Source organism: Actinomadura madurae, from assembly GCF_900115095.1.
GTDB classification, from domain to species: domain Bacteria; phylum Actinomycetota; class Actinomycetes; order Streptosporangiales; family Streptosporangiaceae; genus Spirillospora; species Spirillospora madurae.
The window spans coordinates 958000-1069822 of record NZ_FOVH01000001.1 but is presented as its reverse complement, the minus strand read 5'-3'; the positions used below and the strand labels follow the sequence as shown (position 1 = coordinate 1069822).

General features: G+C 73.1%; 112 protein-coding genes, 2 tRNA genes and 1 pseudogene (1 of these 115 cut by a window edge). 50 read left to right on the top strand and 65 right to left on the bottom strand.

What is annotated here, in order from left to right:
• Positions 1–812: the 3' portion of an extracellular solute-binding protein gene (locus BM339_RS05080; protein WP_075020017.1), read on the top strand. Its footprint begins 547 nt before the window's first position; 812 of the gene's 1359 nt are visible here — the last part of the coding sequence; the start codon falls outside the window, past its left edge; the stop codon is at positions 810–812.
• Positions 813–831: 19 nt separating this feature from the next.
• Here BM339_RS05080 and BM339_RS05075 read toward each other — a convergent pair whose 3' ends face one another.
• Positions 832–1422 (bottom strand): TetR/AcrR family transcriptional regulator, encoded by a 591-nt coding sequence (locus BM339_RS05075; RefSeq protein ID WP_075020016.1) that lies wholly within the window; start codon positions 1420–1422, stop codon positions 832–834.
• 78 nt (positions 1423–1500) lie between these two features.
• Here BM339_RS05075 and BM339_RS05070 point away from each other — a divergent pair, with 78 nt between their 5' ends.
• The 4 genes from BM339_RS05070 to BM339_RS05055 are packed head-to-tail and all read left to right on the top strand — an operon-like array spanning position 1501 to position 7146.
• Complete coding sequence (locus BM339_RS05070) at positions 1501–3114, top strand: carboxyl transferase domain-containing protein (protein WP_075020015.1); 1614 nt, start codon at positions 1501–1503, stop codon at positions 3112–3114.
• Positions 3115–3122: 8 nt separating this feature from the next.
• Positions 3123–5060 (top strand): ATP-binding protein, encoded by a 1938-nt coding sequence (locus BM339_RS05065; protein WP_075020156.1) that lies wholly within the window; start codon positions 3123–3125, stop codon positions 5058–5060.
• A 2-nt stretch (positions 5061–5062) separates the two neighbouring features.
• On the top strand, positions 5063–5992 hold the full coding sequence (locus BM339_RS05060) for a hydroxymethylglutaryl-CoA lyase (RefSeq protein WP_075020014.1): 930 nt from the start codon (positions 5063–5065) through the stop codon (positions 5990–5992).
• Between the two features lie 5 nt (positions 5993–5997).
• Positions 5998–7146, top strand: coding sequence for an acyl-CoA dehydrogenase family protein (locus BM339_RS05055; protein WP_075020013.1), 1149 nt, complete (start codon positions 5998–6000; stop codon positions 7144–7146).
• Positions 7147–7197: 51 nt separating this feature from the next.
• Here BM339_RS05055 and BM339_RS05050 read toward each other — a convergent pair whose 3' ends face one another.
• The 3 genes from BM339_RS05050 to BM339_RS05040 all read right to left on the bottom strand — a co-directional run bounded on the left by BM339_RS05050 (position 7198) and on the right by BM339_RS05040 (position 9585).
• A complete protein-coding gene (locus BM339_RS05050) occupies positions 7198–8412 on the bottom strand; it encodes a hypothetical protein (protein WP_021596028.1) in 1215 nt (404 codons plus the stop codon).
• Positions 8402–8920, bottom strand: a complete 519-nt coding sequence (locus tag BM339_RS05045) for a SigE family RNA polymerase sigma factor (RefSeq protein WP_021596027.1) — start codon at positions 8918–8920, stop codon at positions 8402–8404. Before BM339_RS05045 ends, BM339_RS05050 begins: the two co-directional genes overlap by 11 nt.
• 71 nt (positions 8921–8991) lie before the next feature.
• Entirely contained in the window at positions 8992–9585 is a 594-nt protein-coding gene (locus BM339_RS05040; protein WP_021596026.1) for a class I SAM-dependent methyltransferase, read from the bottom strand.
• Between the two features lie 70 nt (positions 9586–9655).
• Here BM339_RS05040 and BM339_RS05035 point away from each other — a divergent pair, with 70 nt between their 5' ends.
• Positions 9656–10417, top strand: a complete 762-nt coding sequence (locus BM339_RS05035) for an FkbM family methyltransferase (protein ID WP_075020012.1) — start codon at positions 9656–9658, stop codon at positions 10415–10417.
• A gap of 5 nt (positions 10418–10422) precedes the next feature.
• Here the strand turns inward: BM339_RS05035 and BM339_RS05030 are convergent, their stop codons facing one another.
• The 3 genes from BM339_RS05030 to BM339_RS05020 all read right to left on the bottom strand — a co-directional run bounded on the left by BM339_RS05030 (position 10423) and on the right by BM339_RS05020 (position 13022).
• Positions 10423–11340, bottom strand: a complete 918-nt coding sequence (locus tag BM339_RS05030) for an LLM class flavin-dependent oxidoreductase (RefSeq protein WP_075020011.1) — start codon at positions 11338–11340, stop codon at positions 10423–10425.
• 11 nt (positions 11341–11351) lie between these two features.
• Positions 11352–12452, bottom strand: coding sequence for an NAD(P)/FAD-dependent oxidoreductase (locus BM339_RS05025; RefSeq protein WP_075020010.1), 1101 nt, complete (start codon positions 12450–12452; stop codon positions 11352–11354).
• A gap of 93 nt (positions 12453–12545) precedes the next feature.
• Complete coding sequence (locus BM339_RS05020) at positions 12546–13022, bottom strand: MarR family winged helix-turn-helix transcriptional regulator (protein ID WP_021596022.1); 477 nt, start codon at positions 13020–13022, stop codon at positions 12546–12548.
• A gap of 208 nt (positions 13023–13230) precedes the next feature.
• Here BM339_RS05020 and BM339_RS05015 point away from each other — a divergent pair, with 208 nt between their 5' ends.
• From BM339_RS05015 to BM339_RS05000, 4 genes are all read left to right on the top strand, one after another.
• Positions 13231–13644 carry a DUF4260 family protein gene (locus BM339_RS05015; protein WP_075020009.1) on the top strand — a complete coding sequence of 138 codons (414 nt, stop codon included), beginning with the start codon at positions 13231–13233 and terminating at the stop codon, positions 13642–13644.
• 17 nt (positions 13645–13661) lie between these two features.
• Positions 13662–13994, top strand: coding sequence for a TfoX/Sxy family protein (locus BM339_RS05010; protein ID WP_075020008.1), 333 nt, complete (start codon positions 13662–13664; stop codon positions 13992–13994).
• A 213-nt stretch (positions 13995–14207) separates the two neighbouring features.
• A complete protein-coding gene (locus BM339_RS05005) occupies positions 14208–15458 on the top strand; it encodes a serine hydrolase domain-containing protein (RefSeq protein ID WP_075020155.1) in 1251 nt (416 codons plus the stop codon).
• 106 nt (positions 15459–15564) lie between these two features.
• Complete coding sequence (locus BM339_RS05000; RefSeq protein ID WP_218163563.1) at positions 15565–16191, top strand: VanZ family protein; 627 nt, start codon at positions 15565–15567, stop codon at positions 16189–16191.
• Here the strand turns inward: BM339_RS05000 and BM339_RS04995 are convergent.
• The 3 genes from BM339_RS04995 to BM339_RS04985 are packed head-to-tail and all read right to left on the bottom strand — an operon-like array spanning position 16160 to position 17579.
• Positions 16160–16411: a DUF397 domain-containing protein gene (locus BM339_RS04995; protein ID WP_218163577.1), complete on the bottom strand. Its 252-nt coding sequence runs from the start codon at positions 16409–16411 to the stop codon at positions 16160–16162. The genes BM339_RS05000 and BM339_RS04995 overlap by 32 nt on opposite strands.
• 47 nt (positions 16412–16458) lie before the next feature.
• Entirely contained in the window at positions 16459–16734 is a 276-nt protein-coding gene (locus BM339_RS04990; RefSeq protein ID WP_075020006.1) for a DUF397 domain-containing protein, read from the bottom strand.
• The gene (locus BM339_RS04985; RefSeq protein ID WP_075020005.1) at positions 16731–17579 is read right to left on the bottom strand and encodes a helix-turn-helix domain-containing protein; all 849 of its coding nucleotides are present in this window, start codon (positions 17577–17579) and stop codon (positions 16731–16733) included. Before BM339_RS04985 ends, BM339_RS04990 begins: the two co-directional genes overlap by 4 nt.
• Before the next feature lie 186 nt (positions 17580–17765).
• Here BM339_RS04985 and BM339_RS04980 point away from each other — a divergent pair, with 186 nt between their 5' ends.
• A complete protein-coding gene (locus BM339_RS04980) occupies positions 17766–18161 on the top strand; it encodes an ATP-binding protein (RefSeq protein WP_083597251.1) in 396 nt (131 codons plus the stop codon).
• A gap of 12 nt (positions 18162–18173) precedes the next feature.
• On the opposite strand, the gene BM339_RS04975 is transcribed toward BM339_RS04980, so the two are convergent.
• Positions 18174–20861 (bottom strand): ATP-binding protein, encoded by a 2688-nt coding sequence (locus BM339_RS04975; RefSeq protein ID WP_075020004.1) that lies wholly within the window; start codon positions 20859–20861, stop codon positions 18174–18176.
• Between the two features lie 154 nt (positions 20862–21015).
• Between BM339_RS04975 and BM339_RS04970 the strand changes: the two genes are divergently transcribed.
• Positions 21016–21516, top strand: a complete 501-nt coding sequence (locus tag BM339_RS04970; protein ID WP_075020003.1) for a DinB family protein — start codon at positions 21016–21018, stop codon at positions 21514–21516.
• Between the two features lie 28 nt (positions 21517–21544).
• Here BM339_RS04970 and BM339_RS04965 read toward each other — a convergent pair whose 3' ends face one another.
• The 3 genes from BM339_RS04965 to BM339_RS49600 all read right to left on the bottom strand — a co-directional run bounded on the left by BM339_RS04965 (position 21545) and on the right by BM339_RS49600 (position 23370).
• Complete coding sequence (locus tag BM339_RS04965; protein ID WP_021596518.1) at positions 21545–22003, bottom strand: PaaI family thioesterase; 459 nt, start codon at positions 22001–22003, stop codon at positions 21545–21547.
• Positions 22004–22090: 87 nt separating this feature from the next.
• Entirely contained in the window at positions 22091–23014 is a 924-nt protein-coding gene (locus BM339_RS04960; protein ID WP_021596519.1) for an arginase family protein, read from the bottom strand.
• A complete protein-coding gene (locus BM339_RS49600; protein ID WP_021596520.1) occupies positions 23011–23370 on the bottom strand; it encodes a hypothetical protein in 360 nt (119 codons plus the stop codon). Before BM339_RS49600 ends, BM339_RS04960 begins: the two co-directional genes overlap by 4 nt.
• Positions 23371–23478: 108 nt before the next feature.
• On the opposite strand from BM339_RS49600, the gene BM339_RS04950 reads away from it, so the two are divergent.
• Both BM339_RS04950 and BM339_RS52570 read left to right on the top strand, forming a co-directional pair.
• Positions 23479–24039, top strand: a complete 561-nt coding sequence (locus BM339_RS04950) for a CGNR zinc finger domain-containing protein (protein ID WP_244938870.1) — start codon at positions 23479–23481, stop codon at positions 24037–24039.
• A gap of 490 nt (positions 24040–24529) precedes the next feature.
• Complete coding sequence (locus BM339_RS52570) at positions 24530–24754, top strand: DUF397 domain-containing protein (RefSeq protein ID WP_083597248.1); 225 nt, start codon at positions 24530–24532, stop codon at positions 24752–24754.
• On the opposite strand, the gene BM339_RS04940 is transcribed toward BM339_RS52570, so the two are convergent.
• Positions 24742–25653, bottom strand: coding sequence for a helix-turn-helix domain-containing protein (locus BM339_RS04940; protein ID WP_075020001.1), 912 nt, complete (start codon positions 25651–25653; stop codon positions 24742–24744). The two genes, BM339_RS52570 and BM339_RS04940, sit on opposite strands and share 13 nt — an antisense overlap.
• Positions 25654–26103: 450 nt before the next feature.
• Between BM339_RS04940 and BM339_RS04935 the strand changes: the two genes are divergently transcribed.
• Positions 26104–26742 carry a nucleotidyl cyclase domain-containing protein gene (locus BM339_RS04935; RefSeq protein ID WP_075020000.1) on the top strand — a complete coding sequence of 213 codons (639 nt, stop codon included), beginning with the start codon at positions 26104–26106 and terminating at the stop codon, positions 26740–26742.
• A 1-nt stretch (position 26743) separates the two neighbouring features.
• Here BM339_RS04935 and BM339_RS49595 read toward each other — a convergent pair whose 3' ends face one another.
• Complete coding sequence (locus BM339_RS49595; RefSeq protein ID WP_177287615.1) at positions 26744–26902, bottom strand: hypothetical protein; 159 nt, start codon at positions 26900–26902, stop codon at positions 26744–26746.
• Positions 26903–27440: 538 nt separating this feature from the next.
• Here BM339_RS49595 and BM339_RS04930 point away from each other — a divergent pair.
• Positions 27441–28952 (top strand): DHA2 family efflux MFS transporter permease subunit, encoded by a 1512-nt coding sequence (locus tag BM339_RS04930; RefSeq protein WP_075019999.1) that lies wholly within the window; start codon positions 27441–27443, stop codon positions 28950–28952.
• A gap of 118 nt (positions 28953–29070) precedes the next feature.
• On the opposite strand, the gene BM339_RS04925 is transcribed toward BM339_RS04930, so the two are convergent.
• Positions 29071–30597 (bottom strand): acyl-CoA synthetase, encoded by a 1527-nt coding sequence (locus BM339_RS04925; RefSeq protein ID WP_075019998.1) that lies wholly within the window; start codon positions 30595–30597, stop codon positions 29071–29073.
• Positions 30598–30655: 58 nt separating this feature from the next.
• Positions 30656–30886, bottom strand: coding sequence for a DUF397 domain-containing protein (locus tag BM339_RS04920; RefSeq protein WP_021596528.1), 231 nt, complete (start codon positions 30884–30886; stop codon positions 30656–30658).
• Positions 30887–31081: 195 nt separating this feature from the next.
• Here BM339_RS04920 and BM339_RS04915 point away from each other — a divergent pair, with 195 nt between their 5' ends.
• Positions 31082–31759: an ATP-binding protein gene (locus BM339_RS04915; protein WP_024935225.1), complete on the top strand. Its 678-nt coding sequence runs from the start codon at positions 31082–31084 to the stop codon at positions 31757–31759.
• Here the strand turns inward: BM339_RS04915 and BM339_RS04910 are convergent.
• Both BM339_RS04910 and BM339_RS04905 read right to left on the bottom strand, forming a co-directional pair.
• Positions 31689–33125, bottom strand: a complete 1437-nt coding sequence (locus BM339_RS04910; RefSeq protein WP_024935226.1) for an alpha,alpha-trehalose-phosphate synthase (UDP-forming) — start codon at positions 33123–33125, stop codon at positions 31689–31691. The genes BM339_RS04915 and BM339_RS04910 overlap by 71 nt on opposite strands.
• A gap of 278 nt (positions 33126–33403) precedes the next feature.
• The gene (locus BM339_RS04905; protein WP_021599560.1) at positions 33404–33862 is read right to left on the bottom strand and encodes a DoxX family protein; all 459 of its coding nucleotides are present in this window, start codon (positions 33860–33862) and stop codon (positions 33404–33406) included.
• 116 nt (positions 33863–33978) lie between these two features.
• Here BM339_RS04905 and BM339_RS04900 point away from each other — a divergent pair, with 116 nt between their 5' ends.
• Positions 33979–34440 (top strand): MarR family winged helix-turn-helix transcriptional regulator, encoded by a 462-nt coding sequence (locus tag BM339_RS04900; RefSeq protein ID WP_021599559.1) that lies wholly within the window; start codon positions 33979–33981, stop codon positions 34438–34440.
• A gap of 67 nt (positions 34441–34507) precedes the next feature.
• Positions 34508–35608, top strand: coding sequence for an FAD-binding protein (locus BM339_RS04895; RefSeq protein WP_075019997.1), 1101 nt, complete (start codon positions 34508–34510; stop codon positions 35606–35608).
• On the opposite strand, the gene BM339_RS04890 is transcribed toward BM339_RS04895, so the two are convergent.
• Positions 35578–36174, bottom strand: coding sequence for an HDIG domain-containing metalloprotein (locus tag BM339_RS04890; protein WP_075019996.1), 597 nt, complete (start codon positions 36172–36174; stop codon positions 35578–35580). The two genes, BM339_RS04895 and BM339_RS04890, sit on opposite strands and share 31 nt — an antisense overlap.
• Positions 36175–36190: 16 nt before the next feature.
• A complete protein-coding gene (locus BM339_RS04885; RefSeq protein ID WP_024935227.1) occupies positions 36191–36709 on the bottom strand; it encodes a YbaK/EbsC family protein in 519 nt (172 codons plus the stop codon).
• A 104-nt stretch (positions 36710–36813) separates the two neighbouring features.
• On the opposite strand from BM339_RS04885, the gene BM339_RS04880 reads away from it, so the two are divergent.
• The 3 genes from BM339_RS04880 to BM339_RS04870 are packed head-to-tail and all read left to right on the top strand — an operon-like array spanning position 36814 to position 40690.
• Positions 36814–37506 (top strand): FadR/GntR family transcriptional regulator, encoded by a 693-nt coding sequence (locus BM339_RS04880; protein WP_177287614.1) that lies wholly within the window; start codon positions 36814–36816, stop codon positions 37504–37506.
• Complete coding sequence (locus BM339_RS04875; RefSeq protein WP_218163562.1) at positions 37503–38891, top strand: hypothetical protein; 1389 nt, start codon at positions 37503–37505, stop codon at positions 38889–38891. Before BM339_RS04880 ends, BM339_RS04875 begins: the two co-directional genes overlap by 4 nt.
• A complete protein-coding gene (locus tag BM339_RS04870) occupies positions 38888–40690 on the top strand; it encodes a GMC family oxidoreductase (protein ID WP_075019995.1) in 1803 nt (600 codons plus the stop codon). Before BM339_RS04875 ends, BM339_RS04870 begins: the two co-directional genes overlap by 4 nt.
• 51 nt (positions 40691–40741) lie before the next feature.
• Here the strand turns inward: BM339_RS04870 and fdhA are convergent, their stop codons facing one another.
• The 4 genes from fdhA to BM339_RS04850 all read right to left on the bottom strand — a co-directional run bounded on the left by fdhA (position 40742) and on the right by BM339_RS04850 (position 44546).
• The gene (gene fdhA, locus BM339_RS04865) at positions 40742–41956 is read right to left on the bottom strand and encodes a formaldehyde dehydrogenase, glutathione-independent (RefSeq protein WP_021599984.1); all 1215 of its coding nucleotides are present in this window, start codon (positions 41954–41956) and stop codon (positions 40742–40744) included.
• A gap of 79 nt (positions 41957–42035) precedes the next feature.
• On the bottom strand, positions 42036–42680 hold the full coding sequence (locus BM339_RS04860) for a response regulator (RefSeq protein WP_075019994.1): 645 nt from the start codon (positions 42678–42680) through the stop codon (positions 42036–42038).
• Entirely contained in the window at positions 42671–43849 is a 1179-nt protein-coding gene (locus BM339_RS04855) for a sensor histidine kinase (protein ID WP_024935229.1), read from the bottom strand. Before BM339_RS04855 ends, BM339_RS04860 begins: the two co-directional genes overlap by 10 nt.
• The gene (locus BM339_RS04850; RefSeq protein WP_021595919.1) at positions 43833–44546 is read right to left on the bottom strand and encodes a DedA family protein; all 714 of its coding nucleotides are present in this window, start codon (positions 44544–44546) and stop codon (positions 43833–43835) included. The genes BM339_RS04855 and BM339_RS04850 overlap by 17 nt, the downstream gene beginning before the upstream one ends.
• 205 nt (positions 44547–44751) lie before the next feature.
• Here BM339_RS04850 and BM339_RS04845 point away from each other — a divergent pair, with 205 nt between their 5' ends.
• The 3 genes from BM339_RS04845 to BM339_RS04835 all read left to right on the top strand — a co-directional run bounded on the left by BM339_RS04845 (position 44752) and on the right by BM339_RS04835 (position 46687).
• Positions 44752–45567, top strand: coding sequence for an SAM-dependent methyltransferase (locus BM339_RS04845; protein ID WP_021595920.1), 816 nt, complete (start codon positions 44752–44754; stop codon positions 45565–45567).
• Positions 45568–45841: 274 nt separating this feature from the next.
• Positions 45842–46336 carry a hypothetical protein gene (locus BM339_RS49590; protein ID WP_021595921.1) on the top strand — a complete coding sequence of 165 codons (495 nt, stop codon included), beginning with the start codon at positions 45842–45844 and terminating at the stop codon, positions 46334–46336.
• A 162-nt stretch (positions 46337–46498) separates the two neighbouring features.
• Entirely contained in the window at positions 46499–46687 is a 189-nt protein-coding gene (locus BM339_RS04835) for a DUF5999 family protein (protein WP_024935232.1), read from the top strand.
• Positions 46688–46711: 24 nt separating this feature from the next.
• Here BM339_RS04835 and BM339_RS04830 read toward each other — a convergent pair whose 3' ends face one another.
• Positions 46712–47356, bottom strand: a complete 645-nt coding sequence (locus BM339_RS04830) for a YdcF family protein (protein WP_177287613.1) — start codon at positions 47354–47356, stop codon at positions 46712–46714.
• Positions 47357–47485: 129 nt separating this feature from the next.
• On the opposite strand from BM339_RS04830, the gene BM339_RS04825 reads away from it, so the two are divergent.
• Positions 47486–47755: a hypothetical protein gene (locus BM339_RS04825; protein ID WP_021595924.1), complete on the top strand. Its 270-nt coding sequence runs from the start codon at positions 47486–47488 to the stop codon at positions 47753–47755.
• A gap of 161 nt (positions 47756–47916) precedes the next feature.
• Positions 47917–49839, top strand: a complete 1923-nt coding sequence (locus BM339_RS52255) for an SNIPE associated domain-containing protein (protein WP_083597246.1) — start codon at positions 47917–47919, stop codon at positions 49837–49839.
• Positions 49840–49846: 7 nt separating this feature from the next.
• Here BM339_RS52255 and BM339_RS04815 read toward each other — a convergent pair whose 3' ends face one another.
• The 3 genes from BM339_RS04815 to BM339_RS04805 form a co-directional block, all read right to left on the bottom strand.
• Complete coding sequence (locus BM339_RS04815) at positions 49847–50620, bottom strand: ArsR/SmtB family transcription factor (protein ID WP_021595928.1); 774 nt, start codon at positions 50618–50620, stop codon at positions 49847–49849.
• 72 nt (positions 50621–50692) lie between these two features.
• On the bottom strand, positions 50693–51490 hold the full coding sequence (locus tag BM339_RS04810; protein WP_021595929.1) for an SAM-dependent methyltransferase: 798 nt from the start codon (positions 51488–51490) through the stop codon (positions 50693–50695).
• A gap of 40 nt (positions 51491–51530) precedes the next feature.
• Positions 51531–52127 (bottom strand): PepSY domain-containing protein, encoded by a 597-nt coding sequence (locus BM339_RS04805; protein WP_177287612.1) that lies wholly within the window; start codon positions 52125–52127, stop codon positions 51531–51533.
• A 138-nt stretch (positions 52128–52265) separates the two neighbouring features.
• Here BM339_RS04805 and BM339_RS04800 point away from each other — a divergent pair, with 138 nt between their 5' ends.
• Both BM339_RS04800 and BM339_RS04795 read left to right on the top strand, forming a co-directional pair.
• On the top strand, positions 52266–52946 hold the full coding sequence (locus BM339_RS04800) for a response regulator transcription factor (protein ID WP_083597243.1): 681 nt from the start codon (positions 52266–52268) through the stop codon (positions 52944–52946).
• Between the two features lies 1 nt (position 52947).
• The gene (locus BM339_RS04795) at positions 52948–54393 is read left to right on the top strand and encodes a sensor histidine kinase (RefSeq protein ID WP_021595932.1); all 1446 of its coding nucleotides are present in this window, start codon (positions 52948–52950) and stop codon (positions 54391–54393) included.
• On the opposite strand, the gene BM339_RS04790 is transcribed toward BM339_RS04795, so the two are convergent.
• Positions 54368–55534 carry an acyl-CoA dehydrogenase gene (locus tag BM339_RS04790; protein ID WP_075020150.1) on the bottom strand — a complete coding sequence of 389 codons (1167 nt, stop codon included), beginning with the start codon at positions 55532–55534 and terminating at the stop codon, positions 54368–54370. The genes BM339_RS04795 and BM339_RS04790 overlap by 26 nt on opposite strands.
• A gap of 195 nt (positions 55535–55729) precedes the next feature.
• On the opposite strand from BM339_RS04790, the gene kdgD reads away from it, so the two are divergent.
• The gene (kdgD, locus tag BM339_RS04785) at positions 55730–56644 is read left to right on the top strand and encodes a 5-dehydro-4-deoxyglucarate dehydratase (protein WP_021595934.1); all 915 of its coding nucleotides are present in this window, start codon (positions 55730–55732) and stop codon (positions 56642–56644) included.
• Between the two features lies 1 nt (position 56645).
• Positions 56646–57800: an L-talarate/galactarate dehydratase gene (locus BM339_RS04780; protein WP_021595935.1), complete on the top strand. Its 1155-nt coding sequence runs from the start codon at positions 56646–56648 to the stop codon at positions 57798–57800.
• 16 nt (positions 57801–57816) lie between these two features.
• Here BM339_RS04780 and BM339_RS04775 read toward each other — a convergent pair.
• The 4 genes from BM339_RS04775 to BM339_RS04765 all read right to left on the bottom strand — a co-directional run bounded on the left by BM339_RS04775 (position 57817) and on the right by BM339_RS04765 (position 59325).
• Positions 57817–57887 (bottom strand) — tRNA-Gln (locus tag BM339_RS04775).
• An 89-nt stretch (positions 57888–57976) separates the two neighbouring features.
• Positions 57977–58048: transfer RNA gene (locus BM339_RS04770), tRNA-Gly, on the bottom strand.
• A 303-nt stretch (positions 58049–58351) separates the two neighbouring features.
• Positions 58352–58489 (bottom strand): LPFR motif small protein, encoded by a 138-nt coding sequence (locus tag BM339_RS49585; protein ID WP_021595936.1) that lies wholly within the window; start codon positions 58487–58489, stop codon positions 58352–58354.
• 53 nt (positions 58490–58542) lie between these two features.
• Positions 58543–59325: a putative protein N(5)-glutamine methyltransferase gene (locus BM339_RS04765; protein ID WP_075019990.1), complete on the bottom strand. Its 783-nt coding sequence runs from the start codon at positions 59323–59325 to the stop codon at positions 58543–58545.
• 61 nt (positions 59326–59386) lie between these two features.
• Here BM339_RS04765 and BM339_RS04760 point away from each other — a divergent pair, with 61 nt between their 5' ends.
• From BM339_RS04760 to BM339_RS04745, 4 genes are all read left to right on the top strand, one after another.
• Entirely contained in the window at positions 59387–60097 is a 711-nt protein-coding gene (locus BM339_RS04760; RefSeq protein ID WP_021595938.1) for a 2OG-Fe(II) oxygenase, read from the top strand.
• Positions 60098–60160: 63 nt separating this feature from the next.
• On the top strand, positions 60161–60979 hold the full coding sequence (locus tag BM339_RS04755) for a pentapeptide repeat-containing protein (protein ID WP_075019989.1): 819 nt from the start codon (positions 60161–60163) through the stop codon (positions 60977–60979).
• A gap of 60 nt (positions 60980–61039) precedes the next feature.
• The gene (locus BM339_RS04750; protein WP_143118276.1) at positions 61040–61609 is read left to right on the top strand and encodes a hypothetical protein; all 570 of its coding nucleotides are present in this window, start codon (positions 61040–61042) and stop codon (positions 61607–61609) included.
• On the top strand, positions 61600–62730 hold the full coding sequence (locus BM339_RS04745) for a PrsW family intramembrane metalloprotease (protein ID WP_021595941.1): 1131 nt from the start codon (positions 61600–61602) through the stop codon (positions 62728–62730). Before BM339_RS04750 ends, BM339_RS04745 begins: the two co-directional genes overlap by 10 nt.
• Here the strand turns inward: BM339_RS04745 and BM339_RS04740 are convergent.
• Positions 62696–64072 carry an MFS transporter gene (locus BM339_RS04740; protein WP_075019988.1) on the bottom strand — a complete coding sequence of 459 codons (1377 nt, stop codon included), beginning with the start codon at positions 64070–64072 and terminating at the stop codon, positions 62696–62698. The genes BM339_RS04745 and BM339_RS04740 overlap by 35 nt on opposite strands.
• Positions 64073–64169: 97 nt before the next feature.
• Between BM339_RS04740 and BM339_RS04735 the strand changes: the two genes are divergently transcribed.
• Both BM339_RS04735 and qcrB read left to right on the top strand, forming a co-directional pair.
• On the top strand, positions 64170–65048 hold the full coding sequence (locus BM339_RS04735) for a LysR family transcriptional regulator (protein ID WP_024935237.1): 879 nt from the start codon (positions 64170–64172) through the stop codon (positions 65046–65048).
• A 100-nt stretch (positions 65049–65148) separates the two neighbouring features.
• Complete coding sequence (qcrB, locus tag BM339_RS04730; RefSeq protein WP_075019987.1) at positions 65149–66786, top strand: cytochrome bc1 complex cytochrome b subunit; 1638 nt, start codon at positions 65149–65151, stop codon at positions 66784–66786.
• Between the two features lie 21 nt (positions 66787–66807).
• Here qcrB and ctaD read toward each other — a convergent pair whose 3' ends face one another.
• Positions 66808–68484 carry an aa3-type cytochrome oxidase subunit I gene (gene ctaD / locus BM339_RS04725; protein WP_075019986.1) on the bottom strand — a complete coding sequence of 559 codons (1677 nt, stop codon included), beginning with the start codon at positions 68482–68484 and terminating at the stop codon, positions 66808–66810.
• A 153-nt stretch (positions 68485–68637) separates the two neighbouring features.
• On the opposite strand from ctaD, the gene BM339_RS04720 reads away from it, so the two are divergent.
• Together BM339_RS04720 and BM339_RS04715 are read left to right on the top strand one after the other, a co-directional pair.
• A complete protein-coding gene (locus tag BM339_RS04720; protein ID WP_075019985.1) occupies positions 68638–69288 on the top strand; it encodes a hypothetical protein in 651 nt (216 codons plus the stop codon).
• Positions 69289–69368: 80 nt separating this feature from the next.
• Positions 69369–70550, top strand: a complete 1182-nt coding sequence (locus BM339_RS04715) for a zinc-dependent alcohol dehydrogenase (RefSeq protein WP_075019984.1) — start codon at positions 69369–69371, stop codon at positions 70548–70550.
• A 22-nt stretch (positions 70551–70572) separates the two neighbouring features.
• Here BM339_RS04715 and BM339_RS04710 read toward each other — a convergent pair whose 3' ends face one another.
• From BM339_RS04710 to BM339_RS04680, 7 genes are all read right to left on the bottom strand, one after another.
• Positions 70573–71490, bottom strand: a complete 918-nt coding sequence (locus BM339_RS04710; RefSeq protein WP_024935240.1) for a UbiA prenyltransferase family protein — start codon at positions 71488–71490, stop codon at positions 70573–70575.
• Positions 71454–72623, bottom strand: coding sequence for a cytochrome P450 (locus BM339_RS04705; protein ID WP_075019983.1), 1170 nt, complete (start codon positions 72621–72623; stop codon positions 71454–71456). Before BM339_RS04705 ends, BM339_RS04710 begins: the two co-directional genes overlap by 37 nt.
• A gap of 9 nt (positions 72624–72632) precedes the next feature.
• Positions 72633–73841, bottom strand: coding sequence for a PucR family transcriptional regulator (locus BM339_RS04700; RefSeq protein ID WP_075019982.1), 1209 nt, complete (start codon positions 73839–73841; stop codon positions 72633–72635).
• Positions 73842–73853: 12 nt separating this feature from the next.
• Entirely contained in the window at positions 73854–74915 is a 1062-nt protein-coding gene (locus BM339_RS04695; RefSeq protein WP_075019981.1) for a polyprenyl synthetase family protein, read from the bottom strand.
• A gap of 83 nt (positions 74916–74998) precedes the next feature.
• Entirely contained in the window at positions 74999–77662 is a 2664-nt protein-coding gene (locus tag BM339_RS04690; protein WP_075019980.1) for a PEP/pyruvate-binding domain-containing protein, read from the bottom strand.
• 2 nt (positions 77663–77664) lie between these two features.
• Positions 77665–78297: a methyltransferase family protein gene (locus BM339_RS04685; protein ID WP_075019979.1), complete on the bottom strand. Its 633-nt coding sequence runs from the start codon at positions 78295–78297 to the stop codon at positions 77665–77667.
• A gap of 8 nt (positions 78298–78305) precedes the next feature.
• Positions 78306–79145, bottom strand: coding sequence for an AfsA-related hotdog domain-containing protein (locus BM339_RS04680; protein ID WP_075019978.1), 840 nt, complete (start codon positions 79143–79145; stop codon positions 78306–78308).
• 641 nt (positions 79146–79786) lie between these two features.
• Here BM339_RS04680 and BM339_RS04675 point away from each other — a divergent pair.
• From BM339_RS04675 to BM339_RS04665, 3 genes are all read left to right on the top strand, one after another.
• Positions 79787–81094, top strand: a complete 1308-nt coding sequence (locus BM339_RS04675; RefSeq protein WP_256255211.1) for a helix-turn-helix domain-containing protein — start codon at positions 79787–79789, stop codon at positions 81092–81094.
• A gap of 91 nt (positions 81095–81185) precedes the next feature.
• Positions 81186–81542 carry a histone-like nucleoid-structuring protein Lsr2 gene (locus BM339_RS04670; protein ID WP_021599628.1) on the top strand — a complete coding sequence of 119 codons (357 nt, stop codon included), beginning with the start codon at positions 81186–81188 and terminating at the stop codon, positions 81540–81542.
• Positions 81543–81559: 17 nt separating this feature from the next.
• Positions 81560–81889, top strand: a complete 330-nt coding sequence (locus BM339_RS04665) for a histone-like nucleoid-structuring protein Lsr2 (RefSeq protein WP_075019977.1) — start codon at positions 81560–81562, stop codon at positions 81887–81889.
• 165 nt (positions 81890–82054) lie between these two features.
• Here BM339_RS04665 and BM339_RS04660 read toward each other — a convergent pair whose 3' ends face one another.
• Together BM339_RS04660 and BM339_RS04655 are read right to left on the bottom strand one after the other, a co-directional pair.
• Positions 82055–83059 carry a hypothetical protein gene (locus tag BM339_RS04660; RefSeq protein WP_024935245.1) on the bottom strand — a complete coding sequence of 335 codons (1005 nt, stop codon included), beginning with the start codon at positions 83057–83059 and terminating at the stop codon, positions 82055–82057.
• A gap of 141 nt (positions 83060–83200) precedes the next feature.
• A complete protein-coding gene (locus tag BM339_RS04655; RefSeq protein ID WP_075019976.1) occupies positions 83201–84160 on the bottom strand; it encodes an MBL fold metallo-hydrolase in 960 nt (319 codons plus the stop codon).
• A gap of 155 nt (positions 84161–84315) precedes the next feature.
• Between BM339_RS04655 and BM339_RS04650 the strand changes: the two genes are divergently transcribed.
• Genes BM339_RS04650 through BM339_RS04630 form a run of 5 tightly spaced genes read left to right on the top strand, consistent with a single transcriptional unit; the run spans position 84316 to position 88915 of the window.
• Entirely contained in the window at positions 84316–85644 is a 1329-nt protein-coding gene (locus BM339_RS04650; protein WP_075019975.1) for a hemolysin family protein, read from the top strand.
• Positions 85641–86663 carry a CNNM domain-containing protein gene (locus BM339_RS04645; protein WP_075019974.1) on the top strand — a complete coding sequence of 341 codons (1023 nt, stop codon included), beginning with the start codon at positions 85641–85643 and terminating at the stop codon, positions 86661–86663. The genes BM339_RS04650 and BM339_RS04645 overlap by 4 nt, the downstream gene beginning before the upstream one ends.
• A gap of 59 nt (positions 86664–86722) precedes the next feature.
• Positions 86723–86956, top strand: coding sequence for a hypothetical protein (locus BM339_RS04640; RefSeq protein WP_024935247.1), 234 nt, complete (start codon positions 86723–86725; stop codon positions 86954–86956).
• Positions 86957–86960: 4 nt separating this feature from the next.
• A complete protein-coding gene (locus tag BM339_RS04635) occupies positions 86961–87509 on the top strand; it encodes a Clp protease N-terminal domain-containing protein (RefSeq protein WP_075019973.1) in 549 nt (182 codons plus the stop codon).
• Positions 87510–87535: 26 nt separating this feature from the next.
• Positions 87536–88915, top strand: coding sequence for an FAD-binding oxidoreductase (locus BM339_RS04630; protein WP_075019972.1), 1380 nt, complete (start codon positions 87536–87538; stop codon positions 88913–88915).
• A gap of 5 nt (positions 88916–88920) precedes the next feature.
• Here BM339_RS04630 and BM339_RS04625 read toward each other — a convergent pair whose 3' ends face one another.
• The 8 genes from BM339_RS04625 to gndA form a co-directional block, all read right to left on the bottom strand.
• A complete protein-coding gene (locus BM339_RS04625) occupies positions 88921–89862 on the bottom strand; it encodes a hypothetical protein (protein ID WP_075019971.1) in 942 nt (313 codons plus the stop codon).
• 31 nt (positions 89863–89893) lie between these two features.
• Positions 89894–90409 carry a hypothetical protein gene (locus tag BM339_RS04620; RefSeq protein ID WP_024935249.1) on the bottom strand — a complete coding sequence of 172 codons (516 nt, stop codon included), beginning with the start codon at positions 90407–90409 and terminating at the stop codon, positions 89894–89896.
• Positions 90410–90488: 79 nt separating this feature from the next.
• The gene (locus BM339_RS04615) at positions 90489–91331 is read right to left on the bottom strand and encodes an LLM class flavin-dependent oxidoreductase (RefSeq protein ID WP_075019970.1); all 843 of its coding nucleotides are present in this window, start codon (positions 91329–91331) and stop codon (positions 90489–90491) included.
• A gap of 98 nt (positions 91332–91429) precedes the next feature.
• Positions 91430–92230, bottom strand: a complete 801-nt coding sequence (locus BM339_RS04610; protein ID WP_075020148.1) for a carbon-nitrogen hydrolase family protein — start codon at positions 92228–92230, stop codon at positions 91430–91432.
• Positions 92231–92240: 10 nt separating this feature from the next.
• A complete protein-coding gene (locus BM339_RS04605) occupies positions 92241–94748 on the bottom strand; it encodes a DEAD/DEAH box helicase (protein WP_021597069.1) in 2508 nt (835 codons plus the stop codon).
• 47 nt (positions 94749–94795) lie between these two features.
• Positions 94796–95392 (bottom strand): HDIG domain-containing metalloprotein, encoded by a 597-nt coding sequence (locus BM339_RS04600; RefSeq protein ID WP_075019969.1) that lies wholly within the window; start codon positions 95390–95392, stop codon positions 94796–94798.
• 117 nt (positions 95393–95509) lie between these two features.
• Positions 95510–95767 (bottom strand): hypothetical protein, encoded by a 258-nt coding sequence (locus BM339_RS04595; protein ID WP_143118273.1) that lies wholly within the window; start codon positions 95765–95767, stop codon positions 95510–95512.
• A gap of 205 nt (positions 95768–95972) precedes the next feature.
• Positions 95973–97397: an NADP-dependent phosphogluconate dehydrogenase gene (gene gndA, locus BM339_RS04590; protein ID WP_075019967.1), complete on the bottom strand. Its 1425-nt coding sequence runs from the start codon at positions 97395–97397 to the stop codon at positions 95973–95975.
• A gap of 155 nt (positions 97398–97552) precedes the next feature.
• Here gndA and BM339_RS04585 point away from each other — a divergent pair, with 155 nt between their 5' ends.
• Both BM339_RS04585 and BM339_RS04580 read left to right on the top strand, forming a co-directional pair.
• Entirely contained in the window at positions 97553–98302 is a 750-nt protein-coding gene (locus BM339_RS04585) for an HAD family hydrolase (RefSeq protein ID WP_075019966.1), read from the top strand.
• On the top strand, positions 98299–100701 hold the full coding sequence (locus tag BM339_RS04580) for a glycoside hydrolase family 65 protein (RefSeq protein ID WP_083597240.1): 2403 nt from the start codon (positions 98299–98301) through the stop codon (positions 100699–100701). Before BM339_RS04585 ends, BM339_RS04580 begins: the two co-directional genes overlap by 4 nt.
• Before the next feature lie 153 nt (positions 100702–100854).
• Here BM339_RS04580 and soxR read toward each other — a convergent pair.
• The 8 genes and pseudogenes from soxR to BM339_RS04540 all read right to left on the bottom strand — a co-directional run.
• A pseudogene (gene soxR / locus BM339_RS04575) lies at positions 100855–101304 on the bottom strand (redox-sensitive transcriptional activator SoxR); the annotation flags it as partial.
• Between the two features lie 57 nt (positions 101305–101361).
• On the bottom strand, positions 101362–101946 hold the full coding sequence (locus tag BM339_RS04570; RefSeq protein ID WP_021597076.1) for an HdeD family acid-resistance protein: 585 nt from the start codon (positions 101944–101946) through the stop codon (positions 101362–101364).
• 195 nt (positions 101947–102141) lie between these two features.
• Positions 102142–103959 (bottom strand): phosphoenolpyruvate carboxykinase (GTP), encoded by a 1818-nt coding sequence (locus BM339_RS04565; protein ID WP_256255210.1) that lies wholly within the window; start codon positions 103957–103959, stop codon positions 102142–102144.
• 165 nt (positions 103960–104124) lie between these two features.
• Positions 104125–105201 carry an ABC transporter ATP-binding protein gene (locus BM339_RS04560; RefSeq protein ID WP_218163560.1) on the bottom strand — a complete coding sequence of 359 codons (1077 nt, stop codon included), beginning with the start codon at positions 105199–105201 and terminating at the stop codon, positions 104125–104127.
• Positions 105198–106052, bottom strand: a complete 855-nt coding sequence (locus tag BM339_RS04555; protein WP_083597237.1) for an ABC transporter permease — start codon at positions 106050–106052, stop codon at positions 105198–105200. The genes BM339_RS04560 and BM339_RS04555 overlap by 4 nt, the downstream gene beginning before the upstream one ends.
• Positions 106049–106834 (bottom strand): molybdate ABC transporter substrate-binding protein, encoded by a 786-nt coding sequence (gene modA, locus BM339_RS04550; RefSeq protein WP_075019963.1) that lies wholly within the window; start codon positions 106832–106834, stop codon positions 106049–106051. Before modA ends, BM339_RS04555 begins: the two co-directional genes overlap by 4 nt.
• A gap of 23 nt (positions 106835–106857) precedes the next feature.
• A complete protein-coding gene (locus BM339_RS04545; RefSeq protein WP_021597572.1) occupies positions 106858–107265 on the bottom strand; it encodes a TOBE domain-containing protein in 408 nt (135 codons plus the stop codon).
• A 96-nt stretch (positions 107266–107361) separates the two neighbouring features.
• Positions 107362–108504 carry a nucleoside 2-deoxyribosyltransferase domain-containing protein gene (locus BM339_RS04540; RefSeq protein WP_075019962.1) on the bottom strand — a complete coding sequence of 381 codons (1143 nt, stop codon included), beginning with the start codon at positions 108502–108504 and terminating at the stop codon, positions 107362–107364.
• A 93-nt stretch (positions 108505–108597) separates the two neighbouring features.
• Here BM339_RS04540 and BM339_RS04535 point away from each other — a divergent pair, with 93 nt between their 5' ends.
• A complete protein-coding gene (locus BM339_RS04535; RefSeq protein WP_024935255.1) occupies positions 108598–109206 on the top strand; it encodes a hypothetical protein in 609 nt (202 codons plus the stop codon).
• Here the strand turns inward: BM339_RS04535 and BM339_RS04530 are convergent.
• The 3 genes from BM339_RS04530 to cmk all read right to left on the bottom strand — a co-directional run bounded on the left by BM339_RS04530 (position 109203) and on the right by cmk (position 111634).
• The gene (locus BM339_RS04530; protein ID WP_075019961.1) at positions 109203–109406 is read right to left on the bottom strand and encodes a hypothetical protein; all 204 of its coding nucleotides are present in this window, start codon (positions 109404–109406) and stop codon (positions 109203–109205) included. The genes BM339_RS04535 and BM339_RS04530 overlap by 4 nt on opposite strands.
• A gap of 176 nt (positions 109407–109582) precedes the next feature.
• A complete protein-coding gene (gene der / locus BM339_RS04525) occupies positions 109583–110968 on the bottom strand; it encodes a ribosome biogenesis GTPase Der (protein ID WP_021597568.1) in 1386 nt (461 codons plus the stop codon).
• 3 nt (positions 110969–110971) lie between these two features.
• Positions 110972–111634, bottom strand: coding sequence for a (d)CMP kinase (gene cmk / locus BM339_RS04520; protein WP_075019960.1), 663 nt, complete (start codon positions 111632–111634; stop codon positions 110972–110974).
• Positions 111635–111823 lie beyond the last annotated feature (189 nt).

Here is a 111823-nt window from a genome sequence, read left to right as displayed (position 1 = left end):
CGGGACTGCTGTCCGCCGATGTCGCGATGCAGCTCGCCGACTACGAGGGCCTCACCGTGAACGCGCTGGAGGCGGTGTGGAACGACGGCGCCGCCGGGCGCCTGACGGGCGCGGGCCGCCCGGACGAGGACGATCTGCGCGACGCGGTGTACCCGGCGCTCACCCGGCTCGCGCCGCGGGCGCACGGGTCGCTCGCGCCGTCCCGCCAGTACGGCGAGCTGGAGAGCATCGAGGCGTTCGCGTCGGGGACGAAACTGATGCGCAACTGGCCGTACGCGTTCTCGGTGCTCGCGTCCGAGCCCCGCATGCGGGACGGCACGCGCCTGCGGTTCGGGGTGACCGCGCTGCCCGGCCGGACCGTGCTCGGCGGGCAGAACCTCGCGGTGTCCAGGTTCTCCCCCAACCCCGAGGACGCGGCCGATCTGGTGGCGTTCCTGAGCGGGACGGGCAGCCAGCGCCTGCTGTTCTCGTGCGGCGGGTTCGCGCCCGGCCGCTACTCGGCGCTCGGCCTGTCGCCGGGCCGCAGCTCGCCCGCCGACGTGGGAGTACGGACGTGCTCGTCCCTGACCGGGGAGCCGCTCGGCCCCGGCGAGACCGACGTGCCCGACGCGGCGCAGCTCACCCAGCTCGGCCGGGCCGTGGTGACCGCGCTCGGCCGGGCCGAGCCGCGTCCGGTGACCCCGCACTACAGCACGTTCAGCGGCACGTTCCGCGGCTGCGTCCAGAAGATCTTCGACCAGGCGGGGACGGACGCCGGGACGTTCGCGCGGGCGATCGAGCGCTCCCTGGACGGGCGCACGGCGTCCTGCTGACGGGCGCCGTCCGGCTTCGCTAGTGGGCCCCTTCGAACGCCGCGCGGGCCATGCCGTGCAGGAGGTCGCCCATCGCGTCGCGGTCGAGCCCGGCTGCGCTGCGCGGGGTGGAGTTGAGCAGGCCGAAGCACGCGTGGACGGCCGCGCGGGTCCGGTCGTCCGGCAGGCCGGGGCTGAGGCGGCGCAGGACCCGGACCCATTCCTCGACGTAGGCGCGCTGGAGCCGGCGGATCCGGTGCCGCTGCGGTTCGGGGACGTTGTCCAGCTCCCGCTCGTGCACGGTGATCAGCGCGGGGTTGTCGAGCGAGAAGGCGATGTGCCAGCGCAGCAGCGCGTCCAGGGCCCGCCGGGGATCGGGGTCGGCGGCGCGGCGGGCGCCCTCGGCGAGCAGCCGCTCGCTGATGTCGAGGAGCATCTCGGCGAGCACCGCCTCCTTGCCGCTGAAGTGCCGGTAGAGGGCGGGCCCGGTGAGCCCGACGGCGCGGCCGAGGTCGCCGATGGAGGCCCCGTGGAAGCCGCGGCGCGCGAACAGCTCGGCGGCGGCGCCGAGGATCTCGGCGCGCCGCGGGTTCGGCGGGCCGGCGGGCTCCGCGGCCGCTGGGGAGGTCATGCCGGCCAGTCTAGACTAGAGTTGTTAACGGACGTTAACATCGGCATTGTTAATGAGCGTTAACCGGGAAGGGGGGTCATGAGCGGACCCGAGATCGGCACCCGCGCCGACGTCGCGGGCGAGGCGTTCAAGGCGAGCGCCGCCCACAACGAGGCCCTCGCCGCGGAGTTGCGCGACCGCATCGACCGGGCGGGGCGCGGCGGGCCGGAGCGGGCCCGCGAGCGGCACGTCGCGCGCGGGAAGCTGCTCCCCCGCGACCGGGTCGACACGCTCCTCGATCCCGGCTCGCCCTTCCTGGAGCTGTCGCCGCTGGCCGCGAACGGCATGTACGGGGACGAGGCGCCGGGCGCGGGCATCATCACCGGCGTCGGGCGGGTCTCCGGCCGCGAATGCGTCGTCGTCGCCAACGACGCGACGGTCAAGGGCGGCACGTACTACCCGATCACGGTGAAGAAGCATCTGCGCGCGCAGGAGGTGGCGCTGCACAACCGGCTCCCCTGCGTCTACCTGGTCGACTCCGGGGGCGCGTTCCTGCCCCGGCAGGACGAGGTGTTCCCCGACCGCGAGCACTTCGGCCGCATCTTCTACAACCAGGCCACGATGTCGGGGCGGGGCATCCCGCAGATCGCCGCGGTGCTGGGGTCGTGCACGGCGGGCGGCGCCTACGTCCCGGCGATGAGCGACGAGGCGGTCATCGTCCGCGGCCAGGGGACGATCTTCCTCGGCGGCCCGCCGCTGGTGAAGGCCGCGACCGGCGAGGTCGTGACGGCCGAGGAGCTGGGCGGCGGCGAGCTGCACTCCCGCACGTCCGGGGTGACCGACCATCTCGCCGACGACGACGCGCACGCGCTGCGGATCGTCCGCGACATCGTCGGCACGCTGGGGCCGCGCGAGCCCCGGCCCTGGGACGTCGCGCCGCCGGAGGAGCCGGCCGCCGACCCGGCCGAGCTGTACGGGATCGTCCCGCCCGACTCGCGCACCCCCTTCGACGTGCGCGAGGTCATCGCCCGGATCGTGGACGGCAGCCGCTTCCAGGAGTTCAAGAAGGAGTACGGCGCCACCCTCGTCACCGGCTTCGCGCGGATCCACGGGCATCCGGTGGGGATCGTCGCGAACAACGGGATCCTGTTCAGCGAGTCGGCGCAGAAGGGCGCGCACTTCATCGAGCTGTGCGACCGGCGCAGCGTCCCGCTGGTGTTCCTGCAGAACATCACCGGGTTCATGGTCGGGCGCGAGTACGAGGCGGGCGGCATCGCCAAGCACGGCGCCAAGATGGTCACCGCCGTCGCGTGCGCCCGCGTCCCGAAGTTCACCGTCGTGATCGGCGGCTCGTTCGGCGCCGGGAACTACGCGATGTGCGGGCGGGCGTACTCGCCGCGCTTCCTGTGGATGTGGCCGAACGCCCGCATCTCGGTGATGGGCGGCGAGCAGGCGGCGAGCGTCCTCGCGACCGTCCGGCGCGACCAGCTGGAGGCGCGCGGCGAGGAGTGGTCCGCGCAGGACGAGGAAGGGTTCAAGGCGCCGATCCGCGAGCAGTACGAGGCGCAGGGGAACCCGTACTACTCGACGGCGCGGCTCTGGGACGACGGAGTGATCGACCCGCTCGACACCCGGCGCGTGCTGGGGCTCGGGCTGTCGGTCGCGGCCAACGCACCGCTGGAGCCGGTCGGCTACGGCGTCTTCCGGATGTGAGGGTGTTGATGTTCGACAGCGTCCTGGTCGCCAACCGCGGGGAGATCGCCGTCCGCGTCTTCCGCACGCTGCGGCGGCTCGGCGTCCGGTCCGTGGCCGTCCACACCGACGCCGACGCCCGGTCGCGGCACGTGCGGGAGGCGGACGAGGCGTTCCGCATCCCCTCGTACCTGGACATCGAGGCGGTGGTCTCGGCCGCGCGGACGGCCGGGGCGTCGGCCGTCCACCCCGGGTACGGGTTCCTGGCCGAGAACACGGCCTTCGCGCGGGCCTGCGGCGAGGCCGGCCTGGTGTTCATCGGCCCGCCTGCGGAGGCCATCGAGGCGATGGGCGACAAGATCCGCGCCAAGCGGACGGTCGCGGCGGCCGGCGTCCCGGTCGTCCCCGGACGGGACGAACCCGGCCTGTCCGACGCGGAGCTGAAGGCCGCCGCGCTGGAGGTCGGGCTGCCGGTGCTGCTCAAGCCGTCGGCCGGCGGCGGCGGGAAGGGCATGCGGCTCGTCCGGGACGCGGCCGACCTGCCGGAGGCCATCGCGTCCGCCCGCCGCGAGGCGCGCGGCTCGTTCGGCGACGACACGCTGCTCGCCGAGCGGTTCGTCGAGAACCCGCGGCACATCGAGATCCAGGTCTTCGCCGACGCGCACGGGAACGCGGTCCATCTGGGCGAGCGCGAGTGCAGCCTGCAGCGCCGCCACCAGAAGATCATCGAGGAGGCGCCGTCACCGCTGCTGGGGCCCCCGGCCCGGGAGCGCATGGGCGCCGCCGCCGTCGCCGCCGCGCGTGCCGTCGGGTACGCGGGCGCGGGGACGGTCGAGTACATCGTCTCCGCCGACCGCCCGGACGAGTTCTTCTTCATGGAGATGAACACCCGGCTCCAGGTCGAGCACCCCGTCACGGAGCTGGTCACGGGCCTCGACCTGGTCGAGCTCCAGCTCCGGGTGGCCGCGGGCGAGCCGCTGCCGTTCGCGCAGGACGACGTCCGCCTGGACGGCCACTCCATCGAGGCGCGCGTCTACGCCGAGGATCCGGCGCGGGGGTTCCTGCCGACGGGCGGGCGCGTGCTGTCGCTGACTGAGCCCGACGGCGTCCGCGTCGATTCGGGCCTCGACGCCGGGACGGAGGTCGGCGGCTCCTACGACCCGATGCTCGCCAAGGTCGTCGTGCACGGCGCCGACCGCGCCGAGGCCCTGCACCGCCTCGACCGCGCGCTCGCCGGGTACACGCTGCTGGGCGTCCCGACGAACGTCGCGTTCCTGCGGGCCCTGCTCCGGCACCCGGCCGTCGTGTCGGGCGAGCTCGACACGGGGCTGGTCGAGCGGTCCCTGGACGATCTGCTCTCGGGCACGGCCGTCCCGCCGGAGGTGCTCGCCGCCGCGGCGCTGGAGCGGATGCTCGCCCTCGAATCCGGCGACGACCCGTGGGACGTCCCGGACGGCTGGCGCCCCGGCGCGCACGCGTGGGCGCCGTGGATCATCACCCCGTCCGGCGGCGACCCGGTGGAGGTCCGCGTGCAGGGGCGGGCCGCGTCCGCCCGCGTCGCCGTCGGCGGCGACCCGCCGGTCGACGCGTCACTGACCAGGCCCTTCACGCTGACCTACGGTGGAAGGACGACCTCGTTCGAGGCCGCCCACGACGGGCGGACGCTGTGGCTCGGCCGGGACGGGCACGCGTGGGCGCTGAGCGAGCACGTCCGCGCCGAGGGCGGCGCCGCCGCGGGCGCCACGGGCGACGGGGTGCTGCGCAGCCCGATGCCGGGGACGGTCCTGGCCGTCAAGGCGGCCGAGGGCGACCACGTCGACGCCGGGCAGCCGCTGGTGGTCGTCGAGGCGATGAAGATGGAGCACACGGTCACCGCGCCGCTCGCCGGCGTCGTGGCGAAGCTGCCGGTCCGCGCGGGCGCGCAGGTCGCCCTGGACGCGGTGCTGGCCGTGATCGAGGAGGCGTGAGGATGCCGGTACCGCTGCCCGGCCTTCCCGAGCGGGTCACGATCTACGAGGTCGGGCCCCGGGACGGGCTGCAGAACGAGAAGGCGGTCGTCCCCGCCGGGGTCAAGTCGGAGTTCGTGACCCGGCTCGCGGACGCGGGCCTGCGCACGATCGAGACCACGAGCTTCGTCCACCCCAAGTGGGTGCCGCAGCTCGCGGACGCCGAGGAGCTGCTGGGCGTCCTGCCGCGCTCGCCCGAGCTGCGCTACCCGGTCCTCGTCCCGAACGAGCGGGGCCTGGACCGGGCGCTCGCCAACGGCGTCACCGAGATCGCGATCTTCGGCAGCGCGACCGAGACGTTCGCGCGCCGCAACCTGAACCGCACCGTGGACGAGTCGCTCGCGATGTTCGCCCCCGTCGTCGAGCGGGCCCGCGCCGAAGGGCTCTGGGTGCGCGCCTACGTGTCGATGGCGTTCGGCGACCCGTGGGAAGGCGACGTCCCGATCGAGCAGGTCGTCTCCGTGGCGTCCCGCATGATGGACATGGGCTGCTCGCAGCTCAGCATCGGCGACACCATCGGCGTCGGCACGCCCGGCCACGTCACCGCGCTCATCGAGGCCTTCACCGCGGCGGGCATCGGCACCGACCGGCTCGCCGTCCACTTCCACGACACCTACGGGCAGGCGCTCGCCAACACCCTCGCCGCGCTCCACGCGGGCGTCACCGTCGTGGACGCGTCGGCGGGCGGCCTCGGCGGCTGCCCGTACGCGGAGAGCGCCACCGGCAACCTGCCCACCGAGGACCTCGTCTGGATGCTGGACGGACTCGGCGTCGAGACGGGCGTCGACCTGGCCGCGCTCGTCGCCACGAGCCGCTGGATGGCCGGCCATCTGGGCCGTCCCAGCCCGTCCCGCGCCGTCCAAGCACTGTCACCCTCACCGGATTCGGAGTAGCCGAGATGATCGACTTCACGCTCAGCGACGAGCAGGAAGAGCTGCGGAGCACGGTCGAGCGGTTCGCCCGCGAGACGGTCGCCCCGGTGATCGGCGACCTGTACGAGCGCGGCGAGTTCCCGTACGAGATCGTCGCCGCCATGGGCAAGATGGGGCTGTTCGGGCTGCCGTTCCCCGAGGAGCACGGCGGCATGGGCGGCGACTACTTCGCCTTCTGCCTCGCCCTGGAGGAGCTGGCGCGCGTCGACTCCTCGGTGGCGATCACGCTGGAGGCCGGGGTGTCGCTCGGCGCGATGCCGATCTACCGGTTCGGTTCGGCGGAGCAGAAGGAGCGGTGGCTGCCGCTGCTCACGTCCGGGGAGAAGCTGGCGGGCTTCGGGCTGACGGAGCCGGGCGGCGGGTCGGACGTGCCCGGCGGCATGCGCACCACGGCGCGGCTGGACGGCGACTCGTGGGTGATCAACGGCTCGAAGGCGTTCATCACCAACTCCGGCACCGACATCACCGCGTTCGTGACCGTCACCGCGTTCACCGGCGACGGCGAGATCTCCACGGTCATCGTCCCGAACGGCACCCCGGGCTTCACCGTCGGGCGCAAGTACTCCAAGGTCGGCTGGTCGGCGTCCGACACCCGCGAGCTGTCGTTCGACGACGTCCGGGTGCCGGCGGAGAACCTGGTCGGCGAGCGGGGCCGGGGCTACGCCCAGTTCCTGCGCATCCTGGACGAGGGCCGCATCGCGATCGCCGCCCTGTCGGTCGGCCTCGCCCAGGGGTGCGTGGACGAGTGCCTGCGCTACGTCCACGAGCGGCAGGCGTTCGGCAAGGAGATCGGCCGCTACCAGGCCATGCAGTTCAAGATCGCCGACATGGAGCTGCGCGCGCACACCTCCCGCCTCGCCTACTACGCCGCCGCGGCGAAGATGCTGGCGGGCGAGCCGTTCAAGAAGGAGGCGGCGATCGCCAAGCTGGCCGCCTCGAACGCCGCCATGGACAACGCCCGCGACGCCACCCAGATCTTCGGCGGCTACGGCTTCATGAACGAGTACCCCGTCGGCCGCTTCTACCGCGACGCGAAGATCCTCGAAGTGGGCGAGGGCACCTCGGAGGTCCAGCGCATGCTGATCGCCCGCGCCCTCGGCCTCCCCCCGTCCTGACCCGGGCCGGGGGCGCCGGGCCCGGAGGCCCGGCGCCCGCCGGCCGCGCCCTCAGCGGATCTTGGAGAAGTCGATCACCTTCGTCTCCTGGTCGCCGATGACGAAGGCCATCGTCTGGCCGATCCGGAAGTTGCTGAAGCCCTTGCCGATCTCGGCGTCGAGCAGCTTTCCGCTCCGCAGGTCGTAGAGGGTCATGCTCGAGGACATCATCCCAGGGGCCCGGTAGAGGACGAACCGGTCGCCGATCACGTTCTGGTCGATGAGGTGCTCCGTGAGCAGCAGCCGCCCGGCCTTCCCGTCCCTGCGTTGGACCGCGTTCTGCATGGGCTTACCGTGGTAGCCGGTGTCCGTCGGCCTGCCGAGGCACCAGGTCACCCCGCACGACCACGAGCCCTTGAACGGCGCGAGGACGGCCTTGCGCCGCTCCCCCGTCCGCACGTTCCACAGGTCCCGGTAGCGGATGCTCCCGGCCTTGTCCGCGACCGTACCCGGCAAGCCGAGCCAGGGCCAGGAGACGACCCGGAACCCCGTGCTGCCCGCGATCTTCGCGGCCGGTCCGCCCGCCAGGGGCACCCGGTACACGCCCTGATCGGTCTCCCAAATCACGGTCCCGTCCTCGATGAACAGGCCGGACGTCGGCGACCCCGCCTCAGCGATCTTGCGCGCCGGGCCGCCCGCCAGCGGGGCGGTCCAGATCTCCGTCACCGTGCGGCCGCCGGTCCTGCGGGCCAGGCCCCAGGCCACCTGGTCGTCTCCCACGGCGAAGGCCGCGTCATAGGACTTCGGCCCCTTCGGAGGGACGATCCGGGTGATGACGTCCGCCTTGCCGGTCTTGAGGTCGTACGCCCACACCCGGTCGATGATCCCGGACGCCGAGGTGGTCGTCCCGATCAGCCGGTGGCCGTCCAGCAGCGTGAGCGGGTCCAGCGGACGCCCGTTGGGCAGTCTCCGCGGCACCGTGCGCACGGCGTCCGGCCACCGGTCGCTCACCTTCACGGGCGGGCCGAGTTCGGCGGCGGTCACCGGCCTCAGCTTCCCGGGCCCGGCGGCGGGCGGCGGATCGTCACCGGAGCGCAGCGCCGCGCCCGCCGCGCTCGTCCCGGCGAGGACCGCCGCGACGGCGAGCGCGGTCGCCGAGACCCGGCGGCGCGCCCTCCTGCGATGCCCCGCCTCCACCTGGTCCAGCAGTCCCGGCGGGACCTTCGGCGCCTCGTCCGCCGCGGTCGCCAGGGTGCCGCGCAGCGCCCGGCTGAAATCATCGGCCATGGTGTCCTCCCGGCGTCGGCGCGGCGGCTGGACGCCAGTCCGCGCGAAGCTTGTCGAGTGCACGGGCGGCCTGGCTGCGGACCGTCCCGCGCGATATGCCGAGCGTCCCGGCGATCTCCTCGTCGGACAGGTCCTCGTAGTAGCGCAGCACCAGCACCGCGCGCTGCCGCGGCGGCAGGAGGGTGAGCGACTCCCATAGCCGCGGGTCGTGCTCGGCCCTGTCCAGGCCCGGGTCGTCGTAGCGCCGCTCGGGGACGCGGCCGACCAGCTGCTCGCGTCTTCTCCGCCGCCAGGCGCTGATGTGCTGCCGCGCCATGATCTTCCGGACGTAGCCTTCGGGGTCGCTCTTGTTCGCGACCCGGCCCCACGCGCCGCGCAACCTGATCAGCCCTTCCTGCAAGAGGTCCGCCGCGTCATGGGCGTTGCCGGTGAGCACATAGCCGTAACGCAGCAAGGCCTGGGCACGGGTCGCCACGAATTCCTCGTATGTCACGCCGTCGTCGTCCACGAAGCCGTCCCTTCCATCACTCCGAGGACGCCCGGCCCTCCCGATCTGTTGCACGGCCGGGCGGATCGGGGTCAGGTGCGGCAGGCGGTGAACGTGGTGAGGTCGGAGAGGTCGCGGCGGGTGACGATGGCGAAGCGGCGGCGCAGTTCGCGCTCGACGCGGTCGAGCTGGTCGTCCGGCAGGGCGAGGCGGCGGGCGAGCCTGGACGACCCCTTGCCGCCGTGCTCGGCGATCACGACACGTCCTCCGGGGCGCGTGACGCGGCGGAGCTCGTCCAGTCCGGCCTCAAGGCAGGGCCAGATCCCGACGTTGTTGACCGAGACGACGCAGTCGAACTCGGCGTCGCCGAAGCCGGTGTCGGCGGCGGTGCCGAGGCGCAGGTCCGCCCGCGGCGCGTGTTTCAGGGCCATCCTCCGCATCTGCGGGGACGGGTCCACGCCGCACACCCGCCCGGTGGCGGTGCGAGCCAGGCGGCGCGTCAACGCTCCCGGCCCGTACCCGACCTCCAGGACGTCCTCTCCCGGCCGGACGTCGAGCAGGGCGGCCACCTCGTCCTGCCTGTTCATCCGGAACATGACGCGTCCGGCGAGGTGCCCGCGCAGCCCGCTCGGCAGGACGAAGGGCGATCGGGTGGCCTTGCCCGTCGTCCACGGTCTCGGTTCCACACCCGGGGTGTTCCCCGGCGTGGAGCCCGGAATCCGTCCCGGACGAGGCCGCGCGCGGTAGGGTCGGCGAATGCTGCTGCGCGCGTACGGGATCGCCCGGTCGCTGGTCATGTACTACGGCATTCCAGGGAAGCACCGGCGCGCGAAGCGCCTCTACGGTGAGTTTCTCGGTGCCGGCGACGTCGCATTCGACGTCGGCGCGCACGTGGGCGGGCGCGTGCGCGTGTGGCGCGGCCTGGGGGCGCGCGTGATCGCGGTGGAACCGCAGCCCGACTGCCTGCGCGTCCTGCGGCTGTTCTTCGGCCGTGACCAGGAGGTCACCATCGTGCCGGGGGCCGTCGGGGCCAAGCCGGGGCGGGCGCAGCTCGCGATGTCGACGGCCACGCCGACGGTCTCGTCCATGTCGCCCGGCTGGATCACGTCGGTGACCCGGGACGACAGCTTCGCCCGCGTCCGCTGGGACCGCTCGATCGAGGTCGGGGTGACGACGCTGGACGACCTCATCGCGGCGCACGGCGTCCCGGCCTTCTGCAAGATCGACGTCGAGGGCTTCGAGGCGGACGTGCTGGCGGGCCTCACCCGGCCGCTGCCCGCCCTGTCGTTCGAGTACGTCCCGTCGGCGCACGACGCGTCCATGGAGGCGCTGCGCCTGGTGGAACGGCTCGGCGACTACGTCTACAACTACTCCCCCATCGAGACGATGCGGTTCGCGAGCCCGCGCTGGCTGGAGGCGGGGGAGCTGCGGCGGCAGCTCGAACGGATCCGTCCCCGCGGCCGGTCCGGCGACGTCTACGCCCGCCTCCGGACCGGCGGGGACCGTCCCTCAGCCTGACGCCTTCACTGACCGCTCTCCTTCGCGACCGCCTCGCGCACGGCCGGGACGATCTCCTGCGCCCAGCGCGCGAGGGACACCGGGTCCTGCGTCCCGCCCCCGGGCGAGAACAGGATGAAGCCCGACGCGCCGTGCTCCAGCACCGCCCCGGTCAGCTCCTCGACCCACTGGTCGGCGGACCCGCCGGTCCACCGGCCGTCGCGGTTCCGGGTGGCGGGCCGCGGCAGGTCGGTGATGCGTCCGGGGAGATTGAAGACCGTGCGGACCTCGCCCGGGTCGCGGCCGGCGGCGGCGGCCGCCTCGTCGATGATCGGCCGGGACGTCCGGTAGCGCTCGCTGAGCCAGTCCGCCGCGTGGCCGGGGAGCCAGCCGTCGGCCACCCGCCCGGTCGCGGCCAGGGACTTCGCGCCGACCGACCCCGTCCACACCGGGGGTGCGGGGACCGGGGCGGGCTCGATCTCGTCCACCCGGTAGTGGCGCCCGTGGAAGGTCACCGGCGGTCCGCCGCCCGACAGCTTCCTGACCAGGACGATCGCCTCCTCGAAGGCCTCCACGGCATCCGACGGCGAGAGCTTGGGGACTCCCATGTCGGAGATCCGGTCCCACAGGCCGCCCGCGCCCATGCCGAGGACGACCCGCCCGCCGGACAGCGCCGACAGGGTCGTCACCATCCGCGCGAGCATGGGGGCCGGACGGGTCGGCAGGTTGGTGACGTTGGCGAAGCCCGCCAGGTGCTCCGTGCGCCCGAGGATGAACCCGAGCGAGGCGTAGGTGTCCAGGCGGGTGCCGATGTAGGGGTGGTCCGACAGGGAGAAGACGTCGAGCCCGTCCCGGTCGGCCTGCCGGGCCAGTCGCAGCAGCTCGGGACCGTCGTCGATCCCGCTGTGCGCGCCGAAGCCGAAGATGACGTCGCGTACCGGCATCGCTCCTCCTCTCATTCGGAGCCGGCCGTGCCGAACAGCTCGGCGAAGCGGCCGGTGAACAGGTCGGCGCCCTTGTACTCGACCACCGTCGCGGTCGGGACGACCGACGGGCCGTCGGGCGTGGGCAGCTGGCCGACGCCTCCGCGCGGGCCGAGCGGGAGCAGGATCATGGGGTCGGCCGCCGCCCGGTGGACCGCCGCCGGCCGCTCGCCGCGCAGCTGCGCCGTGATGTTCCGCGCCACGACCTCGGCGTGCTGCATCGCGTACCCGGCCCGCTTGGTCTCGGCCAGGTCGGTGATGTCGCCGACCGCGTAGACGTGGTCGTGCCCGCTGACGTTCAGGTTCTCGGTGACGGGGACGTGGCCCCGCGCCGTCCGGGCCGTGAGCCGGCCGTCGGCGAGGTAGCCGCTGTTGACGTCCACGCCGTGGGCGCGGAACCAGATGTCGGCGGTGATCTCCTCGCCGCCGGCGGTGGTCACGGTGAAGGTCTCGGCCCGGCCGCTCTCGACCGCCGGCGGCGCCGTCAGGGCCGTGCCCAGCCGCAGCCGGACGCCGAGTTCACCGAGCTGGCGGTGCAGGTCCTCGCGCATCGCGTCCTCGAAGCCGGGGAGCACCTCCCCGGCCGGGTCGATGATCGTCACCTGCTTGCCCGGCCACACCTCCTTGATCTCCCCCGCCAGCTCCAGCCCGACCGCCCCGGCACCGGCGATCAGCACCCGGTCGGCGCCGGCCAGCTCCTTGTGCGTGCGGCGCAGGTCGTCCAGAGCCTCGCCGGTCGAATGGGCGGCGGGCTTGGCCGGGTAGGCGTAGCTGGAGCCGGTCGCCAGGACCAGGTAGTCAGCGTCGACCCGCCGCCCGGAGGCCAGCGTGACGCCTCCGGGGTCGGCGGAGACCGCGCGGTCCCGGATCACCGTCCCCCTGGCGAGCAGCCGGTCATAGGGAAAGAACATGTTCCCCGCCCAGTCGGGCCGGGTGAGCGCCCGCAGCGCTCCGGACGCGTTGGCGAACGCGTCCCGTGGATCGATGAGGATGACGTCGGCCTCGGCGTCCAGCGCCTTGGCGACCGCCGCTCCCCCGTAGCCACCGCCGATGACCGCAACCGTACGGCTCATGGTGCACACTCCGAAAGGCAAGGTTGAGTTCGTAGTACGAACCATATTAGTTCGTACTACGAACTGCAACCTTCGGTCTCCGGGAATGCGGTCTCACCGCGTGCGGGCGGCTCCTTCGTCGGGCTCCGCGAACACCACCGGGACCTCGTTGTCCGTCACGACGCGGCCGAGCAGACCGGCGAGCGCGTCACGCTCGGCGTCACTGAACCCCACCGGGAGCTTGTCGATCCGCCGGCAGGTCTCGTCGTAGAACGCGTCCACGAGCTTGGCGCCCTGCGCGGTCAGCGCGACCCGGACGGCGCGCATGTCCTCGGGGTCCGCCTCCCGCCGGACCAGGCCGTTGCGCTCGGTGCGGTCCACCAGGCCGGTGAGGCTCGACTTGGCCAGCCCGAGCATCGCCCCCAGCTCGCTCATCCCGCGCGGCCGCGCCATCAGCACGCACATCAGCTGCCCCTGCTGCGCGGTGATGCCGTACTCCCGCGCCGACTCGGCATAGACGGCGTTCACCAGGAAGGCGCCCCGCACCAGCGCGGAGACGACTCCGATCTGCTCATCATCCTGCTTGCCCACGCGACCAGCATACCCCCGCGACCTTCGAAAATTCGTGCAACGAACTACCTGCCGACCCCTCTCGCCCGGCTCGGGCGACGCTCCGGCGGCACGCCGTGTGCATGGACGCGCGAAACCGCAACACCCCAGAACCTACCGATAGCTTGACAGCTAACTAGATTAGCTTTAGCTTGAAGCTAACGACATTAGCCAACGCCCGGGAGGGCCCATGAGCGCCGTTACCGCTCCCACCAGGTCCACCGCCGTCCGCACCGCGCGCCGCGTCGCGTGGTCCGCCGGCGCCCTCTTCTGGACGGCCTTCGCCGTCCTCGAAGGCGTCAACCACGGCTGGCTCGCCGCGGCCTTCGCCCTCGCCTTCTTCATCGCCCCGGACCTGACCTTCCTCGCGGGCCTGCGGGACGCTCACACCACCGAGCGCGGCCAGCTTCCGGCCCGCGCGGTGCCGTACTACAACGCCGCCCACCGCGTGCTGGTCCCGTTCGCCCTGATGATCGCCTACGCCGTCGGGCCCGTCTTCTGGCCGCCGATCTTCGCGGGCCTGTGCGGCTGGATGGCCCACATCGCGCTCGACCGGGCCCTCGGCTACGGCCTCCGCGGCAAGGATGGCTTCCAGAAGTCCTGACCTGGGAGGATCGGTCCGTGAGCTACGACGAGAAGCTGGCCGAGCGCGTCCGGGACATGCTCCAAGGCCGCCCTGGCATGACGCAGAAGCGAATGTTCGGCGGGATCGCGTGGCTGGTGGACGGCAACATGTCCGTCGTCGTCCGAAGCGAGGGCGACCTGATGGTGCGGGTCGCTCCCGACGACCATGACACGATGCTCGCCGAACCCGGCACCGCCACCATGGTCATGCGCGGCCGCCCGCTCCGCGGCTGGATCACGGTGGCCCCGGACGCCTGCGCCACTCCATCGGCCCTCACCACCTGGGTGGAACGAGGCCTCGCCTACGCCGCGACGCTGCCCGAGAAGTAGCGCCACGCTCCGGCACTGCGCAGATCGTGCCGCCGACCGCGCCCCGGTCACAGGCGGGTCACAGGTCCTGGCTCCGTGCTGTGACCGTCCACCGGATAGAAATCGCGGCGGAAGGTGAGTCCGGATGGGCCACCTTGCGCCGGTTTCTTCGGTTCTGGGAGCTGTGCGTATCGCGGCCCATCACTTTCGTCGATCGAGAGGATGGGTGTGATCATGAGCCCCGATTCGCGTGTTGTCGACCGGCGGCGGCTGCTCGGGTGGGGCGGGCTGGCGGCCGCCGGCGCGGTGGCGGCCGGCGCGTCGCTGGGTGCCGCCCGGCCCGGCCACGCCGACCCCGCCCCGACCGGCGGCGACATCCCGCCGGACACCCGGCCCGGCGGGGCCTACGACCGGTACGTGGCGCGGCTGGCCGCCGAGGACCGGTTCTCCGGCGTGGTGATGCTGTCGCACAAGGGCCGGACGGTGCTGTCCCGCAGCTACGGCATGGCCGACAAGGAGAAGGGGATCCGCAACCACGAGGGCGTCGCGGTCAACCTCTCCTCGGGGATCCAGCCGTTCCTCTCGGTGGCCGTCCTGCAATTGGCGCAGCAAGGCAAGGTCGGCCTGGCGGACACGGTCGGCGCCCACCTGACGGGCTTCGCCAGGGACATCGCCGAGCAGGTGACCCTCCACCATCTGCTCACCACGACCTCCGGTCTCAACGCCCCGGAGCTGGACCTGCAACGCGTCTTCCACAGCAAGGAGGAAGTGCACGAGTTCAACCGGCAGTGGACACGGCAGGCGGAGCTGGCGGCCCCTCCCGGCACGGACAACCAGGCCCACACCAACGGCGCCGGCGCCGGGCTCTCCATCGCCGCGCAGATCGTGGAGGCGGTGACCGGCACCACGTACTGGGATTATGTGCACGAGCACGTCTTCAGGCGCTGCGGCATGACCGGCTCGGCGTTCTACACCAGGCCGCAGTGGCTCACGGACGAGCACATCGCACACTCGTACATGCGGCAGGCCGACGGCAGCCGGGTGGACGCCGTCCGCAACCTGGACAAGGGCAGCATCCACCCGGCCATCCAAGGCAAGAACCCCGGCCGCGCCTTCATCGGCTATGCCACGGACGACGGCTTCGCCACCGCGCCGGACCTCGTCCGGTTCGTGCAGGCGCTCTATGACGGCACCGTGCTGGACAAGCCCTACGCCGACCTGCTGACCGGTGCCAAGTTCCCCCGGGCGGCGGCCGGGAACGGCACCCCACTCCCCCGACCGTCGTTCACGGGGTACACGGGGCCGATCAAGATCATCGCCGGGCAGTGGCTGTTCGGGCGCGGCGGCGGCACCGGCGGCAGCACCGCCAACTGGAACGTCTACCCGGACAGCGGCTGGGTCGGCGTCGTCCTCAGCAACTACGACGACGTGCCGATCCAGGAGATCACCCAGCAGGAGCTGCGGGCCATCACCGGCCAGAGCTGACGAGGGTGAAGGTTGACCCCTTCAGGCAACCGTCGCGTCCGTCCGGACATCGAAGAGATCGTAGGGCCGCGGGTGGATCTCACGGTCGGAGGAAAGCGGAGGCAGCGTGATCATCAGGGACTTACACGGCTTAATCGGCACGATCACCGGCGTGGTGCTCATCACCGTGGCAGCACTGCCGTTGGCCGCGCTGGCGGTGTGGGTCCTGGCACACCGCCGGAGCACCACCGGCCCGCGGGCGCGGGCGTGGAAAACGTCGCTGGCCGATATCGGCATCGTCTACGGGACGCTGCCGTGGGTGTGGATGATCATGTTGCCGGGAGGCCGGGCGGGCGACGTCCCCGGCCGGGTGAGCCTGCTGCCGTTCCACGACCTGTTCACGATGTCGACGACCCAGGTCATCGGCAACCTGCTGGTGTTCGCGGCACTGGGGTTCTTCGTCCCGCTGCGCTTCCCGGCACTGGCGTCGGTGCCACGGATCCTGCTGCTCGGGGCATGCGGCTCCGCCCTGGTCGAGACCGCGCAGTACATCCTGCAACTGGACCGGGTGTCCTCGGTGGACGACATCCTGCTCAACGCCGCGGGCGCCGGTCTGACCGCACTGGCGTCACGCCACTGGTGGCGCACCACGGCCAACGCGTCATCAGACCGACTCCCACCGACCCCGGAGCCACACGAAGGCCCCTCGGACAACGCCGTCGTCAGGACTCCGAGTCGAACACACCGGCCTTAACGTCCGCGAGGAGTGAAGCCCACGCGGACGGCGCGATGGAGAGCATCGGCCCGTCCACATCCTTGGAGTCCCGCAGCGCCACACCACGGCCGGTCATCGCGGCCACCTCAACGCACTCCGATCCACCACCGCCACTGCGGCTGCTCTTGTGCCAAAGTGCGGCGGCTTCGACACACTCCTGCCCTTCGCCGCCGCTGTGGCTGCTCTTACGCCACAGCACGGCGACCTCTACACACTCTCTGACCCTCGCTGCCACGACGGCTGCTGCTAGGACGCCGAGTCGAAGGCACCGGCCTTAACGTCCGCGAGGAGTGAAGCCCACGCGGACGGCGCGATGGAGAGCATCGGCCCGTCCACATCCTTGGAGTCCCGCAGCGCCACACCACGGTCGGTCATCGCGGCCACCTCAACGCACTGCCCCTCGCTGCCGCTGCTGTGGCTGCTCTTACGCCAGAACACGGCCGCTTCGACGCACATCTGCCCTTCGCTACCGCTGTGACTGCTCTTCCGCCACGGGGAGAAGGCGAACTGCCGATTAGTCATGACTCTGACACTAGCCGTTCGATCAACGATCGAGAATCCACAGGAGAAAGTGCGACCGCTCGCAGATGGTCATAGACCACGTCGTGACGACGGATGTCATCCATCCGTTCTAGGTACCAACCACTGGTCAGGTTCTCAACCAGGACCACCGAGAGCTCCCTAGTCGTCAACATGGTGAACGAACCATTGAGTCCTGGATGCGCGCCCGCCGAGAATGGAAGGACCTGGAAGGTCACATTCGGTAGCGCCGATAGTTCGGTTAACTGGCTGAGCTGCACTTTCATCACTTCAGACCCGCCGAGCCGCTGGTAGAGCGCGGCTTCGCTCACGATCGACCAAAAATGGGGCGGGTCGTCGCCGAAGAGGATCCGCTGCCGGTGCATGCGGATCTCCACCAAACCGTCGACGTCAGGCGTCTTGCCTTGGGAGATGCCAGATGAGATGACGGCACGCGCGTACTCGTCGGTCTGCAGGAGCCCGGGGATGAGGTGCAGCTGAAAGTCGTGGATAGACCGTGCCTCAGCTTCGAGGGAGATGTAGTCGAGCATCGAGGGTGAGAGTTTCCCTTCGAAGCGGTGCCACCAGCCCCTTTTTGCAGAGTCTCGGGCGAGCTCGTAGAGGGTCTGGCGCAGGTCGGGGTCGGTGAGTTCGTAGCGGTCGAGCATGTGCTCCAGGGCGGGGCGGCGGATGCCGCGCTTGCCGGTTTCGAGCTTGCTGAGGGAGGACGGGGTGCGGTTGAGCAGGCGGGCCGCCTTCTGGAGGTTGAGGTCGCGGCTCTCCCGCAGCTCGCGCAGCATGGCGCCGAGCTTGCGGCTTCGCATGGTCGGACGCTGCGGGTTGTCCATGGCGTAATCATTACCTGACGTTGAGTGACCATGGGGCGACGTCCGTCAAGTTGGCCAAAGTGACTCAGTCAAAAGTGACTCGGGCCATCGTGCCCGGGGACCTGGGGACGAGACGCGCGAACGTATCGCTCGCCACAGACCGTCCTGCCCACCCTCTTCGGTGACGACGTCCGAGAGGAACGAGCGATGACGGTGCCGACGGTGAGGTTCGACGCGCTTCTGCTGCCGGGCGTGGAGCGGGCGGCTGGGCACGCGCGCCGGTGGCTGAGGGACATCCTGGACGGGCACCCGTGCTTGGACGACGCGTCGCTCTGCCTGAGCGAGCTGGTGACCAATGCCCTGCGGTACACCGACTCGGGGCGCGGCGGTCAGATCCTCGTGGAGGTGAGCCACTCGGACCTGTCCGTTCGCATCGAGGTCGTGGACGACGGCGGCGCCGCGACCGTCCCGCACCTCGCCGGGCCGGGCGAGACGGCGATCGGGGGCCGGGGCCTCCGCATCGTCGCCTTCCTCTCCGGCGGCTGGGGCATCGTCCGGCGCGCGAAGGGCCACTCCGTGTGGTTCGAGATCGGCCGCGGCTGAGGGCCCGACGGCTCAGCGGGCGCTCGGCCGGTTCGAGGGCGAGGGGCTCTCGGTCTGCTCGCGGATCAGGGCGAGGGTGCAGGCCCGTTCGTGGCGGGCACCGATGCGCTCGAATCGCCGGGCCGCGTCCGTGAGCTCGCCGATGTCACGGTGGAGGCGCCCGGAGGCGCGGGTGAGACAGGCGGCGGCCCACGCGTTCTCCGCGGCGGCGTCCGAGGCGGCGGCCAGGCGGCTCGGGGCGTCCGGCAGGCCGGCGGCGACGGCGAGTTCGGCCCCGGCCGCGCGGGCGTAGCCCCGGTACCAGTCCTGGGGCGGGAAGGCGGCGAACGCCTGCTCCACCAGGGCCGGAGCGTCGCGGGACCGCGCGGACCGCAGGGCGGTGCGGGCGTCGACGAACGCCGCGTAGGAGGCCAGGTAGCGGGACCGGGCGTCTCCGGCGATCCGCATCGCGCGGGCGCGCCACAACGGGAGACCGTCCTCGTCGCCGAGCAGCCCGTGGGCCAGGGCGACGGCGGCGACCGAGGGCGCCATCCAGGCGAGCGGGCTCCCGGCGTGTTCGCAGACGTCCCACAGCGTCGCGGCGCGGGACAGTGCCCCGTCGAGGTCGCCCATGAGGACCAGCGCCTGGACGAGGGTGCTCATCGCGACCGGCGACCGGGTGCCGATGAGGTCGTCGGACGCGGCGAGGCCGGCCGCCGACAGCGCCGCGCGCAGGTCGCCGGCCGCGACGGCGCAGGCGGTGGCCATGTGGTAGGTGTCGGTGATCTCCGGGGCGGAGCTCGGGACGTCGCGCGGCATCGCCGGAAGCAGGCCCAGGCGTTCGGTGGCGATCCGGTGCGCCTCCCGGAACCGGCCCGTGGTCAGGGCGGCGATGCCGGACGCGTCCAGCGCGGCCGACAGCAGGACCGGGTCGCCGGTGGTCCGGGCGAAGGCCAGCGCCTCCTCGGCCAGGGAGGGGTCCGGGGTCACCTTCTCGGCGCCGTGGTTCCACGCCCTGGCGGCGGCGACATGCGCGGCCACGATCCGGTCGCGGGCGTTCCCCGCGGCGACGGCCCGGGCCAGCAGGTCCCGCAGGCGCTCGTGGGGGATCTCGGTGTCGAATCCGGACGGGTGCCGCTCGGCGGTCACCACGGCGAACGCGAGGGTGACCGCCTCGCCGTCGCCGTCGCCCGCCCTGCGGGACTGCTCCGCCGACTCCAGGAGGAGATCGAAGGCCCGGCCGGTCTCGATCAGGGCGTGCGCGGCGTCCGCGGCGTCCCGCAGGTCGAGCGCCGCCTCGTCCGGCGCGGGCGCCCGCCGGGCCGCCTCCTGGTAGTGGCCGGGTGCCTCGGCGAGGAACCGGCGTGCGTAGGTGAGATGTCCGAGGGACCGGGCGAGGCGGTGCGGCACGTCCGCACGGCCGGGCGGCGCGTCTGCGAGGGCCGCGCGCAGGTCGGCGGCGACGGCGTCGAAGCGGTCGCGCCAGTCGCCGTCCAGCAGGGCCTCCAACTCGGCGGCGGTGTCGGCGGCCCACCGCAGGTACCGTCTCCGGACGGCCTCATGCGCGGCACCGGCGGCCAGCCGCTCCGCGGCGAACGCGCGGACCGTCTCCAGCATGCGCCACCGGCCCTCCGCGGTGCGGACCACGAGGCTCTTGTCGACCAGCCGTCCGAGCAGGTCCGCGGCCGTCCCCGCCCCGAGGTCCGGGACGAGGGCCCCCACGGCCGCCAGGTCGAACCCGCTGACGAACACCGAGAGGCACTCGAACAGCATCTTCTCGTCGTCGGTCAGCAGGTCGTGGCTCCAGCGGATGACCCCGCGCAGGGACCTGTGCCGCTCCACCGGCCCGCGGCCTCCGGTCAGCAGCCGCAGCACATCGTCCAGTGCCGCCAGCAGTCCGGTCGTCCCGAGGGACGCGGCGCGCGCCGCGGCGAGCTCGATCGCCAGCGGCATCCCGTCCAGCCGGCGACAGATCTCGGCGACGTCGGCGCGGGCGGCGGTGAATCCCGGATCGGCCGCCGCGGCGCGGTCCAGGAACAGCCGTTCGGCGTCGGAGTCCACCGGGAGCGGGCGGACGGGGACGGTCCGCTCGCCCTGCACGCCGATGCGCTCACGGGCGGTGGCCAGGACGGTCACGGTCGGGCATGCCGTGAGCAGCCGCTCGACGAAGCCGGCGGCCGCGTCGAGGAGATGCTCGCAGTTGTCCAGGACCAGCAGCGTCCGGCCCCGGGCGAGGCGGCGGGCGATGATGTCGTCCAATGACCGGCCGGGCCGCTGGGTCACGCCGAGCGCGGACGCCACCGCCTGCGTGACCAGCGCCTCGCCGACCGGCACGAGGTCGACGAAGGCACCGCCGAGCGGGAACGCGGGCGCTGCCGCCTCGGCGGCCACCGCCGCCAGCCGCGTCTTGCCGACCCCGCCGGTGCCGAGGAGGGTCACCAGCCGCTCCTTCTCCAGCAGGGCGAGCACCGTCGCGATCTCCTCGGCACGCCCGAAGAACGCGGTCCGTGCGGCCGGCAGGCCGGCGACGTGCCCCGGCGGAGGCGTGCCGCGCCGCGCCTCCTCCGCCAGCTCCCAGCGGTCGGCCACGCCGTACTTGCGCAGGAGCGAGGAGATGTGGCTCTCGACGGTCCGGACCGAGATGTGGAACCTGCCGGCGATCTGGACGTTCGACAGCCGCTCGGCGAGCGCCGCGAGGACCTCCGCCTCACGTTTCGACACCTGGACCGGACGATGAGGAGTCACCACGCCAGTTTCCCCGACCCCGGAGCCGTGACGGCCCTGCGAGCCACCGCGGTCGTTGCCGGAACCGCAAGTTCTCGTGCCAGGTCATCCCGCGTCTGGCAAGACTGGGCAGGTCAGGAAGGAGACCACCGTGCCCAGCACCACGCGCGGCAAGCGCCGCGGCGACACCCCGCCGCCCAGGACCGGGAACGACGAGGCCGAGACCCTGCGCGGATTTCTCGACTATCTGAGAACATCGATCGCCGCGAAGGTCGAGGGGGCGCCCGAACCGCAGGTGCGAACGGCCGCGGTGCCGTCGGGCACGAACCTGCTCGGCCTGCTCAACCACCTGACCTTCGTCGAGCGCTCGATGTTCCTCGGCGACAGGGTCACGAACTGGCAGGCGACGTTCCGGGCCGCGTCCACCGACAGCGTGGCCGACGTCGTCGCCCGCTACCGGGAGGCGGTCGAGCGCGCGAACGACGTGCTCGACGGGTGCGCCGACCTCGGTGCCCCGGTCCCCCGGCCGGCGTCCGGGAAGCCCGCCCCCAGCGTCCGCTGGGCGCTCACCCACATGATCGAGGAGACCGGCCGCCACGCGGGCCACGCGGACATCCTCCGCGAGCTGATCGACGGCGCGACCGGACGCTGACACCCCCGCACGCCAGGTCTCCGGGGCCTCAGACGGCCGACGGCGCCTGGTCGAGGTCGATGACCCGGGCGAGGGCGGTCGCGGTGGCGAGGGTCGCTCCGCCGGAGTCGGTGAGTAACGCCTCCAGATGGGCCAGGTCGCCGTCGCGGCGGACGACGCGCCCGCGGCCGAACACCCAGCCCGGACGAGCCGGACGCTGGAACTCGGTCTTCAGTTCGAGCGTGGACTGGAACTGGCCGGGCCCGAGCGTGGCCAGTAACGCGGGTCCGACTGTGTCGTAGAGCATCGCGGCGAGGAACGCCCCCAGGACATTGCCCACGGGATTGGTGAAGTCCTCGGAGGCGTTGAACGCGAGCTCGACGGTGCCCCGAGGATCCGCTTCCAGGATCTCCATCCCCAGCGTGGCCGCCGCGCGAGGCAAGGGCGCCCTGCCCTCGACGGCGTCCCAGAACGGCCCGGAGCGTTCACTCGTCGGTTCGTCGTTCATTCGGTCCCTTTCTTGCCGAAGTACCAGGGTGGGGCGGGGCGCCGCACGCGCTTTGGACGTATTCGGCCGGCCGCGGCGTTCCCTCCGTCACGGCCGCGCGGATCGTCTCGCCCGGCCGCCGAGACCACCGAGACCGTCGACGATGACGTCGGCGAGGAACCGCGCGTGTTTCCCGTCGGGATCCAGGTCGGGGTCGAAGATGCACACCTCGGCTCCGACCGCGTCACCGGCCAGCTCCGCGAGGAGTACGGTCAGCTGCCGGGCGTCGAGACCGCCGGGGGCGGGGCTGTCGACGGCGGGCATGAAGGCCGGGTCGAGGACGTCCACGTCGACATGGAGCCAGTACCCGTCGAGTCCTTCGGCGGCGAGCGTGCTGCGGATCCGGTCGAGCGCGGCGGCGGGATCGGCGATCCACCGGCTCGCCGGGACCACGGTGCCGAGGACGCCGCGCACCTCGTTGATCGCGTCGTCGTCATCCCGGCAGCCGACGTGGACGACGTGCTCGGGGGCGAAGTACGGGGCCAGTCCCTCGATGTCGGACACCGCCGGGTAATGCAGGCCGACGGCGGCCGCGAGGTCCTCGCCGGCGACGCTCGCGCAGGCCTCCGAGTTTCCGGGATGGCGGAAGTCGGTGTGCCCGTCGATGTGGACGAGACCGTGGCGGCCCGTGCGGGACAGCGCGACCCCGGCGCCTATCAGGACGCTGCAGTCGCCTCCGAGGACGAGCGGGGCTCCCCCGCCGGCGATGATCGACTCGATGCGGTCGCCCAGCCGGACCGCGTGGTCGACGAGCGCGTCCTCATTGCGCACCCTCCCCGTCCCGGCGCGCCAGTCGTCGACGTAGCGGCCCGCGAGGACGGTCCCGGCGTCCTGCGCTCCCTCGTCCAGGAGCCGGCGATGGAGGCCGGCCTCGCGCAGGGCCTCCGGCGCCTTGGCGCATCCGGGGACGCTCGTCGGTTGCGGCGGGCGCAAGCCGAGGTTCGTCGGCGCGGCCAGAATCGAGAGGGTCATCGGTCCTCCCCGGTCAGGCGTCCTGTGAGCCATTCCATTGCCATCGGCCCCACACCTCCCGGGACGGGCCTGCCGGTCACGGGATCGAACGGCACGTCCACCCATGCCACGACGTCTTCGCACAGGTAGGTGTGGTAGTCGCCGATCGCGGGCGAGTCGAGGTACTGGCTACCGCCGTGGCTGGTCCTCGCGTCCACGTACACGACGAGCGCGGGCGCCGCGTCCTCGCGTGCGAACAGCGCGTCCACCAGTTCGGGGAACGTCCGCCGGAAGGGCGTCCTGTTGCGCCACATGGAGACGGTCCCGCAATAGCCGTGCTCGCGCAGCTCGCCTTCGAGGTCTGTCCATGGCGGCATTCGGTCTCCTGACTTCCCGGTCAGATAACCTGCGAGGAAGTTAGGCGGTTATCCGGAGCAGTGTCAACCAGTGACTCACTTTACCGGTTAGGGCCTCGGAGGCAGAGCGTGCGAGAGCTTCCCCCGTCGATGCGCCTCACCATCGACTTCCTCAACACCGTCGACGTCGAGGAGGGCACCGACATCCTCGGCGACGGTCCGGCCGCGCTGGCGGACTGGCTGGTCGAGAAAGAACTGTGCCGCTCCAGACCGACACTGACGGCGGCGGACGTCACGGCGGCGACGGACCTGAGACGCGGCCTGCGCGCGCTGGCACTGGCCAACACCGGGGAACCGGTCGCCACAGATGACGTCCATGCCGCCCAGAAGGTTCTCGCCACGCTGCCCTTCGAGATGCGCCTCCCGGTCGACACCGCGACCGGCCCCGTCTTCACCACGGCGTCCGACGACGTCCTGTCCGACGCTCTGGGACAGATCGCCACCGCCTACCACGCCGCCGCGATCCGGGGCGACTGGTCGCGCGTGCGGCGCTGCCCGGCATCCGACTGCGCCTGGGTCTTCTGGGACTCCTCCAAGAACGCGTCCAGGCGATGGTGCTCCATGCGCGTCTGCGGCAACCGAGCAAAAACCCGAGCCTTCGCCGAACGCAACAAACCCACCCCCACCTGAGCGGGTCGCCGTACCTTCGAGGTCGAGCGGAAAGGCACCGGAGCGTCGGCCATCCTGAGACGGGTTGTACTGTGTTCCGGGCACTTGGGAAGCTTTGCCGCGAACGAGCCGGCAACGTCCGGCGCAGTCTCCACATCGTCACTTTCGCGGCCGTTGCCCGTTGCATCACGTCTTGCGACGTATCACCGCATATCCCTTTCTCGCGTGGCGCATGGCGTTGCACCTTAGATCGACAAATATGTATCCCTTCCGGTATTGCCCGATCACTGCGCGGCAGGCACCCTGGATACTCGCGCCACTGCACTCCCACTCGGAACACCTGGCGCACCAAAAGGGACATTGGGTACATATAGCCCACTACTCCCTTTGCTCGGGCGGCGGCCGATACTACCCGGTATAACCGACACGCCCGACCCGACTGCGCTACACATGGACGCGCCAGGCGGATCAATCGCCTCAAAACCGTGGGTCGACACGAAGGACCACCACTATGCCCGATGAATGCGCGCAGACCAAAACACCTGATCCCGATCCAAATATCAACGATTTGGAGTGGCGCCGAAGTTGCTCTAATGACTCAAACTGCCTCGAGATAGCTTCAACGCCTTCAGGCGAGATCTTGGTACGAGTCTCCACAAACCCCTCTGTTGTCCTCCGCTTCACCCAGGCGACGTTCTCGCAATTCATAAAGAAAATAAAAACTCACACATCCTGACCGGACATCAACCCGGCCGCCGGCGGCTCGCCGGAGTTCCACTCATCGGCCAATTGAGATATCCGAAGCATGGACTCGTCCGCCGAAAGCGAGATCGACCTCAACGCGTCCCAGCACATTCGGTACATGTGGGTGATGCTGTCGTCCTGCAGTTCGGCCATCGTCGATAGATTGTCTATATAGACGACATCGGGGAATTTCACGTCGTAGGTCGGAGCGAACTCCAGAAGCGTGAAGGTTTCCGAGAAGACGGGCTCCCTGGGCTTGTCCAGTGGAAGAACGTGGATCTGCACGTGCGGCAGGGCCGCCAGCTCCAGCAGACTCGCCAGCTGCCGTCTCATAACACCTCGATCGCCGATGAGCCGCAGCAGGACGGACTCATCGATCACGGCGGAGATGGCGAGCGGTCGCTCCCGATGCAGCAGTTGCCGGCGGCGCATCCGCAACTCCAGGCGTCGCGCGACCTCGCGGGGGGTGGAAACGGCGATCACCCGTCCGCTCTCCAAGACGGCGTGCGCGTACTCCTCGTCCTGGAGAAGCCCCGGGACTGCGTACGCCGTGAAGGTCATGGCCGCCCGAGCCTCGTCCTCCAGCGCCACATAGGCACCGAATTTCTCGGAAAGCACATCACGGTACTCGGCCCACCACCCCGGTTGCGTCGCCGACTGAGCGAGGGCCAGGACCTCGCCCATGTGCGCTTCGTCCACTCCGTACAACTCAAGGAGCAGGCGCACATCAGAGACACGGACACCGATACGGGCTGTCTCTATCCGGCTTAGTTTGGAGGACGACCAATCGAGTCGTGCCGCGGTCTCCTCGACCGTGTCGCCGAGTCGCTCTCTCAGACGTCGCAACTCGGCGCCGAGCCGGCGTCGGCGGACGGTCGGCGCTGCTGCCACCTTGCCTCCCAGCGGATCGGGTTCGGCCTCCCACGGCCCGGACAGTCACCGTCGAGCAAGTTGCACTGCAAGGATACGTCTACAAAACGGGAGTAACCAGACCTCGCTGGAGCCGATCCTCTCCCTCTGACATCATCGGATCTCCCGTGGTCCTAACAACTTTCCCCATGGATACACAAGCGAGCCTCGACGATGCATCTGGCCATGCACCTTGCATCAAGCACGGAAAGGCCGCAAACTACAAATGGTCGCTCTTCTCTCCGGCGACCGACCTTCGTCGCACCATCCGGGTCCCCCCGAATCCGAATGGTCTGCGCGATCATGTCCCCGGGACGACTCGTCTCGGCACGGACGCATTCCGGCTGTTGATTCGCGCGGCCGATCCTCCCGAGTCCGATCCGGGATGCGGGGGGCACCGGCGTACCGGCCGCGCGGGATTGGGGGCGCTCGGTGAGCAGCAACCCTGTGCACAGGAGCATTCTCGTCGTCGATCTGGAGAACTCGACGGCGGCACTTCGCACGAATCCGGTCAAGCAGGAGCTGCGGAGCCAGGTCTACGGGCACCTACGGAAAGCCATGGCGAACACCGGGATCGACGATCGGTGGTGTGACCGGTTCGAGGATCGTGGAGACGGTGTTCTCGCCCTGTTCCATCCCGTCGATGAGTTGCCAAAAACATACCTGCTGTCAAGACTGATCCCGGGCCTCGCCCAGCAACTCATCGACTACAACCGGTCCCTCCCGGAAGCCGAACTGCCCAGCCGGAGCATGCGCATGCGGGCCGTGCTGCACGCGGGGGAAGTGCACCGGGACGAGAACGGGCCGTTCGGGGAGGCCATCGATCTGGCGTGCCGGTTACTGGATGCCCAGCGGGTGAAGAAGTGCCTCCGCACGAGCCTGTCGCCTCTCGTGCTCGTGGTCTCGGAGGACATCTACTGGGGCATCGTGCGCCATGGGTACGACGGGATCTGTCCCGCGTCGTACAAGCCGGGGCTCCGCGTCTTGGTCGGCGATCGGCGGCGGCAGGGCTACGTCCACGTGCCGCCGGCGCCGGACGCGGAGGGGAAGCGGTCCATGGCCGTGGCTTGAGTCAGGCAGGGCGGGCTTCCAGGACGGTGACGGCGGGGGCTTGGGCGGGGGTGCCGGTGGGGCGGAGGCCGGCATCGTGGAAGAGCCGCTCGTACTGGGAGCGGGTGCGTTGCAGGCCGCCGCTGGTCATCGCGAGCACTTCGAGGTCGAGCCACTTCATGCGGGACGGGGCACGGACTCGAAGAAGTCGCCGCCGGCCATCCGGCAGCGGCCCGCCGCGACGGCCTGGCCGATGGGGCCGGCGCCGGCGTCCACGATCGTCTCGCCGTGGGCGAACTCGCAGGCGGCGACGAGGGGGGCGATGAACCGGCCGGGCCGCCACGCTGACCGCCTGGGAGACCCAGCCGCGCGTGAGCAGGCCCGGATGGTGTGGAGTTTCTCTCGCCGGGGGCGATGAGTTTCGGGCGGGACGCGGGTCGGCCCTCGTGGAGCGCGAGGGAGGTTGTGATGTCAGGTCCGTCACACTTCGTTGACCTCGATCGCGATTGAGGTCGGAGGGTGAGGGACGTGGAGCAGGGCGGATTTGTCGGACCCCGCTGGAATACTCCCGGAGAGCGCCAAGTTTAATGGTTCGCGAAAGTGTCAGTCGCTGCAGTATTTTGCGACGGTATCCCCTGAGACGTGCCCGACGGCCCCCGCGTGCCCGCATGCGGGGCTTGACGATTGGATGAGAGTTGACCACTCCCGCATCTCCAAAGATGGCGGACGGCCCACTGAAGGAACCCGCCGCCGGCGATGGTCTCGACCGCGGCGTGCTCGCGGTCGCCGGTGTCGTGGTCCTCGGCGCGATCATGTCGATCCTGGACGTGACCGTCGTCAATGTGGCCATCAACGACCTGGCGAAAGAGTTCAACACCCCCCTGGCGACCATCCAGTGGGTCGCGACGGGCTACACGCTGGCACTGGCCACGGTGATCCCGATCACCGGATGGGCCTCCGCGCGGTTCGGCACCAAGCGGCTGTACATGATCTCGATCGGGCTGTTCGTGATCGGCTCGATGCTGGCCGGGATCGCCTGGTCGGCGGAGTCGCTGATCGCGTTCCGGGTGCTGCAGGGCCTCGGCGGCGGCATGATCATGCCGGCCGGCATGACGATCCTCACCCAGGCGGCGGGGCCGCAGCGGGTCGGCCAGGTGATGAGCATCGTCGGCGTGCCGATGCTGCTCGGCCCGATCCTCGGCCCGATCCTGGGCGGCTACCTCGTCGACGACGTCTCGTGGCGCTGGATCTTCTTCATCAACCTGCCGATCGGGATCGTCGCGCTGCTGCTGTCGGCGCGGATCCTCAAGCGGGACGAGCCGAAGCCGGCCGAGCGGCTGGACTTCATCGGCCTGCTGCTGCTGTCCCCCGGCCTGGCCACGCTGATCTACGGGGTGGCCCGGGGCGCCGAGATGAAGGACTTCCTGAAGACCGAGCCGCTGGCGTTCACTGTCGTAGGCACCGTGCTGGTCCTCGGCTTCGTCGTCCGGGCGCTGAACGCCCGGAACCCGCTGATCGACCTGCGGCTGCTGAAGCGGCGCTCGGTGGCGGCGGCGTCCGGCACGATGGTGCTGTTCATGATCGCGTTCATGGGCGCGATGCTGCTGCTGCCGCTGTACTACCAGATCGTGCGCGGCGAGGGCGCCCTGCAGTCCGGCCTGCTGCTGGCCCCGCAGGGCCTCGGCGCGATGGTCACGATGCCGATCGGCGGGAAACTCACCGACCGGATCGGCCCCGGCCGGGTCGTGCTCGTCGGCATGGTGGTCGTGGTGCTGTCGGTGTCGGGCTTCGCCGCGATCCTCGAGGCCGACACGTCCTACTGGGCGCTGGGCGGGGCGCTGTTCGTGATGGGCCTCGGCATGGGCATGACGATGATGCCGACCATGGCGGCCGCGATCCAGACGCTCGTCCACGACGAGGTGCCGCGCGCGAGCACGATGCTGAACATCATCCAGCAGGTGTCGTCCTCCATCGGCACCGCGATGATCTCGGTGCTGCTGGCCAACCGGCTGGCGTCCGAGCTGGGCGGCGGGGCCGGCGGTGAGATCGGCAGCACCGAGAAGGTGCCGCCGGCGATCATGGAGAAGATCGCCGGGCCGATGGCCGACGCGTTCCAGCACACCTACTGGTACTCGGCGGGGCTGCTGCTCCTGGCCTTCCTGCCGGCGCTGCTGCTGCCGCGCAGAAAGCCGGAGACCGCGGGCGTCGACGCGCCCATGCCGATGCACTGAGCCGTCTCCCGGCGTCCGGGCGACGCCGGGAAGGGCCGTTGAGAACGTCTCTGGCGCGTTCCACGCCCCGGCCGGACCCCTGGGGGACCCGGCCGGGGTTTCGCCTTCCTGGGCGCTCTCAGGACTTGGCAGCGGCCCAGTACTCGTCCTTCAGCAGCCGCTTGTAGAGCTTGCCGGTCGGGTGGCGCGGCAGCTCGGCACGGAAGTCGACCGAGCGCGGGCACTTGTAGTGGGCGAGCTGGTCGCGGCAGTACGCGATCAGCTCCGCTTCGAGCGCGGGGCCCGCGTCGTCCAAGGACAGGGGCTGGACGACCGCCTTGACCGCCTCCCCCATCTCCGCGTCCGGGACGCCGAACACCGCCACGTCGGCGACCTTCGGGTGGACCGCGAGGACGTTCTCGGCCTCCTGCGGGTAGATGTTCACCCCGCCGCTGATGATCATGTAGGCGCGGCGGTCGGTGAGGTGGAGGAAGCCGTCCCCGTCCACGTAGCCGACGTCGCCGAGGGTCGTCCAGCCGTGCCCCCACGGGTCGCGGGACGCGGCGGTCTTCTCCTCGTCGGCGTGGTACTCGAACGTGGGGCCGTTGCCGAAGTAGAGCGTCCCGGACTCCCCCGGCGGAAGCTCGCGGCCGTTCTCGTCGCAGACGTGGACCTCACCCAGGATGGGGCGGCCGACGGTGCCCTTGTGGGCCAGCCAGTCCTCGGAGTTGGTGTAGACGAAGCAGTTGCCCTCGGTACCGGCGTAGTACTCGTGCAGGATCGGCCCCCACCAGTCGATCATCTGCTCCTTGACGGGGACGGGGCAGGGCGCGGCGGCGTGGACGGCGGCGCGCAGCGACGACACGTCGTAACGGGCGCGCGTCTCCTCCGGGAGCTTGAGCATCCGGATGAACATGGTCGGCACCCACTGGCTGTGCGTGACGCGGTACTTCTCGATCGTCGCGAGAGCCTGCTCGGGGTCGAACTTCTCCATCACCACGACGGTCGAGCCGCACCTGTGGAAGACGAGCGAGTAGCGCAGCGGCGCGGCGTGGTAGAGCGGCGCCGGGGACAAGTACACCGAGTCGGCGTCGGCCTGGAACAGGCCGGTGATGAGCATGTAGAGGGCCCCTGGCTCGCCCATGGGCGCCAGCGACAGCGGCGGTTTCACGCCCTTGGGGCGGCCCGTGGTGCCGGACGAGTAGAGCATGTCCGAGCCCTCGCACTCGTCCTCGACGGGCGTGGCGGGGTGGCCCGCCACGCGCTCCTCGTAGGACTCGTAGCCGGGAGCCGTGCCGCCGAGCATGAGGCGCAGCGGCACGTCCGGCGGGGTCTGCGCGGCGGCCTCCATCGACGCGCTGGTGATGAAGGCCTTGGCCTCGCAGTTGTCCACGATGTAGGCGAGCTCCTCGTGCTGGAGCCGCGAGCTGATGGCGGTGTAGTAGAGCCCGGAGCGCTGTGCCGCCCAGGCGATGGCCAGGTAGAGCGGATGGTTCTCCAGCATGAACGCGATGTGGTCCCCCGGGCGCAGCCCCTCCGCGCGGAGCAGCTGCGCGAGCCGGTTGGACTCCTCGTTCAGTTCCCGGAAGGTGACGACCCGCCCGGAGCCCGCCATGATCACGGCGGGCTTGTCGGGCGTCTGAGCTGCGATCTGCCCCAGGTGCATGGCCGCAACCTACCGGGCCGGACCACCTAATGGAATCACATTCGGTTTCTGGGGTGGGTCATACGAGCATGTGGTCGAAGTCACCGTCCTTCGCTCCGCCCACGAACGCCTCCACCTCCTCGCGCGTGTAGACGAGGATCGCTCCCTCAGGGTCCCTGGAGTTGCGCACTGCGATCTCCCCGTTGGGGAGTTCGGCCATCTCGACACAGTTGCCGGACGGGTTGCTCCGCCGGCTCTTCTGCCAGACGAGCGCGCTGCGCCGGACGTCCGACATGTGGTGGCCGTCCATCTTTGCCCCCTCTAGGCGTCTCGGCCTCCCTCGTCGGGAGACCGGCGATCTCGCCCCACCCCACACAATGGTACGAGATGCACGTGCATTCGTTCTTGCATTGGTTCATGCAGACGGTCTTGCATCTGCACGGCTTGGGGAGCAAGATAGCGAACGCTCACCGGTGACAACCCCGCACGCCTCTGAGGTTTGACCATGACCGTTGACCAGGCAGACGAAGTCGCAGTCCCCGCCGCCATGGGGCGTGGCCGGCCGCGGCACGCCTCGGACGTCCACGCGCCCTGGCCGGACGCGCCGCCGATGACGATCGGCCCGAACGTCCCCGCGCCGGCCGCGAGCGTCCCGGCCACCGCGCCCGGGCTCGCCGGGCTCTGGCCGGCCCCGCACGCGGGCCCCCCGCGCACCGCGCGGCGCGTGCTGCCCGCCGAGATCACAGCGCCCCGATCGGCGCGCGAGTTCACCCAGGTCACGCTGGACGCGTGGGGCCTCACCGGCGACGCGGGCGACGTGGTCGTCGCGGTGTCGGAGCTGGTGACCAACGCGCTCCGGCACGGCCTGGAGGGGCTCCCCCAGCCGCTGCCGCTGTGCCCCATCCAGCTCGTCCTGATCGGGCACCCGCGCCGGCTGCTCGTCTCGGTGACCGACCCGGGCGCCCGCGCGCCCGAGCCCGCCCCGAGCGACCCGGGCCGGTTCGTCGAGGGCGGCCGCGGGCTCCTCGTGGTCGGCGCGATCAGCGACGCCTGGGGCTGGGCTCGGCTCGCGACGGGCGGCAAGGCCGTCTGGGCGGCCTTCGACCTGCGGGTCAGCTCTCCAGAGCCGCGGGAAGCGCCGGCTGGGCGGGCACCGGCCGCGCCGGATTCTCCAGCTCGCTGAGGAAGTCCTGGGCCCACCGGTCCACGTCGTGCTCGATGACGCGGCGGCGCATGGAGCGCATCCGCCGGGCCTGCTCCGCGGGCTCGGCGTGCAGCGCGTCCAGCAGCGTGCCCTTGAGGCCGTCGATGTCGTAGGGGTTGACCTGGAACGCTCCGCGCTTCAGCTCGGCCGCTGCGCCGGTGAACTCGCTGAGCACGAGCGCGCCGCGCAGGTCCCTGCGGCAGGCGACGTACTCCTTGGCCACGAGGTTCATGCCGTCGCGCAGCGGGGTCACCACCATCACGTCCGCGGCCAGGTAGAGCGCGGTCAGCTCGGGTCGGTCATACGAGCTGTGCAGATAGTGGATGACCGGAAACCCGATCTCGCCGTGTTCCCCGTTGATCCGCCCCACCAGCTGCTCGATCTCCTCCCGGAGCAGCTGGTACTGCTCGACGCGCTCCCGGCTCGGCGTCGCGATCTGCACGAAGACGGCCTGGCCCGGCTTGATGTGGCCGTCCTCGAACAGCTCCCCGAAGGCCTGGAGCCGCTGGGTGATGCCCTTGGTGTAGTCCAGCCGGTCGACGCCGAGCAGGACGGTCGCGTCGCCGAGGTCGGTGCGGATCTCCTGCGCGCGCTCCCGCACGTCCTCGCGCCCCACCAGGTCGTGCAGCTCGCCCACGTCCACCGAGATGGGGAACGCGCGGGCGCGCACGACCCGGTCGTCCCAGAAGACGTCCTGCTTGACGTAGCGGGCGTCGAGGAGCCGGCGGCAGAGGCGCACGAAGTTGGCCGCCGCGCCCGGGAGCTGGAAGCCGACCAGGTCGGCGCCGAGCAGCCCCTCCAGGATGCGCCGCCGCCACGGCAGCTGCCAGAACAGCTCCACCGGCGGGAACGGGATATGGAGGAAGAAGCCGATCCGCAGGTCGGGACGCAGCTCGCGCAGCATCCGCGGGACGAGCTGGAGCTGATAGTCCTGCACCCAGACGATCGCGTCCTTGGCGGCGACCTTCGCCGCGGCCTCGGCGAACCGCTGGTTGACGCGCACGTAGGCGTCCCACATCGCCCGGTCGTAGACCGGAGTGGCCACGACGTCGTGGTAGAGCGGCCAGAGCGTGGCGTTGGAGAAGCCCTCGTAGTAGAGCCGCACCTCGTCGGCGGACTGCGCGATGGGGTGCAGCGCCATGCCGTCCTCCTCGAACGGCTCCAGCTCCTCGTCGGGCGCGCCCGTCCACCCGATCCACGTGCCCTTCCTGCGCCGCATCACCGGGGCGATCGCGCTGACCAGGCCGCCGGGACTGCGCCTCCACCGGGGGACGCCGTCGGCGCCGACGTTCCGGTCCACCGGCAGCCGGTTGGCCACCACCACGAATTCACTACCGCTCGACACCTGCGACCCGCCTCTCCAGGAACTCTCAGCGATCACTCATGCCCAGAAACGGTCATCGGGAACATTGTGTCATTTCGACGCAAAGGACCCGGTATCCGCAAAGGCGGATGTCAGGCGGGCGGGGCGGCGGCACGGGCGTATTGGAGCGGGCCATAATCCTTTCCCGGCAGGTGACCGCTGTCGAGCCCGCTGTCACGGCGGCCACCCGGACACCGAAAAAGTTACCCAGATCACACCGCGGCAGGCGCCCGCACGCGCGAGCGGCGGAGACCTGTTGATCACACGTTGACGGACGCCCGGCCGGAGGCGCTCTCGGGGCGGCGCCCCCAGAGGACGGCGTCCACGGAGAAGCGCCCGGCGCCCGTGAGGGTGAAGAGCAGCGCGGCGGCGGCGAGGACGAGCACGTACTCGTACCCGCCCTCCTGGGAGAACAGGCCCTTGCCCATGTGGACGTACCAGAACGCGCCCGCCATGTTCAGCGCGATGAGCACGCCGGCGACCGGCACCAGGACGCCGGCGACGAGCGCGGCGCCCCCGAGCAGCTCGACCCAGGTGGCGTAGCCGGCGGCGAGTCCGGGCAGCGGGATGCCGAGGTGGTCGAAGGACCGGGCGACCTCGGCGTGCCCGGTCTCGGCGAGCTTCTGCCAGCCGTGCGCGATGAAGATCACGCCGACCGCGAGCCGGCCGATGAGCAGCCCGGCGTCGGGGAGCGCGGGAGGGCGGCGAGTCGGGAGCATGCCTCGTCTCCTTCACGTGGGGGTCCCATGGAACCGGCGGAGCGCCGGCCGAAATGATTCAAATTCAGACCATCTAGAAACTTCAAGGGTGTTTTCATGCCAACTAGAATCACCGCATGGACGATGCCGGGGCCCCGCTCGAACCGCGCGAGCTGCGCGCCTGGATGGCCTTCCTGGCGGCGGGCCACCTGATCGAGCACGAGGTCGAGCGGCAGCTCAAGCGGGACGGCGGGCTGTCCCACCCCGAGTTCGAGGTGCTGCTCAGGCTGTCGGCCGCCGAGGGCGAGCGGATGCGCATGTCCGACCTCGCGCGCGAGGTGATGGTCTCCAAGAGCCGGCTCACCTACCAGGTCACCCAGCTCGAACGGGCCGGGCTCGTCAAGCGGACGGCCTGCGAGTCCGACCGCCGGTCGGTGTGGGCGGAGCTGACGGACGCGGGCACCGCCGCCCTCGCCGCGGTCCGTCCCGGGCACCGCGAGGTCGTCCGCGAGGTGCTGATCGAGGTGCTGACGCCGGAGGAGATCGACCTGCTGGGCGACGCGCTCAGCCGCGTCGCCGGGCGGCTGCGGGAGCGGTGAGCGCGCGGCTCGGCTACCGTGATCGGCCTGAGCCGCGACGGAGCACACGACCGGCGGGAGCGCGACGATGCGGGACTTCGGGGGGATCGTCGAGGCCGCGCCCGCGCGGACCGTCCGGCCCGAGTCGGCGGACGAGGCCGCGGCCGCCGTCCGCGACGCCGCCGCGCGGAACCTCGACATGGTGCCGCGGGGCCTCGGGCACTCCACGTACGGCCAGTCGCTGACGGCCGGCGTCTCCCTCGACCTGCGCGGCCTCGCGGGCGTCCGGGTGACCGGCACCGACCGGGCGGTCGCCGGCGCCGGGGCCACCTGGCGCGAGGTCCTCGCCGCGACGCTTCCGCTCGGGCTCACCCCTCCCGTGCTGACCGACCATCTGGACGTGACGGTCGGCGGGACGGTCTCCGCGGCCGGCGTCGGCGGGACGTCCCACCGGCACGGCACGCAGGCGGACAACGTCCTCGACCTGGACGTCGTGGTGGACGGCGAGCCCGTGACCTGCTCCCCCGCCGTCCGGCCGGAGGTCTTCGACGCCGTCCGCGCCGGGCTCGGGCGGCACGGCGTCATCACCGGGGTGACGCTGCGGCTCGTCCCGGCACCGGAGCGGGTGCTGTCCTGCACGGTTCCGTGCCGGGACGCGGCCGACCTGCTCCGCGTCCAGCGCGAGGTACAGGCCGAGCACATCTCAGGGCAGGTCAAGCCATCGGACGGCGGCTGGGTGTTCGAGGCCAAGGCCGTCCTGTACGGGGACGAGGGCGAGCCGCCGCCCGGCACCACCGAGACCGAGGAGCTCTCCTACCTCGACTTCTGCGACCGCCTGCGCCCCGACGTCGAGGAGCTGATCGCGCTCGGCGAGTGGGCGCGGCCGCATCCCTGGGGCATGGTCTTCCTGCCCGGCTCAGCCGCCGCCTCCGTCATCACGGCGACGCTCGCGGGCATGACCACGGCGGACCTCGGCCTCAGCGGGGTGATCCTGGTCAAGGCGCTGCGGGTCGGGCACGTCCCGATGCTGGCCGCGCCGGAGGACCCCGTCCTGTTCAGCCTGCTGCGCACCGCGTCGCCGGGCTGCGCGCCCGTCCCGGACATGCTCGCGGCGAACCGGGCGCTGCTCGACCGCGCCACCGCCGCCGGCGGCACCCGCTACGCCGTGGACTCCGTCCCGGCGGGGTAGGCGGACTGGAAGGCCAGGCGCCGGTCGGCACCCGCGGCGAGCCGGTCGCAGACGTCGTCCAGGTCCATGAAGACCTGCCACTTCTCCTGCCCGGACACGGCGGCGAGGACGTCCACGAGCCGCTGCTCCAGGTCGGGGACGCGCTTGGCCTTCCACACATTGTCGGCGAGGCTGACCAGCAGGTCGCCGACGCCGATGTCCGGCCCGTCCCAGGACGCGTGGGTGCGCGCGAAGCGGGCCAGCCGCTCCTCGACGCCCCGCTCGCGCAGGAGGGCGTGGCCCGCCCGCTCGTGCTCGGCGCCCGGGCCGGTCAGCTCGGCCGGGTGCAGCGCCTTGCCGATGTCGTGGGTGGCCGCGCCGAACAGCACCGCCTCCGCGTCGACGGCGAGGGCCGGGTGACGGTCGGCCGCCCAGGCGACCAGCTCGGCGGCCACGTCGTGGACGGCGCGCAGGTGCGCCGCGAGGCGCGGCGGGGCGCCGAGGTCCTCCAGGAGGCGGGCGGCCCGCTCCGGCAGCGGGCGCGGGCCCGGGTCGGTCAGCGCGCGTCTCAGGCCGTCGGACGTCATGCGCGGTCGCCCGCGCTCACAGTGCCAGGGCGAGGACCTCGGCGCCGGGGAGGGCGGCGACGGCCTTGCCGGGGAGGAGGATCTTGGACTTGCGCAGGCCGCTGCCGATGACGACGTGCGGAGCGGCGGCGACGGCCTCGTCCACCAGGATCGGCCAGCCCTCCGGAAGGCCGACCGGGGTGATGCCGCCGTACTCCATGCCGGTGAGCGCGGTGGCGTCGGCCATCGGCGCGAACGACGCCTTCCGGGCGCCGAGGTGCTTGCGGACGACGCCGTTCACGTCCGCGCGGCCGGTCGCGAGGATCATGCACGCGGCGTAGGTGACCTCGCCGCCCCGCTTCGCGGCGACGACCACGCAGTTCGCGCTGGCGTCGAGGGGCACGCCGTAGCGCTCGCAGAACGCGGCGGTGTCGGCGAGCTCCGGGTCGATCTCGGCGGCCTCCGCGCCCGGCAGCCCGCCGATCGCGGCGGCGACCGGATCGGCCAGCAGGTCGCGCCGGCCGTCCGCCGGTTGCCAGTCGAGCGTGCCGACCATGTCTCCGTCCCCTCTCGTGATCCCGGTCTCCACCCTGCCACGCCCTTGACGCCAATGCCCGTGGCGTGGTCCAGTGGCTGAGCCACTGGACCTCTGGAGGTAGCGTGCCGTCCACACCGATCCCCCGCGACACGGTCGTCGACTCGCTCGTCGACCGGCTGCGCGACGACGTGCTGAGCGGCCGCTACCCGCCGGGCTCCTACCTGCCCCCCGAACGCGACCTCGCCGCCGGCTACGCGGTGACCCGCACGTCGCTGAAGCACGCGATCGTCCGGCTCGCGCAGGCGGGGCTGCTGGAGACGCGGCACGGCGTCGGGACCCGGGTCCGCGACTACGAGCGGCTCGGCGGCCCCGAACTGCTGCCGATGCTGGTCAGCACGGTCGGGCCGGCGTGGATGGCGGAGATCTTCGAGGTGCGCCGCGAGGTCGGCGCGCAGGTGGCGGCCAAGGCGGCGGCCAACGCGACCGGCGAGCACCGGGCCCGGCTGCGGGACCTGGCCGCGCAGGTCCGGGACGCCGCCGACGGCGACGCGGCCCAGCTCGCCGAGTGCGAGATCCACCGGGTCATCGCGGCGGCCACCGGCAACCGGGTGTACGGCTTCATGGTCAACGCCCTGCTGAACGCCTACCTCGCCGTCCGGGACGGTTTCGCGCACGCCTTCAAGGACCCCGCCGCGGCGGCCGGCAGGCTCGCCCCCCTCATCGACGCCCTGTGCGACGGCGACGCGGACCGGGCGCGCGCCGCGGCGACCGCCTACTTCACCGAGACCGAAGCGATCATGACGGGCCGACGATGACCGAGAGCGTGACGAAAGCCGGCCGGAGCACGGTGTTCCGAGAGGTGATGGAGGGGATTCTGCGGGTCGCCGGCGAGGACGCCGAGCGCCCGATGCGGCTCGAACTCGTGGCCACTCTGCCCGAGGTCCTCCGGCCCTGGGGGGACGTGGAAGGCGAGCTGACCGGGCGCGTGCACGTCCCCGGCTGGGCGGACGACCGTGCGGCGGTGGGGACGCTACGCGTGGCGCCGATCGCCGCGCGCCGGATCCGCTACACGCTGGAGTTCACGGCGGACGACGGCCGCAGGATGCGCCTGGACGGCTGGAAGACCGTCAGCGCGCGGCGGCCCGTCCGGTCGATGACGGTCCTGCCGCTCACGGTGACCGGCGCGGACGGGACCGTGGCCGGCGAGGCGCGGCTGCGCTTCGACGTCCGGCGGGACCTCGTGCGCTTCCTCCGCGGCTTCCGCTTCCCGGGCCCCGATCCGATGCGGTCGCGCTGGCGGGGACAGGCCGGGCGGCTGGAGGTCTGGTACACGACGCTGACCGACCCGGCGACCGGCACGGGCTTCTGGATCCACCACGAGCTGGTCGCGCCGGACGAGGGCGAGGCGCGGGCGCACGGCTGGGCCGCCGTCTTCCCGCCCGGCGAGCAGCCCGTGCTCGCGCGGTTCGGCCCGCACGGGTGGAGCCGTCCCGCTGACGCCGCGTTCGCGGCCGGGCCCGTCGCGCAGACCGGCGGCGGGCTCACCGGCTCGGCGGGCGCGATCACCTGGGATCTGCGCGAGTCGGGCGGCGGGCGGCCGCTGTTCACGTTCCCGCGCTGGGCGTGGGCGTCGGAGCTGCTGCCCGCCGCGCAGATCGTCCCGAAGCCCGCGGCGGCCTACGACGGCGAGGTGCGGTTCGGCGACCGCGTCCTCGCCCTGGACGGCGCGCCCGGCGCGTCCGCCCGCATCTACGGGCACGGGAACGCGCGGCGCTGGGCGTGGCTGCACGCCGACCTCGGCGGCGGCGACGTGTGCGAGATCGTGGCGGCCGTCTCGACGCGCCCGGGGATGAACCGGCTGCCACCGCTGCCGTTCGTCCGGCTCCGGGTGGACGGCGCCGACCTGCCCTCCGGCGACCCGCTGCTCGCGGCGCTCCGGCTGCGCGCCGACGTCCGCCTGCCCACCTGGACGGTCCGCGGCCGCATCGGCGACCGGGGCCTGCACGTGACGGTGACGCTGCCGCCGGAGGAGACCGTGCCGGTCGACTACGCCGACCCGGACGGCGCCCCGGCGGTCTGCCACAACTCCGAGCGCGCCCATGTCCGGATCGTCCTGGCCCGGCGGTCCGGGGACGGCTGGGAGACCGAGCGCGAGTGGCGGCTCGACGGCACCGGGCACGCGGAGGTGGGGCTGCGATGAACGCGATGACCGGGACGGTCGCGGCGCTGCTCGGCATCGAGGACGCCGACGACCTGGCCCGCGTCGCGGCCCGCGCGGAGGCCCTCGGCCGGGCGCTGCCCGCCCCCGCGCGGCTCGGGCTGCGCGCCGGGGCGGGCACGCTGGACGCGCTGTCGCGCCTCGCCACCGGGCACCCCCTGGAGGCCCTGGACGCCGACCGCCGGGACGCGTTCTGCGCGCTCCTGACGTCCCGCGAGCCGGGGGCCCGGCTCGTCGAGACGCTGAAGATCCCGCTGCTGCTCGCCGCCGGCACCGAGCTGCTGCCGCCGCCCCGGGCCGCGGGCGACCCGCGCCCGGACGCGCCGCTGGACTGCACGCCGTCCGCGGACTGGCCGTCCTGCTCGACCGCCGACGCCGTCGTCATCGGGTCGGGGGCGGGCGGGGCGATGGCCGCGCGGACCCTCGCCCGGCGCGGCATGTCGGTCCTCGTCCTGGAGGAGGGGCGGCGCTTCACGGTGGCCGAGTTCCGCGACCGGCCGCCGCTCGACCGGTTCCTCGACCTGTACCGGGACGGCGGCTCGGCCGTCGCGCTCGGCCGCCCGCCCGTGCTGCTGCCCGAGGGCAGGGCCGTCGGCGGGACGACCGTCGTCAACAGCGGCACCTGCTACCGGACGCCGGACCGCGTCCTCCGGCGGTGGGCGGGGCTGGGCGTCCCGGTCGACGGCTTCGGCGCCCACCTCGACGAGGTGGAGGCCACCCTGCGGGTCACGCGGCAGCCGGTCGCGCCGCTCGGCCGGAACGGGCTGCTCGCCCTGGAAGGCGCGGAGCGGCTCGGCTGGCGGGCCGCGCCGCTGCGCCGCAACGCCCCGGACTGCCGGGGCAGCGGGCAGTGCGCGGCCGGCTGCCCGCACAACGCCAAGTACGGCGTCCACCTGAACGCGCTCCCCCAGGCCTGCGCGGCGGGGGCGCGCATCGTGACCGAGGCGCGGGCCGAACGCGTGCTGGTCGAGCGCGGCAGCGCCACCGGAGTGCGGGCGCGGCGCCCGGACGGCACGTCCTTCGAGATCCTCTCCCCGCGCGTCGTCGTCGCGGCGGGAGCCACGCAGACCCCGCTGCTGCTGCGGCGCTCCGGCCTCGGCGGGCACCCGCGGCTGGGGCGCGGGATGGCCGTCCATCCCGCCACGAACGTCGCCGGGCGCTTCGCCGAGCCGGTCGTGTCGTGGTCGGGGGTGATGCAGAGCGTCGGCATCGAGGAACTGCACGGCGACGGGATCCTCATCGAGGCGACGGCGAGCCCGCCCGGCATGAGCTCCTTCCCGCTGCCCGGCGCGGGACGGGCGCTGCGCCGCGAGCTGGAGAACGCCGACCACCTCGCCGTGCTCGGCGCGATGATCGCCGACGCCCCGTCCGGCCGCGTGCACGGCCGGAACCGGGCCCTGGTCCGCTACGACCTGGCCCGGGAGGACGCCGCCCGGCTGCGGCGCGCGCTCGTCGCGATGGGCCGGATCCTGTTCGCCGCCGGGGCGGCCGAGGTGCTCACCGGCCTGCCCCGCCGCCCGGTCGTCCGGGACGAGGCCGAGCTGACGCGCGCGGTGGCGATGGCGCCCGCCGCCGACCTGCATCTGGCCGGGTTCCACCCGACCGGCACGGCGAAGCTCGGCGCCGACGGCGCGCGGGCGCCGGCAGACCCGGCCGGACGGCTGCGGGGCGTCCGCGGCGTGCACGTCGCGGACGCGTCCGTCCTGCCGAGCTGCCCGGAGGTGAACCCGCAGCTCACCATCATGGCGATGGCGCTGCGGATCGCCGAGGGCATCGGCTGAGCCGCGGCGGGTTCGCGAGCGCGCCGGTCCGCGAGCCCGCCGCACCCGGGGTCAGACCCCGGCCCCGACCAGCCCGTGCGGGTCGAGGATGACCTTCTCCGCCGCGCCGCGGTCGAACTCGGCGTAGCCCTGGGGCGCCTGCTCCAGCGGCATGACGATCGCGTGCACGTTGCGCGCGATCTGCACCTTGTCGTGCAGGATCGCCATCATCAGCTGCCGGTTGTACTTCATCACCGGGCACTGGCCCGTGGTGAAGACGTGCGACTTCGCCCAGCCGAGGCCGATCCGCAACCCGAGCTGCCCGACCTTGGCGTTCTCGTCCGGAGCGCCCGGGTCGCCCGTCACGTACAGGCCGGGGATGCCGAGCGCGCCGGCCGCGCGGGTGATGTCCATCAGCGTGTTGAGGACGGTCGCCGGGTGCTCCTTCGCCGCCCCCTCGGGACCGTGGCCGCGCGCCTCGAACCCGACGCAGTCGACGGCCGCGTCGACCTCGGGGACGCCGAGGATCTGCTCGATCTGCTCGGCCACGTTGGCGTGCTGCGACAGGTCGATCGTCTCGCAGCCGAAGGCGCGGGCCTGCGCCAGCCGCTCCGCGTTCATGTCGCCGACGATCACGACGGCGGCGCCGAGCAGGTGGCAGGCGGTGGCGCAGGCGAGCCCGACCGGGCCGGCCCCGGCCACGTACACGGTGGAGCCGGTGGTGACGCCCGCGGTGTAGGCGCCGTGGTAGCCGGTCGGGAAGATGTCCGACAGCATCGCGAGGTCGGGCAGCTTCGCCATCACGGTGTCGCGGTCGCCGGGGAACTTCAGCAGGTTGAAGTCCGCGTACGGGACGACCGCGTACCGGGCCTGGCCGCCGTGCCAGCCGCCCATGTCGACGTAGCCGTACGCCGCGCCCGGACGCTCGCGGTTGACGTTCTCGCAGACGCCGGTGTTGCGCTCCTTGCAGTTGCGGCAGCGCCCGCAGGCGATGTTGAACGGGACGCTGACGAGGTCGCCCTCCTTGACGAACTCGACGTCCCTGCCGGTCTCCACCACCTCGCCGGTGATCTCGTGGCCGAGCGTCAGCCCGGCGGGCGCGGTGGTCCGGCCGCGCACCATGTGCTGGTCGGACCCGCAGATGTTGGTGGCGAGGACCTTGAGGATGACGCCGTGCTGGAGCTTGCGGCCCGACTGCTCGGCCAGCTCGAGCTTGGGGAAGTCCAGCTCCTCGACCGTGACCTTCCCCGGCCCCTGGTACACGACGCCCTTGTTGGTGTCCGTCACGACCTTCTCCCTTCTCGTCGAGGGTCGGTCGTGGCCATACCCGTTTCCTACCTGTTAGTCCGTTTCCGCGAGGACCGGTTCAGGAACCCAGGTAGCGCAGGACGGCGAGGACCTGGCGGCTGTAGCCGGACGCGTGCGACAGGTCGAGCTTGTCGAAGATCGCATTGACGTGCTTCTCGACCGCGCTTTGCGAGATGTGGAGGGTCGCGGCGATCGAGGCATTGGCATGCCCCTGCGCCATGGTGTCGAGGACGTCCCGTTCGCGCGGGGTCAGCCGGGCCAGCGGGTCGGCGTGCGTGCTGTGCGCCAGCAGCCGGCGGACCACCTCGGGATCGAACGCGGCGCCGCCCGCCCCCACGCGGTCCAGGGCGTCCAGGAACTCGTCGACCTGCGCGACCCGGTCCTTCAGCAGGTAGCCGACGCCGGTGGTGTCGGCCGTGATCAGCTCGGTGGCGTAGCGCTTCTCCACGTACTGCGACAGGACGAGCACGCCGACGTCCGGCCAGCGCCGCCGGACCTCCAGCGCGGCGCGCAGCCCCTCGTCGGTGTGCGTCGGCGGCATCCGGACGTCCACCACCACGACGTCGGGCGGGCCCTGCGCCACCGCCGCGATCAGGGCGTCGCCGTCGCCGACCGCGGCGGCCACCTCGTGGCCCTCCTCGGCGAGCAGCCGCACCAGCCCCTCCCGGAGGAGCGTCGAGTCCTCGGCGAGCATCACCCGCACGGCAGCTCCGCGGTGATCACGGTCGGGCCGCCGGGCGGGCTGTCCACGGTGAACGCGCCGTCCAGCGCCGCGACCCGGCGGGCCAGCCCGGCGAGACCGCCCCCGGCCGGGTCGGCTCCGCCGGCTCCGTCGTCCTCGATGCGCACGCCGATCATTGTCGCCGATCCCTCGACGGCGACCCGCACGGACCGGGCGCCGGAGTGCTTGGCGGCGTTGGTCACCGCCTCGCAGACGACGAAGTACGCGGCGGTCTCCACCGCGTGCGGGGGGCGTCCGGGCACGTCGAACTCGATCGTCACCGGCAGCGCCGACCGCTCGGCCACCGTCTCCAGCGCCGCCCGCAGTCCCTCGCCGTCCAGCGCGGCCGGGTAGACGCGCCAGGTGACCTCCCGCAGGTCGGCGAGGGCCCGCTGCGACTCCTCGTGCGCCTGCCTCAGCAGCTCCGCCGCCCTGTCCCCGCTTCCCGCGCGGCGGGCGCGGCCGATCAGCATGCCGAGCGCCACGAGCCGCTGCTGGACGCCGTCGTGCAGGTCCCGCTCGATGCGGCGGCGCTCGTCGTCCACCGCGTCCACGACCTGCGCCCGCGTCACCGACAGCTGCGCGATGCGGCGCTCGTACTCCTCCAGCGGGCTCGGCCCGAGGCAGCGCCGCGCCACGGCCTTCTCCAGGGCCACGACCCCGACCAGGCCCTGGAGCCCGAGGAAGAGCAGCACCAGGCCCACGACGGTGATGTAGAGGACGATCCACCAGGTCGGCGGGATGCCGTCCGCATAGTCGCCCGTGATCCACCAGCCCACCGCCAGCTGGATCCCGGCCGCCGCCCCGTAGGCGATCAGCAGCAGGATCACGCCGCCGAGCAGCCCGACCGGGACCCGCAGGACGAGGTACGCGAGCGCCTTCAGCGGGCCGTACTCGACGGCCCTGTCCTCGCCGAGGAACGTGCGGAGCCGCCGCCGCTCCAGCTCGACCAGGAGGCGGGCACCGCGCGCCGCGGCGCCCGGCACCGTCCGGCGGCCCCGGGAGAACGCCAGCGAGTAGGCCATCAGGGGCGCCGCGACCGCCAGCAGGACCAGCTCCGCCCCGGCGGTGAACGCGCCGAGCAGCAGCCCCGCCGCGGCCCGCGAGGCCGCGCGGAGGCCGCGGCGCGCCGCGTCAGAAGATGCGATCACGTTCGAACTCTCGTGTCTCCGCCCGATGGGCGCCCGGCCGCGGTTCGCGGGCGGGCGTGCGCGCCTTCACGATACGGACGGCCGCGAACACGAGCACCGCCGCGCCGGCCACGGCGACCGTGGCCTTGGAGTAGACGCCGACGTACTCCTCGACCGTCCGCCAGTTGTCACCGAGCCCGTACCCGGCCAGCACGAACGCCGTGTTCCACAGCAGGCTGCCCAGGGCGGTGTAGAGCAGGAACACCGTCATCCGCATCCGCTCGACCCCGGCCGGGACGGAGACCAGGCTCCGGAAGATCGGGACCATGCGGCCGAGGAACACCGCCTTGGCGCCGTGGCGCGCGAACCATGCCTCCGTCCGGTCCAGATCGGCGAGCTTGACCAGCGGAAGCCGGGCCACGAGCGCGCGGATCCGGTCGCGTCCGATCAGCGCTCCGATGCCGTAGAGGGCCAGCGCGCCGGCGACGCTGCCCACCGTCGTCCAGACGATGGCCGCGACCAGGCTCATCCGGCCCTGCGCGGCGGCGAACCCCGCCAGCGGCAGGATCACCTCGCTCGGCAGCGGCGGGAACAGGTTCTCCAGCGCGATCGCCAGGCCCGCACCGGGCGCGCCGAGCTTGTCCATCAGGTCGGTCGCCCACCCCGCGATGCCGCCGGCGGGCTCGGCGCCGGACGCCGCGCTCATCATCTCGATCATGCTCACGACGCTAGGAACCGGCGTCGTCCCGGACCATGGAGCGCACCGCCCGGTCGCCCGGCCGCGCACCGCAGCCCCACCCTGCGGAAAACCGCACCCTGCCGGACCGAATGCCTGACGAGCGGGGCCGGCCGCCCTACGCTGGGGTTCCACCCCCCGCCGCCCGTCCACGGCATCCGGGCGCACGACCGAAGGAGCCGCACGCGTGGCCGACGACCCACCCGAGAACGCGCCGGCCGGCATCGACCCCTCCACGCCGACCTTCGCGCGCGTGTACGACTACTTCCTCGGCGGCAAGGACAACTTCGCCGCCGACCGCGAGGTGGCCGACATGGTGATGGAGCTCGTGCCGGAGGCGCCGGTGGTGGCGCAGGGCAACCGGGTCGCGATCGAGCGGGCGGTGACCTACCTGGCCGGCGAGCTCGGGATCGACCAGTTCATCGACATCGGCTCGGGGCTGCCGACGGCGTCCAACGTGCACCAGTTCGCCCGTGCCGCGAACCCGGCCGCCCGCGTCGTCTACGTCGACAACGACCCGATCGTCCTGGCGCACGGGCGGGCCCTGCTCACCGAGACGGGCGTCGCGACGTTCATCCAGGGCGACCTGTACGAGGCCGAGAAGATCTTCACCGACCGGGCGCTGACGGGACTGCTCGACCTGTCGCGTCCCGTGGGGGTCATCCTGGCCGCGATCATCCACCACGTGCCGGACGAGCGCGACCCCGCGGGCGTCGTCCGGTCGCTGCTCCCGTACCTCGCACCCGGAAGCCACGTCATGCTCACCCACCTGCACGACTCGGGCGAGGACCCGCGCGTCGAGGAGGCCAAGCGCATCCTGCAGTCGGGGCTGGGCGGCTCGTACTTCCGGCACTCCTCGGAGATCGAGGGGTTCATGGCGGGCCTCACGATCCTCGAACCGGGGGTGGCGCATGTCACCGAATGGCGCCCGGACGGCCCCGCCGGGCCGCTGGAGCACCCGCTGCACACCCAGATGGTGGCCGTCCTGGGCAGGAAGGCCTGACGGTCCGCCGCCATGATCGGACGATTCAGCGGAGAGTGAACGGGGCCGCCGGCCGGTGTCCGGCGGAGCGTCCCAGGGGCCCTGGTTCCCGCAGGCTACGGGGTTCCGGGCGGCGGCCCGCCCGGGTTTCGGGCCACCGCCCCGGTATGATCCACGTAAAGAATCTTTTTGATCGACTTTTCCGTTAAGAGCCTTTCTTGTAGCGTTCGCAGCGTTTTGTGAAGTGCATTCATGATCGGACTTCCCCGCCACAAGATCATGTGAGGACGCCGCGATGCCCCTGCCGACCGGCCTGGCCGCGGCCGCGCTCCTGGGCCTGCTGACGCTCCTGGCCACCGCGCGGCGCGGCAGGCGCCGACCATGCCCGGAGACCGGGCACCCCGAGTCCCTGACGGCCGTCCTGGACCCGGGCGACGAGGAGTACCTCGCGTGGCTTGCCGACCACCACTGGCCGGGGGACGAGTACCTCGACCTGGAGAACGAGTGGCTCACCGAGCTGGAGTTCGGGGAGCCCGCCGACCACTACGAGTCCCCGATGTGCCCCCGGTGCAACCTGCGCCGCGAGGACGTCTGGCCGTGCCCCACGTGCGGCCGGCTGCTGCACTCGTCCTGCGGGCACGGCATGCGGCGCAGGACGGTCGACCGCCCCTACCGGACGCACGGCACGAACGAGGCCGTCATCGCCGAGTGGATCTGCACGGGATGCACGTCCGTCGTCGGCCTGGACGTGGATCACGGCGGCGAACCGGACGAGGGGCTCTTGCGGTGAAACATCCCGATTGCCCGATCTATCCGATGTTCACACGTCCTGGACGGTAAAGAATCCGCCATCCACTTGCATATTTCGGACGCAACGCGGCAGGCTGCATTATGTCCTTAATCACGAGGACACCCGTGGAGGAACCCCGTGACCGCTGAAGCGCACCCGACCATCTGCCCGCACGAGCCGCCCTGCCCGACGCCGGACGACCTCGACCGGGAGGCCGCACGCATCGTGGCCGCCCACCCCGAGCAGGGCTGGAACCTGCTCTGCAACGGCGTCGTCGTCTTCGACGACACCGGCGAGCTGCTGCCCGACGGCCGCGTCATCGCGCCGCACCGCCCCACGACGGCCGCCTAGACACGCGGGTTCCTCCCCCCGCGATCACCTGATCACGTGCCTGTCGTAGCCGAGCCGGGCGAGCTCCTCGTACGCCGCCCAGGCCGCCGCGGGCACGGGCATCGGCACCTGGTAGCCCCGCTCGGCGTAGACGACCATCCGCTGCAGGTCGCCCACCATCAGCTCGATGAACTGGCGCTCGTCCGGACCGAACGCGTCGAACCCGAGCTCGGGCGCTGAGGCCGTCCACTCCACCCCCGGCCACTGGCGCCGCGCCGTGGCCAGGGCCCGTCGCGTCATGTAGGGCTTCGCGACGAGGATCCCGCTGCGCACCGCCACTCCCCGCCCGTCCAGCAGGCGCCTGGAAGCGGTGATGTTCTCCCCCGTGTTGGTCGCCGTCTCCTCCAGGACCAGAGCGTCCGCGGGGACCCCGTGCTCGCGCACGACCCGCCCGAACACCCGCGCCTCCGCCTCGTCCCACCCCGACGTGATCTTCCCCCGGCCGCCCGAGACGACCACCAGGGGACTCCAACCCCCGTGCCAAAGCCTGGCCGCGTGCACCGCCACCCGCGTGTCGTGGCTCCCCAGCGCGAGGATCACGTCAGCCTTGGAGAGAGGTCCGGACAGGACGAGGTGATCCCAGATGATCCTCGCCAGCTCGCGCGCACGCGCGTCCACGTGAGGGTCCACGGGCTCATTGTCCCCGGCGCCTCGCATGTCGGGGCTCCCATCCGGCGGGGGATCCCGATAGCGTTCAACTGTTTTGCTACTTACGCAAGATTCATGCGGAACTCGACCGTGATGAAAGGACGGTGCGGTGTGGTCACAGTCCTGGTCCTCGTGTCCCTGCTGGCCCTGCTCGGGCTCTGCCTGCCCAACCTGCTCCGCCCCATGCCGCCACGGCACGCGCCCGAGCCGCCCCCGGATCCCGGCACGCACCCCGAGTCGATGACGGCCGAACTCGACCCCGGCGACGAAGAGTATCTCGCCTTCCTCGCCGACCGCCTCTGGCCCGATGACGAGTACCTGGAACCAGAGCACACCACCGACGGCGAAGAGGAATCCGGCGGCACCGACATGCTCCTGTAAAACCCCCGCCACCAGAGCTCCCGGTAAACCCCACCCGCCACCGACCCGTCCAAGAGACGTCGAGCGCTCCCCTCGACTGTCCGATGAGACGGCGGCACGGGGAACGACTCGCCGGCAACGGGGTCGACCTGTTCTGCCCAGAGACAACGCGCGAGGAAGCGATGACGGTGCAGAACATCCCCCGGCCGGGCTATGTCGGTGTCGAGGTGGATCCCATCGAAGCCGACGACCTGATACGGCGGATGAGGTTCTTCCTGCGGGACGGCGAGTCGGTTCTGGCGCTCGCGTCGACCGTGAAAGCCCTCCCGAAGTTAACGCACATCGCCGTCACCGATCGGCGGGTCCTCGGGCTCTCCGCGCCCGACCTCGTCCGGGAGGGGCCCCGCCAGGAGGTCTCCACCGCCGACGTCACCGCCGTCGAGACGCGCACGTCGTACAAGCAGCGCTGGTTCCTGGTGGTGCGGGAGGCGGACGGAACCGAGACCGATTTCGGCGATGTGCACGATCAGGACGCGGCCCATGTCCGGCGGATCATCGAAGGGGCCGCCCGGCCGGCTCCCGTTCCGCCGGTGCCGCCCCAAGCGCCGCCCGTGGAGCCCGTCCAGCAGCCGCCGGCGCAGCCGGGAACCTTCACAGGCCCCGCAGACACGTCCGGATGGCGCTACAACCCTCCGCCGACCTGGCCGGCGCCCCCGCCCGGGTGGAAGCCCCCGCCCGGCTGGCAGCCCGACGCGAGCTGGCCGCCGCCCCCGGCCGGCTGGCAGTTCTGGCTGCCCGCGGCACCGGCGGCCCCCATGCCCGCCGCACCGGCGCATCCGGCGCCTCCCGTCCCGCCGGTGGCGGCACCGCACTCGGGCCCCAGGCCGCGGCCCGTGTTCGGAGGCAAGCGGCAGCGCATCGAGGAGCTGGAGGCCGAGAACGCCGGACTGCGGCAGTGGCTGGAGCGCCTCGGAGGGCTGGAGGCCCCGCAGGTGGCCGCGGAGATCGAGCGGCTCCGCGGCGAGGCGGCCGACGTCCGGCGGGAGACGACACAGAAGCGCAAGGAGCTCGCGCGGCTGCGCAAGGAGATCGTCGAGACCCAGGACCTCGCGCTGCTCCAGGAGGCCGGCGTCTACGAATACCAGCACCCGCTCGCGGACGTCGTCGCGTACAAGGCCGAGCTGGCGCGGGTCAAGGACCGGATCAAGTCGATGGCGAGCGGTGGGAAGGCGGTCGTCGGGGCCACGAACTGGACGGTGAACGGGTCGGCGGCCCAGGGTTCCAGGATGGTGCGCGACTTCTCCAAGTTGATGCTCCGCGCGTACAACGCCGAGGCCGACAACCTCATCCGGACGATGCGGCCCTACAAGCTGCAGTCGGCGATCGACCGCCTGGACAAGACCGCGCAGACCATCGAACGGCTCGGGAAGACGATGGACATCCGGGTGAGCCGCCAGTACAGGGAGATCCGCGTCCGCGAGCTGAAGCTCACCGCCGACCATCTCGCCAAGGCGGAGGAGGAGAAGGAGCGGGTGCGCGCCGAGCGTGAGCGGCAGCGGGAGGAGGACAAGGCGCGCAAGGAGTTCGAGCGCGAGAAGGCCCGCCTGCTCAAGGAGCGCTCGCATGTGGAGTCGGCGCTCGCCCGGCTGGAGGCCAACGGGGACGCCGCCGGCGCCGCGGAGCTGCGCGCGAAGCTGGCGGACGTCGAGTCGGCCATCACCGACGTGGAAGGGCGTGCCGCGAAGACCCGCGCCGGCTACGTCTACGTGATCTCCAACATCGGCGCTTTCGGCGAGCGGATGGTGAAGATCGGCATGACCCGTCGGCTGGACCCGCTCGACCGCGTCCGCGAGCTGGGGGACGCGTCCGTGCCGTTCCGGTTCGACGTGCACGCCCTCATCTTCAGCGAAGACGCCGTGGGCCTGGAGGGCAGCCTGCACCAGGAGTTCGCGGAGAAGCGCGTCAACCAGGTCAACCTGCGGCGGGAGTTCTTCTACGCGACGCCGGGCGAGGTGCGCGGGGTGCTGGAGCGCATCGCCGACACCCACCTGCTCGAATACACCGAGGTTCCGGAGGCCGAGGAGTACTGGGCCAGCCGGCGGTAGCGGGCGGTTACGGGGTGGGGAGGGGTTCGCCCGTTTCCATGAGGGTCTTCAGGGCGGACACGAGTTGCGGCCAGCCGTGGCGGGACATGCCGAGCAGGGTCTCGCCGCCCTCGTGGACGACGGTGAGCTTGACCGTCTCGCCGGCGGGCTCGATCTCGAAGGTCACCTTGGAGCGCGGTTCCTGGAGCAGCCGGGCGCGGGTCTCCTCGTCCACGCCGACGGCCTTGGCCCACTCGGGCGTGAAGGTGTGCCAGGTGTAGGCCAGGCGGCGGCCCGGCTCGGCTTCGAGGACGACCTGCTCGGGGTCGGCGATGGTCGCGCCGTCCTCGTGCCAGGTGATCGTGGAGCCGGGCTTCCAGTCCGTCTCGAAGGAGACGCCCCAGTAGCGGCGGGTGAACGCCGGGTCGGTGAGGGCCTCCCAGAGCCGCTCCGGCGTGGTCTTGATGTAGGTGGTGTAGACGAACTCGTTCATCGGGTCCTGCTCCAATGCGGTCTTCAGGTCGGCGAGCGCACGCGCGCGCTCCTGGTCGTACCGGCTCATCCAGCGGTCGGCGATGGCGTTGATCGGGGCGGCGTCGAGGTAGTGGAGCTTCTCGCGCCCCCGGCGCGCGGTCGTCACGAGGCCGGCGCCCTCCAGGACCGCCAGGTGCTTGCTGACGGACTGCCGGGTCATGTCCAGCCCGGCGCACAGCTCCCGCAGCGTCTGCCCGTTGCGGGCGTTCAGGCCGTCCAGCAGCCGGCGCCGGCTGGCGTCGGCGAGCGCCTTGAAGACCTCGTCCATGCACGCCCCTTATGCAGCCATCTGGTTGCCTTTGACAATAGGCAGCCAGATGGTTGCATGTCAAGGGAGGCGCTAGGGCTTGCGTCCGACGGCGCCGTAGGCGTCCACCGGCTCCTGGTCGGGCGCCGCGTCCGGCCGCCAGTGCGTCACCGGGACGACGCCGGGCTCCAGCAGGTCCAGCCCGTCGAAGAAGCGGGCGATCTGCTCGGGCGTCCGCAGCACTAGCTCGGTGTTGCCCGACGCGTTCCAGACCTCGACGATGCGATCGGACGCCTCGCCGTGGATGACGTTCGTCCCGTCGTACATGGCGAAGTAGCTGCCCGACGTCGCGGCGTCCAGCAGCGTGCGCACGATGCCGTAGGCCTGCTCGTGGTCGGGGATGAACTCCAGGACGCCCATCAGGGTGAACGCGACGGGTTCGCCGAAGTCGAGCGTCTCGGCGGCGGCTTCCAGGATCGTCTCGGGTTCCCGCAGGTCGGCGTGGATGTAGGCGGTGCGCCCCTCTGGGGTGCTGGTGAGCAGCGCCCGCGCGTGCTCCAGGACCAGCGGGTCGTTGTCGACGTAGACGACCTTCGTCTCGGGCTCGGCCCGCTGGGCGACCTCATGGGTGTTGTCCACGGTGGGCAGGCCCGTCCCGATGTCGATGAACTGGCGGACGCCCGCCTCGACGGTCAGGTACCACACGACCCGGTTGAGGAACAGCCGGGACGCGCGGGCCAGCCGGGCGACGTCCGGCAGCATCCCGAGGATCTGGTCGCCGACCTCGCGGTCCACGGGATAGTTGTCCTTGCCGCCCAGCCAGTAGTTCCAGATGCGCGCCACGTGCGGGACCGCCGTGTCGACGCCGGGCGCGGGCTTCTGCTCGGTCATGCGCACCCCCTCGGCGGTTCTCTTCCCGCTGCGGGTCGCGTCAGTCCTGATCGGTCTCCTTGGAGAGCACCCCGCCGGTCGCGGCGTCCACGGTGACCTCGTAGGCGGTGCCGTTCCGGCCGGTCACGTCGGCCACCCAGACGGCCCGGCCGTGCTCGCGCTCGAACTCCGTGGACGTGGCGCGTCCGGAGACGGCCTTCTCCGCCGCGCCGGCCGCGTGCGCGATGGTGATCTTCGCGCCGCGCACCGCGCCGGCCGGCTCGGAATCGTCGTCGTCCGGACGGTCCGCGCGGTTGGCGGTGACCTTCCCGTCGCCGGCGTCGACGACCACGTCGCGCGGGGTCCCGCGGTCGGGGAGGACGCCGACCTCCCACACGGCCCGGCCGTGCTCGTCGTCGAGTTCCGCCTCCTCGACCGTGCCGGGGACGGCCTTGAGCGCCGTGTCCACCGCCTGCGCCAGCGACACCGCCTGCGCCGGCGACGCGGACGTCGTGACGGACGGGTCGGCGGCGGGGGTCCCGTCGTCGCCGTCCGCGGCGGCGGCCGCGCCGGCTCCCCCGGCCGCGAGGAGACCCGCCGCGGCCACCGCGACCAGCGGCCGGCGGGCGGAGAGCATGCGTCGTGCGTCGAACCTCATCGGATTCCGGCCTCCAGTTCTCGGGTCGGCGGCCGGTCCTCCCGGCCACCCGTTCGCCATGGACGATGCCGGGCATTCCTGTAGCCGTGCTGAAGCAACCTGAAGCCGGCTTCAGGTGCGGTTTGGCACGCTATGAGCATGCGCCTCCTGATCGTCGAGGACGAGGGACGCCTCGCCACGTCCCTCGAACGGGGGCTGACGGCCGAGGGGTACGTCGTCGACACCGTCCATGACGGCGCCGAGGGGCTGCACCGGGCGCTCGGCGGAGAGTACGACCTGATCGTCCTCGACATCATGCTCCCCGGGCTGAACGGCTACCGGGTGTGCGCGGAGCTGCGCGCCGCGGGCGACCAGACGCCGATCCTCATGCTGACCGCCAAGGACGGCGAGTACGACGAGGCCGAGGGCCTGGACACCGGCGCGGACGACTACCTCACCAAGCCGTTCTCCTACCTGGTGCTGGTGGCGCGCATCCGGGCGCTGCTGCGCCGCCGGACGCGGGGCGCCGCGCCCGTGATCACGCTCGGCGACCTCACCGTGGACCCGGCGGCGCGGCGGGTGTTCCGGGACGGCACCGAGGTCGAGCTGACCGCCAAGGAGTTCGCCGTGCTGGAGCACCTGGCCGCGAACGCCGGGCGGGTCGTGTCGAAGGCGCAGATCATCGAGGCGGTCTGGGACTTCGCCTACGACGGGGACCCCAACATCGTCGAGGTGTACGTGAGCGCGCTGCGCCGCAAGCTCGACGTCCCGTTCGGGCGCCGGTCGATCACGACGGTGCGCGGGTCCGGGTACCGGCTCGCCCGGGACGGGGGCGGCTGAGGTGGCCCGCCGCCCGGCGTCCGTCCGGGCCCGGACGACCCTGGGCGCGACCGTCGTGGTGGCCGCCGCGCTGGTCGCCGCCGGGCTCGCGGTAGTGGTGCTGCTGCGCGCGAACCTCGCCGGCCGGGCCGAGCTGGAGGCCGAGGTGGCGGCGCGGGAGGTGGCGGGGCAGCTCGCCACGGGGACCCCGTACGCCTCGCTCGACCTCCCGGACCCGGACGAGCATCCGGTCCAGGTCGTGGGCGAGGACGGCCGCGTGCGCGCGGTGAGCGAGGACGTGGAGGCGATCGGCGGCACCGGCTCCCCGGCCGTGCGGCCCGGCCCGCCCGCGCGCGGTGACGACGACGAGGGGCGCGGCGGCGAGGGGCGGGACGACGACCCCGGGCGCGGCGAGGTGGCGGACGGCGACCCGGACTTCACCACCGGCAGCGTGACCGTCGACGGCCGGACGGCCGACTACCGGTTCGCCGCCGTCGAGGTGACGACCCCGCGGGACGACACGGTGACCGTGTACGCGGGCGCCGACCTGGGCGCGGCGCGGGAGGCCGCCGGCACGGCCACCCGGGCGATGCTCGGCGGGCTGCCGCCGCTGCTCGCGGTGGTCGCGGGGGTGACATGGCTGGTGACGCGGCGGGCGCTGCGGCCGGTGGAGGCGGTCCGGGCGGAGCTGGCCGCGATCACCTCCTCCGGCGACCTGGCCCGGCGGGTCCCGGTGCCGGACGCGCGGGACGAGATCGCCGGGCTCGCCGTGACGACGAACGAGACGCTCGCCGCGCTGGAGGAGTCGGTGGCCCGGCAGCGCGGGTTCGTGGCGGACGCCTCGCACGAGCTGCGCAGCCCGATCGCGTCGCTGCGCACACAGCTGGAGGTCGCCGCCGCGCACCCGGGGCTGCTGGACGTGGACGGGCTCGTCGAGGACGTCGTCAGGCTCCAGCACCTCGCCGCCGACCTGCTCCTCCTCGCCCGCATCGACGCCGGGGACCGTCCGCCGGCCCGGCCCGTCCTGCTCGGCGGGCTCGTCCGGGACGAGCTGGAGCGGCGCACGGGGGACCGGATCCCCGTCGAGCCGTCGATCGAGGGGGACCCCCGGGTCATGGGCGTCCCGGGGCGGCTGTCGCGGGTGGTCGGCAACCTGCTCGACAACGCCGAGCGGTACGCGGGCACCGCCGTCCGCCTGTCGCTGCGCGAGGAGGCGGGCGCGGCGGTGCTGCGGGTCGCCGACGACGGGCCGGGGGTGCCGCCCGGCGACCGCGAGCGGATCTTCGAGCGGTTCGTGCGGCTGGACGACGCCCGCAGCCGGGACGACGGCGGCGCGGGCCTCGGCCTGGCCATCGCCCGGGACCTGGTCCTGGCGCACGGCGGGGCGATCACCGTCGGCGACGCTCCCGGCGGCGGCGCGCTCTTCGAGGTGCGGCTGCCGGTTACTTCAGGAGCTGGCGGGCGATGACCATCCGCTGGATCTGGTTGGTGCCCTCGTAGATCTGGGTGATCTTGGCATCGCGCATCATCCGCTCCACCGGGAACTCCCGCGTGTACCCATAGCCGCCAAGGAGCTGGACCGCGTCGGTGGTGACGTCCATCGCCACATCCGAGGCCAGCGCCTTGCACGCCGACGAGACCAACGTCAGGTCCGCGACCTTCTCCCCCGCCATCGCCCGCTCGGACTTGATCGCCGCGTGATACGTCAGCTGCCGGGCACCTTCGAGCCGCATCGCCATGTCCGCCAGCATGAACTGCACGCCCTGGAAGTCGGCGATCGGCTTGCCGAACTGGCGCCGCTCCTTGACATAGCCCACCGCGAAATCCAGCGCGCCCTGCGCGATGCCCAGCGCCTGGGCGGCGATGGTGATCCGGGTGTGGTCCAAGGTCGCCAGCGCCGTCTTGAACCCCGTCCCCTCCGCACCGATCAACCGGTCCGCCGGGATGCGGACGTCCTCCAGGATCACCTGCCGGGTCGGGGACCCCTTGATCCCCAGCTTGCGCTCCTTGGGCCCGAACGACACCCCAGGGTCGTTCTTCTCCACCACGAACGCCGAGATCCCCCGCGCACCCGCCGCCGGATCGGTCACCGCCATCACGGTGTAGAACTCCGACACACCGGCATTGGTGATCCACATCTTGGTGCCGTTCAGCACCCAGGCATCACCGTCGCGGACCGCGCGGGTCTTCATCCCCGCCGCGTCCGACCCCGCATCGGCCTCCGACAGCGCATAGGAGAACATCGCCTCCCCCTGCGCCACCGGCGCCAGATAGCGCTTCTTCAGCTCCTCCCCGCCGGCCAGCAGGACCGGAACCGTGCCCAGTTTGTTCACCGCCGGGATCAGCGAGGAGGACGCGCACGCCCGTGCGACCTCCTCGATCACGATCACCGTGGCCAGCGCGTCGGCCCCCGCGCCCCCGTACGATTCGGGCACGTGCACCGCGTGCAGCCCGTTGGCCACCAGCGCCTCCAGCGCCTCCCGCGGGAACCGGGACTCCTCGTCCACCTCGGCCGCGAAAGGAGCGATCTTGGCCTCGGCCAGTTCACGCACCGTGGCCCTCAGCAGCTCATGCTCCTCGGACGGGGCGTACGCGGGAAAGTCGCTCATCGGGTCCTCCACGGCACCGGGCGCACGGCGCGCCTCAATACTTTGACGGTCAATATTTGGACGCCAAAATAAAACGAGCCGGCGGGCGCCGTCAAGCGGGCCCCCGCCGGAACCGCCCGGACGATTCCCTGCGGGTATCACTGGATGCCATTTTCGTGTTGGACCTGGATCAATCGGCCATCCTAGCCTCGGAGCATGAAGCAGACTGCGCCCGACGACATCGCCCGCCGGCTCGGGTCCGGGCTCCTCTCGTTCCCCGTCACCCACTTCCGCGACGACCTGGCGTTCGACGAGGACGCCTACCGGGCGCACATCGCCCGGCTCGGCGGGTACGACGTGGCCGGGCTGTTCGCCGCGGGCGGGACGGGCGAGTTCTTCTCGCTGACGCCGGCCGAGACCGGGCGGGTCGTGCGCGCGGCGGTCGCGGAGGCGCGCGACGGGCTCCCGGTGATCGCCCCCGCCGGGTACGGGACGGCGACGGCCGTGGAGATGGCCAGGGACGCCGAGCGCGCCGGGGCCGACGGCCTGCTGCTGTTCCCGCCGTACCTGACCGAGGCCTCGCAGGAGGGCCTGGCCGCGCACGTCCGGGCGGTGTGCGCGGCGACCGGGCTCGGCGTGACGATCTACAGCCGGGCGAACGCCGTTTACCAGGACACGACGGTCGCGGAGGTCGCCGAAGACTGCCCCACCCTCGTCGGCTTCAAGGACGGCGTCGGCGACCTGGAGCTGATGACGCGGGTCCGGTCCCGGCTCGGCGACCGGCTCGTCTACATCGGCGGGCTCCCCACCGCCGAGACGTTCGCGCTCCCCTACCTGGAGCTGGGCGTCACGACGTACTCGTCGGCGATCTTCAACTTCGTCCCGGAGTTCGCGCTGGCGTTCTACGCCGCCGTCCGCGCGGGCGACCGGGACGAGGTCCGGCGGCGGCTGGCCGAGTTCGTCCTGCCGTACTGCGACATCCGCAACCGCCGCAAGGGCTACGCGGTCAGCATCATCAAGGCGGGCCTGCGGGTCACCGGGATGCCGGCCGGCCCCGTCCGCCCGCCGCTGACGGACCTGACCGAGACGGAGACCGCCGACCTCGCGGCGCTGGTGAAGCGGGCGGTCTGAGGTGGCGGGCGTCCCGGCGGGCGAGGCGACCCTGGACCGGATCGCCTGGATCGAGCTTTCCTCGGTCACGCTGCCGCTCGCCGCGCCGGTCAGCGACGCGAAGGTGCTGACCGGGCGGCAGCGGCCGATGACCGAGGTCGTGTTCCTGTTCGCCGAGATCGGCACCGAGGAGGGCCACGAGGGCGTCGGCTTCGGCTACTCCAAACGCGCCGGCGGCCCCGGCCAGTTCGCGCACGCCGCGGAGATCGCGCCCGACCTCCTCGGCGAGGACCCGAGCGACATCGGCAGGCTCGGGACGAAGCTGCTGTGGGCGGGCGCGTCCGTCGGCCGCAGCGGGCTCGCCGCGCAGGCGATCGCCGCCATCGACATCGCGCTGTGGGACCTGAAGGCCCGGCGGGCGGGCCTGCCGCTGGCCAAGCTCCTCGGCGCGCACCGCGACTCCGTCCGGTGCTACAACACCTCGGGCGGGTTCCTGAGCGCTCCGCTGGAGGAGGTGCTGGAGAACGCGGAGGCGTCGGTGCGGGCCGGCATCGGCGGAATCAAGATCAAGGTCGGGCATCCGGACCACGCCGAGGACCTGCGCCGGGTCACCGCCGTGCGCGAGCGCCTCGGCGACGCGTTCCCGCTGATGGTGGACGCGAACCAGCAGTGGGACCGGCCCGCCGCCCTGCGGATGGGACGGGCCCTGGAGGCGTTCGGCCTGACCTGGATCGAGGAGCCGCTCGACGCCTACGACGCCGAGGGCCACGCCGCGCTCGCCCGCGCGCTCGACACGCCCATCGCGACCGGTGAGATGCTCACCAGCGTCGCCGAGCACTGCGAGCTGATCGACAAGGGCGCCGCCGACATCCTCCAGCCGGACGCTCCGCGCATCGGCGGCATCACCGGGTTCCTGCGGCTCGCCGCGCTCGCCGACCACCGGCACCTGGGGCTCGCGCCGCACTTCGCCATGGAGATCCACCTCCATCTGGCCGCCGCGTACCCGGGCGAACCGTGGGTGGAGCACTTCGACTGGCTGGACCCGCTGTTCGAGGAGAGGCTGACGATCAAGGACGGGCGGATGCACGTCCCGGCCCGTCCCGGCCTCGGCATCACGCTCAGCGAGCAGGCCCGCGCCTGGACGACGGCCCGCACCCGGGTCGGCGCCCGGCCGTGAGACCCGGGCTCCGCGGCTGCTGGAGCAGGGGTCGAACCTGCATGACGTGATTCAGAGTCACGCATCCTGCCATTGGATGATCCAGCATGGGTGCCCGCCGGCGGGCGGTGGCGTCCGCCCGCCTCGGGCACGTGCAGAACCAGCCGGGGGTCGTTACTCCCGCCGGTCCAGTCCAGAGCCGCACGCGGGAATCGAACCCGCTCCCCCTGGGTGGAAGCCAGGTGCCTCACCATTTCGGCCTGTGCGACGTGACAATCCCGGATGTGCATGAAAAAGGCCGCCGGGATCTTTCCCTGACGGCCTCCGGAGAACCTGGCGGTCCTATCCAGAGGCGATTCCGGCAACGGCGAAACCTCGACGCGGCCCGGCCCCGAGGGGCTGCGGCGCCTGCTGCGCGTTGATCGCGGTCATCTCCGCCGCTCCCTTCCCGTCCGTTCCGTTCGGCTCGTCACTCATATGATGCGCAACCCTGCCCGATGGTTCAACGCATTTTCACATGGGGCCGCCCCGGGCCATTCTGGATGAGTGGCCCGGGGCGGTCGGTCATCGCGTCACAGCGCCCTGCGGCGAGTGCGGGCGGGGCGGCCGCGCGAGGGGGTCAGCAGCCGCTGCAGAACGCGGAACGGCAGGGTCACGATGCTGACGATCGTGCCGACGATGGCGCTGAGCGCTGCGCTGATGCGGCGCATCTGGGTTCACTCCTTCAGGTCGTCCTGTACGACCCGTACCCGTGCGTCGCGTTTTACACGGATTTGGCGCCGGCAATGACCGTGGCGGAGAATTCCCCGGACGTGGCGACCGCGGCCACCAGGCCGCCGCGTTCCACGGCGGCGACCGCATCGGCGACCTGCCGCTCGCTCGTCTCGAACAGCAGGTGGCCGCCGGGCGCGAGCCACCCCGCCGCCTCGGCGGCGACGCGGCGCAGGACGCCGAGCCCGTCCGGGCCGCCGTCGAGCGCCACCCGCGGCTCGTGGTCGCGCGCCTCCGGCGGCAGCAGCCCGACCTCGCCGGTCGGGACGTAGGGGACGTTGCAGAGCAGCACGTCCACGCGCCCGCGCAGCGCGTCCGGGAGCGGCTCGAAGAGGTCGCCCTCGTAGGCCAGCCCGCCGAAGGGCGCGATGTTGCGGCGGGCGCACCGCACCGCCGCGGGCTCGATGTCGGCGGAGTGCAGGGCGGAGCCGTCCAGGCGGGAGGCGAGCGCGGCGCCGAGCGCGCCGGAGCCGCAGCACAGGTCGAGGACGACGGGCCGCGCCGGGGCGAGCCCCTCGGCCCGCCGGACGAGGAACTCGGTGCGCCGGCGGGGCACGAAGACCCCGGGCTCGACGGCGATCCGCAGCCCGCAGAACCCGGCCCAGCCGAGGACGTGTTCGAGCGGCTCCCCGGCCGCGCGCCGCTCGACCATGGCGGAGGCGTCGCCCGGGGTGCGGGCGGTCGAGAGGATCAGCCGCGCCTCGTCCTCGGCGAACACGCAGCCCGCGGAGCGGAGCCGGGCGGCGATCCCGGATTCGGTGAAGGACTCTGTCATAGGCGCCGGAAACTGTATCCCACGCCCGCAACCGTCCTGGCGCGGGCGGTGTTCACCCGATATGAGCATCTATGCGAGCAGGGCCGCGGAGGCCGGCTGGACCGCGCTCGCCGGCGAGATGGACGCGTACGGCAGCGCACTGACGCCCCCGCTCCTGACCAAGGACGAGTGCGCGGACATCTCCGCCCTCTACGGCGAGGCGGGACGGTTCCGCTCGACGATCGACATGGAGCGGTACCGGTTCGGCGCCGGGCAGTACCGCTACTTCGCCGAACCGTTCCCGGAGCCGGTCGGCGAACTGCGCGCCGCGCTGTATCCGCATCTGCTGCCGATCGCCCGGGAGTGGGCGGGCAGGCTGGGGCGTCCCGCTCCCTGGCCTGACACGCTCGCGGAATGGCTGGAGATGTGCCACGCGGCGGGCCAGACGAAGCCGACACCGATCCTGCTGCGCTACGGGCGGGACGACTGGAACGCGCTGCACCGCGACCTGTACGGCGACCTGGTGTTCCCGCTGCAGGTCGTGATCGGCCTGGACGAGCCGGGCGCCGACTACACCGGCGGCGAGTTCCTGATGGTGGAGCAGCGGGCCCGCGCGCAGTCGCGCGGGACGGCGACGCTCCTGCCGCGCGGCCACGGGCTGGTCTTCACGACGCGGGACCGGCCGGTGCGCACCAAGCGCGGCTGGTCGGCGGCGCCGATGCGGCATGGCGTCAGCGTCGTCCGGTCCGGCCGGAGGCGCACACTGGGGCTGGTGTTCCACGACGCCGCGTGACCGTACGGACCACGTATCCCGGGGCGCGAGAATGAGGCGTCGTCCAGATACGGGGGTCACGGGTTGCCGGAGAAGCTCGACCTGAAGGCCGACTGCGCGCGCTGCGCCGGGCTGTGCTGCGCGGCGCTGCCGTTCGCGAAGTCGGCCGACTTCGCGTTCGACAAGGACGCGGGCGAGCCGTGCCGGAACCTGCTCGCCGACTTCCGCTGCGCCGTCCACGCCGATCTCCGGCGGCGCGGGTTCACGGGCTGCACGGTCTTCGACTGCTTCGGCGCCGGTCAGAAGGTGTCTCAGCAGACCTTCGGTGGCCGGGACTGGCGGAAGGATCCCGGCCTCGCGCGCCGCATGTTCGAGGTGTTCCCGGTCATGCGGCGGCTCCACGAGATGCTCTGGTACCTGGACGAGGCGGTGGCGATGCCCGCCGCCGAACCGATCCGGCCCGAACTCACGGCCGCCTACGACGAGGTCGACAGGCTCACCCGCGGAGAGCCCGGCGACCTCGCCGGACTCGACGTCGGGGCCGTCCATGAGCGCGTGAACGTCCTGCTGGCGCGTGCCGGCGACCTCGCCAGGGCCGGCGTCCAGGGGCCGAAGCGGAACCGGCGCGGGGCGGACCTCATCGGGGCGAGGCTGAAGGGAGCCGACCTGCGCGGGGCCGACCTGCGCGGGGCGTACCTGATCGCGGCCGACCTCCGGGGCGCCGACCTGCGCGCCGCCGTCCTGATCGGGGCGGACCTGCGGGACGCCGACCTGCGCGGCGCCGACCTCACCGGGGCCGTCTTCCTGACCCAGCCGCAGCTGGACTCGGCGCGGGGCGACGCCGCGACCGGCCTGCCGCCGGCGCTCCGGCGGCCCGCCCACTGGGCGTCCCGCGCGACCTGATCTTGTTTAGGGCGCCGGTCCAGGGGGCATTTCCGCAGCGCACGTCATCGGGGGGTGCGCGTGGCACGGGTGAGATGGTGGGGCACGGGTGCCGTGGCGCTCGTGATGCTCGTCCTCGGCGCCGGGCTGCCGCTGCTCGACCGGGCCCTCGGGAGCCGCGGGAAGCGGCTGGCCGCGGGGACGGTGGTGGCGGTCGGAGCACTGCGGAACGGCGTCCGGCCGGTGACGTTCTCCGTCCCGTCCGGCGGCTGGGTGCTGAACCGGGCCGGCAGCTCGCTCTCCTCCAACGCGGAGCTGACGAGCGGCGGCGTCGTCTTCGACCTCAGCGTGGTGGTGCCGCTCGGCACGCTGGACTCGCGGCGGCTGTGGCACGGCCTCGGGCGGATCGTCGCCGCGGGCGGGCACGCGCGGCTGCGCGCCGAGCCCGTCGCGATCACCACCTCGCACGGCCTGCCGGGACTGACGGGACGGCTGGCCGGGCGGGAGCGCGTCGGGACGGCCGCGGTGTTCGCCGGGGACGCCCTGGGCGCCACGGTGACGGCGGCGGGGCCGCCCGCCGCCTACCGGAAGGCGGCCGCGGAGGTCGAGGCGATGGTGCGGACGGTCAGGATCGCGGCGCCATGGCACTGACCCGCGACGCGACGGCACCGGCCCGCGAGGCGATGGCGCGCCGCCCGGCGTTCTGGCTGTGGGCGGGCGCGTGCCTGCTCGGCGCCTGGATCGCGTTCCGCGGGATCGGCGCGCACGTCGCGGCGTTCCCCGGCGGCTCCATCGCCGGTCTCGCGCTGCTGGCGCCGTCGCTGGCCGCCGGGGTGTGGCTGCTCCGGCGGCTGCATCCGGTCCGGTCGCGCCCGGTCGGGTACGCGCTGATCGCCGTGGCGTGGGGCGGGCTGGCGGCGTTCGGAACGGCGCTTCCCGCGAACGCGGCGTTCCGGGCCGTCCTCGCCAAGACGGCGGGGCCGGACTTCACCGCGGTGTGGGGCGCGGCGATCGCCGCGCCGGTCGACGAGGAGATCCTCAAGCTGCTCGGGGTGGCGGCGCTGGCGCTGATGGCGCCGTCGGCGATCCGCGGCCCGCTCGACGGCTGGGGGTACGGCGCGCTGTCCGGGCTGGGGTTCCAGTTCGCGGAGAACTTCCTGTACGTGCTGAACACGATCGTCCTGACGGGCGCGACGCAGGACGCGAACGCGGCGTTCTTCTCCTTCGGCAGCCGGGTGGTGGGCGGGGCCTGGTGGAGCCACTGGGCGATGACGGCGGTCGGCGGCGCGGGCCTCGGCTGCCTGCTCGGCCGGGCGTCCCGGACGGCCTTCCTGGCCGCCGCCGGGGCGTTCGTGCTCGCGATGGGCCTGCACTCGTGGTGGGACGCGCCCGTCCTGTCCGGTCTCGCGCTGATGCCGGTGAAGGGGGCGCCGATCCTGCTCGCCGCGATCGTCACGTACCGGCTGGCCCGCCGCCGCTACCTCTCGCACTTCCGGCGGACCGTGCACGCGGAGACCGCGAGCGGCGTGTTCGTGCCCGGCGAGGGCCATGTGCTGGCCTTCCGCAAATGGCGGCGGAAGGAGCGGTGGGACGTGCCGGCCGGGGAGCCGCGCCGGCTGCTCGCCCGGCTCCGGGCCGCCGAGCTCGACCTGATCGAGGAGGGCCTCGGCGGCCTCGAACCCGACCCGCTGGCCGCCGCCCGGCTGCGGGCCCGCATCCACGGCCTGCGCCACGATCTCAGGGCGTCCGCCGCGAACCCGCGCGTGGCGTGACGAGCAGGACGGCACCGCACACGGCGGCGGCGAGGAACATGGCCCGGGCGGAGTCGCCCGCGCCCGGTCCGACGGACGCGAACGTCCCCATGATCGCGACGCCGAGCGTGGCGCCGAGCTGCCGGACGGCGTTGAGCAGGCCGCCCGCCGCCCCCGCCGTCCCGCCGGGCGCCGCGGCGACGACCATGGTCGCGAGGGCGGGGAGCGCGAACGAGACCCCGAAGCCGGTGCAGAGCAGCCCGGCGACGAAGGCCGGGTAGGGCGCGCCGCTCAGCAGCGCCGCGCCGAAGAGCACTCCCCCTGCGGTCAGCAGGCCGAGCCCGGCGAGGACGGGCGGGCGTGCCCCCGTCCGCGCGACGATCCGGCCGGTGAGGAGCGGGTTGCACGCGAACGGCAGCGTCATCGGCAGGAACGCCAGCCCGGTCTGGAACGGCGTCAGGCCGAGGGCCTGCTGGAACACCAGCGGCAGGACGAACAGGACCCCGGTCATGACGAAGGTGACCGCGGCGCCGGCGGCCAGCGCGGCCGGCATGCCGGGGGCGCGCAGCACGGCCGGCACGAGGACCGGGGCGGCGCTCCGCCGCTCCCGCGCCGCGAACGCGGCACCGGCCGCGACCGCGCCGGCGGCCGAGCAGGAGGCGTGCACGCCCGCCCCGTCCCCGAGGGCGATGAGCGCGTCGGTGAGCAGGCCGAGCGTCGCGCAGGCGAGGAGCTGCCCCGGCCCGTCGATGCCGCTCCGACCGCGCGGGCAGTGCACGGACCGCCCGGCGACGAGGGCGAGGACGACGGCCGCGATCGGCACGTTGATCAGGAAGATCGCCCGCCAGCCGGCCAGTCCGACCAGCGCGCCGCCCGCGAGGGGGCCGGCGGCGAGCGCGGCGCCGCTGGTCGCGGCCCAGGCGGCCACGGCGCGGGCGCGTTCGGCGGGCACCGGGTACAGCCGGGCGATCATGGCCATGGACGCGGGCACGCAGGCCGCGGCGGCGGCGCCCAGCACCGCGCGGAGCGCGACGAGCGTCCACAGGTCCGGCGCGGCGGCGCTGAGCAGGGACGCCGCGGCGAAGGCCGCGATGCCCGCGCGGAAGACGCGGTGCGCGCGGTACCGGTCGGCGACGGCACCGGCCGACAGGAGCAGCGCCCCGAACACGACGGTGTAGCCAGTGACGGCCCATTGCAGGCCCGCTACCGTCCCGTGCAGCGAGCGGGCCAGGTCGGGTTCGGCCACGGCCAGGACGGTCGTGTCGAGCAGCACCATGAAGTACCCGAGGGAGACGCCCAAAAGGGCGAGGCGGCGCCGTCTGCCGGAGACGTCCGCGGGCGTGGATGAGAGAACCGAGGTCATGGCCGCCCAGTCTCGGGATCCGGGGCGCCGGGCTCCACCGGCGCGACCGGACGGAGCGTTCGGAATATCCGAACGGAGGTCGCCGGTTGCCACCGGCATGGAGCTGCGCCAGCTGAGGACGTTCGAGGCCGTCGTCGACCACCGGACCGTCACCGACGCCGCCGACGCGCTCGGCCTGGCGCCCTCGTCGGTGTCGGAGCAGATCCGGTCGCTGGAGCGGTCGCTCGGGGTGGCGCTGTTCGAGCGCGGCCCGCGGGGCATGGCGCCGACCCCGGCGGGCGAGCGGATGCGCGGATGGGCCCGGCGGCTGCTCCGGCAGGCCGAGCAGGCCCGCGCCGAGGTCGCCGGGGAGCGGCCGGCGCTGCGGCTCGGCGCGCTGGAGTCGATCGCCGCCGCGTACGTCCCGGACGTCCTCGCGAGGCTGGCACGGCGCCGTCCGGACCTGCGGGTGGAGGTCCGCTCCGACGCGGCCCGCGACCGGCTCCTGGACGCGGTCGCCGCCGGCGACCTGGAGGCCGCGCTGCTGCTGGACGCGGGCGACGGCGTCGGCGGCCTCGGCTTCACCCCGCCGCCCGCCCCGCTGGACCACGTCGACCTGGAGGCCGTCCCGCTCGCCCTCGTCGCCGCGCCGGACCACCGGCTCGCCGGCGCGGGCCGCGTCTCCGTCGAGGACCTGCGGGGCGAGAGGCTGCTGGTGAACATGCCGGCCTGCTCGTTCTGGATGGCGGGCGAGCGGCTCCTCGGGTCCGCGGTCGAGCGGGTGAGGGCGGGGAGCGTGACCGTGATGGCCGCCTGGGCGGAGCGGGGCCTCGGCATCGCGCTGCTGCCGGAGTTCGCCGTCCGGGACCGCCTGGAGGCCGCGACCCTCGTCCGGCTGGCCCTCGACACCCCCGACCTCGGCCTGCGCCTCGTCTGGCGCGCCGACCGGGAGGCCCTGCCGGGCATGCGCGAGATCCTGTACGCGGCCAGCGCCTGAGCCGGCCTGACGTGCCCGGAGACCGTCTCCGGGTGACGTTTGCCCTACCCCGCCCCGGGTACCGGGCCAGCGGAACGGTGCTCTGCCTGGGAGAGGCGCGATGGCGGGACGGAAGAGGCGCGGGGCGGTGGCGGCCGACCGGCTGGAGAAGATCGTCTGGGGCGTCAACGACCGGCTCGGCTCGGGCGAGTTCCTGAACAGGAACATCCGCAAGGCCTTCCCCAAGCACTGGTCGTTCCTGCTCGGGGAGATCGCGCTCTACTCGTTCGTCATCCTGATCCTCACCGGCGTGTTCCTGACGCTGTTCTTCAAGCCGAGCGGCGCCACGGTCGTCTACGACGGCTCGTACACGCCGCTCAGGGGCGTCACGATGAGCGAGGCGTACGCGTCCACGCTGCACATCTCGTTCGACGTGCGGGGCGGGCTGCTGATGCGGCAGATCCACCACTGGGCGGCGATCATCTTCATCGCGGCGATCTGCGTGCACCTGCTGCGCATCTTCTTCACCGGGGCGTTCCGCAAGCCGCGGGAGATCAACTGGCTGATCGGCACCACGCTGTTCGTGCTCGCCATCGCCGAGGGGTTCGCGGGCTACTCGCTGCCCGACGACCTGCTGTCGGGGACCGGGCTGCGGATCATGCAGGGCATCGTGCTGTCGATCCCGGTCGCCGGGACGTACCTCGCCCTGTGGGTGTTCGGCGGGGAGTTCCCCGCGAGCGAGGAGTTCCTCCCGCGCCTGTTCACCGTGCACATCCTGCTCGTCCCCGGCATCCTGCTGGCGCTCGTCGCCGCGCACGTGATGATCCTCTGGCACCAGACGCACACGATCTTCCCGGGACGGGGCCGGCGCGAACGGACGGTGACCGGCGAGCCGACGTTCCCGCACTTCGCCGCGCAGAGCACCGCCTACTTCCTCATGGTCTTCGGCGTCCTGGCCGGGATGGCGGCCTTCCTCCAGGTCAACCCGGTGTGGCTGTACGGCCCGTACGACCCGGACCAGATCTCGGCCGGCTCGCAGCCCGACTGGTACGTCGGCTTCCTCGAAGGCGCGCTGCGCATCATGCCGGCCTGGTCGACGACGCTGTTCGGCCACACCGTCTCCTGGAACGTCCTGCTCCCGGCGGTCGTCCTGCCCGGGGTCTTCTTCACGCTCATCGCGCTGTACCCGTTCGCGGAACGCTGGGCCACCGGCGACGAGCGGCTGCACCATCTGCTGGACCGGCCGCGCAACGCCGCGACCAGGACCGCGATCGGTGTCGCGGTCGCCGCCTGGTACGGGAACCTGTGGGCCGCCGGCGGGAACGACGTCCTCGCCGAGACCTTCGGCATCCCCCTCTTCGTGACCACGTGGATCTTCCGGATCGGGTTCTTCGTCGCGCCCGTCATGGCGTTCGTCGTGACCCGGCGGATCTGCCTCGGTCTCCAGCGCCGCGACCAGCAGATCCTCGAGGAGGGTGTGGAGAGCGGCCTGATCATGCTGCGGCCCGACGGGTCCTACGCCGAGCGGCACGTGCGGCCGCCGGAGGAGACGGAGGCGGTCCTGAACGTCCGCCGGCCCCGCGAGCTGGTCGCGCCCTACCCGAACCACATCGTCCCGCTGCCGACCCCCGACCGCGTCCGCACGCAGGTCCGGACCCGCGTCAACCGCTTCTACATGAACTACCAGTCCGAGTCGCACGGCGGCGGCCAGGGCGATCTGGAGAAGGATCCCGCGGAGGACGGCCGGAACGACACGTGACCGGGTTCACCGGCCTCGCCGTCACCGGCCCTCGGGCGGCGGCAGCGCGGGCGCGGCCTCCGGGGGCGGCCCCGCCAGCGGGTGGTGCAGGTCGAACGCCGGCCGGACGGAGCGGATCCGCGGCATCGACGTGAAGTTGTGGCGCGGCGGGGGGCAGGAGGTCGCCCACTCCAGCGAACCGCCCATGCCCCACGGATCGTCGGTCCCGACCTTCTCGCCGCGCCGCCACGTGCGCACGACGTTCCACAGGAACGCGAACGTCGACGCGCCGAGGACGAACGACCCGATGGACGAGACGAGGTTCAGGGTGGAGAACTCGTCCGCGTAGTCGACGACCCGGCGCGGCATCCCCTCGGCGCCCAGCCAGTGCTGGACGAGGAACGTGGTGTGGAAGCCGGCGAACAGCGACCAGAAGTGGATCTTGCCCCAGGTCTCGTGCAGCTTGGTGCCCGTCATCTTCGGCCACCAGAAGTAGAAGCCGCCGAACATGGCGAACACGACGGTGCCGAACAGGACGTAATGGAAGTGCGCGACGACGAAGTAGGAGTCGGTGACGTGGAAGTCGAGCGGCGGGGAGGCCAGGATGACGCCGGTCAGCCCGCCGAACAGGAACGTCACGAGGAACCCGACGGCGAACAGCATCGGCGCCTCGAAGCTGAGCTGCCCCTTCCACATGGTGCCGACCCAGTTGAAGAACTTGATGCCGGTCGGCACCGCGATCATGAACGAGGTGATCGAGAAGAACGGCAGCAGGACGCGCCCGGTCGCGAACATGTGGTGCGCCCACACCGTCATCGACAGCCCGGTGATCGCGATGGTGGCGGCGACCATGCCGAGGTAGCCGAAGAGGGGCTTGCGGGCGAACACGGGAATGATCTCGGTGACGATGCCGAAGAACGGCAGCGCCACGATGTAGACCTCGGGATGGCCGAAGAACCAGAACAGGTGCTGCCACAGCAGCGCGCCGCCGGTCGAGGGGTCGAAGATGTGCGCGCCGAGCCTGCGGTCGGCCTCCAGCCCGAGCAGCGCGGCGGCGAGGACGGGGAAGGCCATCAGCACCATCAGGCTGGTCAGCAGCGTGTTCCAGGTGAAGATCGGCATCCGGAACATGACCATGCCCGGGGCGCGCATCGCGATGATCGTGGTGATCAGGTTCACCGACGTGAGGATCGTCCCGAGGCCGGACAGCACCAGGCCCATGATCCACAGATCTCCGCCGTGGCCGGGCGAGTACGTCTGCGACGTCAGCGGCGCGTAGCCGAACCATCCGAACGCGGCCGCCCCGCCGGGGGCGGCGAAGCCGAGGAGCACGATGATCGCGCCGAACAGGAAGAGCCAGTAGCTCAGCGTGTTCAGCCGCGGGAACGCGACGTCCGGGGCCCCGATCTGCAGCGGCACGACCACGTTGGCGAACCCCGCGAACAGCGGCGTCGCGAACAGCAGCAGCATGATCGTGCCGTGGATCGTGAACAGCTCGTTGTACCGCTGGGCGCCCACCACCTGCAGTCCGGGCTCCAGCAGCTCGGACCGCATGACCACGGCCATGACCCCGGCAATCAGGAACATCGTGAAGGAGGTGGCGAGGTACAGGTAGCCGACGACCTTGTGGTCGGTCGTCGACAGGATCCTCCCGAGCCTCGTGCCCTTGCGGTGCCGCGCGAGCGCGTCGGCGACGCTCGTGTCCTGCACGGCCGTCATCCCGGCCCTCCCCTCCCTCGTCCCAGCCCATCCGGGCACTTGCCGCGCAGGACGGTTCCAAACGCGAAGGCGCCGGCGCGGCGGTGGTCCGGGGGATGAAGCCGGGATGTTCGGGAAGGGCGCCCGGAAAGCACACGCGAAGGAGCTCCCCCCGTGCGACAGGACAAGCTCACCCCACGGGCCCGTGAACCGGACGCCGCGCGGCGCGCGGAACCGCGCGACGCCGGCGCCATGGCCGGGGTCACCGCCGCGCGGGACGAGGCCGCCGGCGCGCTCCACCGGCTGGACGCCGCGCGCAGGGCCGCACTGGCGCGCCGCGAGACCGGCACCGCGCTGGAGGGCGTGGTGCGTCCCGTCCAGGAGGAGCGGCTCGCGGAGGCGGCGCGTGCCCTGGCGGAGGCCGCCCGGGAGCTGACCCGGCTCCTGCGCGACCAGGCCCTGACCCCCCGCACGGCTCCCCGCTCCGCCCCCCGCACCGCCGGGCCGTCCCGCACCGGGGACGACCCGCTCGTGACGCTCGACCTGGCGCACCGCATCGCGCCGGGCTGGCGGCTGTGCCAGTTCACCACCGCCGACCGGGACGCCCACCGCTGGCATCTGCGGCACGACGGGCACGCGGCCGGCGCGGTGACGCACGTCCTCGACCTGCGCGGGCGCCGGACGGGCTGGGAGGCCCGCGACGCGCGCGGGTTCCGGCTCCGCCCCGGTCCCGGCCCGGAGGCGTACCGGCCGGCCGCACCCCACCTGTGGGCGACGCGGACGGCCGCCGTGCGGGCCGTGGCGCGCGCCCACCGCTGCCCGTGAGGCCCCCGGCCGCGGAAGTTTCGCCGCGGACACCGGGGTAGGGCCGCCTGGGAACCGGGCCCGTCCACGGGAGGAGCACGATGAAGGCTGTCACCTGGCACGGCAAGCGCGACGTCCGCGTCGACACCGTGCCCGACCCGGAGATCAAGGAGCCGGACGACGCGATCATCCGGGTCACCTCGTCCGGCATCTGCGGCTCGGACCTGCACCTGTACGAGGTGCTCGGCCCGTTCCTCACCGAGGGGGACGTGCTCGGCCACGAGCCGATGGGGATCGTCGAGGAGACCGGCTCCGAGGTCACCCACGTCAAGCCCGGTGACCGCGTGGTCATCCCGTTCAACATCTCCTGCGGGCGCTGCCACATGTGCGAGATGGAGCTGTTCGCCCAGTGCGAGACGACCCAGGTCCGCGAGCACGGCATGGGCGCGGCGCTGTTCGGCTACACCAGGCTCTACGGGCAGGTGCCGGGCGCGCAGGCGGAGTACCTGCGGGTGCCGCAGGCGCATTTCGGGCCGATCAAGGTCCCGGAGGGGCCGCCGGACGAGCGCTTCGTGTACCTGTCGGACGTGCTGCCGACCGCGTGGCAGGCCGTCGACTGGGCCGACATCCCGGCGGGCGGCTCGGTCACCGTGCTCGGCCTCGGCCCGATCGGGCAGATGGCCGCCCGGATCGCCCGGCACCTGGGCCACCGGGTGATCGCCGTCGACCTCGTCCCCGAGCGGCTGGAGATGGCGCGCCGGCACGGCGTCGAGGTGATCGACTCCGACGAGGCCGACGACGTCCCGGACGCGGTCCGGCAGCTCACCGGGGGCCGCGGCACCGACTCGGTGATCGAGGCGGTCGGGATGGAGGCGCACGGCTCGCGCGGCGCCAAGCTGGCGCAGACCCTCACCGGCCTCATGCCCGGCACCGCCGCGGCGCCGCTCATGCAGCGGGTCGGGGTGGACCGGCTGGCCGCGCTCGGCACCGCCATCGAGATCGTCCGCCGCGGCGGGACGATCTCCGTCATCGGCGTCTACGGCGGCATGACCGACCCGCTGCCGATGCTGCGGATGTTCGACAAGGGCATCGGGCTGCGGATGGGCCAGGCGCACGTGAAGAAGTGGATCGGCGACCTGATGCCGCTCGTCACCGACGACGCCGACCCGCTCGGCGTGATGGACCTCGCGACGCACCGACGGCCGCTGGACGAGGCGCCCCGGGCGTACGAGATGTTCCAGAAGAAGCAGGACGGCGCCATCAAGGTGCTGCTGCAACCCTGACGCCCGGCCGCGTCCCCCTCCGTCAGCGGGCCCACCCGATCGCGAGGTGACCGGCGAGCGTCAGCAGCAGGTAGAGGGGAGGCGCGGCCGGCGGCCATCGGGTCCGGCCGCGCCGGAAGCCCCACGCGGCGAGCGCCGGGACGATGAGCGGGAGCACCGCGAGGAGCGTCCACCCGTCCGGTGCCTGTGAGAAGACCGCCAGCAGGCAGACCGACGGCACCGGCACGGCCAGGGCCAGGACGACCGTGCCCGGGACGCCGAGCGTCGTCACGTAGGTCCGCTCCCCCGGCCGCGGCGCCCGCGTGATCTTCCCGGCGAGCTCGGGGTGGCCCGCCGCCAGCACGACAACGGCGACGGCGACGAGGCCGTACCGGTCCGCCCCGTGCCCGGCCTCCTCCAGGTAGCCCGCGTACAGGTAGAGGTGGAGCAGGACGGGCACGGGCAGGCTCACCAGCAGGCTGGTGAACAGCTTGTCGGCGGACGGACGCCGCCACCGCCGGTGGACACCGATCGCCCCGGCCGCGTAAGCGAGCTGGGCGAGGAGGATGCCCGCCCGCCATGGCCAGGCCGCGTTGAGCAGGCCCAGCACCACCGCTCCTGCGCCGTACAGCACCGCCAGGTCGCCGGTGCGCACCGCCCCGGCCGCGAGCGGGCGCCCGGGGTGGAACCGCCGGTCGTAGTCCAGGTCGCGGATGTCGTCCAGCGCCCGCATCAGCAGCAGGTCGGCGAAGAGCGACACCGCCGCGACCGCGGTCCCCGTCCCGGGCCGCCAGTCCGGAGCGTCCGGGTCGACGGCGGCGAACAGCCCGCCGACCCCGCAGGCCCACAGCACCGCGACCGCCAGCGACGGCAGGGGCGGATGGCTCCCCCGGACGAACCGGGCGATCCGCCCGCTCCAGCCCCTCACCGCCGGCGGGACCAGGTGACGGGCAGGTGCCATACGCCGCGGACGAACATGTGGTCGCGCCAGGCGAGCCGGGCCGGGTCGACCGCCAGGGCGAGGTCGTCGAAGCGGCGCAGGAGCGCGGCGACGGCGATCTGCAGCTCCGCGCGGGCGTGCGGCGCGCCGAGGCACCGGTGGCGGCCGTGCCCGAAGCCCAGGTGGGGGTTCGGGGAACGGCCCGGATCGAACGCGTCGACCCCGGGGAAGGCGGCGGGGTCCCGGTTGGCCGCGTCGGTGAGCGGCACGACGACGTCGCCGCGCGCCAGCGGCGTCCCGGCCAGCTCGGCGCCCGCCAGCAGGACGTGGGGATGCCCGCCCGTGCCGGCGAACCACACCCAGCGCAGGTACTCCTCCACGGCGGCCGGGATCAGGGACGGGTCGGCGCGGAGCCGGGCGGCGAGACCGGGGCGCGTGATCAGGTCGAGCACGCAGGCCGCCAGGAAGTTCGACGTGGTCTCCCCGCCCGCCATCAGCAGCCCGTACCCGAACACGACGATCTCGTCCTGGGACAGCGCCCAGCCGTCGACGAGCGCGGTGAGCAGGTCGTCCCCGGGCAGGGCCCGGCGTGCCGCGACCTTGCCGGCGAAGTAGCCGCGCATGCCCTCGTGCGCGGCCCGCACCTCGCCACCCGTGTGGTGCCCGGCCGACATCATCGCGCTGACCCAGGGCAGCAGCAGCCCGAGGTCGGCGGTGGGGACGCCGAGCATGTCGCAGATCACCGCGTACGGGAACGGGGTCGCGAACCGGGCGATCAGGTCGGCGGGCGGGCCGTCCGCCTCCATCTCGTCCAGGAGCCGTTCGGCGATGGCCTCCATGCGGGGCCGGTCCGCCTCGGCGCGGCGGGCCGTGAACCAGGGCCGGACGGCCCTCCGGCGCCGGGTGTGCGCCGGAGGGTCGCTCGCGGCCAGGGCGAGGGACGCGGGTGTCCGGGCGAACAGCGTGCCGCCGTTCCAGGCCTCCCGGCTGAACCGGTCGTCGGACAGCACCGTCCGGACGTCGGGGTGCCGCGTGACGAGCAGGGCCTTGTGCCCGCCCGCCAGCACGACCGGCACCAGCGGGCGCTCGCGGAGCCGCCGCAGGTGGTCCTCGTCCAGCGGGACGCCGGGACGGCACGGCAGGGGAAAGCCCATGGGTCTCCTTCAGGCGCTCAGCGGCGGGGGCAGCGAGGCGTCCTGGGCGCTCTGCCCGTCCCGTTCCAGCCCGGCCAGCCGCGCCGAGGTGAGGGCCGCGCGGAACAGCTGGATGCCGCGGGCCGAGCTGGGGTCGACGCCGGACAGGTCCCGGATGCGGTCCAGCCGGTAGTGCAGGGTGCGGCGGTGGATCCACAGCTCCCGCGCGGCGCGCTCGCGGTCGAGGTTGCAGGCGAGCAGCACCTCCAGCGTCCGGCGCAGGTCGGTGCCGGCGTCGAGCGGGGACAGCACGGCGGCGAGCCGGCCGCGGATGCCGGGCTGCCCGAGGATGGCGAGCTCGACCAGCAGCTCGTCCGCCCGGTAGGGGCGGTCCTCGGCGTCCGGGATGGCCTTGACGATCGTCAGCACCCGGGACGCCTCCTCCAGCGCGGCGGGGATGTTCGCGACGCCGCGCCGGAACGACTCGGCGGCGTGCACCGGCCCGCGCGTGCAGGCGGCGAGCCCGGCGGTGAACTCGGCCGCCTGGTCCTCGGCGCGCAGCTGGTCGGCGGCGGGGAACAGCACGACGAGGCCGGACAGGTCGCCGGAGTACAGCACGTCCTCCCACGCTTCGAGCAGCTCGCCGGCCCGCTCCCAGTGCGCGTCCGCCACGCGCCCGGGGACCTCGCAGCGCAGCGCGAGGTACGCCGGCGCCAGGCGGACGCCGGCCGCCTCGGCGATGACGCCGGCCGGGGCGCCGTCGATCAGGGTCTCGGCGAGGAGCCGGCGCAGCGGGCGCGACCGCGCGCCCTCGCGGGGCGCCTCGGCGTAGCCCTGGATGCAGGCCTCCCGCGCGCCGACGGCGAGCCGTGCCGCGTGCGCGGTGAGCTCGGCCATCTCGGCGAATCGGCCGGGCGGCGCGATCGTCCAGCAGGTGCGCGCGGCGGCGGCGAGCGCGAGGTCCCACGCCTCCGACAGCACCGGCAGCGGGATCGCCTGCCGGGCCGCGAGGACGCCGAGGTCGCGGAACCGCCCCCAGTCGTCCTCGGGGAGCGGACCGCCCGCGAGGACGAGCCCGAGCAGCCGCGCGCAGGTCTCGCGGCCCCCGCCGAACATCGGGCCCGCCGCCCGCCTGATCGGCTGGTAGGCGGGGTGCCCGTGCAGGGCCTCCCGGACGGCCGCGGCGACCCGCGGGCAGTGCGCGGTGAGGATCTCCGGGAGTGCGCCGGAATCGGTCATCGACGATCCCCCCTACGCGACGGCCAGCCGGAACCTGGGCAGGTGGCCGGCGGTCTCGTCGACCAGCCGGTGCAGTTCCCGGACGCAGCCCGGATCGCCGCCCAGCCCGTCGAGCAGGCCGTGGGCGCGCTCGACCAGCGGCGCGACGGAAGCGGCGTAGGACTCGATGATCTCGTCGTCGAGCATCCAGGCGGTCAGCTCGGCGCGCGCCGACGCCGAGCGGCGGGCGGCGGCGTGCAGGGCGAGCGCCTCCCGGCGGCGCGCGGCGGGCAGCGCGGCCAGCAGGTGGACGAGCAGGTAGGTCGCGGTGCCGTTGGCGAGGTCCTCGTGCCGGCCGGAGGCGAGGTCGCGCTGGTCGTTGACGAGCTGGCGCAGCACGCCGAGCGCGCGCCCGTACGCGCGCCAGCCGTCGACCCGGCGGCCGCCGACGCCGGCCAGGCACGCCGCCGAGGCGGCGGCCATGGCGTAGGGGGCGCCGGTCTTGCGCTCGTACCCGCGCAGCACCGACCCCGGGGACGCCACCGGCGGCCGCTCGGTGAGGTCGCGGAGCTGGCCGTCCACCGCGTCCAGCCACCCGCGGGAGACCTCGTCGGCGAGCGCGGCCCGGACCGCGGCGCCGGCGGGCAGCCCGGCGATGATCCGGCCGGGCAGCTGGCCGCCGACGGCGAGCGCGGTGAGGATCTTCTTCCCGGCGGCCGGGGCCTCGACGGTCCGGGACGCGGCGCCCTCGGCCGAGGCGGCGTCGGTCAGGTCGTCGAGGTAGCGGGCCGACGCCCACCAGAGCAGGTGGATCACGGCGACGGGCGCGGCGGGGGCGGGATCGCCGGTCTCCGCGCCGTGCACCAGCAGCGGCAGAGTGATCATGCCCTTCACGCCGGGACGCGAGCCCTTGGCCCGGACGAGGTCGAAGAACTCGACGAGGAACTCCGACATGGCGCCGCCGACCATCTCGCGGCCCTCGTCCAGGCCCATCGCGAGGCCCTCGGCCAGCAGCTCGCACAGCCGCGCCATCTCCGCCTCGACCTCGGCGATCGCCCGTTCCTGGGCGACCCGTCCGAACACTCCTTCGTCCACGTGCCAAGCTCCTCTGCTGCTGCGGGGTGTATCCGGGCCCGGCCCGGAGGTCGCGGCGCGCCGGGCTCGCCCGGCGGCGCCCGTCATCGGGTGGCGCGCTCGTCCAGGACCCGGACCGTGCCGGCGCGCCCGTCCAGCTCGATCCAGGCGCCGTCGGGGATGCGGGCGACGGCGCCGCCGACCGCGACCGCGGTGGGCACGCCGAGCAGCCGTCCCGTGACGGCGGTGTGCGAGAGCAGGGTGCCGCGCTCGACCACCAGGCCGGACGCGGCGATCATGAGGGACAGCCAGCCGGGGTCGGTCTCCCGCGCGACGAGGATCCGGCCCGCGCAGCCCGCGGGGGCGATGCCGGGGTCGAGGACCACCTTGGCGCGGCCCCGGACGGTGCCGCCGCTCGATCCGAGCCCGCGCAGCAGGTCGCCGCCGTCCGCGGGCGGCCGGGGCCCGACCGGGCGGGCGTGCGCGAGGGCCGCCGCGACGGGCCGTCCGGCCGGGACCGAGAACAGCGCCGGCGGGAGCGGGACGTCCAGGTGGCGGACGCGTTCCGCGCGCCGCACCGCCGCGAGGCCGCGCAGGTCCGCGCCGGGGAGGGTGCCGTCGAACGCGCCGGTCACCTCGTCGGCGGTGAGGTCGAGGACGTCCATCGGGTCGTCCAGCGCGCCGGCCGCGGCGAGCTCGGCGCCGAGCCGCCACAGCACCTCGCGGGAGAGCCCGAACAGCTGGGTGCGGCAGAACCGGGTGTCCTCCCGCGCCCGGACGAACCACCGCATCAGAGACAGCAGCGCGTGCAGCACGGCGCGGCGCGCGGGGCTGCGGCACGCCGCCCGCAGCCGCCGCCGGGCCTCCGCCGCGGCGCGCGCCTCGTCCGCCCGGCTGCCCGCGACGGTGGCGCCGCGCCGGACCAGCGGGGCGATCGTCCCGGCGAGCATCCAGGGCCGCTGCCGCGGGGTGGGCTCGTCGAGCTTGAGGTCGTGGAGCGCGCGGTCCCCGTACCGCCGCAGGTGGGCGCGGGCTTCGGCGGCGATGGCGGAGCCGTGCCGGCCGGCGGCGATGTCGTCCCAGACGGCCCGCAGGTGCTCCTCCTCGGCCCCCCCGGCGGGGTCGGCCAGCAGCGCGGCCTTCAAGGCGGGGATCCCGGCGGCACGCTCGGCGAGGGCGATCGCGGCGCGGGCCGCGGCGAGTGAGCGGTTTTCGCGGCCCCCGCACAGCAGGCCGGCGAGCAGGCCGGGACCGGCGCCCGCCCACCGCCGCAGCAGCGCCGTGCCGGCCCGCATGACGAGCAGCCCGTAGATCCCGTTGGCGAGCGTGACGCCCCAGCGCACCGACGCCTCGGCCCACACCCGCCGGTACAGGGCGATCAGCTCCTCCAGGGACCGCTCGGCGAGGGGGCGGGCGGCCGGGTCGTACATCTCCGCCATCAGGCCGTCCCACCAGCGCAGGAACCGGGCGGTCGCGCGGCGGTGCCCGGCCGCGCGCCAGGCCGTCGCGGGCAGCGCGGCGGCGACGCGCGCCCGCGGCCACCGCCGGGACGCCCGCGCCTCGCCGGTCACGCCCATGGCCTCCTCCCAGCCCGCGCGGACGAGCTCGAAGGCGGGGAGCTGCCCGTGCAGTTCCTGCCAGTCGTCCAGCCGGTAGTGGACGCGGCCGTCGAGGAGCCCGACCATCCGCCCCGGCCGGTGCGCGTTCGCGCGCAGCCGCCGGGCCGGCACGCCCATCCGGCGGTAGAGGTCGGTGAAGGCCAGCTCGTAGAACGCGCGGGCCTGCGAGTAGGTGAGCGCGCCGGACACTCCGGGGAAGCTCTCGGTGATGTTGTGGTTCCCCCAGTACACGCGGGCGCCCGCGTCCCGCACCGCCCCGGCGAGGGGCCGCGCCTGGACGAGGTGGACGGTCCCGTCGGGCGTGATCGCCCCCTCGATGTCCTGCGGGCGGCCGAAGTGCTCCTCCACGCGGGCCGCGAGATCCGCGACGTCGCGGGCCTCGGAGTCGGTGAGCACCGGCGCGTGCCGCAGCCCGTCCGGCACGGCGACCACACGGGTGCCGCTCTCGCCGGCGGCGGGCGGCCCGGCCATGCGCCGCTTGAGGACGATCTCCGCGCGGACCCCGCCGGTCTCCGGGTCGACGAAGAAATGATCGACGTCGGCCTTCTCCTGGACGACGCCCTCCCCGATCCCGTGCGCCGCCGCGACGACGTGGCGGCGCGTCCCGTCCCTGGGGTCGCGGGTGAACGCGACGAACGAGCGCGTCCCGGGAACCATCCGCTGGATCCCGACGGCGACCCTGGCCCTCGCGGGGTCGGCGCCCTTCAGGAGCCGGTAGCGGACGGCCTCGGGCTTGAACGCCGACGCCCAGCAGCGCGCCACCGCCGCCAGGAGCCCGGCGCGGGGCACGTACAGGAAGCTGTCGCTCATCCCCGCGAACGGGTCGTCCTCGCCGTCCTCGCCGCCACCGTCCTCCCCCGGCACCGCGCAGGCGCGGACGGCCGCCGTCCCGCCGGGGCCGACGAGCGCGTCGAACGCCTCCAGGAGCCCGTCGGCGAGGTCGCCGGACGGCACGGCCCGGGACAGGGCCGACGCCGCCGAGGCGCACCAGTCCGCGGCGGGCGGCGAGGCGGCCCGCGGGAGCGCGTCCCGCAGGGAGGCGAGCGCCCGGTCGAACTCGTCCGCGGGCAGGCAGAAGAAGCCGGGGACGGGGAAGCCCGCCGCGCGCAGCGCCTCCAGCCGCGCGAACTTGTGGCCGATCTCGTCCATGGTCACCACACCTTCGGCAGGACGCGCGGCGTGCCCGCGGCGTACTGCGCATAGCCGGGAACGTCCGAGAGCGCGCTCTCCTCCACCCGGATCCGCCAGGCCACGGCGGCGGCCAGCAGGAGCAGCGCCGCCGCTCCGGCCGAGCCGAGGAAGAAGCACGTGAAGCCGATGTGCGCGAGCAGCATCCCCGCGTAGGCCGGATGCCGGACGATCCCGTAGAGCCCGCCCGTGACCACCCGATGGCCGTCCTGGCGCATCACGTGATGGGAGTAGAACCGCCCGAGCGCGCGGATCGCCGCCTGCCGCAGCGCCACGCCGGCCGCGAAGGCGGCGGACGGGACGAGCAGCCACGGCGACCAGCGCTCCCAGGGCAGGGGCCCGAACGACGCCGCCGCGACCAGCAGGAGGCGCGCCAGACCGTACGGGAGCAGCGTCCGCGCGTCGGACGGCGGGGCGGCGGCACGGCGGAACGTCACCGGGGCCTCCAGCAGGAGCCAGCCCAGGTAGCCCGCCAGCAGGAACGCCGCGTGGGCCTCCGCCCCGCCGTCCCGTCCCGCGTGCAGGACGATGCCGGCGGCCGCCGTGCCCGCCCCGGCGGTGAACAGCAGGCGCGGCGCGAGCGGCAGGAGCCTCATGGCGCCGCTCACCGCGCCCTGGCGCGCTCGTACTGCTCGGGATCCGCCGCGTACGCCTCGTACGCGAGCGACCCGAGATGGGCGCCCGTGGCGGCGTCCGCCAGCGTCGCCGCGCAGTGCGACCGGCGCCCCGGGACGCGGGCGACGGGCCAGCGCAGCAGCAGCGGGACGTCGCGGGCGACGCGGTAGGGGATGTCCAGCCGCAGCCCGACCCACAGCAGCGTCGTGTCCATGGGCCGGCCGTGCTCCGCGTGCTCCAGCAGGGTGGCGAACTGCCGGCCCGCCTCGACGATCTCCACGGGCGACCGGAACGCGGGCGGCGGTCCCTCCCCCGCGGGCGGCTGGAGGACCGCCGCCTCCACCACCGCCCTGCCCCGCCGCACCGGCTCGCCGACCAGGACGTTCCCCGGACGGTGCCGGTGCACGAGATCCGCGGGCGCGCTCCGGGACGGTGCCGCCGCTCCGGCGGTGCCCCTCCGCGTGCCCGTCCGCGTGCCCGTTCGCGCCGGCGGGCGCGGCGTCTCGCCGTTGAACGCGATGGAGCCGCCGCACACTTCCTCGCCGCCCTGCCGGGCGGCGACCGTCCACGCCCGGTTCCGGCCCGGCACCGGGCGGCACGACAGCGTGGTGCCCCGGTCCAGCTCGCAGAACCGGGTGAAGCCGAGGCCGGCGACGACCCGCTCCGGGCGCCGGCCGCGCGCCCGCAGCCGGTCCGCGCGGGCGGCCAGGTCGAGCAGGCCGCTGAACAGCAGCATCCCCGGCACGTGGTCGAGCGGATGGTCGAAGTAGAAGGGATCGGCCTCGTCGACGACCAGCTCGCGGAATCGATCGATGACGGACCCGTTCATGCGCCGCTCCTTCCATTTGCCGGCCCCAAGTGCATCGGCACGCGCCGAAAACGGCGCCGCCGCCCTTCTCGGGAAGCGCGGATAAGCCGACCGGACGGCCGTCATCTTGCTACAGAATTGCGCGGGGCTGTACTGCACTACCGGGCAGTCCGGGCCGTGCCCGGTTGCCGGGCCGGGCAGCCCGGCGCGGCCCGGACACGCTCCGTGCAAGGCCTTCCGGGGACGAAAAGCGCATGTCAGCGTCCGCTTGCAGGACGCGGCCGGGCGGCGGGCGCGGCCGACCGCGCACGTCACCCGGCTCCGCGGAGATCGACCGCCGCGCGTTTCCGAGAGATCAGCGGCACTTTTTCTCGCGCGAATCTCACAAGGTATATTTTCAAATTATTGAGAGTTTGACCGGATACCGACTCGGGCTGTGATGTTGCCCACAATTAATTGGCAGAATGCGGCCAGTCGCGGCGGGCCGGGCGGCCGGGCCCGCCGGTGCGCCGCCCGGCACGCTCGGGCGCGCCGATTGTCAGCGGGCTGACAAACGCCGTCCCGGACGGTGAAGGCCGGTGAGTGTCGCGGATCACCTCGCGTGCCTAGGTTGGGACGACCCGGGCCGAGGCCCGCCGAGCACTCGCGATGGAGGTGCCACCGTGACGACGGCGTACGACGACGCGCGCCCCGGATCGCCGGCCATCGAGGGCCTCACGGACGAGCCGTGGCGCGACGTCCCGGCGGAGGAGGCGCGGTGGATGCGCCCCCGGCTGCCGGACCTGCTCGGCGTGATGGTCGAGGGCGTGCTGCGGCACGTGCCCGAGTACGACCGGCCGGGCGACGCGGCGTACTGGCGGGTGGCGGAGGCCGCCGTCGCGCAGGCGATGGAGCACTTCGTGCAGGTCATCGCCGACCCGGACACCTCGTGGGCGGAGGTGTACCAGGTCTTCTTCGACGTCGGGTACGGCGAGGCCGTCGAGGGCCGCAGCCTGGAGCACCTGCAGAACGCGATGCGGATCGCGTCGCGGCTCGCCTGGCGGCACCTGGCGGTCGAGGCCGAGCGGCTCGGCCGGCCCCCGGCGCTCGTCAGCCTCCTCGCCGAGGCGAACTTCGCCTACCTGGACGCGCTGGCCTCCGCCGCGGCGCACGGCTACGCCCGCGCCCGGGAGAAGGCCGCCGGGGAGCGCGAGCAGCGGCGCGGGCGGCTGCTGGCCCTGCTGCTGTCGGACCCGCCCGCGCCGCCCGAGGTCGTCCGCGAGCAGTCCGCCCGCGCGGGCTGGCCGCTGCCCCGGCGGCTGGCGGTCATCGTGCTGCGGCCGCGGCCGGGCAGCGGCGGGGAGGGGCCGGCCGGGCTGCCGCCGTCCCTGCTGACCGGCCTGGACCACGGCCGCCCCTGCCTGGTGATGCCCGACCCGGACGGCCCCGGGCGCCTGGACGAGCTCGGCGCGACGCTGGCCGGCTGGACGGGCGCGATCGGCCCCGCCGTGCCGCCCGAGGAGGCCGCGACGTCGCTGACGTGGGCGCGGCGCGCGCTCGACCTGGCGCCCGCCGCGCCCGCCTCCACCCGCGGCGCGTCCAACTCCGCCCGCGGCGCATCCGCCTCCGCCCGGGGCGGTGGGCGGCGCGCGCGGCGCGGCGGGGTCCTGGTGCGGGCCGAGGAGCATCTGCCCGGCCTGCTGCTGCGCGAGGGCGCGTCGCTCGCCGCGATCGTGGCGTCCCGGCGCCTCGCCCCGCTGGACGAGGCCGGCCCGCGGCAGGGCCTGCGGCTCGCGGTGACGCTGCTGGAGTGCATGAAGCACGGATTCAACGCCACCGGCGCCGCCGAGGTCCTGTGCGTGCACCCGCAGACGGTCCGGTACCGACTGGCGCAACTGCACCAGATGTTCGGTTTCGACATCGAGGACCCGGAGATCCGGCTCGAGATGATGCTGCTTCTGTACACCTGGATCCAGCGCAACGGCGGCTGATCCGCCCGCCCCGCCGCTCCCCGCGCCGGGCCCGGAAATCCGCTACGGTCGGGGTCGCCGCGTAGGCGAGGGGAAGGAAGTCACAGAACACATGGCCGAGAAGGTCATTCGGGTGGACGACATCGACGGCTCCGAAGGAGCCGATGTCGCAAAGCGAGACTTCGAAGTCTTGGACCGCACGTTCACCATCGACTTGAGCGACGACAACTACAAGCGGCTGAACGAGATGCTGGACGCCCTCGCGCCCTTCATCGAGAACGCCGCGGAGGTGAAGCCCGCGGGGAAGGGCCGCAAGTCCCGCGTCGCGAAGATCAAGGGCTACACGAACGGTGATGTCCGCGACTGGGCATTGCGTCAGGACATCGAAGTCTCCGAACGTGGCAAGATATCGGATGAGGTCTATGCTGCATTCATCGAGGCACATCCGGACGCCAAGCCGGACGCATAGCTAGAGGGAGTCCCCGCATGGCACAGAAGGTCGAAGTCCTTCTCGTCGACGACATCGACGGTGGAGAGGCCGACGAGACCGTCAGCTTTTCCATCGATGGCACGTCATATGAGATCGACCTGAGCAAGAAGAACGCCGCCAAGCTGCGCGGCGGTCTGGAGCCGTTCGTGGCCGGCGCGCGCAAGGCGCGCAAGACCCCGGGCAGGGGTGGTCGCGGGACGCGTACCGCGGGCAGCCGCGAGCGCTCCGCCGAGATTCGCGAGTGGGCGAAGGGCCAGGGCATCAAGGTCAATGAGCGGGGCCGTATCCCCGCCAATGTGATCGAGCAGTACGAGGCCGCGCACTAGCGGCGCGCGCCGCGCGGCCGGCGGCGTTCCGGCGCGACAGCGAGGGGCCGGGGTGAGGATTTACATCACCCCGGCCTCTTGCGCGCGCAACGGGCAAATCGCCCTCATTCTCGGGCGAATGCCGGGAATGGAGCGGCATCGCAATAGGCGGGCGCGCGGCGCGGCTCACCCGGGCGGCGGGCCCAGTTCGCGTCCCGCGCGCACCGCGCCGGCGACGCGGTCGCGCAGTGCCATCTCGGCCCTCCGGGCGTCCTCGGCCATCCCGCGGATCTCTTCGCCGGCCATCTCGTCGCCGACGGTGCTCGCCAGCAGGTCCCGGTAGCGGGCGTTCTGCTCGGGCAGGCCCTGCAGGACGCGCGCCTCGTGGTAGGCGTCGTCGGCCTCCCCGGCCCGGCGCGCGTACGCCTCCAGCGCCTCGATCCGGCCGGTGACCGAGCGGACCGACAGCGCCAGCGCGCGGTCCTGCGGCTCCAGCAGGGCCCGGACGTCCGCCGACAGCCGCTCGGGCTGCTGGGCGAGGCGCTCCCGGCGCAGCCGCGTGTGGGTCGCGAGGGCCTCCGCGACGGCCCACTCCTGCCGGGGCAGGACGACCGCGTTGTTGATGTCGTCCAGCAGCCCGGCGCCGTGCGACTGCGACCCGAGGACGGCGTCGACGGCCCGCTGCGCGCGGACGAGGAGCCGGGCGGCGGGCCGGTCGAAGTCGCCGGGCAGCAGGTAGCGGCCGTGGTGCTCGCGGGCGGCGCGGGCGGCGGCCGGTTCGCGCACGTGGCGCAGCGCGCCGAGGGCCCAGCCGGCGAAGCTCGCGGCGGTGAGGACCACCGCGGCCTCGGCCTGGCCGAGCAGGAGCAGCAGGATCTGCAGGGCGGGGGTGAGCATCATCGCGAGGACGGGCAGCCTCCCCCACCGGCTCGCCTCGCCCACCAGGCCGTCCTCGTCCAGCGAGGCGACGAAGCAGACCCGCAGCCACCCGCCGGGCAGCACCCCGTAGAAGATCGCGAACGCCGGGATCCACACCAGCCGCGCCACCACCGTGGCGGCGCGCAGCCGCGGAGGCGGCGGCGCGGGCATGCAGGCGGGGACGAGCCGCTCGGGCGCGGCGGCCAGCAGCGCCCTGTGATCGCCGCCGATGGCGGGATCGAACACCGGACGAGGACGGTCCTGCTCGTTCATCGCCACTCCCCCACCGCGTCTGGGAACCCTGGTGCCCGCGGTCGGTTCCGAGCCTTCCACCCGGAACGCGGCTCATTCCACTGTGTCACGGAATCCGGACATGTCCCTTCGGCTCCGGCGCCGCACCCGCGACACACCCCGCTAGTCCTGGAGTTCCGCCCACACCTGCCGGTCGCGCTCGGCCGTCCAGATGCGGGGGCGCTCGACGCCGTCCATCTCGTCCCAGAGGCGGGAGACGTCGAACGGCAGGCAGTGCTCGAAGATCGGCCAGTGCCCGTACTCGGGGGCGAGCGCCTTGTGCACGGCCGCGAAGGCGTCCTTGAGCGTGCCGCCGTCCCGCCGGACCAGCCCCACCTCGTCGATCATGGTGGTCAGGAAGGCGCGGGTCTGCGCGACCGCGGCGTGCGCGGCGTCCCGGCCGTGCGCGACGGCGCCGCGCCCGCCGACGAGCGTCTCGGCGCCGAAGGAGCCGACGTGGTCGAGCGTGCCGGACGCCCATTCGCGGTGGAACGCGTCCCCGGTGTAGAGCGCGGCCTGCGTCTCCACGAGGTCGCCGGCGAACAGGATCCGGTGCCGGGGGAGCCACGCGACGATGTCGCCCTCGGTGTGGCCGCGGCCGCAGTAGGCGAGGTCGAGGTCGCCGCGATCCCCGCCGAGGTCGATGGTGAGGGTGCCGGAGAACGTCACGGTCGGCCAGGTCAGCCCGGGGATGCCGTCCGGGTCCTTGAACAGCCGGGGCATCCTGCCGTACTCCGACTCCCAGTCCTGCGCGCCGCGCTCGGCGATCAGCGCGCGGGTCAGGTCGTGGGCGATGACCACCGGGGCGCCGAACGCGCTGGCGCCGAGCGTGCGGACGGCGTGGTAGTGCGACAGGACCAGGTACCGGACGGGCTTGTCGGTGTGCTCGCGCAGGACGGCGAGCCAGTCGCGGGCCGCCGCCGGCGTGGCGAGGGCCTCGAAGCAGACGACGAAGTCCTCGCCCTCCACGGCGCCGACGTTCGGGTCCCCCTCGGCCGTGAGCGCGTACACCCCGTCGGCCAGGACCTCAAGCGTCTGCGTCTTGTCGCCCAGGTCAGCGGACGACGCGAACGGTCTGGACATCGGCGCCCCCTCGCACTCGTGGCCGCGGGCACTTCCCGTGCACAGATTTCATTCCACGCATAGCGGGTGATAACCGTCCCGGTCGCCAGGTGGGGAGGACGGCGCCCGCGGGGTAGGAGGGATCTTGAACGCGCCGCGCGGAAGGAGGGGGCCCGGTGAACGCCGCGCTCGGACTGCTGGCCGTCCTCGTGCTGACCGCCGCGACCGGCTACTTCGTGGCGCAGGAGTTCGCCTTCGTCACCGCGGACCGCCCGGCCCTGGCCCAGCGGGCCGCGGAGGGCGACCGCGCCGCGGACCGCGCCCTGAAGGTGATGGGCCGGCTGTCGTTCATGCTGTCCGGCGCGCAGCTCGGCATCACGGTCACCGCGCTGGTGGTCGGGTTCATCGCCAAGCCCGCGCTGGCCGACCTGATCGCCCCTGCGGTGCGCGCGGGCGGGGTGCCGGACGCGGCGTCCGGCGGCGTGGCGGTGGGGCTCGGGTTCGCCCTCGCGACCGTGGTCCAGATGGTGATGGGCGAGCTGTTCCCGAAGAACCTGGCGCTGGCGCGGGCGGAGCCGCTCGCGCGGGCGCTGGCCGCCTCCACGCTCGGCTACCTCGCGATGGCGGGGCCGCTGATCCGGCTGTTCGACGCGTCGGCGAACCGGCTCGTCCGCGCGGTGGGCATCGAACCGGTGGAGGAGCTGCGGCACGGCGCGACGCTGGAGGAGCTCGGGCACATGATCGGCGAGTCCGGCGAGCAGTTCCAGGAGGACCACGCCGACCTGCTGGAACGCGCCCTGGTCTTCTCCGAGCGGGACGCCGAGGCGGTCATGGTGCCCCGCGTCGACGTGGTGACCGTGGCCGCGACCGCCGACGCCGCCGAGCTGAGCGACGTCATCGCGGCGAGCGGGCACACCCGCTACCCCGTCCTCGGCGAGGGCGTCGACGACGTCGTCGGGGTCGTCGGGCTGGAGGAGCTGGTCGGGCTCGGGCCGGACGAGGCGGCGCGGACCGCGGTCGGCGCGATCGCCCGGCCGCCGCTCCTGCTGCCCTCGACGCTCCCGCTGCCGGACGTCGTGCTGCGCCTGCGGGGCGCCGCCGAGCCGCTGGCCTGCGTGGTGGACGAGTACGGGGGGTTCGCCGGGATCCTCACCTGGGAGGACGTCGCCGAGGAGCTGGTCGGGGAGATCGCGGACGAGAACGAGCCCGACGACGACCTGGCGATCCGCACCGGCGAGTGGTGGACGACGGACGCGGGCCTGCGGATCGACGAGGTCGCCCACGAGACGGGGATCGCGCTGCCGGAGGGCGACTACGAGACGGTCGCCGGGCTGCTGATGCGGCGGCTCGGCCGGATCGCGCGGCCGGGCGACGTCGTCCGGGTGGAGCTGCCGCGCGACCGGCTGGACGAGCCGTCCCGCACCGCCGTGGTGGAGGTGCTGACGATCAACCGGCACGTGCCCGAGCTGATCCGCGTCCGCGCGGTGGAGGAGGAGGACCGGTGAACCTCGCCTTGGGCGCTCCCGTCACCCTGGCGCTGCTGGCGGGCAACGGGTTCTTCGTCGCCGCCGAGTTCGCGCTGGTCGCGGCCCGGCGGCCCCGGCTGGAGCGGGCCGCGGCGCGGGGCTCGCGGGCCGCCGGCGCGGCGGTCGCCGGGATCGACGAGCTGTCGCTGACCCTCGCGGGCGCCCAGCTCGGGATCACCATGTGCTCGCTCGGCCTCGGCCTGGTGTCCGAGCCGGTGTTCGCCGAGACGCTGACGCCGCCGTTCCACGCCGCGGGCCTGCCGGAGGGGGCGGCGCACGCGGTCGCCTTCGTGCTGGCGCTGGCGCTGGTGACGTTCCTGCACATGGTCGTCGGCGAGATGGCGCCGAAGTCGTGGGCGATCGCGGGGCCGGAACGGTCGGCGACCGTCCTCGGCCTGCCGTTCCGCGCGTTCACGACGGTCGCCCGCCCGGCGCTGGCCGCGCTGAACGGCACGACGAACCTGCTGCTGCGGGCGGTGGGCGTCCGGCCGGCCGACTCGCGGGAGGTGTCGCGCACCCCCGAGCAGCTGCGCAGCATCGCGCAGGAGTCGCGGCGGCTCGGCCTGATCGGGGAGACCGAGCTGACGCTGCTCACCGCCGCGCTGGACGCGCCGCGCGCCCCGCTCGCCGGCCTGGTCGTCCCCGTCTCCGGGATCGTGTCGGTCCCGCCGGAGGCGTCCCCGCAGGAGGTCGTGGACGTCGCCGCGCAGACCGGCCACACCCGGCTGATGGTGCGGGGCGCCGGGGCGCGGGGCCGGGCGGCGCGCATGGTGCACGTCCGCGACGCCTACCTGGCGCGGGCGCGGGGCCGGGCGACCCCGGCCGGGGAGCTGGCGCACCCGGTGCCGGCGCTGCCGGTCGGGACCCCGGTCGGCGAGGCCGTCGCGACCCTGAAGGCGAACCACAGCCACCTCGGCCTCGCCATCGCCCCCGACGGCCGCGTCGCCGGCCTGGTCAGCCTGGACGACCTCCTGACCACGCTGCTGGCGGTCCGCTGACGCGCCCCAACCGTCAACGTTGGTTGACATGAGATGGCTGTCAACCTACATTGACAGCCATGAGCGATGGAGTGACGCTCGCCCAGGAGGCGAGCAGCCGGGACCCCGCGGTGGGCCTGCGGGCCGTGCGGGCGCTGCGCGAGCTGGCGGAGCGGCTGGAGGCGCTGCAGGTCCAGAGCGCCCGCGACCAGGGCTGGTCCTGGCAGGAGATCGCGGTCTGCCTCGGCGTGAGCAGGCAGGCCGTCCACAAGAAGCACGGCGGCGGCCGCCGCCTACTCAAGAAGGAGCAGTAGAAGGATGTTCGAGCGATTCACCGAGGGCGCGCGGCGAGTGGTCACCGGTGCGCAGGAGCAGGCGCGTGCGCTCGGCACGCCCTTCATCGGCACCGAGCATCTGCTGCTCTCCCTGCTGGACGGCGACGACGCCACGGCACGGGTTCTCACCGAACACGGGGTGGAGGCGTCCGCCATCGGGCGGCGGATCGCCCGGAAGGGCGAGGATCCGCTCGACCCGGAGGCGCTGAGCACCCTCGGCATCGACCTGGACGCCGTCCGCGAGGCCACCGAGGAGGTCTTCGGGGAGGGCGCGCTCGACGTTCCCGCGGGTCGACGCCGACGCTTCCCCAAGGGCCACATCCCGTTCACGCCGAGGGCCAAGAAGGCGCTGGAGCTGAGCCTGCGGCACGCGATCCGGCTCAAGCAGAAGCAGATTCGCAGCGGGCACGTCCTGCTCGGCGTCCTGCACGACAAGGAGTTCATGTCGGTGAGGATCCTGAGCGAGGCGGGCGTGGACGTCGCGGCGCTGCGCGCCCACGTGGAACGGCTGCTCTCCGCCGAGGCGGCATGACCGCGATCATGTGATTACGTGGGGACATGCCCGAACCGCTGGATTCGCTGCGCCGCCTCGTCCCCGCCGACCGGATCGTCACCGACTCCGACGTGATCGCCTCCTACGCGCACGACGAGGCGGAGTGGGCGCCCTACGGGGCGCCCGCGGCGCTCGTCCGGGCCGGTTCGACCGAGGACGTGCGGGCGGTGGTCACCGTGTGCGCGGAGCAGGGCGTGCCGATCGTCCCGCGCGGCGCGGGCACCGGGCTGTCGGGCGGCGCGAACGCGCTGGACGGCTGCGTGCTGCTGTCCCTGGAGGCGATGGACGAGATCGTCGAGATCGACGCCGCCGAGCGGCTCGCGGTCGTCCAGCCGGGGGTCGTCAACGACGCCCTCCGGCTGGCCTGCGCCGAGCGGGGGCTCTGGTACCCGCCCGACCCGGCGAGCGCGCCCTGGTCGACGATCGGCGGGAACGTGGCCACCAACGCGGGCGGCCTGTGCTGCGTCAAGTACGGCGTGACCCGCGACTACGTCCTCGCGCTGGAGGCGGTCGTGGGGCGCGGCGAGGTGGTCCGGCTCGGCCGCCGGACGGCCAAGGGCGTCGCCGGGTACGACCTGTGCGGGCTCATGGTCGGGTCCGAGGGCACCCTCGGCGTGATCACCGAGGTCACCGTGCGGCTGCGCGGTGCCCGCGCCCCCGAGCACACCGTCGTCGGGTACTTCGACACCCTCCAGGCCGCGGGCGAGGCCGTCGCCAAGGTCACCGCGGCCGGGATCGTCCCGAGCGCGCTGGAGCTGATCGACCGGCACTGCCTCCGGGCGGTCGACGCGTGGCGCAACATGGGCCTGTCCGCGGACGCGGACGTCCTGCTCCTCGGCCGCACCGACCTGCCCGGCGAGTCCGGGGAGGCGGAGGCCGACGCGATGGCGCGGCTGTTCAAGGAGGCGGGCGCGACCTGGAGCGCCCGGTCGTCCGACGAGGCCGAGGCGGACGCGCTGTTCGCCGCGCGCCGGCTCGCCTACCCGGCGCTCGAACGGCTCGGCCCCGTCCTGACCGAGGACGTGTGCGTGCCGCGCGGCCTCGTCCCGGAGATGCTGACCCGCATCGAGGCCGCCGCCGCGGACACCGGCACCCACATCGCCAACATCGCCCACGCGGGCGACGGCAACCTGCACCCGCTGATCATCGCGCCGGCCGGGGACGACGCGGCCCGCGTCCGGGCCCAGCGCGCCTTCGACCGCATCGTCGCCGACGCGATCGCCCTCGGCGGCACCGTCACCGGCGAGCACGGCGTCGGCCTGCTCAAGCGGCGCGGCCTGCACGACGAGCTGGACCCGGCCGTGATCGCCCTGCACCACGCGGTGAAGGACGCGCTCGACCCGGCGGGCGTGTTCAACCCGGGCAAGGTCTTCGGGACGCCCTGACCCGATCAGCCGCGGGCGGCCTCCCAGCCCTGGACGAGCTCGGCGGTGTGGTCGCCGACGAGGCCGACCTGGAGGCGCTCCCCGTCCTGCTCGACCTGAACGCCGACCGGCCGCAGGTCCGGGACGCGCCCGGAGAACAGCGCGTCGCGCTCCGCCATCGCCTCGTACTGGCCGGGCCGCCACCAGTACACCTGCGCGGTGATCGGCTTCTCGCCCGACCCGGCGAGCCTGGCCGCGACGTCCTGCACGGTCTTCAGCGCGAGGACCAGGTGCTGCTCCGTCCCGATCTCATGGACCGTCACGTACTCCGGCAGCGGGAACGCCACCAGCGCGCCGAACGGGAGCGGGCCGGGGAAATGGCGCCGCAGGACCTGCGCGTGCGCGCCGATGTAGCGGTGCTGCTCCCCGATGTTGGACATCTTCACCCCGTTCAGGTCCTGGGGCTGGACGTAGTGGGGCTCCCGCTCGATCGACTGCGCCAGCGCGTGCCCGAACGCCGCGGCCTCGGCGAGCCCGCCGAGGTCCGCGCGGTTCAGCGGCACGATCGAGTCCGGGTAGTCGACGACGACGGCCTGGAGCAGGCCCGGCGCGAACGGCCGGGTCACCAGGGCGGCCTGCATCCGCTCGTCGAGGGCGTTCTCCGGGTAGAGGCGGACGCGCAGGCTCGCGGTGTCGAGCCCCCCGCCGGAGGGGGCGGGGGGCGCCTGCCGCTCGAAGGCCTGGACCGCCTGGTCGGCGTACTGGGCCGCGATGCCGGGCAGCGCGGACCGCGGGTTGCGCCCGGCGTGCTGCCGCCACTGGGCGATGTCCGCCTGCGCGCGGTTGCCGTCCTTGAGCGTCACGGCGACGGTGTCGGGAGCCGTCAGCTCCGCCCGGTAGCCGCGCTGCGCGAAGGCGTCTATGAGTGACATGCCGATGATGTCGTGTCCGCTGGGGTTCATGGTCATGTACGACTCCCCGGGTGGCCGGTGAGTTCCCTCAGCCTCCGAAAGCCTCCGTGAGCGCGGCGACGCACGCGGACCTGCGGAAGGGATCGGCCGGGTACCTCCGCCGGCACTCGGCGGCGATCCACGACGGGGCCGCCGGACGGACGGCGCGCGGCGTGCGCGTCTTGGCCGGGCGGGGCCGGTGCGCGGGCCGGCCCTTCTCGCGCGGTGACGGGGCCGCGCGCGTCCGGCGGGGGACCCGCCGCGGCACCCGGGGACGGTGGGCGGACGACCGGGCATGCGGCTCCGCCGCGGTCCGCCCGGTGCGGGACGAGGCGGGTGAGGGCCGGGCGGGCGACGGCCGGGCGGACGCGGCCGGGGTGGCGGCGTCCGGCGTCACCGTGCGGGCCGGGACCGTCCGGGCCGTCCCGTGGCCGACGGCCAGGAACAGTCCGGCGCCCAGGACGAGCGCGACGGCGACGACGGCCGCGCGAGGAGGGCGGCGGGCGGGCGGCCTCGGTTCGGCGCGGGTGAATCCGGCGGGCGGGAGGCTGGAGGAAAGGCGCACCCACCGATCGTCACGCTGAGCGCACGCCCGGACACGCGGAACCGGCTCGACCGTTGCCGGCTCGATACACCGGCGGCCGTCACCGACCGGCGAGCAACTCCACCACGGGCGCGAACTCCTCGACGAACGCGGAGGAGACCGACACGTACGACACGCCCAGCTCGTCGCGCCGGCGGGCGAGCGTGTCCGCCATCTCCCGGGGCGTCCCGGACAGCTTCGCGATCACGTCCGATGTCGCCATGGCGGCGAGGTCCACGTCCATCTGGCGGCCCAGCCACTCCGGAACTTCGTCGCCGACCACGTGCACCTGCGTGCACAGCTCCAGGTCGTCGAACCGCTCCCCCGCCGCCTTCCGGACGACGTCCACGTATCCGGCGAGCTCGGCGTCGCCGGTCATCGGCGGGACGCCGAACGCGACCGTGTCGGCCCGCCGCGCCGCCAGGTCCAGCATCCGGGGCCGGGACGCCGCCACGACCACGCGCGGCGGGCGGCCGGTCCCCGCGAACAGCCCCTCCGGCGGGTTCGCGACCGCGTCCAGCGCCGCCTCCACCCGGGCGATCCGCTCGGCGCCCGATCCGTACGGAACGCCGAAGACCGCGGCGTCGTCCTCCCCGCCGGGACGGCCCGCGCCGATCCCGAGCTCGAACCGGTCGCCGGTGGCGAGCGCCATCGAGGCCGCCTCCCACGCGATCATGTGCGGCGGCCGGGTCGCCGCGGAGAGCACGAACGTGCCGACCCGCAGCGTCGTCGTGGCGCCCGCCGCCGCGGCGAGCGTCGCCGCGGGCATGGCCGTGCCGGACGTGTCGGGGGTCAGCAGGGTCGCGTACCCGAGCTCCTCCGCCCGGCGCGCCTGCGCCGCCCAGTCGGCGCCGCTGCGCGCCCACCCCACCATCACCGCGAACCTGAACCGCCGATCGGCCATCGTCCCGCCTCCCGTCCACCTCGGATGCACTCCATTTGAGTGAGTGCTCACTCATTTGTCAAGGACCCTCGGCCGCGCCGCGCCGCCGAGGCGGTGTCCTAGCCGGCCGGGGTGACGGTGAAACGGCGCAGGGCGAGCGCCGGGTTCTTCCCCCGGACGGCGCCCACGCGCTCGGGCGAGACCTCGCCCGCCGCGATCCCCGGACCCTCCCCCAGGGCGGCCGTGACCACGCCCATCGGGTCGACGATCATGCTGTTGCCGGCGCCGGTCGGGGCGCACTGGCCGGCCGCCGCCACGTAGATCGTGTTCTCGATCGCGCGGGCCCGCACCAGCGTCCGCCAGTGGTCCTCCTTGAGCGGGCCCGGCACCCACTCGGCGGGCAGCGCGAGGACGTCGGCGCCGGCGTCCACGATCCGCCGCGTCACCTCCGGGAACCGCACGTCGTAGCAGGTCTGCATGCCGAACGTGACGCCGTCCACCGTGAAGGTCTCCGGCTCGCCGATGGCGCCGTGCCGGACCAGCGCCGACTCCTCGTACCCGAACGCGTCGTACAGGTGGATCTTGCGGTACTCGGCGACGACGCCGCCGCCGGGCGCGAGGGCGACGAGCGTGTTGGAGATGCGGTCCGGGTCGTCCAGGCGCTCGTTGACCCCCGCCACCAGGTGGACGCCGTGGCGGCGCGCCAGGTCGCCGAGGCCGGTCACGAACGGACCGTCCAGCGGCTCGGCGGAGTCGACGAACCGCCGGTCCATCTTCGGCGCGGTGAACATCGCGAACTCGGGGAACACGACGACCTTCGCGCCGCGCCCGGCCGCCTCACCGGCCAGCTTGCCGATCGCCGCCAGGTTCTCGTCCTTGCCCGTGCCCGGCGCGAACTGCGCCACCGCGACCTGCACCATCATCGGCCTCCTACATCCGGTCGACGCCGGTCACCCGGACGACGGCCTCGCCCTCCTGGTCGGAACCCGCGAGGTCGACCTCGGCGCTGATGCCCCAGTCGTGATGGCCCTCGGGGTCGTCGAACACCTGCCGGACCCGCCACAGGGCGTCCTCCGGCACCTCCTCGATCTGCAGCAGCTTCGGCCCGCGCGCGTCCGGCCCGGTGAGCAGCTCGTCGTGCTCCTCGAAGTAGCCGTCCATGGCGTCCGCCCACGCGCCGGCGCCGAAGTCGGGGTCCAGCTCGCCGAGCTCGGCGTAGCGCTCCAGCGCCGCCAGCTCCACCCGCCGGAACATCGCGTTGCGCACCAGCACCCGGAACGCCCGCGCGTTCGCGGTCACCTTCGCGACCCGCTCCTCGATCGGCTCGTCCAGGTCCTCGTCGGCGGGGTTGGCGAGCTGCTCCCACTCGTCCAGCAGGCTGGAGTCCACCTGCCGGACCAGCTCGCCCAGCCACTCGATCAGGTCGATCAGGTCATCGGTCTTGATCGACTCCGGGACGGTCTGCTGCAGTGCCTTGTACGCCCCCGACAGGTACCGCAGGACGAGGCCCTCGGCCCGCGCCAGCTCGTAGTACCCGATGTACTCGGTGAACGTCATCGCGCGCTCGTACATGTCGCGCACGACCGACTTCGGCCGCAGCGGATGGTCGCCGACCCACGGATGCCCGGCCCGGTAGATCTCGTACGCGGCGTCGAGCTCGTCCTCCAGCGGCTTGGGGTGGTCGACGTCCTGGAGCAACTCCATCCGCTCCTCGTACTCGATCCCCTCGGCCTTCATCTCCTGGACGGCCTCGCCGCGCGCCTTGTTGACCTGCGCGGCGAGGATCTGCCGCGGATCGTCCAGCGTCGCCTCGATCACCGACAGGACGTCCAGCGCGTACGTGGGCGACGCCGGGTCGAGCACCTCGAACGCGGCCAGCGCGAACGTCGACAGCGCCTGGTTGAGCGCGAAGTCCTCCTGGAGGTCGACGGTGATCCGCGCGTACCGTCCGGCGTCGTCCGGCTCGGGCAGCGCCTCGACCACACCGCCCGCCAGCAGCGACCGGTAGATCGCGATCGCCCGCGAGATGTGCCGGCGCCGCGCGGCCGGCTCCTCGTGGTTGTCGGTCAGCAGCCGCTTCATCGCCTGGAACGCGTTGCCGGGCCGCGCGATCACCGACAGCAGCATCGCGTGGCTGACCTGGAACCGGGACCGGAGCATCTCCGGCTCGGCCTCCTGCAGCTTCCTGAAGACCTCCTCGTCCCAGCCGACGAACCCCTCCGGCGGCTTCTTGCGCTGGACCTTCCGCCGCTTCTTCGGATCATCGCCGGCCTTGGCGAGCGCCTTCTCGTTCTCCACCACGTGCTCGGGCGCCTGCGCGACGACGAACCCGACCGTGTCGAACCCGGCCCGCCCGGCCCGCCCGGCGATCTGGTGGAACTCCCGCGCCCGCAGCCGCCGCACCCGGTGCCCGTCGTACTTGCTCAGCGCGGTGAACACCACCGTCCGGATCGGCACGTTGACGCCGACGCCGAGCGTGTCGGTCCCGCAGATGACCTTCAGCAGCCCGGCCTGCGCCAGCCGCTCCACCAGCCGCCGGTACTTGGGCAGCATCCCGGCGTGGTGCACCCCGATCCCGTGCCGGACGAACCGCGACAGGTTGCGCCCGAACTTCGTCGTGAACCGGAAGTTGCCGATCAGCTCGGCGATCCGGGCCTTCTCCGCCTTGGTGCACACATTGATGCTCATCAGCGACTGCGCCCGCTCGATCGCCGCCGCCTGCGTGAAGTGCACCAGGTAGATCGGCGCCTTCTGCTCGGCCAGCAGCTCCTCGATCGTCTCGTGCAGCGGCGTCACCCGGTAGTCGTAGATCAGCGGGACCGGCCGCTCCGCCGACGTGACCAGCGCCGTCTGCCGCCCCGTCCGCCGCGTCAGGTCCTTCTGGAAGAACGCGACGTCCCCCAGGGTGGCCGACATCAGCAGGAACTGGGCCTGCGGCAGCTCCAGCAGCGGGATCTGCCACGCCCATCCCCGCTCGGGCTCGGCGTAGAAATGGAACTCGTCCATGACCACCACGCCGATGTCGGCGTCGGCCCCGTCCCGCAGCGCGATGTTCGCCAGCACCTCGGCCGTGCAGCAGATGATCGGCGCGTCGGCGTTCACGCTCGCGTCGCCGGTCATCATCCCGACGTTCTCGCGCCCGAACATCTCGCACATGTCGAAGAACTTCTCCGACACCAGCGCCTTGATCGGCGCCGTGTAGAACGCGATCTGGTCCCGGCCGAGCGCCGCGAACAGCGCCCCCGCCGCCACCAGGCTCTTCCCGGACCCGGTCGGCGTCGACAGGATCACGTTGGCGCCCGACACGACCTCGATGAGCGCCTCCTCCTGCGCGGGATACAGCGTGATCCCGCGCCCGGACACCCACCGCTCGAACGCCTCGAAGAGCGAATCGGCGTCACTGTCGTCTCTGGAGGGCAGCTCATCGATAAGGCTCACCCCTCCATCCTGCCCCCGATCCCCCACTGCCCGCGTCACCGCCGGCATCAGACCAGGGCGTGACCGAAGCCGTCGGCCAGGGACGCGAGATCCGGCTCCCCGAAGAACTCGCGCATGGCCTCGAACACCGCCACCTTCTCCTCGCCGTACCGGCGCACCCGGACGGCATAGGTCTCCGCGGACACGAAGGTGGGCGGCTCGGTCTTGCTGTGGAACTTGTCGGCGTACATGACGAGCCGCTCTTCCCCGGTCTCGGCCACGAGATCGGCGTCAGGAACCGGAAGCCCGAGACGCACGATGTCGTCCCGCGTCAGCCCGACCCCGGTATGCCGGGAGCAGAACCGGCAGATCTCCTCGGGGAACCCCTCGTCCCGCAGCAGCCCGTGCCCCAGAAGCCCATGCCGCACATACCGCTGGTGATCGAGCCGTCCACTGGCGTCGTACAGCCGGTAGACCCCGATGTCGTGCAGCAGGCACCCGGCCCGGACAAGGTCCTTGTCCACGTCCAGCCCGCCGCCCTGCATCAGCTCCTCGGCGATCTCGCACACGATCGCGCAGTGCGTCCAGACCAGGTCGAACGCCTCCGTACTAGGCGCGTGCCGCTCATGTAAAGCCCGGATCTCATCGTCTTCAGGAACCCGCATCCCGCCACCCTATGGCGTCCACCGACAACGAGCAGTGACGATCCAGATCGACGTCGTGGTCTAGAACGCGAGATGCCCCCGGGATGTGGTTCCCAGGGGCATCGTCATGCGATCGCGCTACTTGTCTATACCGTCGACCTTGGCGACCAGGCGGGCCAGCGTCCTGGACATCTCTACCTGCTGGGCGGCCAGCTTGCCGAGCTCACCCATGATCAGGTTGACGGCCGACCCCAGATCCTGCTTGGACTCCTGTCGGAGCTCTTGCTTGAGCGAGCCGAGCTGCTGCGCGAGCTCGTCCTTGGTGACCAGGTTCTTCAGGTCGTCCTTGGTGGCCAGGTCACCGAGAGTGACCTGGTCGAGGGGCTTGGGCGCCATGACGGGCATGCTATCTCTCCTTCGGGTCACGCGCTCTCCTTCGGGTCCTGTCTCCGTCGGAGAGCGCCCCCTCAACCTGCCATGGCATCGGGACGCTCAGTCATCAATCGATCACGGTTAGCCACAACGAGCTATCCGGAGATCACCCCACCTTCCGACACTGTTTTTACCTTCTCCCAGGCGACGGTGTAGCAAGACGGACGCGTCAGGAGGTGACTTCGGTGCGGGGGCCGCCCCAGAGGGTGTGGAAGGAGCCTTCGCGGTCTACGCGGCGGTAGGTGTGGGCGCCGAAGAAGTCGCGCTGGCCCTGGGTGAGCGCGGCGGGAAGGCGGTCGGCGCGCAGGGAGTCGTAGTAGGCCAGTGCCGTTGAGAAGCCGGGGGCCGGGATGCCGAGGCGGGCGGAGGTGGCGACCACGTCGCGCCAGGCGTCCTGGGCGTCGCCGACGGCCTCGGCGAAGTGGTCGTCGGTCAGCAGCGTCGGCGTGCCGGGGTCGGCCGCGTAGGCGGCGCGGATGCGGTCGAGGAAGCGGGCCCGGACGATGCAGCCGCCGCGCCAGATGGTGGCCATCGCGCCGAGGTCGATGTTCCAGCCGTACTCGGCGCTGCCCGCCTGGATCTCGTGGAACCCCTGCGCGTAGGCCACGATCTTGGAGGCGTAGAGGGCCTTCTCCACGGCGTCGGCGAAGCCGGAGCCGGCGACGGCGCCGCGGGACGGGCCCGGCAGGCCCTGCGCCGCCTCGCGGAGGGCGGCGTGCCCGGAGACCGAGCGGGCGAAGACGGCCTCGGCGATGCCGCCGACGGGGACGCCCAGGTCGAGCGCGGTCTGCACCGTCCAGCGGCCGGTGCCCTTCTGCTCGGCCTGGTCGAGGACGACGTCCACGAACGGCTTGCCGGTGGAGGCGTCGGTGTGCGCGAGGACCTCGGCGGTGATCTCGATGAGGTAGGACTCCAGCCGGCCGGTGTTCCAGGTGCGGAAGACCTCGGCGATCTCGGCGGGCGCGAGGCCGGCGGCGTGCCGCAGCAGGTCGTAGGACTCGGCGATCAGCTGCATGTCGGCGTACTCGATGCCGTTGTGCACCATCTTCACGAAGTGCCCGGCGCCGTCGGGGCCGACGTGGGTGCAGCAGGGCGTGCCGTCCACCTTGGCGGAGATGTCCTCCAGCAGCGGGCCGAGCGCCTCGTAGGACTCGGGGGAGCCGCCGGGCATGATGCTCGGGCCGTGCAGGGCCCCTTCCTCGCCGCCGGAGATGCCGGTGCCGACGAAGTGGACGCCGCGCTCGCGCAGCGCGGCCTCGCGGCGGCGGGTGTCGGCGAAGTTGGCGTTGCCCCCGTCGACGATCATGTCGCCGGGCTCCAACAGCGGGGCGAACTCGTCGATGACGGCGTCGGTGGGCCCGCCCGCCTTCACCATGATGACGAGGCGGCGGGGCCGCTCCAGGGACGCCACGAACTGCTCCGGCGTGTCGGCGGGGAGGAACGTGCCCTCGTCGCCGAACTCCTCCACCAGCGACTTCGTCCGGGTGGGAGTGCGGTTGTGCACGGCGACGGGATGCCCGTGCCGGGCGAGGTTGCGAGCCAGGTTCCGGCCCATCACCGCCAGTCCCGTGACACCGATTCGCGCCTTCTGCATTGGCTCACTCCTCCTCGTGTGCGACCCTGACCAAGGGTTGTACGTGGATCATGATCCGCCCGTTCGGTCGACGGGGTGCGCATGACCGCGTTCGGCTGCGGAAACGGGACGGGATTCAGGAACATTCCGATGGTGACATTCTGCAGGGGGTGCGGATGCTGGGACTGCCGGACGAAGCGGCGGCGTGTCTCTTCGATCTGGACGGGGTGCTGACCCGGACGGCGTCCGTCCACGCGGCGGCGTGGAAGGAGATGTTCGACGGTTTCCTGCGCGAGCGCGCCGGGCGGACCGGTGAGCCGTTCACCGAGTTCGACCCGGTCCACGACTACGGCCGGTACGTCGACGGCAAGAAGCGCGAGGACGGGACGCGCTCGTTCCTGGAGTCGCGCGGCATCACCCTGCCGGAGGGCGATCCGGACGATCCGCCCGAGGCCGAGACCGTGCGGGGGCTGGGGAACCGCAAGAACGCCCTCGTCCTCAAGCTGATCGAGGAGAAGGGCGTCGAGACGTTCGACGGGTCCATCGACTACGTCCGCGCGGCGCGCAAGGCCGGGCTGAAGACGGCCGTGGTGTCGTCGAGCGCCAACACCGTCCAGGTCCTGCGGACCGTCGGGATCACCGACCTGTTCGACGCCCGGGTGGACGGGGTGGTGGCGGCCGAGCGGCATCTGCCCGGCAAGCCGGCGCCCGACATGTTCCTGGAGGGGGCGCGGGAACTCGGCGTCCCGGCGGAGCGGGCGGTGGTGTTCGAGGACGCGCTCGCCGGGGTCCAGGCGGGACGCGCCGGCGGGTTCGCCCAGGTGGTCGGCGTCAACCGGGTGGGCGAGGCGCATGCCGAGGCGCTCGCCGAGCACGGCGCCGACGTGGTGGTCAACGATCTATCTGAGCTGCTGGAGAACCATTGAGTGACCGGGACGGGCAGAGCGCCGTGGACCGGCCGGTGTTCACGGTGGAGCCCTGGTGCGTCCGGGAGCCCGAACTGCGGCTGGACCGGCTGGCGCAGACCGAGTCGGTGTTCGCGCTGTCCAACGGGCACCTCGGCATGCGCGGCAACCTGGACGAGGGCGAGCCGCACGGGCTGCCCGGCACCTACCTGAACTCCTTCTACGAGCAGCGCCCGCTGCCGCACGCCGAGACCGCCTACGGCTATCCCGAGTCGGGCCAGACGGCGATCAACGTCACCAACGGCAAGGTGATCCGGCTGCTGGTGGACGACGAGCCGCTCGACGTGCGCTACGGCCGCGTCCACCACCACGAGCGGGTCCTCGACATGCGGGCGGGGACGCTCACCCGGCAGGTCGAGTGGACGTCTCCGGCGGACCGGACGATCCGGGTCACGTCGGTGCGGATGGTCTCGCTGACGCAGCGGGCCGTCGCGGCGATCTGCTACGAGGTCGAGCCGGTCGACGAGGCGGTCCGCGTGGTCGCCCAGTCGGAGCTGGTGGCCAACGAGGCGCTGCCGGGCGGCGGCAAGGACCCGCGCGCGTCCGCGATCCTGGACAGCCCGCTGGTCAGCGAGGAGCACGTCGCCAACGGCAAGAAGGTGCTGCTGCTCCACCGGACGCGGCGCAGCGGCCTGCGGATGGCGGCCGGGATGTCGCACGACATCGAGGGCCCGGAGTCGCTGGCGATCGACACCGAGAGCTCCAACGACGTGGGCCGGCTGACGGTCGCGACCCGGCTGGAGCCGGGCCAGCGGCTCCGCATCGTCAAGTACATCGCGTACGGGTGGTCGAGCCGGCGGTCCCGGCCGGCGCTGCACGACCAGGTGGTCGGGGCGCTGGCGGGCGCGCGGCAGACCGGCTGGGACGGGCTGCTGGCCGAGCAGCGCGAGTACCTCGACGGCTTCTGGGAGGGCGCGGACGTCGAGGTCGAGGGCGACGCCGAGATCCAGCAGGCGGTCCGGTTCGGGCTGTTCCACGTCCTGCAGGCGGGGGCGCGGGCGGAGCGCCGCATGATCCCGGCGAAGGGGCTGACGGGTCCCGGCTATGACGGGCACACGTTCTGGGACACCGAGACGTTCGTGCTTCCCGTGCTGACCTACACCTCGCCGGGCGCCGCGGCGGACGCGCTGGCGTGGCGGCACATGACGCTGCCGCTGGCGGTGGAGCGCGCCAACCAGCTCGGGCTGGGCGGGGCCACGTTCCCCTGGCGGACGATCCGCGGCCACGAGTGCTCCGGGTACTGGCCCGCCGGCACCGCCGCGTTCCACATCAACGCCGACATCTCCGACGCCGTCGTCCGGTACGTGGACGCCACCCGGGACGAGCAGTTCGAGCGGGAGGTCGGCCTGGACATCCTGGTGCAGACCGCCCGGCTGTGGCGCAGCCTCGGCCATCACGACGTCGGCGGCGTCTTCCGCATCGACGGCGTCACCGGACCGGACGAGTACAGCGCGGTCGTGGACAACAACGTCTACACCAACCTGATGGCGCGCCGGAACCTCCAGGAGGCCGCGGAGATGGCGATGCGCCACCCCGACGTGGCCGACCGGCTGGGCGTGAACGCCGAGGAGGCGGCGTCGTGGCGGGACGCGGCGGCGGCCATGCTCATCCCCTACGACGACCGGCTGGGCGTCCACCCGCAGAGCGAGAGCTTCACCAACCACGCCCGCTGGGACTTCGCGGCGACGAAACCCGACCACTACCCGCTGCTGCTGAACTTCCCCTACTTCGACCTCTACCGCAAGCAGGTCGTCAAGCAGGCGGACCTGGTGCTCGCCCTGCACCTGTGCGGGGACGCGTTCACCGAGGAGCAGAAGGAGCGCGACTTCGCCTACTACGAGGGCCTGACCGTCCGGGACTCCTCGCTCTCGGCGCAGACGCAGGCCGTGGTCGCCGCCGAGGTCGGCCAGCTGGAGCTGGCGCACGACTACCTGGGCGAGACCGCGCTGATGGACCTGCACGACCTGAACCACAACACCCGCGACGGGCTGCACATCGCCTCGATGGCGGGCGCGTGGAGCGGCCTGGTCGCCGGGTTCGGCGGGATGCGCGCGGGCAAGGGCCGGCTCCGGTTCGCGCCGCGGCTGCCCGGCGGGATCAGCCGGCTGACGTTCCGCATGCGGTACCGGGGCAGCCTGATCAAGGTGGCGGTGACGGCGGAGTCGGCGTCCTACGAGCTGCTGGACGGGCCGGGCATCACCCTGTGGCACCACGGCGAGGAGTTCAGCCTCTCCGACGACGAGCCGGCGGAGCTGCCGATCGAGCCGATCCCGGTGCGTCCGGCGCCGGCCCAGCCGTCCGGGCGGGAACCGGCGCCCCGCCGCATCGACCCGCACGGCCGCGTCCCGCTCCGCAGGTAGCGCGGGTCAGCCCTCGGGGGCGCAGACGCCCCCGCACTCCGCGTGGTGGGCGGCCTCCGAGACGGCGCGGGTCTCCTCCGCCGGACGGGACGGGGCCGCCTGCCGCGCACCATGCGGCGCCTCCGCGTCGTGCACCGCCTCCGCGCCCCGGTTCACCAGCAGGCGGCGCGGTCCGGGCCCCTCGTCGCCGAGCCGGTCGTAGGGGTTGGCGAGCGCGCACCTGCTGATCGACAGGCAGCCGCAGCCGATGCAGTCGGTGAGGTCGTCGCGCAGCCGCTCCAGCTGCCGGATGCGCGCGTCGAGGTCGCTGCGCCACGCCTCCGAGAGCCGCGCCCAGTCCTCCACCGTGGGGGTGCGCTCCTCGGGGAGGGTGGCGAGGGCGTCGCGGATGTCGCTGAGCGGGATGCCGACGCGCTGCGACACCTTGATGAACGAGACGCGGCGGAGGGTGTCGCGGCCGAACCTGCGCTGGTTGCCCGCCGTGCGGCGGCTGCTGATCAGCCCCTTGGACTCGTAGAAGTGCAGCGCCGAGACGGCCACGCCGCTCCGCTCGGCGAGCTGCCCGACGGTCAGTTCGTGTACCCGGTGCTCCAGCCGCGTCATGCGCCGCATCCTATGCGACCTCAAGCGCGGTCGAGGTTTCCGGTGCGGCGGCGGCGATCAGGGGTGGGCGGGCCTGGGGCCGCCGAGGGCGCCCTCCGTCCGCCGCACCTCGCGGCCGAGCCTGCGCAGCCGGAACGCGGCGCCGACCATGGCGGCGCCGAACAGGATCGCGAACAGCCCGATCAGCCAGACGATGGCGACCGCGCCGGACACCGGCCAGGCGAACAGCAGGATGCCGAAGATCACCGAGACCGCGCCCGTCAGCACGTACGCCCACTCGCCGCGCAGCTCCTTGCGCAGCGCGACCGCGGCGACGATCTCCAGCACGCCGGTGGCGACCGCCCACGCGGCGATCAGCATCAGCAGGACGAACGCGGTGATGCCGGGCCACACCAGCGCCACGACGCCGAGGCCGACCCCGGCGACGCCGGACAGCAGGAGCATGCCGCGCGGCCCGCCGGTCGTGTCGCGGAACGCCGCCGCGAGCGCGAACACGCCGTCCACCAGCGCGTACGCGCCGAAGAGCACGACGAGCGCCCAGACGGTGATGCCGGGCCACACCCAGGCGGCGATGCCGAACAGGATCGCGAACGCGCCGCGCAGCGCCAGCACCCACCAGTGGCGGGTCATCGGCTCGAACATGCCTGCCTCCCGGGGCCGCGGACGGCGATGTGCGTACCTCATCTGGTTGCCGCCCGGTGCCACGGGGAAGCCCAAGACCACCCCTAAATTGGGCAAATTTGACAATTCAAAGAAATCGCCCAGGAGGGGTATCTACGCGTCGTGCCCGCCCCCGGCGGTGGAACGCCGGGGGCGGGCACGCGGAGAGCGGACGGCCTAGTGCTCCAGGCGGCGCACCAGGTCGTGGTACTCGTCCCACAGCGCCTTCGGCGTGTGGTCGCCGAACCTCTCGAAGAACTCCGGCACGAGCGCGGCCTCCTGCTTCCACACCTCGGTGTCGACCGACAGCAGCATGTCCAGGTCGGCGTCGTCGAGGTCCAGGCCCTCGGTGTCCAGCGCGTCCTTGGTCGGCAGGTGCCCGATCGGGGTCTTGACCGCGTCGGCCTTGCCGTTGAGCCGCTCGACGATCCACTTCAGCACGCGGCTGTTCTCGCCGAAGCCGGGCCAGACGAACCTGCCGCCGGCGTCCTTGCGGAACCAGTTGACGTAGTAGATCCGCGGCAGCTTCTCGGGGTCGGTGGCCTTGCCGATCTCCAGCCAGTGGCCGAAGTAGTCGCCCATGTTGTAGCCGCAGAACGGCAGCATCGCGAACGGGTCGCGGCGCAGCTCGCCGACCTTGCCCTCGGCGGCGGCGGTCTTCTCGGACGCGACGTTGGCGCCGAGGAACACGCCCTGCTGCCAGTCGAACGACTCGGTGACGAGCGGGACGGCGGAGGCGCGCCGGCCGCCGAACAGGATCGCCGAGATCGGGACGCCCTTCGGGTCCTCCCACTCGTCGGCGATGATCGGGCACTGGCCGGCCGGGGTGGTGAAGCGGGCGTTCGGGTGGGCGGCCGGGGTCTCGGACTCCGGCGTCCAGTCGTTGCCCTTCCAGTCGGTCAGATGCGCGGGCGGCTCGTCGGTGAGGCCCTCCCACCACACGTCGCCGTCGTCGGTCAGCGCCACGTTGGTGAAGATGCTGTTGCCCCAGAGCGTCTTCACCGCGTTGGCGTTGGTGCTCTCGCCGGTGCCGGGCGCGACGCCGAAGAACCCGGCCTCCGGGTTGATGGCGTAGAGGCGGCCGTCGTCGCCGAACCGCATCCAGGCGATGTCGTCGCCGATCGTCTCGACCTTCCAGCCGGGGATGGTCGGCTCCAGCATGGCGAGGTTGGTCTTGCCGCACGCCGAGGGGAACGCCGCGGCCACGTAGCGGGTCTCACCGGAGGGCGGGGTCAGCTTGAGCACGAGCATGTGCTCGGCCATCCAGCCCTCGTCGCGCGCCATCGTCGAGGCGATCCGCAGCGCGTAGCACTTCTTGCCGAGCAGGGCGTTGCCGCCGTACCCGGAGCCGTAGGACCAGATCTCCCGGGTCTCGGGGAAGTGGGTGATGTACTTGGTGGAGTTGCACGGCCACGTGGCGTCCTTCTGGCCGGGCTCCAGCGGGGCGCCGACCGAGTGGACGGCCTTGACGTACGACCCGCGCTCCTCGATCAGCCGCAGCGCGCCCTCGCCCATCCGCGTCATGATCCGCATGGACACCGCGACGTAGGCCGAGTCGGTGATCTCAACGCCGAGCTGGGAGATGTTGCCGCCGAGGGGGCCCATGCAGAAGGGCACCACGTACATGGTGCGGCCCTTCATGCAGTCCTTGAAGAGGCCGCCGAGGGTCTCCCGCATCTCGGCGGGCGCGACCCAGTTGTTGGTGGGGCCGGCGTCCGACTCCTTCTCGGAGCAGATGAACGTCCGGTCCTCGACGCGGGCGACGTCGGTGGGGTCGGACGCGGCGTGGAAGCTGTTCGGCCGTTTGGCCGGGTCGAGGCGCGTGAGCGTGCCCTGCTCGACGAGGAGGCCGGTCAGGCGCTCCCACTCGGCGTCCGAGCCGTCGCACCACTCGACCCGGTCCGGGCCGGTCAGCTCGGCGATCCCGCGTACCCACTCAATCAGTTCGGTGTGGCCGGTTGGGGCCTGGTCGAGGCCGGGGACCTGGTTGGACACGGGCATCTCCTTCAGCTGTTCACAGGATGCTCGCATAATGAACAACACCCGTCGTTTTTGCCATTTGGTCTGGACCAATCCCGTCGGCTTATCGGAGTTCCTGCCCGATTTGTGATGGATATCACCCGTACGCGGGCGGGCGGCCCGCTGCCCGTGCGGACGGTCTCAAGCTGGGTAAACGTGAGTTTCGGTGGCCTTCACGGCCGCCCATATGGAGCTGCCCTCCGACAATTGGAGCTCGGCCACGGCCGCCGGCGTCACGTCCGCGACGGCCTCGAAGGGCGGCCCGGACAACCGCACCCGGACCCGGTCGCCCTGCCGCTCGATCGCGCCGACCCGCGCGCGCCAGAGGTTGCGGGGGCTGCCGTCGGGGCGGGTCCGGTACAGCGCCACCGCGGATGGCGCGAAGGCCAGAAAGACCTCACCGTCGAGCGAGTCGACACTGTCGAGCGTCGCGCCGCCGTCGCCGATCGTCACGGTGCCGCCCTCGGCCCGGCCCCGGTACAGGTTCAGCCCGACCAGCCGCGCCACGTACCCGGTGCGCGGGCGCCGGGCGACGTCGGCGGGCGTTCCCTCCTGGACGAGCCGGCCGTCCTCGACGACGACGATCCGGTCGGCCAGCACCATCGCGTCCAGCGGGTCGTGGGTGACGAGCACGGCCGCTCCCGGGAACCCGGCGAGGTGGCGGCGCAGCGCGGCCCTGATCTCCATCCGGGTGTGGGCGTCGAGGGCGGCGAGCGGCTCGTCCAGCAGGAGCAGCCCCGGGTCGACGGCCAGCGCGCGGGCCAGCGCGACGCGCTGCGCCTGCCCGCCCGACAGGGCGCGCGGACGGGCGGACGCGTACTCCGCGAGCCCGACCCGCTCCAGCCACCGCGCGGCGGTCCGGCGCGCGGCGCGGCGTCCGGCGCCCTGGCAGCGCGGCCCGAACGCGACGTTCTCCAGCGCGCTGAGGTGCGGGAACAGCAGGTAGTCCTGGAATACCATGCCGATGCCGCGGCGGTCGGGCGGCAGCGGGCGCAGGTCCTCGCCGTCCAGCCGGACGTGCCCGCCCGCCATCGGGACGAGCCCGGCGAGGGCGCGCAGCGCGGTGCTCTTGCCGGCGCCGTTCGGGCCGAGCAGCGCCACGACCTCGCCCGGCCCGGCGGTGAGCGCGAGATCGAGGTCGAACGCGGCGCGCCGCACCACGACCCGCGCGTCCAGGCCGGCGCTCCCCGCGCCCCGCGGCCCCGCCGCGCGGTTCACGAGCCGCCCGCCCAGCGGTCCCGGAGCGCGGCCAGGACGAGGACGGAGACGGCGAGCAGGACCAGGCTGAGCACGATCGCCGCCTGCGGATCGGTCTCCAGCGCCAGGTACACCGCGAGCGGCATCGTCTGCGTCCGGCCGGGGAAGTTGCCCGCGAACGTGATCGTCGCGCCGAACTCGCCGAGCGCCCGCGCCCAGCACAGGATCGCCCCGGCCGCGACGCCGGGGGCCACGAGCGGCAGCGTGACCCGCCGGAAGATCGTCCAGCGGCCGGCGCCGAGGGTGGCGGCGGCCTCCTCGTAGCGCAGGTCGGCGGCGCGCAGGGCGCCCTCCACGCTGATCACCAGGAACGGCATCGCCACGAACGTCTCGGCGAGGACCACCCCGGCGGTGGTGAACGGGAACGTGATCCCGAAGGTGGCGTCCAGCCAGCCGCCGACCAGCCCGCGGCGCCCGAGCGCGAGCAGCAGCGCGACGCCGCCGACGACCGGGGGCAGCACGAGCGGCACCGTCACCAGCGCACGGACGAGCCGGACGCCGGGGAACCGGACGCGGGCGAGCACCCAGGCCAGCGGCACGCCGAACAGCAGGCACAGGCAGGTGGCGAGGGTGGCGGTGACCAGCGAGAGCCGCAGCGCCTCCAGCACCTGCGGCTCCATGAGGCGGGTGCCGAGCGTCGACCACGGCGCCCGCACGAGCAGGCCCGCCAGCGGCAGCACCAGGAACGCGAGCCCGGCCAGCGCGGGAAGGAGAAGGATCCACGGCGGCCGCCCCGGTAGCGGGTCCCGCTCACCGGCCCGTGTCCGCCGCGCCCGCCGGGCTTCCCAGGACGCCTCCGGCGCGGGGCTCATGGCGCCTCGAAGCCCGCCCCGGTCAGCGCCGCCTTGCCCTGGCTCCCCAGGACGAGCCGGATGAACTCCTTGGCGAGCGCGCTCTGCGGAGCCTTGGCGACCTCGACGATCGGATAGTCGTTGACCGCCTTCGCCGCCTCGGGGAACTCGATGCCGGTCACCGTGCCGCCGGCTGCCCTGGCGTCGGTGCGGTAGACGAGCCCGGCGTCGGCCTCCCCCAGCCCGACCTTCGTCAGGACGGCCTTGACGTCCTGCTCCCGCGACGCCGGCCGCACCCGCACCCCCGCCGCGCCGAGCGCGGTCTCCGCCGCCGCCCCGCACGGCACCCGCACCGCGCACAGCACGATCTTCAACCCCGGCCGGGCCAGGTCGCCGACCGCCGCAACCCTGCCGGGGTTGTCCTTGGGGACGGCGATGACCAGGCGGTTCTTCGTGAAAACCGCGGGCGCGCCGGCGGCGTCCCCGGCTCCGGTCACCGTCGTCATCGTGGCGGGGCTCGCGGCGGCGAACACGTCCGCCGGCGCGCCCTGCGTGATCTGCTGCGCGAGCGTCGAGCTGCCGCCGAAGTTGAACCTGACCTGCACGCCGGGGTGCGCCGTCTCGAACGTCTTCCCGAGGGAGCCGAACACCTCGGTCAGCGACGCCGCGGCGAAGACCGTCAGCGTCCTACCGCCCCCTCCGGATCCCGTCCCCGAAGCACCGCCGGTGTCGCCGCAGCCCGCCGCCGCGGCGAGCAGCAGGGCCGCTGCCGGCGCGATGCGCTTGTCCACGATCTTCCTCACCGGCCCTCCTCACCGGCCGGGGGTCAGCCCGGCTCCGGCACCTCGACCACGACGTTCGTCGACTTCACGACGGCGTCGGCGACCACGCCCGCCTCCAGCCCGAGGTCGTCCGCCGCCTCGCGGCTCATCAGCGACACGACCCGGAACGGACCCGCCTGGATCTCCACCTGCGCCATCACCCCGTCCCGCACGACCTCGGTGACGATCCCCCGCAGCCGGTTGCGCGCCGAGGAGAACCGCTCGGCCTGGTCGGACGGCCCGCTGCCGCGCGCCTGCTCGCGGACGAAGGCGGCGAGGTCGGCGCCCGGCACCCGCCGGTGGCCGTGCTCGTCCCGGGACGCCGGGAGCCGCCCCCCGTCCACCCAGCGGCGGACGGTGTCCGCGCTGACCCCGAGGAGCGCCGCGGCCTCGCCGATCCTGAACGTCGTCACGCGACCTAGCCTAGCCATCCGCAGATGCGAGGAGAAGCCGACTCCACGTCCAGAATCTGCAAATGCTTATGGAGGAACACCTGGCATATGCGTCCATCACCAGGCCGGGTCAGCACACTCCAGGAGCACCTCGGCGATCATGCCGAGGTTGGCCGCGTCGACGAGCCGCTCCCGCCTGATCCGCCCGAACGCGGTCACCTCGACGTAGGTGCGCTCGCCGTCGGCGGCCACGCCGTGCGGCCCGGAGGCCCGGAGCCGGTCCGCCTCGGCCGCGGTGATCTCGGCGGAGAACAGGTGCGCGCGGTGCGCGGACAGCGTGGCGTTCACCTGCCGGCTCCGGTGGGCGCGCAGCCGCCCCGGCTCCAGCGCCAGCCCGGTCTCCTCGGCGACCTCCGCGAGCGCGACGGCGGCCGGGCCGCCCGTCCCCGAGCCGCCCGGCAGCTCGTGGACGAACCCGTCCGCGCACGGGCTGCGGAACTCCCGGACGAGGACGACCTCCGTCCCGTCGAGCGTGGCCCCGCGCCGGTACAGGACCACGGCCGAGATGTCGGGCCGCCCGATGACGATCTCGTTCTCCTTGACCCGGTCCTCGGCGGCGACGCGCATCCGGACGTGCAGCGCCCAGCACACACCGAACCGGAAGACCACCCGGGCGCCGGTCAGGGTGTTTCCGGCGGCCCGCTGCCCTTCATACCAGCGCTGGAAGGACGGCTCGCGCCACAGCAGCAACGGGACCTCGCGCTCGCCGCCCGCCCGTGCCGCGCCCGCGCCGATCCGCGCGAGCGCGGCCGTGACGGTTCCCGCCAGGTCGGCCGCCGTCGGCACGCCGAACTTCGCGGCGTAGTGCAGCAGGTAGCGGTTCCCCGGCGCCTCGGGCGGTGCGCCGAACACGACCCGCCCGCTGTCGTGCCACACCCCCCACTCCACGTTCGTGGTGAACGCGGGCATGGTCGCGATCTCGCGCGGGACCCAGAAGACGACCTCGTCGGCCAAGTGCAGGCAGCGCTCCTCCCACTCGACCTGGTCCACGTAGTCGTCGTAGCGGCCGTGGCGGTGCTCGGGGACGAACACCACGAGCCGTCCGCCACCGCGCCACCGTCCGCGCAGCTCGGCGACCGCGTCCGGCCGCCACGAGGCGACCTCCGGCGAGCGCGGGGACGGCCCGGCGAGGAAGACGGCGGCGTCCCAGTGATCCGGCGGCTCCTCCCGCGCGTAGACGACGGTGATGTCACCTTCCATTCGCCCTTGCCCCTCTCCGACCGTGTGGACCGTCTTGCTCCGGGTAAAGCCTGATTCAAACCAGAATCACCCGCCCGGTCAGGAGGATCGATCATGACTGGGACCATGCGAGTACCACGCTCCCGGGGCGCCTTCTGTGGATTCCTGCTGGTCCTGCTGGGCCTGTGGGGCGCGCTCCTGCCCCTCGCGGGGCCCTATTTCGACTTCGGGTTCGCACCGGACGACCCCTGGGTCTACAACACCGACCGGCTGCAGCTCAGCATCGCGCCCGGAGCGGCCGCCGCGCTGGGCGGGCTGATCGTCCTCCTCAGCGCCAACCGCGCCTTCGGGATGGCCGGCGCCTGGCTGGCCGCGCTCGGCGGCGCCTGGTTCGCCGTCGGCACGTCCGTCGCGACGCTGTGGGACGTCCCCGGCGTCGGCGCACCGCTCGGGACGGAGGAGGCCCGGCACCTCGGCGAGCAGCTCGCCGGCTTCACCGGGCTGGGCGTCGTCGTCGTGTTCCTCGCCGCGCTCGCGCTCGGCCGGTTCGCCGTGGCCGGCGTCCGGGAGCAGGAGCCGCCGGACGAGGAGCCGGTGTTCACCGGCGCCAACAGCACGCAGCCGCTCGTCTACGGCCGCTACGCGCGGGAGAACCCGCCGGGGCACGGTCCCCCGCCCGCGGGCGACCAGCCCGTCGCGGGCGACACGCGCTTCGACCGCTAGCGGTCCCGGCTGCGCATGTTGCGGACGGCCTTGGTGGTCTCGTGGCTCCCGCGCTCGTCGTCGGTCCGCACGTCGTCGCGGTCGGTGAACATCGCGACGAAGGCGACCAGCAGGCCGACGCCGCCGATCCACGGTTCCCGCCAGGCGAAGCTGAGCGCCACGCAGACGCCGGCAACGCAGATCAGCAGCAAGAGCTTCACGTCGCACCTCTCGGCCGCACCCCAGTGTCCGGGAGGCCCGCCCCCGGACGAGAGCATGTGTCCGTACCGCGATCCAGCGAGTAATGGAAGACTTACTCGCGGCCCACAGGTGCATCCTGACATGCCGCGGCCCGCCCGGGAAAGATCCCGGGCGGGCCGCCTGCGGGATATTTCCGCTACTTCTTCGCCTTGCCCCGCTTTTCGCGGATCTTCATCGCGATGTCGAGCGGCGTCCCGGCGAACCCGAACTCCTCCCGCAGCCGCCGCTCGATGAACCGCCGGTAGCCCTCCTCCAGGAACCCCGACGTGAACAGCACGAACCGCGGCGGCCGCACCCCCGCCTGCGTCGCGAACAGCACCCGCGGCTGCTTGCCGCCGCGCACCGGATGCGGATGCGAGTTCACCAGGTCGGCGAAGAACTGGTTCAGCTTGGACGTCGGGACCCGCGTCCCCCAGCCCTCCAGCGCCGTGTCGATCGCCGGCACCAGCTTCTCCATGTGCCGGCCGGTCTTCGCCGAGATGTTCACCCGCGGCGCCCACCGCGCGTTGTGCAGCTGCCGGTCGATCTCGCGTTCCAGGTAGTGGCGGCGCTCCTCGTCCAGCAGGTCCCACTTGTTGTAGGCGATCACCAGCGACCGGCCCGACTCGATCACCATCGAGATGATCCGCAGGTCCTGCTCGGCGAGCGGCTGGTCGGCGTCCACCAGCACGACCGCGACCTCCGCCCGCTCCAGCGCCGACTGCGTGCGCAGCGTCGCGTAGAAGTCGGCGCCCTGGTTCTCCTTGTGCCGCCGCCGGATCCCCGCGGTGTCGATGAACCGCCACGTCCGGCCGCCGAGGTCGATCAGCTCGTCGACCGGGTCGCGGGTCGTGCCCGCCACCGAGTCCACGACCGCGCGGTTCTCCCCCGCCAGCTTGTTCAGCAGGCTCGACTTGCCGACGTTGGGACGGCCCAGCAGCGCCACCCGGCGCGGACCGCCCACCTCGCCGAACGTCTCCGCCGGCGGCTCCTCCGGCAGCGCCTCCAGGACCGCGTCCAGCAGGTCGCCGCTGCCGCGCCCGTGCAGCGCGCTGACCGGGTGCGGCTCGCCGATGCCGAGCGACCACAGCAGCGCCGCGTCCGACTCGGCGCCCACGTCGTCGACCTTGTTGGCGACCAGCACCACCGGCTTGCCGGACCGGCGCAGGATCTCCACCACGGCCTCGTCCACGTCGGTCGCGCCCACGGTCGCGTCCACCACGAACATCACGACGTCGGCCAGGTCGACCGCCAGCCGCGCCTGCTCGGCGATCGCCGCGGCCAGGCCGGACGAGTCCGGCAGCCACCCGCCGGTGTCGACGACGGTGAACCGGCGGCCGCTCCAGGTCGCGTCGTAGGCGACCCGGTCGCGGGTCACGCCCGGGACGTCCTCCACGACGGCCTCGCGGCGGCCGAGGATCCGGTTGACGAGGGTGGACTTGCCGACGTTCGGCCGCCCCACCACCGCCACCACCGGTGCCTGGCCCTCGTCCGCGGCCACGTCGTCGACCACGTCGACGGTCTCGATCTCGTAATCGCTCACAGCTCACTCATGCTCTTTGGCGAGGCGGACGACCGCCTCGATGACCTCGGCCAGGCTCAGCCCGGTCGAGTCGATCTCGTGCGCGCCCGCCGCCTTCGCCAGCGGCGACGCCTTCCGGGTCGAGTCGAGCCGGTCCCGCCGTGCCTGCTCGGCCTGCGTGACCGTCACCGACGCGCCCGGATCGGCCGCGAGGTCCTTGGCCCGGCGCGCCGCGCGGGCCTCCTCGCTCGCCGTCAGGTACACCTTCACCGGCGCGTCCGGCACGACGACCGTGCCGATGTCGCGCCCCTCCACCACGATCCCGCCGGCCCCGATGATCTCCCGCTGCAGCTCGACGAGCCGCGCCCGGACCGCCGGGACGGAGCTGACGGCGCTGACCGCGTTCGTCACCTCGCGGGTGCGGATCGGGCCGGACACGTCCGTCCCGTCCACCGTGATCGTGGGCCCGTCCGGGTCGGTGCCGGACACGATCTCCGGCTCCGCCGCGCGGGCCGCGACGGCCGCGCCGTCCTCGACGGGCACGCCGTGCTCCAGCATCCACCACGTCATGGCGCGGTACATCGCGCCGGTGTCCAGGTACCGCAGCCCGAGCGCGCGGGCGACGCCCTTGGACGCGCTGGACTTGCCGGACCCCGACGGGCCGTCCATGGCGATGACGAGCGGCACGGTCGCTCCCTCTCTGGTCGTCACGAAGCGGGCGGCGCTCGTCGTCGCGCGGGCGCGCGGGTCCCCCGGACAAGCTCCAGCGAACCAGGCTACCGGCCCGCGCCCACCGTTCCGGCCGCCGCAGAACTCCGCTCCAGGCGTCGGTCAGCGCCACTCTGAGAGGACGACCCCCCAGACCCCCCGACAAGA

Coding starts and splice junctions, on each gene's coding strand:
- qcrB (WP_075019987.1), top strand. CDS start 65,149: ATGGCGGGACGGAAGAGGCGCGGGGCGGTGGCGGCCGACCGGCTGGAG.
- BM339_RS04735 (WP_024935237.1), top strand. CDS start 64,170: ATGGAGCTGCGCCAGCTGAGGACGTTCGAGGCCGTCGTCGACCACCGG.
- BM339_RS04990 (WP_075020006.1), bottom strand. CDS start 16,734: ATGACTAATCGGCAGTTCGCCTTCTCCCCGTGGCGGAAGAGCAGTCAC.
- BM339_RS05055 (WP_075020013.1), top strand. CDS start 5,998: ATGATCGACTTCACGCTCAGCGACGAGCAGGAAGAGCTGCGGAGCACG.
- BM339_RS04585 (WP_075019966.1), top strand. CDS start 97,553: ATGCTGGGACTGCCGGACGAAGCGGCGGCGTGTCTCTTCGATCTGGAC.
- BM339_RS04745 (WP_021595941.1), top strand. CDS start 61,600: ATGGCACTGACCCGCGACGCGACGGCACCGGCCCGCGAGGCGATGGCG.
- BM339_RS04710 (WP_024935240.1), bottom strand. CDS start 71,490: ATGGCACCTGCCCGTCACCTGGTCCCGCCGGCGGTGAGGGGCTGGAGC.
- BM339_RS04705 (WP_075019983.1), bottom strand. CDS start 72,623: ATGGGCTTTCCCCTGCCGTGCCGTCCCGGCGTCCCGCTGGACGAGGAC.
- BM339_RS04665 (WP_075019977.1), top strand. CDS start 81,560: ATGGCACAGAAGGTCGAAGTCCTTCTCGTCGACGACATCGACGGTGGA.
- BM339_RS04535 (WP_024935255.1), top strand. CDS start 108,598: ATGACTGGGACCATGCGAGTACCACGCTCCCGGGGCGCCTTCTGTGGA.
- ctaD (WP_075019986.1), bottom strand. CDS start 68,484: ATGACGGCCGTGCAGGACACGAGCGTCGCCGACGCGCTCGCGCGGCAC.
- BM339_RS05065 (WP_075020156.1), top strand. CDS start 3,123: ATGTTCGACAGCGTCCTGGTCGCCAACCGCGGGGAGATCGCCGTCCGC.
- BM339_RS49595 (WP_177287615.1), bottom strand. CDS start 26,902: ATGAAGTGGCTCGACCTCGAAGTGCTCGCGATGACCAGCGGCGGCCTG.
- BM339_RS04765 (WP_075019990.1), bottom strand. CDS start 59,325: ATGACAGAGTCCTTCACCGAATCCGGGATCGCCGCCCGGCTCCGCTCC.
- BM339_RS05060 (WP_075020014.1), top strand. CDS start 5,063: ATGCCGGTACCGCTGCCCGGCCTTCCCGAGCGGGTCACGATCTACGAG.
- BM339_RS04615 (WP_075019970.1), bottom strand. CDS start 91,331: ATGGCCGATCGGCGGTTCAGGTTCGCGGTGATGGTGGGGTGGGCGCGC.
- BM339_RS04870 (WP_075019995.1), top strand. CDS start 38,888: ATGAACGCGATGACCGGGACGGTCGCGGCGCTGCTCGGCATCGAGGAC.
- BM339_RS04925 (WP_075019998.1), bottom strand. CDS start 30,597: ATGCACCTGGGGCAGATCGCAGCTCAGACGCCCGACAAGCCCGCCGTG.
- BM339_RS05005 (WP_075020155.1), top strand. CDS start 14,208: ATGAGCCCCGATTCGCGTGTTGTCGACCGGCGGCGGCTGCTCGGGTGG.
- gndA (WP_075019967.1), bottom strand. CDS start 97,397: ATGCAGAAGGCGCGAATCGGTGTCACGGGACTGGCGGTGATGGGCCGG.
- BM339_RS04965 (WP_021596518.1), bottom strand. CDS start 22,003: ATGAACGACGAACCGACGAGTGAACGCTCCGGGCCGTTCTGGGACGCC.
- BM339_RS04810 (WP_021595929.1), bottom strand. CDS start 51,490: ATGACCGAGCAGAAGCCCGCGCCCGGCGTCGACACGGCGGTCCCGCAC.
- BM339_RS04570 (WP_021597076.1), bottom strand. CDS start 101,946: ATGTTCGAGCCGATGACCCGCCACTGGTGGGTGCTGGCGCTGCGCGGC.
- BM339_RS52570 (WP_083597248.1), top strand. CDS start 24,530: ATGCCCGATGAATGCGCGCAGACCAAAACACCTGATCCCGATCCAAAT.
- BM339_RS04905 (WP_021599560.1), bottom strand. CDS start 33,862: ATGCTCCCGACTCGCCGCCCTCCCGCGCTCCCCGACGCCGGGCTGCTC.
- BM339_RS05030 (WP_075020011.1), bottom strand. CDS start 11,340: ATGCCGGTACGCGACGTCATCTTCGGCTTCGGCGCGCACAGCGGGATC.
- BM339_RS05050 (WP_021596028.1), bottom strand. CDS start 8,412: ATGGCCGATGATTTCAGCCGGGCGCTGCGCGGCACCCTGGCGACCGCG.
- BM339_RS52255 (WP_083597246.1), top strand. CDS start 47,917: ATGACGGTGCAGAACATCCCCCGGCCGGGCTATGTCGGTGTCGAGGTG.
- BM339_RS04815 (WP_021595928.1), bottom strand. CDS start 50,620: ATGGACGAGGTCTTCAAGGCGCTCGCCGACGCCAGCCGGCGCCGGCTG.
- BM339_RS04900 (WP_021599559.1), top strand. CDS start 33,979: ATGGACGATGCCGGGGCCCCGCTCGAACCGCGCGAGCTGCGCGCCTGG.
- BM339_RS04890 (WP_075019996.1), bottom strand. CDS start 36,174: ATGACGTCCGACGGCCTGAGACGCGCGCTGACCGACCCGGGCCCGCGC.
- BM339_RS04595 (WP_143118273.1), bottom strand. CDS start 95,767: ATGGCGCCCAAGCCCCTCGACCAGGTCACTCTCGGTGACCTGGCCACC.
- BM339_RS04690 (WP_075019980.1), bottom strand. CDS start 77,662: ATGGACGAGATCGGCCACAAGTTCGCGCGGCTGGAGGCGCTGCGCGCG.
- BM339_RS49585 (WP_021595936.1), bottom strand. CDS start 58,489: ATGCGCCGCATCAGCGCAGCGCTCAGCGCCATCGTCGGCACGATCGTC.
- BM339_RS04930 (WP_075019999.1), top strand. CDS start 27,441: ATGGCGGACGGCCCACTGAAGGAACCCGCCGCCGGCGATGGTCTCGAC.
- BM339_RS04640 (WP_024935247.1), top strand. CDS start 86,723: ATGAGCGATGGAGTGACGCTCGCCCAGGAGGCGAGCAGCCGGGACCCC.
- BM339_RS04920 (WP_021596528.1), bottom strand. CDS start 30,886: ATGGACGGCCACCACATGTCGGACGTCCGGCGCAGCGCGCTCGTCTGG.
- BM339_RS04680 (WP_075019978.1), bottom strand. CDS start 79,145: ATGAACGGGTCCGTCATCGATCGATTCCGCGAGCTGGTCGTCGACGAG.
- BM339_RS04610 (WP_075020148.1), bottom strand. CDS start 92,230: ATGGTGCAGGTCGCGGTGGCGCAGTTCGCGCCGGGCACGGGCAAGGAC.
- BM339_RS49590 (WP_021595921.1), top strand. CDS start 45,842: ATGCCCCTGCCGACCGGCCTGGCCGCGGCCGCGCTCCTGGGCCTGCTG.
- BM339_RS04670 (WP_021599628.1), top strand. CDS start 81,186: ATGGCCGAGAAGGTCATTCGGGTGGACGACATCGACGGCTCCGAAGGA.
- BM339_RS05025 (WP_075020010.1), bottom strand. CDS start 12,452: ATGAGCCGTACGGTTGCGGTCATCGGCGGTGGCTACGGGGGAGCGGCG.
- BM339_RS04740 (WP_075019988.1), bottom strand. CDS start 64,072: ATGACCTCGGTTCTCTCATCCACGCCCGCGGACGTCTCCGGCAGACGG.
- BM339_RS04960 (WP_021596519.1), bottom strand. CDS start 23,014: ATGACCCTCTCGATTCTGGCCGCGCCGACGAACCTCGGCTTGCGCCCG.
- BM339_RS04715 (WP_075019984.1), top strand. CDS start 69,369: ATGAAGGCTGTCACCTGGCACGGCAAGCGCGACGTCCGCGTCGACACC.
- BM339_RS05070 (WP_075020015.1), top strand. CDS start 1,501: ATGAGCGGACCCGAGATCGGCACCCGCGCCGACGTCGCGGGCGAGGCG.
- BM339_RS04555 (WP_083597237.1), bottom strand. CDS start 106,052: ATGAGCCCCGCGCCGGAGGCGTCCTGGGAAGCCCGGCGGGCGCGGCGG.
- BM339_RS04685 (WP_075019979.1), bottom strand. CDS start 78,297: ATGAGGCTCCTGCCGCTCGCGCCGCGCCTGCTGTTCACCGCCGGGGCG.
- BM339_RS04790 (WP_075020150.1), bottom strand. CDS start 55,534: ATGAGCGACTTTCCCGCGTACGCCCCGTCCGAGGAGCATGAGCTGCTG.
- BM339_RS04660 (WP_024935245.1), bottom strand. CDS start 83,059: ATGAACGAGCAGGACCGTCCTCGTCCGGTGTTCGATCCCGCCATCGGC.
- BM339_RS04630 (WP_075019972.1), top strand. CDS start 87,536: ATGCCCGAACCGCTGGATTCGCTGCGCCGCCTCGTCCCCGCCGACCGG.
- BM339_RS04850 (WP_021595919.1), bottom strand. CDS start 44,546: ATGATCGAGATGATGAGCGCGGCGTCCGGCGCCGAGCCCGCCGGCGGC.
- BM339_RS04985 (WP_075020005.1), bottom strand. CDS start 17,579: ATGGACAACCCGCAGCGTCCGACCATGCGAAGCCGCAAGCTCGGCGCC.
- BM339_RS49600 (WP_021596520.1), bottom strand. CDS start 23,370: ATGCCGCCATGGACAGACCTCGAAGGCGAGCTGCGCGAGCACGGCTAT.
- BM339_RS04600 (WP_075019969.1), bottom strand. CDS start 95,392: ATGCGGGTTCCTGAAGACGATGAGATCCGGGCTTTACATGAGCGGCAC.
- BM339_RS04760 (WP_021595938.1), top strand. CDS start 59,387: ATGAGCATCTATGCGAGCAGGGCCGCGGAGGCCGGCTGGACCGCGCTC.
- BM339_RS04875 (WP_218163562.1), top strand. CDS start 37,503: ATGACCGAGAGCGTGACGAAAGCCGGCCGGAGCACGGTGTTCCGAGAG.
- BM339_RS04885 (WP_024935227.1), bottom strand. CDS start 36,709: ATGGTCGGCACGCTCGACTGGCAACCGGCGGACGGCCGGCGCGACCTG.
- BM339_RS05015 (WP_075020009.1), top strand. CDS start 13,231: ATGAGCGCCGTTACCGCTCCCACCAGGTCCACCGCCGTCCGCACCGCG.
- BM339_RS04895 (WP_075019997.1), top strand. CDS start 34,508: ATGCGGGACTTCGGGGGGATCGTCGAGGCCGCGCCCGCGCGGACCGTC.
- BM339_RS04915 (WP_024935225.1), top strand. CDS start 31,082: ATGACCGTTGACCAGGCAGACGAAGTCGCAGTCCCCGCCGCCATGGGG.
- BM339_RS04655 (WP_075019976.1), bottom strand. CDS start 84,160: ATGTCCAGACCGTTCGCGTCGTCCGCTGACCTGGGCGACAAGACGCAG.
- BM339_RS04625 (WP_075019971.1), bottom strand. CDS start 89,862: ATGACCATGAACCCCAGCGGACACGACATCATCGGCATGTCACTCATA.
- BM339_RS04635 (WP_075019973.1), top strand. CDS start 86,961: ATGTTCGAGCGATTCACCGAGGGCGCGCGGCGAGTGGTCACCGGTGCG.
- BM339_RS05035 (WP_075020012.1), top strand. CDS start 9,656: ATGCTGCTGCGCGCGTACGGGATCGCCCGGTCGCTGGTCATGTACTAC.
- BM339_RS04800 (WP_083597243.1), top strand. CDS start 52,266: ATGCGCCTCCTGATCGTCGAGGACGAGGGACGCCTCGCCACGTCCCTC.
- BM339_RS04805 (WP_177287612.1), bottom strand. CDS start 52,127: ATGAGGTTCGACGCACGACGCATGCTCTCCGCCCGCCGGCCGCTGGTC.
- BM339_RS04700 (WP_075019982.1), bottom strand. CDS start 73,841: ATGACCGATTCCGGCGCACTCCCGGAGATCCTCACCGCGCACTGCCCG.
- kdgD (WP_021595934.1), top strand. CDS start 55,730: ATGAAGCAGACTGCGCCCGACGACATCGCCCGCCGGCTCGGGTCCGGG.
- BM339_RS04540 (WP_075019962.1), bottom strand. CDS start 108,504: ATGGAAGGTGACATCACCGTCGTCTACGCGCGGGAGGAGCCGCCGGAT.
- BM339_RS05075 (WP_075020016.1), bottom strand. CDS start 1,422: ATGACCTCCCCAGCGGCCGCGGAGCCCGCCGGCCCGCCGAACCCGCGG.
- BM339_RS04980 (WP_083597251.1), top strand. CDS start 17,766: ATGACGGTGCCGACGGTGAGGTTCGACGCGCTTCTGCTGCCGGGCGTG.